This window comes from Blastococcus sp. SYSU DS0539, from assembly GCF_054050855.1.
On sequence record NZ_JBJHAF010000011.1, the window covers coordinates 1 to 115343 of the forward strand.

Consider the following 115343-nt stretch of genomic DNA (forward strand, 5'->3'; position numbering starts at 1 on the left):
CCCCCCCCCCCCACCCCCCCCCCCCCCCCCCCCCCCCCCCCCCCCCCCCCCCCCCCCCCCCCCCCCCCCCCCCCCCCCCCCCCCCCCCCCCCCCCCCCCCCCCCCCCCCCCCCCCCCCCCCCCACCCCCCCCACCCCCCCCCCCCCCCCCCCCCCCCCCCCCCCCCCCCCCCCCCCCCCCCCCCCCCCCCCCCCCCCCCCCCCCCCCCCCCCCGCGTCCACGGATCGGTCCCACGGCGGGCCCGGGCGCACGCGCCCGGGCCCGCCGTCGTGGTCCCGGGCGGCGAGCCGGCGCGGGGCCGGGCACCGCCGGCGCGGGATGGTGCGGGATCATGCCCGTGCCGGTTCGGGCGGCCCGCGGCCGCACCACGCTCCCGGTAGGACCCGGCGGCGACGGAACGACCCCGTCCCCGCCGGTGCAGACGAGTGGACGTGCGCCGTTACCCGCGGCCGCACCGCGAGAGAGAGGCCCCCATGGCCGCAGCAGGATCGGCCGGCGGAACCCCGCCGGCCGGCGACGGGCCGGGCTCCGGCGCCCCCTACGCCGTGGAGCTGCGCGGCATCACCAAGCGCTTCCCCGGCGTGGTGGCCAACCGCGACATCGAGCTGCGGGTCCGCCGCGGTGAGGTGCACGCCATCGTGGGGGAGAACGGCGCCGGCAAGTCGACGCTGATGAAGACCCTCTACGGGATGCACCGGCCCGACGAGGGCACGATCCTGCTCGACGGCCGCGAGACCTCGCTGCGTAGCCCGTCCGACGCGATCGCCGCGGGCATCGGCATGGTGCACCAGCACTTCATGCTGGCCGACAACTTCACCGTCCTGGAGAACATCGTCCTGGGCAGCGAGCCCACCAGGGGTGGCCGGCTGGACCGGGCCGAGGCGCGGCGCCGCATCGGCGACATCTCCGACCGGTACGCCCTCGACCTGGACCCCGACGTGCTGGTCGAGGACCTCGGGGTCGGCGACCGGCAGCGGGTCGAGATCGCGAAGGTCCTCTACCGCGGCGCGACGACGCTCATCCTCGACGAGCCCACCGCCGTTCTGGTGCCGCAGGAGGTCGACGAGCTCTTCGGCAACCTCGGCGAGCTCAAGCGCGAGGGCCTGACCGTCATCTTCATCTCGCACAAGCTCGACGAGGTCCGCAAGGTCGCCGACTCGATCACCGTCATCCGCCGCGGCACCACGGTCGGCACCGCGGACCCGAGGACCACCACCGCCCACCAGCTGGCCGAGCTCATGGTCGGCTCCGAGCTGCCCGCCCCGCCCGCGCGGGCCTCCACCGTGCGGGAGACCCCGGTGCTGCAGCTCCGGGACGTCACCGTCACCACGCCGGGGGCCCGCCGGCCCGCGGTCGACGACCTCACGCTGACCGTCCACGAGGGCGAGGTCGTCGGCATCGCCGGCGTCGAGGGCAACGGCCAGGCGGAGCTCGTCGACGCCGTCATGGGCCTGCGCGCGCTCGCCGGCGGCACCGTCGTCCTCGCCGGCGACGACGTCACGGGCTGGAGCACCCGGGCCCGGCGCGAGGCCGGCGTGGGCTTCATCCCCGAGGACCGGCACCGCCAGGGCATGCTGCTCGACGCCCCGCTGTGGGAGAACCGCATCCTCGGCCACCAGACCCGGCCGCCGGCGGTCAAGGGGCCCTTCATCGACCGCAAGGGCGCCCGCTCGGACACCCAGCGGATCATGCGCGACTACGACGTCCGGGCCCCGGGCCCCGACACGCTGGCCGTCGCCCTGTCCGGCGGCAACCAGCAGAAGCTGATCATCGGGCGGGAGATGAGCTCCGCCCCCCGGCTGCTGGTCGCCGCGCACCCCACCCGGGGTGTCGACGTCGGCGCGCAGTCCTCGATCTGGGAGCTGCTCAAGGACGCCCGCGCGGAGGGGATGGGGATCCTGTTGATCTCGGCCGACCTGGACGAGCTGATCGGGCTGTCCGACACGCTGCACGTCATGCTGCGCGGCCGGCTGGTCGCCACCCTGGACCCGACGTCGGTGACGCCGGAGCAGCTGGGCGGGCACATGACCGGGGCGGCCACCGACGGCTCGGCGGGTGCCGCGTGACCGCCCTCCGCCGGATCGGCGCGTCGCTGTTCGCGCCGGGCCTCGCCGTCGTCGTCGCGATCGTCATCACGACGGTGGTCATCCTCGCCATCGGGCAGGACCCGGGCACCGCCCTGCAGGTGCTCTTCGACTTCGGCGACAGCCCCTCGCAGCAGACGCAGTCCATCGTGGTGATCCTCAACCGGGCGGTGCCGCTGTTCCTCGCGGGGCTGGCCGTCTCGGTCGCCTTCCGCATGGGGCTGTTCAACATCGGCGTCGAGGGCCAGTACCGCATGGCGACGGTCGTCGCCGCCGGGGCCGGCGCCGCCGTGGTGCTCCCGGCGCCCCTGCACCTGCTGCTGATCATGGTCGTCGCCATGGCGGTCGGTGCCTTCTGGGCCGGCATCGTCGCCGTCCTGAAGGTGACGCGGGGCGTGAGCGAGGTGATCAGCTCGATCATGCTCAACTTCATCGCCCTGGGCACCGCCTCCTACCTGCTCACCGGGCCGCTCCGGGGCAGCGAGGCGGGCGCGGCGATCATCACCACCGAGGACATCCCGGAGTCCGGCCGCTTCCCGGCGCTGAACGGCGTGTTCGACGCCGTCGGGCTGGCCCAGCCGCGCTCCTCGCTGTACGGCTTCCTGCTGGTGGCGGTCGTGGTGGGCATCGTCATCTCGGTGGTCGTCAGGCACACCCGGTTCGGCTTCGACCTGCGCGCCACCGGGCTGTCGCCGTCGGCGGCCACGGCCAGCGGGATCGACGCCAAGGCCATGGTCATCAAGACGATGCTCATCTCCGGCGCGGTCGCGGGCCTGATCGGCCTGCCCGACCTGCTGGGGCGTACCTACCACTTCGGCACCGAGTTCACCGCGGGCCTGGGCTTCCTGGGCATCGCCGTCGCGCTGCTGGGCCGCAACAGCCCGCTGGGCATCGCGTTCGCCGCGCTGCTGTTCGCCTTCCTCGACCGGGCGGCGGTGCCGCTGCAGTTCGCCGACATCCCCGCCTCGGTCGTCACGATCATCCAGGGCACGATCGTGCTGTCGGTGGTCATCGCCAACGAGGTCGCCCGCCAGCTCACCCGCCGGCGGGCCGGGCGGGACAGCGGCCAGGGCGACACCGGTACCGCCGACGGCGGCACCTCCGCCGGGCCCGAGGGCCCGGTCGGCACCCGCATCACCGACGACCGCCAGGAGGCGGGCAGATGAGCACCGCGACCTCCGCACCGGCCACCACGCCCAGCCGCGGCCCGCTCACCGAGCTCTTCTTCGGTGGCGGCCGGGCCCGGCGCTTCGCCTGGCTGTTCATCGGCCTGATGCTGCTGATGTCGGTCGTCCGGATCATCTCCGGCCAGCAGGCGCTCACGTCCTCGTCGACCTTCGCCGCGGCGCTGCTGCTGGCCGTGCCGATCGGCCTGGCCGCGCTCGGTGGCCTGTTCGCCGAGCGCGCGGGCGTGGTCAACATCGGCCTCGAGGGCATGATGATCCTGGGCACCTGGGGCGCCGGCTGGGCCGGCTACCAGTGGGGCTGGGTGGCCGCGATCATCGGCGGCGCCGTCTTCGGCGCGGTGGGCGGGCTGCTGCACGCGGTCGCGACCGTGACGTTCGGCGTGGACCACGTCGTCTCCGGCGTCGCGATCAACATCCTCGCCGAGGGCGTCGTGCGCTTCCTGTCCGAGCTGCTCTACGCCGGCGGCGCCGAGGGCGGTGGGGTCACCCAGTCCCCGGCGCTGGCCAGCCGGCCGCCGAACTTCTCGCTGCCGGTGCTCTCCTCGGGCCCGGACCTGCTGGGTGACATCGAGGGCACCGACGTCTTCCTGCTCTCCGACGTCGCCGGGTTGCTGCGCGGCCTGACCAGCGGCGTCGGGGTGCTCACCCTGATCGCGGTGCTGCTGGTGCCCGCCAGCTACCTGCTCCTGTGGCGCACCGCCTTCGGCCTGCGGCTGCGCTCGTGCGGCGAGAACCCGGCGGCCGCCGACTCCCTCGGCGTCCCGGTCTACCGGCTGAAGTACCTCGCGGTGATCATCTCCGGTGCGCTGGCCGGGCTGGGCGGCGTCGCCCTGGTGTTCGTGGCCAACATCTACCGCGAGGGCCAGACCGGTGGCCGCGGCTTCATCGGCCTCGCCGCGCTCATCTTCGGCAACTGGCGCCCGGGCGGCCTGGCCGCCGGTGCCGGCCTGTTCGGCTACGCCGACGGCCTGCAGCTGCGCAGCCGGGGCGCGGTGGTCGCGCTGCTGCTGCTCATCGCGATCCTGCTGCTGGCGGTCGCCTTCTACCAGGCCGGCCGGCGCAAGCTCGTCCAGGCGGCGCTCGCCGTCGTGTTCGCCGCCGCCGGCCTGGTGGCCTACCTGACCATCGACGAGCTGCCCGAGGGCATCGTCTCGTTCACCCCGCACCTGATCACGCTGCTGGTGCTCTCCCTGGCCGCCCAGCGGCTGCGGATGCCCAAGGCCGACGGTCTCGTCTACCGGCGAGGAGAACACTGATGACCAGCCCCGAGCCCGACTGGGACGCCCTGCGGGCCGCGGCCCGCGAGGCCATGACCCGGGCCTACGCGCCCTACTCCAAGTTCCCGGTGGGCGTCGCCGGGCTGGTGGACGACGGCCGCGTCGTCACCGGCTGCAACGTGGAGAACGCCTCCTACGGCCTGGGGCTGTGCGCCGAGTGCGGGATGGTCAGCGACCTCGCCCGCACCGGCGGCGGCCGGCTGGTGGCGGTCGCCTGCGTCGGCGGGGACGGGCAGCCGCTCATGCCCTGCGGCCGGTGCCGGCAGCTGCTCTGGGAGCACGGGGGCGCCGGGATGCTCATCGAGACGGTGTCGCTGGGCATCGTGCCGATGCGCGAGGTGCTGCCCGACGCCTTCGGCCCGGACGACCTGGTCGCCGCCGCCGGACGGGGGCAGGGCTGATGGCCTTCGACGCGATCGACGTCATCCGCGCCAAGCGGGACGGCGCCGAGCTCTCGCCCGAGCAGATCCGCTGGGTCGTCGACGCCTACACCCGCGGCGCGGTGCCCGACGAGCAGATGAGCGCGCTGCTCATGGCGGTGTACTTCCGCGGCATGGCCGCCGGGGAGCTCGCCGCCTGGACGCAGGCGATGATCGACTCGGGTGAGCGCAAGGACCTCTCCGCGCTGGGCCGGCCGACCGCGGACAAGCACTCCACCGGCGGCGTCGGCGACAAGATCACCCTGCCGCTGGCACCGCTCGTGGCCGCGTGCGGCGTCGTCGTGCCGCAGCTGTCCGGCCGGGGCCTGGGGCACACCGGCGGCACGCTGGACAAGCTCGAGGCGATCCCCGGGTGGCGCGCCGACGTGCACGAGGAGGCGTACCTGGCGCAGCTGCGCGACGTGGGCGCCGTCATCTGCGCCGCCGGCCACGACCTGGCCCCGGCGGACAAGCTGCTCTACGCGCTGCGCGACGTCACCGGCACCGTCGAGTCGATCCCGCTGATCGCCAGCTCGATCATGAGCAAGAAGATCGCCGAGGGCGCCGACGCGCTGGTGCTCGACGTCAAGACCGGGTCGGGCGCGTTCATGAAGCACCCCGACGCCTCCCGCGAGCTGGCCCGCACGATGGTCGGGCTCGGCGAGGCGGCCGGCGTCCGCACCGTCGCCCTGGTGACGGCGATGGACCGGCCGCTGGGCCGGTCCGCCGGCAACGCGGTCGAGGTCGCCGAGTCGGTCGAGGTGCTCGCCGGCGGGGGACCGGCCGACGTCGTGGAGCTGACCCTCGCCCTGGCCCGGGAGATGCTCGCCGGCGCGGGGCGGGACGACGTCGACCCCGCCGAGGCGCTGCGCGACGGCCGGGCCATGGACGTGTGGCGGCGGATGATCACCGCCCAGGGCGGCGACCCCGACGCCCCGCTGCCGCGGCCGGCCGAGACCCACGTGGTGACCGCCCCGGCCACCGGCACCCTCACCCGGCTCGACGCCTACTCCCTCGGCGTCGCCGCCTGGCGGCTGGGCGCCGGGCGGGCCCGCAAGGAGGACCCGGTGTCGGCCGCGGCCGGCATCGTCTGGACCGCCGGGGTGGGGGAGCCGGTCACCGCCGGTCAGCCGCTGCTCGAGCTGCAGACCGACGACGCCGACCGGATCCCGCGGGCGCTGGCGGCGCTGGAGGGCGCGATCGGCGTCGACACCGGCGACGAACCGCTCCCGCTGGTCCTCGACCGCATCACCGCAGGGTCGTAGGGGACACTGGTCTCTCGTGACCCGTTCGACCGCGACCGCGGCACCGCCGCAGCAGCTGACCTCCCCGCTCGACCCCGAGGCCGCCATCTCGATCCGCGGCCTGGTCAAGCGGTACGGCGAGCGGGCCGCCGTCGACGGCCTGGACCTCGACATCCGGCGCGGGGAGATCTTCGCCCTGCTCGGGCCCAACGGCGCCGGCAAGACGACGACGGTGGAGATCTGCGAGGGCTACCGCGGGCGCGACGGCGGTGAGGTCCGCGTGCTCGGGGTGGACCCGGCCACGGGCGGCCGCCGCTGGAAGGCCGAGCTGGGCATCGTGCTGCAGTCCGGCGCCGGGGACAGCCAGCTCTCGGTGCGGGAGCTGCTGACCGCGCAGGCGTCCTACTTCGCCGACCCCCGCGATCCCGACGAGGTGCTCGAGCTGGTCGGGCTCACCGACAAGGCCGGCGCCCGCGGCCGGACGCTGTCGGGCGGGCAGCGCCGCCGGCTGGACGTGGCGCTGGGCATCGTCGGCCGGCCCCGGCTGCTCTTCCTCGACGAGCCGACGACCGGGTTCGACCCGGAGGCGCGCCGCCAGTTCTGGGCGCTGATCCGGTCGCTGCGCGAGCTGGGCACCACGATGCTGCTCACCACCCACTACCTCGACGAGGCCGAGGAGCTGGCCGACCGGGTCGGCGTGATAGCCCACGGGCAGCTCGCCGAGGTCGCCGTCCCCACCGCCCTCGGCGGCCGCGGCACCGCGCCCGCCGTCGTCAGCTGGACCGAGGACGGCGCCCGGCGGACCGCCGAGACCGCGACGCCCACCGCCTTCGTCGCCGGGCTCGCCGCACGCTTCCCCGGCGAGGTGCCCGACCTCGCGGTGCGCCGGCCGACGCTGGAGGACGTCTACCTGAAGATGATCGGGGACCACTCGTGACCGCCGTCGCTCCCGGGCGCGCCGCGCTGCCGTCGGTCGGCCGGGTCTGCCGCACGCGGGCCGGGGTCGAGCTCAAGGAGTTCTTCCGGCAGCGCGAGTCGGTCGTCTTCACCCTGCTGTTCCCGGTGATCCTGCTGCTCGGCCTCGGCGCCGTGCTCGACTACGACCTCGGCGCCGGGGTCGACTTCCCGCAGTACTTCATGGCCGGCGTGATCACCGCGGGCATCGTCGGGGCGAGCCTGCAGAACATGGCGATCCACATCGCCGGCGAGCGGTCCGACGGCACGCTCAAGGCCCTGGCCGGCACCCCGATGCCCAAGACCGCCTACTTCGTCGGCAAGGTCGTGCAGGTCGTCGCCGTGACGCTGGCGACCATCGTGATCCTGCTGCTCGTCGGCGTCCTCGTGTTCGGCATCGACCTCCCGTCGGGGAGCGACTGGCTGACCTTCACGTGGGTCACCGTGCTCGGCGCGGCCGCCTGCACGCTGCTCGGCATCGCCGTCTCCTCGCTGGCCCGCAACTCGAGGTCGGCGTCGGCGACGGTGACCCCCATCGCCCTGGTGCTGGAGTTCGTCTCCGGCGTCTTCATGCCCTTCGACCAGGTGCCCGGCTGGCTGCAGGACGTCGCGGCGGTCTTCCCCGTGAAGTGGCTGGCCCAGGGCCTGCGCTCGGTGTTCCTGCCGGAGTCCCTGGCCGCCCGCGAACCGGCCGGTTCCTGGGAGCTCGGCACCGTCGCGATCGTGCTCGGCCTGTGGTGCGTCGCCGGCCTGCTCGTGTGCGTGCGCACCTTCCGCTGGCAGGACCGGTAGCTTTCTCCGGTGTCTGCACCGCTGAACGCCGAGAACGTCCGCCGCGCGCCCAAGGTCCTGCTGCACGACCACCTGGACGGCGGGTTGCGACCGCAGACGGTGCTCGAGCTGGCCGACCAGGCCGGCTACCGCCGGCTCCCGGCGGCGGACGCCGAGAGCCTGGGCCGCTGGTTCCGGGAGGCCGCGGACTCCGGCTCGCTGGTGCAGTACCTGGAGACGTTCGCGCACACCGTCGGCGTGATGCAGACGGCCGAGGCGATCCACCGGGTGGCCCGCGAGTGCGCGCTCGACCTCGCCGCCGACGGCGTGGTCCACGCCGAGGTGCGGTTCGCCCCCGAGCTGTCCACGCAGCAGGGCCTGGCCATCGAGGCCGTCGTCGAGGCGATGGTCGACGGCTTCCGGGCCGGCAGCGCCGAGGCGACCGCCCAGGGCACCCCGATCTCGGTCGGCGCGCTGCTGTGCGCCATGCGGCAGGCCGACCGCTGGGACGAGGTCGCCGGCCTGGTGGTGCGCTACCGCGACGCCGGGGTGGTGGGCTTCGACCTCGCCGGCCCGGAGATCGGGTTCCCGCCCGACCGCATCCCCTCGGCCCTCGCGATCCTCGACCGCGGGCAGGGCCGGCGCACCATCCACGCCGGGGAGGCCGCCGGCATCGACAGCATCGTCGCCGCGCTCGACGGGGCGGGCGCCGAGCGGCTGGGCCACGGCGTCCGGATCGCCGACGAGGTGGCCGCCGACGGCAGCCTCGGGCCGGTGGCCCGGCGGGTGCGCGACGAGCAGGTGACGCTCGAGATCGCCCCGTCGTCCAACGTGCAGACCGGCGCCTACCCGTCGCTGGCCGACCACCCGGTGGACCGGCTGCACCGGCTCGGTTTCGCCGTCACCCTCAACACCGACAACCGGCTGATGAGCGGGGTCTCGGCCAGCAGCGAGGTCACCGACGTGGCGACGACCTTCGGCTGGACCTGGGACGACGTGCAGACGGTGACCGAGCGGGCGCTGGCCGGCGCCTTCCTGCCCGCGGAGGATCGGCAGCGGCTGCTCGGCGACGTGGTCCGCCCGGGCTACGCCGCGCTGCGGGGCTGACGTCGTGGACGTCCTGCTCGCCGAGGCGACCGGGCAGTCCTGGGACCGGTTGGGCGACCTGGGGGTGGCCTTCCTCCTCTCGGCGCTCATCGGGTTCGAGCGCGAGCTGCGGCAGAAGGCGGCCGGGCTGCGGACGCTGACCATCGTCGGGTTCGCGGCGGCGCTGTTCATGGTGATCAGCCGGGCGGAGTTCGGCGACTCCCGGATCGCCGCGCAGGTGGTCTCCGGCCTGGGGTTCATCGGCGGTGGCCTGATCTTCGTCCGGCGCGACGCCGTCCGCGGGCTCACCACCGCGGCCGTCGTCTGGCTGACCGCGGCCGTCGGCATGGCCGCCGGCGCGGGGCTGTGGCTGTACGCCGTCGTCGCGACCGCCGGCCACCTCCTGGTGGCCTATGCCTTCACCCCGCTGGCCCGCCGCCTGTCGGGGCGGGCGGCGCACTCCTACTCCCTGGTGCTCACCTACCGGGACGGCGAGGGCGTGCTGCGCCGGGCCCTGGCCGAGTGCACGCAGCAGGGCTTCACGGTGCGCCACCTCGACACGGCGGTCGAGGCCGAGCAGCGGGGCGGCGCCGGCCCCCAGGCCACGGTGCGGCTGACGATGGAGGGGACCGGGCCGGTCACCCCGCTCGCCGCCCGGCTCGCCGATCTCGAGGGGGTGCTGGCGGTGTCGGCCGGGCACCAGGACGAGGACCGCGACTGACCGCCGGCGCGCACGGGCCGGCCGCGGGTGGGGGGCGTCACTTCGGCTTGCGGGAATCGCGCCGTGATCTCCGCTGCTACGGTAAGTGCACCGGCACAAGGCCGGTCATCCTCCCGGACGGTTTGTCCGGGCATGAGCGCATCCGTGCAGATCCCGCGTTCCATCCCTGGGCGCAGACGATCGCCAAGTGAGGACCGCCGGTACGTGACGGTGCTCCTCCTCTTTCACGGGACGCGCTCCGAGCAGTATCGGAGCCCCACCCCGCATGACTTTGGTCCACCCTGTCGCGTTCGAGTCCACCAAGGCCGAGAACGCCGTTCAGAACACCACTGAGAACGTCATCGAGAACACCGCCGCGGACGCCGCGGCGGAGCCCACCGTCGAGGCCCCGTCGGGCCCGACGTTCGGTCAGCTGGGCCTGCCCCAGCCGCTGGTGACCGCGCTCGAGCGGCGCGGCATCCACCGCCCCTTCGCCATCCAGACCTCCGCCCTGCCGGACGCCCTCGCCGGGCGCGACGTGCTCGGCAAGGCCGCCACCGGCTCGGGCAAGACCCTCGCCTTCGGCCTCCCGCTGCTCGCCCGCGTGGGCCAGGACGTCAAGAACGGCCGCCGCGCCCCGCGTGGGCTGGTCCTCGTCCCCACCCGTGAGCTGGCCCAGCAGGTGCACGACGCGCTGGCGCCCCTCGGCCAGGCCGGCGGCGTCCAGCTCGTCGCCGTCTACGGCGGTGCGCCCATGTACCGCCAGATCCAGCAGCTCCGCCGCGGGGTCGACGTCATCATCGCCACCCCGGGCCGGCTGCAGGACCTGATCAGCCAGGGCGAGGCCACCCTCGCCGAGGTCGTCATCACCGTGCTGGACGAGGCCGACTTCATGGCCGACCTGGGCTTCCTCCCGGTCGTCAAGGAGCTCCTCGACCAGACCGACCGCAACGCCCAGCGGCTGCTGTTCTCGGCCACCCTGGACGGCGAGGTCGACAGCCTGGTGCGCCGCTACCTCAAGGACCCGGCCCGGCACGAGGTCAAGCGGGCCGGCGACGACGCCCCGCCGGCCGAGCACCTGGCCTTCACCCTGTCCTTCCGCGACAAGCTGCAGGTGGCCACCGAGCTGGCCGGCCGTCCCGGCCGCACGATCATCTTCGCCCGCACCCAGCTGGGTGTGGACCGGCTGGCCGAGAACCTGAAGGCCGCCGGCATCAAGGCCGAGGCGATCCACGGCGGGCTGCCCCAGTCGGCGCGCAAGCGTGCGCTGGAGGAGTTCACCGACGCCCGCTCGCCGGTCCTGGTCGCCACCGACGTCGCCGCCCGCGGCATCCACGTCGACGACGTCTCGCTGGTCCTGCACTACGACCCGCCGACGGACGCCAAGACCTACCTGCACCGTTCGGGCCGCACCGCCCGCGCCGGTGCCGCCGGTGTCGTCGTCTCGCTGCTGCTGCCCGACCAGGTCGGCCAGGCCAAGCGCCGGTTCCGCACGGCGAAGGTCGACCCGCCCCTCGACCGGACCCGTCCGGGCGACCAGCCGATCCTCGACCTGGTCGCCGCCGGCATCCCGGTGGAGCCGAAGGAGCGCACCCAGCGCGACATGCGCCGGGGCGGCGGTGGCCCCGGCGGCCGTCCGCGCCGCGAGGGCGACCGCCCCGGCGGTTCCCGTGGCGGCCCGCGCCGGTCCTACGGCGACCGCAACCGCTCCGGCGGCGGCGAGCGCTCGGGGCGGCCCGGTGGCGAGCGCCGGTTCACCGGTGAGCGCTCCGCGCGTCCCCCGCGCCAGGGCTGATTCCCCGCACCACCCACGACGGCGGCCCGTCCCGGATTCCCGGGGCGGGCCGCCGTCGTTCCTGGCTCAGTCGCGGAAGACCAGCGCGCCGCTCACTGCGGTGACGACCTCGTCCCACGCCGGGCGCAGCTGCGCGGCGTCGGGGGCCGTCAGCGGGGTGTCCGGCTGCTGGTCGGCGCGGGCGACGGCCCGGCCCAGCGGCGCCGTCGGCGCGAGCAGCTCGTCGACCCGGGCGAGGCCCGCGTACTCGGCGAGATCGCGCACGCCCTCGACCGGCTGCACCAGGGCCCGGTGGGGGACCAGGCCGGCGGCGCCGTCGGCCACTTCGCCGAGCACCTCGGAGAGCTCGGTGAGGTCGTAGCGGTCCTCCTCGGCCGGCAGCGGCAGGGTGTCGGTGTCGGCGACCTCGGGCCACGAGGCGATCTCGGTGAGGTCGTGCTGCTCGTCGCCCGCGCAGAACCGCGCGAGGTCGGCCGGGGTGTCGAACAGGAAAACCTCGCCGTCCCGGCCCAGGAAGCGGGCGACGTCCTCCACGTAGCAGCGCAGGGTCACCCCGGCGCCCTCCGGGACGACGACCTCGACCGGCAGGATGCCGACGGCCTCCCAGAACTCCGCGGCGGCGGCGACCGCCGCGGGGGAGGCGGTGACCCGGCTGCCGCGCGCGATGGTGCGCACCCCGCCTCCGGTGGCCGCCGACGCGGCGGTCGCGCCGGTGGGCGTGGCGGCGGTGCGGGCCCCGGTGCCCGGGACGTCGTCCTCGTCCTCGGGGCTGCCCAGGGCCGGGTCCTGCTCGTCGGCCTCGGAGGCCGACGGGTACTCCTCGACCGTGGCGGTGCCGCCGCCGGTCCAGTCGAAGTGCTCGGAGAGCTCCTCGACGACGTCCTCCCACAGCTCGTCCAGGACGGTGCCGACGCCGATCCAGGCGTCCTCGCCGGAGCGCCCGACGAAGGCCTCCACACCGAGGCCGAGGGAGCCGATCTCGGGTTTGCCGGCGAGCTCGGCGACGGCCTCGAACTGCTCGTCGTCGTCGTCCTCGTCGGTGGTGTCGAGGCACTCGGCCAGCCGGCTGACGATGTCGACGGTGGCGGCCAGCTCCTCCACCGCCCAGCGGTCGGGGTTCTCCGCGGCGATGTCGTACACGCCGTCGAGGTCGTACCGGTGGTCGTCGTCGGGGGTCAGGTCAGGGGCGCCGAGGCCGGCGACCACCGGCCACACCGGGTGGTCGGCGAGGTCGTGGTCGGTGCTGGTGCGGCAGAACGCGGCGAGCTTCGCCGGCGTCGGGAAGAGGTGCAGGGTGGCGACGTCCTCCTCGGTCGTACCGAGGAACGCCTGCCACTCCTCGCCGTCCTCCTCCCACGGCGGAGCCCACAGGGTGTACCCCGTGCGGTCGTCGAGGGTCAGTGCGATGGGGACGATGCTGGGCCTGGCCACCCGCCCATCCTGCCCTGTCGGGCCGGCGGCGCACCTCCGGGTGGCGCCGCCGCCTCCGCGGGCCGGTCAGAGGTTGATCATGTGGCCGGCCAGGCCGTGGATCGCCTCCTGCAGCCCCTCGCTGAGCGTGGGGTGGGCGTGCACGTTGCGGGCGAGCTCGGTGGCCGTGAGGTCCCACTTCTGCGCGAGCGTGAGCTCCGGCAGCAGCTCGGTGACCTCGGGCCCGACCAGGTGGCCGCCGAGCAGCTCGCCGTAGGTCTCGTCGGCGATGAGCTTGACGAACCCGCCGGGCTCCGCGAGGCCCTGCGCCTTGCCGTTGGCGGTGAAGGGGAACTGGGCGACCTTGATCTTCCAGCCCTTCTCGTCGGCCAGCTCGCGGGCCTGCGCCTCGGTGTAGCCGAAGCTGGCCACCTGCGGGGAGCAGAACGTCGCCCGCGGCATCATCACGTAGTCCAGCTCCATGGTCTCCGCGCCGGCGATGGTCTCGGCGGCGACGACGCCCTGGGCCTCGGCGACGTGGGCGAGCATCAGCTTGGCGGTGACGTCGCCGATCGCGTAGACGTGCGGCACGTTGGTGCGCATCCGGTCGTCGATCGCGATGGCGCCGCGGTCGGTGAGCTCGACGCCCAGCTTGTCCAGGCCGTAGCCCTCGACCCGCGGCACGAAGCCGATGGCCTGCATGACCTTGTCCGCCGTCAGCTCGCGGGTGCCCTTGGCGTCGGAGACGGTGACGACGACGGAGCCTCCGGAGTCGTCGATCCGCTCGACCTTGGTGGAGGTGAGCACCTCGACCCCGAGCTTGCGGTAGGCCTTCGCCAGCTCCTTGGAGACGGCGGCGTCCTCGAGCGGCAGCACCCGGTCGGCGAACTCGACGATGGTCACCTGGACGCCGTAGTTGCGGAGGACGAAGGCGAACTCGACGCCGATCGCCCCGGCGCCGGCGATGATGATGGTCTTCGGCAGGTCGCGGCTGAGGATCTGCTCCTCGTAGGTGACCACGCGCTCGGAGAGCTGCGTGCCCGGGAGGAAGCGGGTCTTGGCGCCCGTCGCGAGGATCACCGAGTCGAAGGTGACCGTCTCCTCGCCGCCGTCGTTCAGGGCGACCTGGAGGGTGTGCGGGTCGGTGAACGAACCCCACCCGTCGAACTCGGTGATCTTGTTCTTCTTCATCAGGAAGTGCACGCCCTTGACCCGGCCGTCGGCGACGGTGCGGCTGCGGTCGAAGGCGGCGCCGAAGTCGAAGGAGACGTCACCGGAGATGCCGAAGGTCTTCGCCTCGTCGCGCACCAGGTGGGCGAGCTCGGCGTTGCGCAGCAGCGCCTTCGAGGGGATGCAGCCCACGTTGAGGCACACCCCGCCCCAGTAGGTGGACTCCACCACGGCCACGCTCTTGCCCAGCTGCGCGGCGCGGATCGCGGCCACGTACCCACCGGGTCCGGCTCCGAGGACGACGACGTCGAAATGCGGCACGGCCCCGAGCCTAGCCCGGTGCCGGACCGTGCCCGGCTACACCCCGATGGGGTGCCAGACGGTCTTCGTCTCCAGGAACGGGGTCATCCGGGACAGACCCGGGTCGGCGCTCCAGTCCGGCTCGGTGGCCGGTGGGCGGACCACTCGCTTGATGGTCCCGGCGGCCTCCCGCTCGAACTCCATGGCCCGGCCGGCGGGGGTGCCGGTGAGGTCGATGCCGTCGACGTCGGCGTGCTCGGCCAGCCACGGGCCCAGCTCCCCGGCGTCGCCGGTGAGCAGGTTGACCACGCCGCCGGGGACGTCGCTGGTCGCCAGCACCTCGCCGAGGGTGACGGCCGGGATCGGCCGCTCCGCGGAGGTGACGACGACGGCGGTGTTCCCGGTGGCCAGGACGGGCGCCAGCACGCTGACCAGGCCGAGCAGGCTCGACTGCTGCGGGGCCAGGACGGCGACGACGCCGGAGGGCTCGGGCAGGGAGAAGTCGAAGTACGGGCCGGCGACCGGGTTCGCGCTGCCCAGGACGGCGGCCAGCTTGTCGGTCCAGCCCGCGTACCAGACCCAGCGGTCGATCGCGGCGTCCACGGCGGCCCGCGCCTTCGACGCCGACAGGCCCTCGGCCGCACCGACCTCCTCGCAGAACTGGACGTGCCGGCCCTCCATCACCTCGGCCACGCGGTAGAGCACCTGGCCGCGGTTGTAGGCGGTAACGCCGGACCACTTCGGGAAGGCGCCGCGGGCGGCGACCACGGCGTCCCGGGCGTCCTTGCGGGAGGCCCGGGCGACGTTGGCGAGGAAGTGGCCCTTCGCGTCGGTGACCTCGTAGGTGCGGCCGCTCTCCGAACGGGGGAAGGCGCCGTTCACGTACAGCTTGTAGGTCTTGCGCACGGCGAGGCGGTCGTTGCCGATCACTGGTCAGCACCCTTCAGGTACGCGGCGAGACCGTGCCGGCCGCCCTCACGGCCGTAGCCGGACTGCTTGTAGCCGCCGAACGGCGACGTCGGGTCGAACTTGTTGAAGGTGTTGGCCCAGACGACGCCGGCGCGCAGCTGGTCGGCGATCTTCAGGATCCGCGACCCCTTCTCGCTCCAGATGCCGGCCGACAGCCCGTAGGTGGTGTTGTTCGCCTTGGCGACGGCCTCGTCGGGGGTGCGGAAGGTGAGCACGGACAGCACGGGACCGAACACCTCGTCGCGGGCGATCCGGTGCGCGGGGGAGACGTCGGTGAAGACCGTCGGCGGGAACCAGTAGCCGCGGTCGGGCAGGTCGCAGGCCGGCTGCCAGCGTTGCGCGCCCTCGGCCTCGCCGATGTCGGACAGCTCCCGGATCCGGGCGAGCTGCTCGGCCGAGTTGATCGCGCCGATGTCGGTGTTCTTGTCCAGCGGGTCGCCGACGCGCAGCGTGCCGATCCGCCGCTGGAGGCTCGCGATGACCTCGTCGTGGATCGACTCCTGGACCAGCAGCCGGGAGCCGGCGCAGCAGACGTGCCCCTGGTTGAAGAAGATCCCCTGGACGATCCCCTCCACGGCCTGGTCGATCGGGGCGTCGTCGAAGACGATGTTCGCCGCCTTGCCGCCGAGCTCCAGGGTCAGCTTCTTGCGGGTGCCGGCGACGGCGCGGGCGATCGAGCGGCCGACGTCGGTGGAGCCGGTGAACGCCACCTTGTCGACGTCGTCGTGCTCGACGACCGCCCGGCCGGTCTCCCCGGCGCCGGTGACGATGTTGACCACGCCGGGCGGCAGGTCGGCCTGCCGGCAGATCTCGGCGAACAGCAGCGCGGTCAGCGGCGTCGTCTCGGCCGGCTTGAGGACGACGGTGTTGCCGGTGGCCAGCGCGGGGGCGACCTTCCACGCCAGCATCAGCAGCGGGAAGTTCCAGGGGATGACCTGGCCGGCCACGCCGAGCGGGCGGGGGTCCGGCCCGAGGCCCGCGTGCTCCAGCTTGTCGGCCCAGCCCGCGTGGTAGAAGAAGTGCGCCGCGGCCAGGGGGACGTCGACGTCCCGCGATTCCCGGATCGGCTTGCCGTTGTCCAGCGACTCCAGGACGGCGAACTCGCGGGCCCGCTCCTGCAGCAGCCGGGCGATGCGGAACAGGTACTTGCCGCGGTCGGCGGGGCGCATCGGCCCCCAGGTCTTCTCGAACGCCTTCCGGGCGGCGCGCACCGCGCGGTCGACGTCGGCGGCGGTGCCGGTGGCGACCTCGCTGAGCACCTCCTCGGTGGCCGGGTTCACCGTCTTGAAGGGATCGCCGGAGCCGTCGACGAACTCGCCGTCGACGAACAGGCCGTACGACGGGGCGATGGTGACGATCGACCGCGACTCGGGGGCGGGGGCGTACTCGAAGGTGCTGGTCATCGTGCTCAGTCCACCGTGACGTAGTCGGGGCCGGAGTAGTGGCCGGTGCGCAGCTTCTGCCGCTGCAGGAGGAGGTCGTTGAGCAGGCTGGAGGCGCCGAAGCGGAACCAGTCGGCGTCCAGCCAGTCGGGGCCGACGGTCTCGTTGATCAGCACCAGGTGCTTGATCGCGTCCTTCGTGGTGCGGATGCCGCCGGCCGGCTTGAAGCCCACCTGGCGGCCGGTCGCGGCGCGGAAGTCGCGGACGGCCTCCAGCATCACCAGGCCGACCGGGAGGGTGGCGGCCGGGCTGACCTTGCCGGTCGAGGTCTTGATGAAGTCGCCGCCGGCGAGCATCGCGATCCAGCTGGCCCGGCGCACGTTGTCGAGGGTGACCAGTTCCCCGGTCTCGAGGATCACCTTGAGGTGCGCGTCCCCGCACGCCTCCTTCACCGCGACGATCTCCTCGTAGACGTCGAGGTAGCGGCCGGCGAGGAAGGCGCCGCGGTCGATGACCATGTCGATCTCGTCGGCGCCGTTGGCCACGGCGTCCTGCACGTCGGCGAGCTTCACCGCGCGGCTGGCGCGGCCGCTGGGGAAGGCGGTCGCGACGGCCGCCACGTGGATGCCGCTGTCGCCGAGGGCTTCCCGGGCCACGCCGGCGAGGTCGCCGTAGACGCACACCGCCGCGACCTTCGGCGTCGTCGGGTCGGAGGGGTCGGGCTGCTTGGCCTTGGCGGCCAGGCTGCGCACCTTGCCCGGGGTGTCGGCGCCCTCGAGGGTCGTGAGGTCGACCATCGAGATGGCGGTGTCGATGGCCCAGGCCTTCGACGTCGTCTTGATCGAGCGGGTGCCGAGCTGGGCCACCCGCGCCTCGGCGCCGACCTGGTCCACGCCCGGCAGACCGTGCAGGAAGGCGCGGAACGCCGAGTCCGAGCGCGTGACGTCGTCGTAGGGAGGCGTCGGCGCGGCCAGCGCCCGGGCGTCGTCCGACAGCGCGCCGGGATCGAGCACGTGGGTCATGCCGAACATTCTCCCCTGCGGCGGTCCGGAGCCCGAACCTGCTCACCCGCCGGGGCGGTTCCCCGTTCCTGGCGCCTCGGTTCCCCGTCGCCGCCGGTCCGCCGTCGGTCCCGGTCCACGCCGACGTTGCCGCGGGAACGTCTCCCGCCTCCCACCCCCGGCCTCGTCCAGTGCCGGGTGCCCGGCGTCCGGCGACTGCCTCGGGGTCATGACGGGCTCGGTCGGACGTTTCCGCGGAAACGTTCGCCCGTCGGCGTCGGCCCGTCCGTCGTGCCCCTTCCGCGTCCGTCCTCCGCCTCGGGCAGGCGCGCTCGTTGCGACGCGTCCCGACGTTCCCGGGAGGCGTTCCCGCGGGAACGCCTCCACGCCGGCGGAAACTGTCACCCCCGGCCGCTAGCTTTCGAACACGCATTCGAAGGAGGCGGTCGTGGCCGAGAAGTCCCTGCCGGAACTGGCGCGCGAGATCACGTCCGGCGCCGTGCGACTGGCCGCCGCCACGGCGGCCTGGCTGCGGCTGGTCGCGGAGTTCGACCGGCGGGAGGGCTGGCACGCGGTCGGCATCGCCTCCTGCGCCCACTGGCTGGCCTGGCAGTGCGGGGCGTCCCCGGGCACCGCCCGCGAGCACGTCCGGGTCGCCCGAGCCCTGGACGGTCTGCCGCTGATCTCCGCGGCGTTCGCCGAGGGGCGGCTGTCCTACTCCAAGGTGCGGGCGCTCACCCGCATCGCGGAGCCCGACACCGAGCAGTCCCTGCTCCATCTGGCGCTGGAGGCGACGGCGTCGCAGACCGAGCGGCTGGTCCGCTCCTGGCGCCGGGCCGACCGGGTCGATCCGGGCACCCTCACGCTCAAGCGGCAGTTCCAGCACTGGTGGGACGACGACGGCATGCTGGTCGTGCGGATGCGCATGGACGCCGAGGAGGGCGCCCGGTTCCTGACGGCGGTCGACTCGATCGCCGAGCGTGAGGCCCGCCGCGACCGGGCCGCGGCCAAGCGCGCAGCGGTCGGCTCCCCGGCACGCGGGGAACCGGACGAGTCCGAGCAGGACGACGAGCGGGAAGCGATCGCCTGCGCCCGGGAGCGGACCGCGGCACGACGCTGCGCGGCGGTCGCCGAGCTGGCCGACGCGGCTCACCACGTCGGCCGGCGGCCGGGGGACCCGCCCCGGCGGGAGGTCGTCGTGCACGTCGACGCCGCGGTCGTGGCCGACGACGCCGCCGCCGGCCAGGCCTACCTGGAGGGCGGCCCGGCGCTCCACCCGTCCCAGGTCCGCCGGATGCTCTGCGAAGCAACGGTCGTCACCATGCTGGAGCACGACCGCGAGGTGCTCGGAGTCGGCCGCCGGCGCCGCCGGGCCACCCGAGCCCAGCGTCGCGCTCTGCTCCGTCGGGACGGCGGCTGCGCCCGGCCGGGCTGCACCGAGACGAGGATCGAACGGCTGCACGCCCACCACATGCGGCACTGGCTGTTCGGTGGCGGCACCGACGTGGACAACCTGGTGCTGCTCTGCGACGTCGACCACGGGCTGGTCCACGACCAGGATCTGGTCCTCACGCGGCGCGACGGCCGGCTGATCGCCGTGGCTGCGGACGGCCGGCGGGTGTGGGGCCCCGCGGACGCCGCCTTCGCGCACGGCCTCCCCGGCGTCGCCGGTGACGGCGCTGCTCCGGCACCGGATGCGTTCGTGGGCGTTCAGCCGATCGACGAGCTCGCCGCGCGTCGGCCGGCTCCCGTGGCACAGGCGTCGCGGCCGGCCGGCAGGGCGGCGGAGCCGGTACGGGAGGTCGCCGGGGAGCTGACCTCCCTGCTGTTCCCGGACGGGCCACCCGCACTGCCCGACGCGATGCACGTCAACGGTGAGCGCATGGACATGGCGTACGTCGTCGGCGTGCTCATGGGAAACCGCGATCTGCGGCGGCGCCTGGCAGCCGAGGCGCGGGGCAGCGTGCTCGTCGCCGCCTGACGGGTGAGCTGCGCACGGGCGGTGCCGGGCCGCACATCGGGCCCGGCCGCTACCGTGCTGCCCGTGCAGCTCACCGTCGTCGACCACCCGCTCGCCCGCGCCCGCCTGACCCGCATGCGGGACGAGCGCACGGACAACGCCATGTTCCGCGCCGCTCTGCGCGAACTCACGCAGATGCTCGTCTACGAGGCCACCCGTGACCTCGAGGTCGCCGAGGAGCGGATCACCACCCCGGTGACGACGACGACGGGCTACCGGCTGGCCGCACCGCCGCTGATCGTGCCCGTGCTCCGGGCGGGGCTGGGCATGGCCGACACCGCGCACGGGATGCTGCCGGAGTCGCAGATGGGCTTCGTCGGGCTGGCCCGCAACGAGGAGACGTTCCAGCCCGAGGCCTACATGGCCTCGCTGCCGGAGTCGCTGGTCGGGCGTGACGTGTTCGTGCTCGACCCGATGCTGGCCACCGGCGGTTCGCTGGTGCACTGCTGCGAGCTGCTCACCGCCCGCGGCACGACGTCGATCACCGTGCTCTGCGCGCTCGCGGCGCCGGACGGCATCCGCCGGCTGGAGGAGAGCGGCCTGCCGCTGCGGGTGTTCACCGCCAGCATCGACGAGGGGCTCAACGACAAGGCCTACATCGTCCCGGGGCTGGGCGACGCCGGCGACCGCCAGTTCGGCTCGGTCTGAGCATGCGCTTCGGGGTGCTCGGCACCGGCCACTGGGCGCGTGCCGTGCACGCGACCGCGCTCGCCGACCACCCGTCCGCCGAACTGGTCGGCGTGTGGGGCCGCGACCTCGCCAAGGCCAAGGCGCTGGGCGCGGAGTTCGAGGTCCCCGGCTACGCCGACGCGGACGCTCTGCTGGCGGACGTCGACGCCGTCGCGATCGCCCTCCCGCCCGATGTGCAGGCGCCGCTCGCGGTGCGCGCGGCCGAGTCCGGCAAGCACCTGCTGCTGGAGAAGCCGATCGCGCTCGACGTGGCCGGCGCCGACCGCGTCGTCGACGCCGTGCGCGGTTCCGGCGTCGCCTCGGTCGTGTTCTTCACCTTCCGCTTCCAGGCGGCCACCTCGACCTGGCTGACCCAGGCCGCGCGCACCCGGCTGGCCGGCGGTGCCGGGTCGTGGCTGTCATCCCTGGCGGGGACCCCGTTCGCCGGTTCCCCCTGGCGTCAGGAGCACGGCGCGCTCTGGGACATCGGGCCGCACGCCCTCTCGGTGCTGCTGCCGGCGCTCGGGCCCGTGGTGGCAGTGCAGGCCGGCGCCGGACTCCTCGACACCGTGCACCTGGTGCTCACCCACGAGTCGGGGACGGCCTCGACGGTCACGCTGTCGCACACGGTGGCGCCGATGTCGTCGGGCATCGAGTTCTACGTGCACGGCGACGCCGGCCGGCTCGTCCTGCTGCCCGACGTCGATGCTCCGGTGGAGGCCTTCCGGGTGGCGGTCGACGAGCTCGGCGCGGCGGCGATGACCGGCGGGACGCATCCGTGCGACGTCGCCTTCGGCCGCGACGTCGTCGCAGTCCTGGCCGCGGCGCAGCGAGCGCTGTCCTCTGGCTGCCGCGAGGCCGTCGCGCGCTGAACACTGCCCCGCCGGGGCCGGCGGTCCGCGCGGTCGTCGGGGGAGGTCGGCACCGTGCGGGCCTGGCGCGCGGTGGAGGTACGTACAAGAACCGGGATCCGGGCGCACCGTCGCCTGTGGACGACCTCTCGTTCCGCTCTGGGGGCGTTCCTCGCGCTCGGGGGCCCTGCAGAATCCCGGAACCGCGAGCAACACCCCCAGAGCGGCGCCCCGGACCGTGCCCAGAGCGGCGCCCCCGACCGTGCCCAGAACGGCGCCCCGGACCGTGCCCGGGCCGCCCTACAGGCCCAGGGCGGCGGACATCTCCGCGCGGAGCTGGTCGAGCTCGTCGGCACCGCGCCCGCGCGCCGCGATCAGGCCGGCGTCGTCGTGCACCGGGACCACGGTCTCCAGGTACGCCTTGAGCTTCGGCTCGGTACCGCTGGGCCGCACGATCACCCGGACGCCCTCGCCGAGCAGCCGCACCGCGTCCACGGCCGGCGTCTCGTGCGCCAGGTCGGCGAACTCCACCGGCCGGCCGAGCAGCGTGGCGGGGGGTGCCGACCGCAGCCGCGCCATGGCGCCGGAGATGACCGAGAGGTCCTCCACCCGCACCGACAGCTGCCCGGTGACGAACATCCCGTGTTCGTCGGCCAGCTCGTCGAGCCGGTCCAGCAGGGTGCGCCCGTCGGCCTTGAGCTCGGCCGCCAGCAGCGCCACGGCAAGGGCGGCGGAGATGCCGTCCTTGTCCCGGACGACGTCCGGCGCGACGGCGTAGCCCAGCGCCTCCTCGTAGCCGTACACCAGCGGCGCCGACCCCGACCCGGCCCGCATGATCCACTTGAACCCGGTGGGCGTCTCCTCCGACGGCGCTCCGTGGGCCTCGGCGATCGCGTGCATCAGCGAGCCGCTGACCAGCGAGGACGCGTACGTCCCGCGCACCCCGCGGCGCAGCAGCCAGTCGGCAAGCAGCGCCCCCACCTCGTCCCCGGTGAGTTGCCGGCCGCCGCACAGCACCGAGCAGCGGTCGGCGTCGGGGTCCTGGGCGATCGCCACGTCGGCGCCCACCCGCTCGGCCAGGGCCAGCAGCAGGTCGACGGCGCCCGGCTCCTCCGGGTTCGGGAAGGAGACGGTTGGGAACGCCGGGTCGGGCGCGTCCTGCTCGGGCACGCCGGCCGGCTGCGCGAACCCGGCCGCGGCGAACACCAGCCGGGTCGTCGATGCGCCCACCCCGTGCATGGCGGTGTAGGCGACCGTCAGCGCCGCCCGGTCGGCCGCCGGGACCCGCTCGGGGTCGAGCGCCCGCACCACCGCGGTCACGTACTCGGTGAGCACGTCGTCGCCCAGGATCCCGTGGCCGCCGGCGAGCGGGATCTCCCGCGCCGGGCCGACGGCGGCGATGGCCGCCTCGATCTCCCGGTCGGCCGGCGGCACGAGCTGGGCCCCCTGCTCCAGGTAGAGCTTGTAGCCGTTGTCGTCGGGCGGGTTGTGGCTCGCGGTGACCATCACGCCGGCCACCGTCCCGAGGTGCCGGACGGCGAAGGCGAGCACCGGGGTGGGCAGCGGTCGCGGCATGAGCTGCACCGCGAAGCCGAGCCCGGAGAACACCTGGGCCGAGAGCGTGGCGAACTCGTCAGACCGCCGCCGTGCGTCGAAGCCGATGACGACGGTCCCGCCGCCGTGCCCGGTGTCCAGCAGGTGCCGGCCCACCCCGGCCGCGGCGCGGAGCACCACGGCGGCGTTCATGCCCGCCGGCCCCGCGCGCAGCGGTCCGCGCAGCCCCGCCGTCCCGAAGGTCAGCGGCCCGGCGAAGCGGCGGCCGAGCTCGGCGGTGTCGCCGGCCTCGACCAGCTCCAGGATCTCGGCGCGGTCGCCCGCGTGCGGATCGGCGTCGGCCCAGGCCCGGGCGGTGGCGAGCAGGTCGTCGGTCATGCCGGGAAGTTCCCCGCGTCGAACGCGGGCGTCGTGTACTCGCCGCCCACGCGGCGGTGCACCGGGTCGGACAGGTCGGGCTCGCCGTGCACCTCCACCAGCGCCCCGGCGTACCCCTCGGCGTCGTCGGTGGACCGGTACCCCAGCGCCTCGGCGGCCGAGAGGTCCCACCAGCGGCGGGTGTTGTCGGAGACGCCCCACACCACGCGGAAGCCCGGGGACGGCGCAGTGAGCGCGGCGTCGACGAGGCCCACGGTGTCGGCGGGGGAGAGCCAGGTGGACAGCTGCCGGGTCGTCGTCGGCTCGGGGAAGGCGCTGCCGATCCGCAGGCAGACGACGTCGAGGCCGTAGCGGTCGACGTACAGCGACCCCAGCGCCTCCATCGCCACCTTCGAGACGCCGTAGTAGGTGTCCGGCCGCGGCGGGGCGTCGGCCTCGCGCAGCAGCTCGTCCGCGGGCCGCTCGGTGAAGCCGGACGCGTGGTTGCTGCTGGCGAGCACCACCCGGGGGACGCCGGCGAGCCGGGCGGCCTCGAGCGTGCAGTAGGTGCCCTCGATGTTCGCGTGCGAGATCGCCGCCCAGGTCGACTCCGTGGCGATCCCCGCCAGGTGCACGATCGCCGAGGCGCCCCGGGCGGCCTCGACCATCGCGCCGAGGTCGGTCACGTCCGCGACGAGGTGCTCCTCGCCCGGGCGGGGCTCGACCACCGGCACGACGTCCACGCTGCGCAGCGCCCAGCCGCGCTCGGGCAGCCCGCCGCGCAGCACCGTCCCGATGAGCCCGGCGGCGCCGGTGATCAGCACCGGACCGCCGCCGCCCGCCGCGCTCACGGGAGCCGCCCGATGAGCTCCACCAGGAACTCCCCGAGCCGGCCCGCGGCGGCCCGGCCCGCGGTGATGACCTCGTCGGCGTCCAGCTTCTCGCCGGTGACCCCGGCGGCGGCGTTGGTGACCAGCGAGAGCCCGAGGACCTCCAGGCCGGCGGCGTGCGCGGCGATCGCCTCGAGCGCGGTGGACATGCCGACGAGGTCGGCGCCCAGCGTGCGGAGCATCCGGATCTCGGCCGGGGTCTCGTAGTGCGGCCCGGGCAGCGCGGCGTAGACGCCCTCGGTCAGGTCGGGGTCGAGCTCGCGGGCCAGCGCGCGCAGCCGGGCGGAGTAGAGGTCGGTGAGGTCGACGAAGTGCGCACCCACCAGCGGCGACCGCGCGGTGAGGTTCAGGTGGTCGGAGATGACGACCGCCTGGCCGACCCGGTGCTCCGGGGCCAGCCCGCCGGCGGCGTTGGTGAGGACGAGCGTCCGCACGCCCGCGGCGGCGGCGGTGCGCACGCCGTGGACGACCGGCTCCACGCCCCGGCCCTCGTAGAAGTGGGTGCGGCCGAGGAAGAGCAGGACCTTGCGATCGCCCACCCGCACCGAGCGCACCTCGCCGCCGTGCCCGACCGCGGTGGGTGCGGCGAAGCCCGGCAGGTCGCCGATCGCCACGGCGGCGTCCGCCTCGCCGAAGGCGTCGGCCGCGGGGGCCCAGCCCGAGCCCATGACGACGGCGACGTCGTGCTCACCGCCGAGCGCGGCGGTCAGGGCCTCGGCGGCCTCGGCGGCCAGGGCGGTGGGGTCGGTTCCGGGGAGCTCGCTCACGCACGGACGCTAACGCAGGACGCCGGCGAGGGCGGATCCCCGGCGCGGGCGGGGTCGACCGCACGGGTGATCGTGCCGACCACCCACCGGCTCGGGGGGTGGGGCAGGGGCATCGTCCCTAGACTTCCGGAGGTGGAGATCCCTTTCCGTAGCTCGGAACGCGCCAGCCTCGGTGTGGAGTGGGAGCTGCAGCTCATCGACCGGGAGACCCGCGAGCTGTCGCCCGGCGCCGTCGAGATCCTCGAGGCGCTGCGACCCGAGGGTGCCGAGGAGCACCCCAAGGCCAAGCACGAGCTGCTGCAGTCGACCATCGAGATCATCACCGGCATCTGCACCACCGTGGGCGAGGCGAAGGCCGACCTCGCCGGCACCCTCGCCGAGGTCGTCGCCACCGCCGACGAGCGCGGGCTCGGGCTGCTCTGCGCCGGCACCCACCCGTTCACCGACTGGCAGACCCAGCAGATCTCGCCCAAGCCGCGCTACCAGGAACTGGTCGAGCGCATGCAGTGGCTGGCCCGCCGGATGCAGATCTTCGGCGTCCACGTGCACGTCGGCGTCCGGGCGCCGGAGAAGGTCATCCCGATCGTGAACGCGCTGTGCCAGTACGTGCCGCACTTCCTGGCCCTGTCGTCGTCCTCGCCGTTCTGGGTCGGCTGCGACACCGGCCTCGCCTCGGCCCGCACCAAGGTCTTCGAGGGCATGCCCACGGCCGGGCTGCCGTTCCAGCTCAGCGACTGGGACGAGTTCGAGGAGTACATGGAGACGCTGATCTCCACGAAGAGCATCGAGAGCGTCCGCGAGGTGTGGTGGGACATCCGCCCGCACCCCGACTTCGGCACCGTCGAGCTGCGGATCTGCGACGGGCTGCCCACGCTCGACGAGATCGGCGCGGTCGCGGCGCTCGCGCAGTGCCTGGTGGAGCAGTTCGACACCCAGCTCGACCGCGGCTACACCCTGCCCCGGCCCGAGGAGTGGGTGATCCGGGAGAACAAGTGGCGGGCGGCCCGCTACGGGCTGGACGCCGAGATCGTCGTCGACGAGCACTACGCCGTCCGGCCGGTGCGCGAGGCGATCGCCGAGCTGGTGGAGGAGCTCATGCCCACCGCCAAGCGGCTGCGCTGCGAGGCCGAGCTGGCCGACGTCCTGCGCGTCCTGGAGGTCGGCGCCTCCTACCAGCGGCAGCGGGCCGTGGCCCTGGAACACGACGGCGAGCTCGCGCCCGTCGTCGACAGCCTGCTCGCCGAGCTGCGCGACGGCCTCCCGGCGCACGGCCCGGCGGGACGCCCCGACGGCCCGGTGCCCGGGCCGGGGGAGTGCGCGGGCGGGCACGCCGCATGACGCCGGTCGTCGAGAAGCTGGCCGCGGCCGTCGACGAGTGGGTCGGGGCCCACCACCCCGAGCTCGTGTCGATCCGGCGGCACCTGCACGCCCACCCGGAGCTGGCGTTCGCCGAGTTCGAGACGACGTCGTTCCTCGAGCAGCGGCTGCGCGCGGCGGGGCTGCGGCCGCGCCGGCTGCCCACCGGGACCGGCCTGGTCTGCGAGGTGGGCACCGGCGACGGACCGGTCGTGGTGCTGCGCGGCGACATCGACGCACTGCCGCTGGCCGACCTCAAGGACGTGCCCTACGCCTCGACCCGCGAGGGGCTCTGCCACGCCTGCGGCCACGACGTGCACACCACGGTCGTGCTGGGCGTCGCGCTGGCCCTCGCCGGTCTCGACGGACTCCCGGGCCGGGTGCGCTGCGTGTTCCAGCCGGCGGAGGAGACGGTGCCCGGTGGCGCCACCGAGGTGGTCGCCTCCGGCGTCCTCGACGGGGCCTCGCGCGCCTTCGCGCTGCACTGCGACCCGTCGGTGCCGGCCGGGAAGGTCGGCCTGCGCACCGGCTCCATCACCGCGGCGTGCGACCGGATGGACGTCACGCTCACCGGCCCCGGCGGGCACACCGCCCGGCCGCAACTCACCGTCGACCTGGTCGACGCCCTCGGCCGGCTGATCACCGACCTGCCGTCGCTGCTCTCCCGGCAGGTCGACCCCCGCGTCGGGATGTCGCTGGTCTGGGGCGCGGTGAACGCCGGGGTGGCGGCCAACGCCATCCCGCAGCGGGGCACCCTGCGCGGCACGGTCCGGGTGCTCGACCGGGACGCCTGGAAGGGCGCCGAGGAGCTGCTGCGCTCGCTGGTGGAGCGGGTGGCCGCGACGACGGGTGCGGAGGTCGGCGTCGACTACATCCGCGGCGTGCCACCGGTGGTCAACGACCCCCGCTCCGTGGCGCTCCTGCGGTCGGCCGCGCTGGGCAGCGTGGGTGCGGAGAACCTGGTCCTGTCGCCGCAGAGCATGGGCGGGGAGGACTTCGGCTGGTTCGCCGACGTCATGCCGATCGCGCTGGCCCGGCTGGGCACCCACGGGGGCGGTGCGCCCCTCGACCTGCACCGGGGCACCTTCGACGTCGACGAGCGGGCGATCGGTGTCGGCGTGCGGCTGCTGGCCCGGACGGCGCTGCTGGCGCTGGAGGCCGACGCTGAACCCTCCCCGACCGGTCCGCCACCACCCCCTCGCACGCGCCGACCGGCACCCGGAGACACTGCAGGTAGACGAGCCGTCGACGAGAGGCGGGAATCCGAGGATGACTTCCACGGACCAGCACAGCAGCAGCGGTCAGGGGAGCGCGCCGGCTGACGCCGACGTGCCGGCCGAGCACGAGGTACCCGAGGCCCTGGCGCTCGCGGGCGAGTTCGACGCGGTGACCCGCGACCAGTGGCGCGAGCTGGTCGCCGGCGTGCTGCGGAAGTCCGGGCGGGAGGACCTCCCTGACCCGGTCGAGGACGCCCTGCGCCGCCCGGTCGCCCCCGGCGTCACGGTCGCCCCGCTGTACACGGCGGAGGACGCGCGCGACCTCCCGAGCGCGGTCGGCGTGCCCGGCCTGGCGCCCTTCGTGCGCGGCGCCCGGCCGTCCGGCGGCCCGGCCGGATCGGCCGAGGTCACCGCCGCCGGCGGGGCCGAGGGCGGCGCCCCCGGCGGCTGGGACGTCCGGCAGCGGCACGCCCACCCCGACGTCGCCGTCACGAAGGAGGCGATCGCCGCCGACCTGGAGAACGGCGTCACCTCGCTGTGGCTGGTCGTCGGGGACGGCGCGATCCCCGTGGACTCCCTCGGGGAGGTCCTCTCCGACGTCCTCCTCGACCTGGCGCCGGTCAGCGTCCAGGGTGGGCTCCCGGCGGCCGAGGCGTTCCTCGCGCTCGTCGACGGGCGCACCGACCTGGCACCCGGCGGCTCGCTGGGCCTGGACCCGCTGGGCGTCCAGGCCGCCTCCGGCGAGGAGCAGGACCTCTCGGGTCTGGCCGACGTCGCCCGCCGCGCCGCCGCCCACGCCGGCCTGCGCACCGTCGTCGTCGACGGGACGGTCTTCTCCGACGCCGGCGCCTCCGTGGTCGAGGAGCTCGGCTGCTCGCTGGCCGCCGGCGTGGCATATCTCCGGGCGCTGACCGGGGGCGGGCTGGGCGTCGACGAGGCGGTCGCCGCGCTGGAGTTCCGCTACTCCGCCTCCGCCGACCAGTTCACGACCATCGCCGCGCTGCGCGCCGCCCGACGGCTGTGGGACCGCGTCGGCGAGGTCAGCGGCGCCTCGGCCGAGGTGCGCGGTCAGCACCAGCACGCGGTCACCTCGTCGGTCATGACGACGAGGCGCGACCCGTGGGTCAACATGCTGCGCACCACCGTGGCCTGCTTCGCCGCCGGGGTGGGCGGTGCGGACGCCGTCACGGTGCAGCCGTTCGACGCCGCGCTCGGCCTGCCCGACTCCTTCTCCCGCCGGATCGCCCGCAACACCCAGAGCCTGCTGGTGGAGGAGGGGCACCTCGCCCGCGTCCTCGACCCGGCCGGTGGCTCCTGGTACGTCGAGTCGCTCACCGACGAGCTGGCCCGCGCCGCCTGGGACTGGTTCACCGAGATCGAGCGGGCCGGCGGTCTGTCCGCCGCGCTGCAGTCGGGCCTGGTGCGCGACCGGATCGCGCAGGCGTGGGACGCGCGGGCGAAGCGGCTCGCGACCCGCGCCGACGCCCTCACCGGCGTCAGCGAGTTCCCCAACCTCGCCGAGAAGCTGCCGCAGCGGCAGCCGGCGGCGGAGATCCTGCCCGCCACCGGCGGGCTGCCGCGGGTGCGCGCGGCGCAGGAGTTCGAGGCGCTGCGGGACGCCGCGGACGCGGCGGGGGAGCGGCCCGCCGTCTACCTCGCCACCCTCGGCCCCATCGCCCGGCACACGGCCCGCGCCACGTTCGCCGGCAACCTGTTCCAGGCCGGCGGGCTGGCCACGCCGGCCGGCGACCGCGCGAGCGGGTTCGCCGACGCCGGCACGACGGTGGCGTGCATCTGCGGCACCGACAAGGACTACGCGACCGAGGCCGCCGGGCTCGCGCAGGAGCTCCGGGCCGCGGGCGCCACGCAGGTGTGGCTCGCGGGCAAGCCGGACCTCGCCGTCGACGGGGTCGACGGCTACGTCTTCGCCGGGTGCGACGCCCTCGCGGCGCTGCGCACGGTGCACTCCGAGCTGGGTCTCGAAGGAGTTCAGGCATGAGCACGATCCCCGATTTCAGTGACGTCGAGCTGGGCCGCCCGGCCGCGTCGGCCTCGGCCGACGACTGGGCCAAGGCGTTCGAGGAGGCGACCGGCCGAGGTGTGGCGGAGGCGACCTGGGAGACCCCCGAGGGCATCGCCGTACCGCCGCTGTACACGCCGGCCGACCTGCAGGACCTCGACTTCCTGGAGACCCTGCCCGGGCTGCCGCCGTTCCTGCGCGGCCCCTACCCGACGATGTACACCACGCAGCCGTGGACGGTCCGGCAGTACGCGGGCTTCTCCACCGCCGCGGAGTCCAACGCCTTCTACCGGCGCAACCTCGCCGCCGGGCAGAAGGGGCTGTCGATCGCGTTCGACCTCCCCACCCACCGCGGCTACGACTCCGACCACCCGCGGGTGCCCGGCGACGTCGGCATGGCCGGTGTCGCGATCGACTCGATCCTGGACATGCGGCAGCTGTTCGACGGCATCCCGCTGGACAAGATGAGCGTCTCCATGACGATGAACGGCGCCGTGCTGCCGGTGCTCGCGCTCTACATCGTCGCGGCCGAGGAGCAGGGGGTGGCCCCGGAGCAGCTGACCGGGACCATCCAGAACGACATCCTCAAAGAGTTCATGGTGCGGAACACCTACATCTACCCGCCCAAGCCCTCGATGCAGATCATCAGCGACATCTTCGCGTTCACCTCGCAGAAGATGCCGCGGTTCAACTCCATCTCGATCTCCGGCTACCACATCCAGGAGGCCGGGGCGACGGCCGACCTGGAACTGGCCTACACGCTGGCCGACGGCGTCGAGTACCTGAAGGCCGGCCAGGCCGCCGGGATGGACGTCGACGCGTTCGCGCCCCGCCTGTCCTTCTTCTGGGCCATCGGCATGAACTTCTTCATGGAGGTCGCCAAGCTCCGCGCCGGGCGCCTGCTGTGGGCGAAGCTGGTGAAGGAGGCCGGCGCGCAGAACCCGAAGTCGCTGTCGCTGCGCACCCACTCGCAGACCTCGGGCTGGTCGCTGACCGCGCAGGACGTCTACAACAACGTCGTCCGCACCTGCCTGGAGGCGATGGCCGCGACCCAGGGGCACACCCAGTCGTTGCACACCAACGCCCTCGACGAGGCGCTCGCGCTGCCCACCGACTTCTCCGCGCGGATCGCCCGCAACACCCAACTGATGCTGCAGCAGGAGTCGGGCACCACCCGCGTCGTCGACCCGTGGGGCGGCTCGGCCTACGTCGAGCGGCTCACCTATGACCTGGCCCGCCGCGCCTGGGCGCACATCCAGGAGGTCGCCGAGCACGGCGGCATGGCGCAGGCCATCGACGACGGCATCCCGAAGCTGCGCATCGAGGAGGCCGCCGCCCGCACCCAGGCGCGGATCGACTCCGGCCGCCAGCCGGTCATCGGCGTGAACAAGTACCGGGTGGACGCCGACGAGGCGATCGAGGTGCTGAAGGTCGACAACGCCGACGTGCTCGCCCAGCAGAAGGCCAAGCTCGAGCAGCTGCGGGCCGACCGCGACGGCCGCGCCGTCACCGAGGCGCTGGGCCGGCTCACCGACGCCGCCCGCGCCGCCGCCGACGGCCGCCGCGGCAACGACCTCGACACCAACCTGCTGAAGCTCGCCGTCGACGCCGCGCGGGCCAAGGCGACCGTCGGCGAGATCTCCGACGCCCTCGAGGCGGTCTACGGCCGGCACGCCGGCCAGGTCCGCACCATCTCCGGCGTCTACCGCGACGAGGCAGGAGCATCCGGGCCGATGGAGGAGACGCGCCGGCTGGCCGAGGAGTTCGCCGAGGCCGAGGGCCGCCGGCCGCGCATCCTCGTGGCCAAGATGGGCCAGGACGGTCACGACCGCGGGCAGAAGGTCATCGCCACCGCGTTCGCCGACCTCGGCTTCGACGTCGACGTGGGCCCGCTGTTCCAGACGCCGGACGAGGTCGCCCGGCAGGCGGTCGAGGCCGACGTGCACGTCGTCGGGGTCTCCTCGCTGGCCGCGGGTCACCTCACGCTGGTGCCGGCGCTGCGGGACGCGCTCGCCGAGCTCGGCGCCGACGACGTGCTGATCGTCGTCGGCGGGGTCATCCCGCCCGACGACGTGCCGACGCTGAAGGAGATGGGCGCCGCCGCGGTCTTCCCGCCCGGCACGGTCATCGCCGAGGCGGCCCAGGAGCTGCTGCGGACGCTGTCCGAGCGTCTGGGTCACTGATGGCGCGGGACGTCGACGTCCCTGCGCTCGCCGAGGGGGTGCTGGCCGGCGACCGGCGGGTGATGGCGCGGGCCATCACGCTGGTCGAGTCGCGGCGGGCCGACCACCGCGAGCGGGCGCAGGAGCTGCTGGTCGAGCTGCTGCCGCACGCCGGGGGAGCGCGCCGCGTGGGCATCAGCGGCGTCCCCGGCGTGGGCAAGTCCACGTTCATCGACCAGCTCGGGGTGGACCTCACCGCGGCCGGGTCGAGGGTCGCGGTGCTCGCCGTCGACCCCTCGTCGGCGCGCTCCGGCGGCTCCATCCTCGGCGACAAGACGCGCATGGCCCGGCTGGCGGTGGACCAGAACGCCTTCATCCGGCCCTCGCCGACCTCGGGCACCCTGGGCGGCGTCGCCCAGGCGACCCGCGAGTCGATGGTCGTGGTGGAGGCCGCCGGCTACGACGTCGTCCTGGTGGAGACCGTCGGCGTCGGCCAGTCGGAGATCACCGTCGCGGAGATGGTCGACTCGTTCCTGTTCCTGACCATCGCGCGCACCGGCGACCAGTTGCAGGGCATCAAGCGCGGCATCCTGGAGATCGCCGACGTCATCGCCGTGAACAAGGCGGACGGCCCGGCGGCCGCCGACGCCCGCAAGGCGGCGCGCGAGCTCTCCTCCGCCATCCGGATGCTGCGCGGCCGGGGCGAGCCGTGGGACGTGCCGGTGCTCACCTGCGCCGGGCTGACCGGCGAGGGCATGGACGAGGTCTGGGCCAAGCTGGTCGAGCACCAGGAGCGGGCGAAGCTCTCCGGGGCCTTCGACGAGCGCCGCCGCACCCAGCAGGTGCGCTGGACCTGGCAGCTGGTGCGGGACGGCCTCGAGCACTCGCTGCGGTCGCACCCCGGCGTCCGCGCCGCCGTCCCGGACCTGGAGCAGGCCGTGCTGGCCGGCGAGCTCACCCCCGCCCTGGCCGCCCAGCAGATCCTCGCGGCCTTCCGCGACGCCGATCACGGGGCCCGGCAGGTCAGGGCGAGGTGAACTCCGGCAGGTGACCTGACCGCCCCCACCCGTCGAGATCCGCCGCGCCGAGCTCGCCACGCTCCACCGCGAGCATCTCGCGCAGGGTGGCGAGGATGCGCTCGACGCTCGAGCCCGATCCGAACAGCCGCTCCACGTTGCGCTCCTGTTGCTGCCGGAGCGGGTCCGGCTCCCCGCCGAGGAAACGCGCGGCCACGGCTCGTGCCTCGAGGGCGGAGCCGACGGGGTGGGTCCCGGCGCGCACGATCTCGCCGATCTCGGTGAAGGGGCGGTGCCCGGCGCGCTCGACGAAGACGACGGGCTTCTGCAGCAGCTGGTACTCGACCAGCATGCTCAGGCCGTCGGTGACGAGCACGTCCGACGCGGCCAGCAGCGGGGCGTAGTCGCCGTCGGTGAAGACGGCGGTGTTCGGCAGGGCGGTCCACTCCCGCAGCCAGGCGTCCACCTCGGCCTGCGGGATCGGCGAGTCCGCCGAGCACGTGTACGGCAGCAGCGCCGGGTGCGGCATGAAGACGAAATCGGTGTCGGTGTCCTCCCGCGCCCAGGCGAGCATGTCCTCGACCATGGCCGGGAAGGCCCCGAACCGGGACCATCCGACACCGATGCTGTGGTGGGCCGACCAGACCACCCGGCGTGGCCGGCCCTGGCCGTCGTCCTGGATCGGCCAGGCCGGGGCGGCGTTGCGCAGGCGGTCGGCCTTCGGGTGGCCGGTGACCCGGAACTGCCGGCCACCCCGGGCGCCGTCCCGGCGGGCCGCCTCCAGCATCAGCTGGTTGGTGCAGAAGACCGCCCAGGCGGCACGGTGCAGCGGGAAGTCGACGGCGGAGTTGACACCGTCCGGGCCCGGCACGTTCTGGACCAGGTTCATGGTCTCGTACGGGACGAGGCACAGCCGGGCGAAGGTGAGCCGGTCCGTGGCCAGGTCGTCGGGGATGTCGGCGTCCCACTGCGACTGGCGGAAGACGAGGTCGGGGTCGATGGCCTTGATCAGCCGGAGGGCCTCGTCCTGCCCGTGGGCCGGCAGCCGCAGGTGCGGCACGCCCCGGGCGAGGAGCCCCCGGTGGATCTCCTCCTCGTAGGTGTACCCGTCCGAGCCGTGGAAGTGCCGGGGGATCGAGGCCACGATCGGCTCGAAGTCGTCGGAGGCGCGCATCGCCCGCTCGAGCTCGTGGTAGCCGTCCCACGCCTCGATGTGGTGCACCAGGAAGAGGGCGCGCGTCCGGCGCCGGGACAGCCCGGCCCGCCGCGCGGCGAGGTGCACGCTGTCCCGGAGCTCGAGGTCCCGGGTCCGGGCCCCGTTCTCGGCCAGCCGGAGCGCCTCGTGCTGGGCGGCGAGGACGTGCCGGACGTCGTCGAGCGCGCCCTGCAGCTCACCGAGCCGGTGCTCCATGGCGCCGAAACGCTCGAGCACGTGCCGCAGCTTGCTCACGGGACGGTGCAACAACATCCGTGGGGCCTCCCCTGGCGGTGGGTCCGGACGCCCGTGGACACCGGCCTCGTCATCGGGCCGTGGGCATCTGGTCGCCCGAGCGTAACGGCAGCGTCACCACTCGATCACTCAGCGGGACACCGGCGGGGCTGATGTGACGGAACGGGCCTGGAGTCGTGGTGGGGGTCAGAACGAGGAGCGGCAGGGGCGGGCGCGCAGCTCGGAGAGGTAGTCGGCCGGGGCGCCGGCGGCCTCCGCGGCGTCGGCGATCGCGCCGAGGTGACGTGCCGAGGGCAGGCCGCCCTCGAAGGCGTCGAGGACGTAGACGTAGGACACCACGTCGCCACCGAGGGTGTGCACCCGCAGGTGCAGCCGCTGGTACAGCCCGGAGTCGGCCCCCTCCCACGCGTCCAGGGCCCGCTCGTCGGCCTCGGTCAGGTCGTAGAGCGCGACGAAGACGCCGGCCGCCTGCCCGTCGTCGTCGGTGGGCACCAGGGTCGCGAGCGCGCCCTCCCAGCCCAGCTCCTCGGCACCGAAGGTGAGCCGCCAGCCCCGGATCCAGCCGGTGCCGGTGTGCGGCGAGGACGGACAGCGGCGCAGCATCTGAGCGGGATCCATGTTCGACCCGTAGGCGGCGTAGAGGCCCATCGGGGCGAGACTATCCAGCGATCCGGCCCGACCGGCGACGGGCGGTGCCGCGCGGCCGACACCCGACCGGGGAGAATGGCCCCCGACGGACCGACCGGCGACGAAAGATGGACCCATGACCCGCATCGTGATCATCGGTGGCGGCCCGGCCGGCTACGAGGCCGCCCTGGTCGCCGCGCAGCTCGGCGCGGAGGTCACCGTGATCGAGCGCGACGGCATCGGCGGGGCCAGCGTGCTCACCGACTGCGTGCCCTCCAAGACCTTCATCGCCGCGGCGGGCGCCATGAGATCGGTGCGCGACTCCGCCGTCCTCGGCCTGCAGGGTGCGGAGCTCGCGACCGTGAACCTCGACCTCGCGTCGGTGAACCAGCGGGTCAAGGGCCTGGCCGTGGCCCAGTCGGCCGACATCCACGCCCGGCTGACCGCCGAGGGCGTGCGCATCGTCGCCGGCCACGGGCGGCTGTCCGACGAGACCCCGGGAATGGCCGCCCACACCGTCGAGGTGGTGAACGCCGAGGGGCGGGTGGCCGAGGAGCTCGAGAGCGACGTCGTCCTCATCGCCACCGGCGCCGACCCGCGCGTGCTGCCCGGCGCCGAGCCCGACGGCGAGCGGATCCTCGACTGGCGCGACGTCTACGACCTGCAGGAGATGCCCGAGCACCTGGTGGTGGTCGGTTCCGGCGTGACCGGCGCCGAGTTCGCCTCCGGCTACCTCGAGGCCGGGATCCCGGTCACCCTCGTCTCCTCCCGCGACCAGGTGCTGCCGGGCGAGGACTCCGACGCCGCCGCCGTCGTCGAGGAGGTGTTCCGGTCCCGGGGCGGGCGGATCGCCGAGAAGGGACGGGCCGCCGCGGTGCGGCGCACCGGGACGGGTGTGCAGGTCGAGCTCACCGACGGGCGCACGGTCGAGGGGTCCCACGCGCTCATGACGGTCGGCACCATCCCGAACACGTCGGGCCTGAACCTCGAGCAGTGCGGCGTGCAGACCACCGAGTCCGGGCACATCGTGGTCGACCGGGTGTCCCGCACCTCGGTGACCGGCATCTACGCCGCCGGCGACGTCACGGGCGTCTTCCAGCTCGCCTCCGTGGCCGCCATGCAGGGCCGCATCGCGATGTGGCACGCGCTCGGCGAGGCGGTGGCGCCGATCAGGCTCAAGACGGTCGCGGCCAACGTCTTCACCCACCCCGAGATCGCCACCGTCGGAGTCCAGCAGAAGGCCCTGCCGGACTACCCCGACGTCGAGACGGTCCTCCTGCCGCTGGCGACCAACGCCCGGGCGAAGATGAGCGACCTGCACGACGGCTTCGTGAAGCTGTTCGCCCGTCGGGCCACCGGGGTCATCGTCGGCGGCGTCGTCGTGGCGCCGGGGGCCTCCGAGCTGATCCTGCCGATCGCGCTCGCCGTCACCCAGCGGCTGACCGTCGACGACCTGGCGCAGACCTTCGCGATCTACCCGTCGCTGTCGGGGTCGATCACCGAGGCCGGTCGCCGGCTGATGGGCGCCGACCACCTCGCCTGACGACCTCGCCTGACGACCTCGCCTGACGGGGCCGCGGCGGGACCCAGGGGAGCGCCGGGGCGCGTGCGGCGGGTGTGACGGGAGTTCGGCTCAACATCGCCGAACCCGTGCCGACCGGGCACCGGCCCGCCGATTCAGGAGTCGATGTCTCCTGACCACGACCTCCGTCGTCCACGCGGCTCCCGTCGTCCGATCCGCGCCCTGGCGCTGGCCGGAGCGGTCCTGGCCGCCGTGGCGGTCCCGGGCGTCGCCGCCGCCGACAGCGGGACGACCGTCGTCGGCGAGCTGGTGCACGTGTGGGCGGAGGCGCAGCCGGGGGCCGGTGGGCACGCGGCCGGGGCCGACGAGCACGACGAGGGCACGCGGCTGAGCTGGGTCGAGACCGCCGACGGCGCCGTCCGCGTGCCGGCCGAGCAGGTCGCCACCGTGCCCGGCGGCTCCACGGTCCAGCTGACCGTCGGCCGGCCGGTCGAGGACGAGGCCGGCGAGGACGGCTACGAGCCCGCCCGCACGGTCCTCGACAGCGACGTCCTCACCCCGCCGCCGGCCGGCACCCCCGAGCCGCTGCCCGCGCCGCGGGGCGGGGTGACCAACGAGGTCACCGTGGTCCTGGTGGCGCCGGCCGGCACCGCTCCGGACGGCACGCGGCTGCAGGACGTCGTCGCGGCGGTGGACGGCAGCGTGTCCGGCTTCTGGTCCGAGCAGACCGGTGGCGCCCTCACCGTCGGCGTCGCCGCCCGCCACGACTGGATCAGCACCTCGGCCGGCTGCGCGACGCCGGACGTGCTCTGGGACGAGGTGGCGGCGGAGGTCGGGTTCGTCCCCGGTCCGGGCAAGCACCTGCTGCTCCGGCTGAGCGATCAGACCGCCGGCCAGCCGGCGTGCGCCTACGCGCTGGCCGAGGTGGGCGTCGGCCCCGCGTCCGGCGGCCGGCTGTACGTGCGGGACACCTCCATTTCGGTGATCGCCCACGAGCTCGGGCACAACTTCGGCCTGGGGCACTCGTCGGGGATCCAGTGCGACGGGGCGGTGGAGGACGGCTCCTGCCGCACCGCCGGCTACCGCGACTTCTACGACGTGATGGGCGCCTCCTGGGCCCGGCTCGGTGCGCTGAACGCCGTCCAGGCCGCGGCGCTGGGCGTCCTCCCCGGGAACGCCGAGCGGACCGTGTCGGTAGGGGAGCCCGCCACCAGCGTGACGCTGGCCCCGCTGGCCGGTGGCACCGGCGTGCGGGCCCTGCGGCTGGTCGACGCCGAGGGCGTCGTCTACTGGCTGGAGCTGCGGGCCGCGACCGGGCGCGACGGCTGGCTGGCCACCCGCGACAACGTGTACCGGCTCGACGCCGGCGTGCTCCTCCACCGGGCCGGCCGGTTCCCGGACACCTCGCTGCTCCTCGACGGCACACCGGGTCCGGCGGCCGGCTGGGACGCCGATCTGCAGTCCGCCCTCCCGGTGGGCGCGCCGGTCACCCTGTCCGGCGGGGACTTCACGGTCACGGTGCGGGCCGTCGACGGTGGTGCGGCGGTCGTCGACGTGCTGCCGGCCGCACGGCCCGGCGTCGACCGGAGCGGCAGCGCCGGAGCGGGCCCCGCGGACGCCGGGGGTGCGGACCGCCGCGGCACCACCACCCTCACCGGGACCTCCGTCGCGGCCCCGGAAGCCGTGGCCGCGCCGCAGCCGCCGCCGTACTGGGCGCCGGAGGGCGGGTTCAGCGTGCCGCGCGGCACGGTCGCGCTGGACCCGGTCGCCGACAGCTCCGGCTCCCTCGGCGGGCTGCTCCTGCCGGTGGCGGGCGCCGCCCTCGCCGGCGCGAGCGTCCTGTTGGTGCAGGCCCTGCGCCGGCGGTCGATCCGCCGCTGACCCCGGCCGCCCGCGTCGGCACCGGCGGCACCGGACGGCCGGCCGACCGACGAGGTGACCGTCGGTGGTTCAGCCGCCCGTGCGGCCAGCCGATGGGAAAGGGGATCCCTCTCGACTGGAGTTCGTTCGTGCGACGCTTCACCCGATCGCCCGGTATCCGGGCGACGTTCACCGTCCCCGTCGTGGCTCTCGCCTCGTTCGGCGTCTGGTCGTCCGTCCCGTCCGGCGCCTCCGCCGACGACGGCGCTCCGGCCCCGGCCGTGGCGGAGACGCTCGTGGGCACCCTGGTCCAGGCGTGGCCCGAGCCCGAGCACGGGCACGAGTTCCACGACCCCGCGGAGAGCCGGCCGCTGAGCTGGATCCGGACCGACGCGGGGGACACCGTCAGGGTGGCCACCGACGACGTGGCGGAGATCCCGGTCGGCAGCACGGTGGAGGTCGTGGTCGGGGAGACGGTGGCCGAGCAGACCCCGCTCGCGGCCGAGCTCGAGCCGGCCCGGGAGGTCCTGGAGACCGAGATCCTCGAGGCGGCGGCCACCGAGACCCTCGCGCCGGCCTCCGCGCCGTTCACCAACCAGCTCACGGTCGCCCTGGTCGCCCCGGCGGGGGCGGCCCCGGACGACACGACCGCGGACCAGGTCCTCACGACGCTGAACGGGGCGGTCGCCGACTTCTGGGAGGAACAGAGCGGCGGAACCATCCGGATCGGGGCCACCGCGCCCCGCCCGGAGTGGCTGCGCTCGACCGCCGGCTGCGACGACCCCTACGCCCTCTGGGACGACGCCGCGGCCCAGGTCGGGTTCACGCCCGGCCCCGGCAAGCACCTCCTCCTCTACCTGCCGGGCGCGTCCGGAACCCTCCCTGGCTGCGCCTACGGGCTCGCGGAGGTGCGCAACGCCCCCGGCGCGGGTGGCTACCTGTACGTGCAGGCGGCCGCCACGTCGGTGATCGCGCACGAACTGGGGCACAACTTCGGGCTGGGGCACTCCGCCGAACGGCAGTGCGACACCACGCTGGAGTACGGGACCTGCCGCACGGTCACCTACGGCGATCTCTACGACGTCATGGGCGGTTCGTGGGAGCAGATCGGATCGCTGAACGCCCCGCAGGCCGACCGCATCGGGCTCCTCGCCGCCGCGCAGGTGCAGACCGTGGTCGCGGGCACGCCGGGCTCCGTCACCGTGGCGTTGTCACCGGTGTCCGGCCGCACCGGGACGCGCGCGGTCGAGCTCGTAGACCCCGACGGCGTCGTGTACTGGCTGGAGTTCCGTCCGGCGAGCGGCCGGGACGGCTACCTCGGGACGGACGCCAACTGGCTGGGGCTCGAGCCGGGCGTGCTGCTGCGCCGCTCGGCGGGCCCGTCGGACACCTCGGTGCTGTTCGACCCGACCTCGTCCCCGCGCGCCGCGTGGGACACCGACACGCTGCAGGCGCTGCCCGTGGGCCAGGTCGTGCGGATCTCCGGCGGGGACTTCGCGGTGTCCGTGGAGAGCGTCACCGCCACGTCCGCGAGCGTCCGGATCGCGACGCAGGACGCCACCACCACACCGATCTCGCAGACCTACGCGGACCTCGACGGACCGGGCGGCCCCCTGGGCGCTCCCACCGGGGAGGAGACCTGCGGGCTGGCCGGGGGTGGCTGCAGCCGCACCTACGAGAACGGCGACCTCTACTGGAACCCGGCCGGCCGGGTGCACGCCGTGCTCGGTCCGCTCGCGGCCGAGTACGCCGCCGTGGGCGGCCCCGCGGTGCTGGGCTACCCGACCGGCGACACCACCGCGACCACCGGTGGCGGCGGCGCCTCGTCCGTCTTCGAGCGGGGGGTGATCGCCTGGTCGCCGGCGACCGGGGCGCACGCGGTGCGCGGCGCCGTCCTGGCGCGGTGGCGGGAGCTGGGCGCGCAGACGGGGCCGTGGGGGTATCCGCTGGCCGGTGAGCAGGCCGTGCCGGGCGGGGTCGTCGCCCGGTTCGCCGGCGGCACGGTGTACTGGTCGGCCGGAACGGGCCCGCAGCTCGTGCGCGGGGCGATCCTGGCGCGGTACGAGGCCGCGGGCGGGCCGCCGGCGCTCGGCTTCCCGGTGGCCGACGAGGGCGGCACGGCCGACCGGACCGGTGCGCTGGTGCGGCTGGAGCGGGCGGTCATCTACTGGTCGCCGGCGTCCGGTGCGCAGGTGGTGAAGGGCGCCGTCCGCGCCCGGTGGGTGAACTCCGGTGCGCAGACCGGTCCGCTGCGCTATCCGGTCGGTGCCGAGGTCTGCGGGCTGCGCGGGGGCGGCTGCGTGCAGAACTTCCAGGGCGGCACGCTCTACTGGTCGCCCGCCACCGGCGCCCAGCCGGTGACCGGGGCGATCCGAGGGCACTGGGGCCAGCTCGGCTGGGAGAACGGGTACCTGGGGTACCCGGTCGCTGCCGAGGTCTGCGGGCTGCGCGGGGGCGGCTGCGTGCAGAACTTCCAGGGCGGCACGCTGTACTGGTCGCCCGCGACCGGCGCGCAGCCGGTGAAGGGCGCCATCCGTGCCCGCTGGGAGGCGACGGGCTGGGAGAACGGCTACCTGGGCTATCCGGTCGCTGCGGAGGTCTGCGGGCTGCGGGACGGCGGCTGCGTGCAGAACTTCCAGGGCGGCACGCTCTACTGGTCGCCCATGACCGGCGCGCAGCCGGTGAACGGGGCGATCCGTTCCCGCTACGGGCAGCTCGGCTGGGAGAACGGCTACCTCGGCTATCCGGTGGGCCCCGGCCCGGTCCCGCGGCCCAACGGTGACGAGTACCAGCGCTTCCAGGGCGGGATGCTGTACTGGTCGGCCACCACCGGCCAGGTCCGCGCCTCCTGACGAGGGAGGACCTCCGACGACATCGGGGCCCGTCACCGTGTGGTGACGGGCCCCGATGCCGAACGCGGGCTACTCGGCGTCGGCGATCGTGCAGAGCACCGCGCCGCTGGTGACGGTGGCTCCCACCTCGGCGGACAGGCCGGAGACCGTGCCCGCCTTGTGCGCGGCGATGGGCTGCTCCATCTTCATCGCCTCGAGGACGACGATCAGGTCGCCCGCCTCGACGGTGGCGCCGTCCTCGACGGCCACCTTCACGATGGTGCCCTGCATCGGCGAGGTGAGGGAGTTCCCGGAGGTCGCCGAGCCGCCGCCACCACCGCCGCGCTTGCGCGGCTTGGCGGCGGCACCGGGCGCCGCGCCGCCGCCACCGGCGGCGAGGCCGGCGGGCAGGGACACCTCGAGGCGGCGTCCGCCGACCTCCACCACGACGGTCTGCCGCGGCGCGTCCTCGTCCGCCTCGGCCGGGGCCGCGGCGTAGGGCGGGACCTGGTTGTCCCACTCCGTCTCGATCCAGCGCGTGTGCACCGTGAACGGCTCGCTGGTGAAGGCCTCGTCGCGGACGACGGCGCGGTGGAAGGGGATGACCGTGGGCATGCCCTCGACGACCAGCTCGTCGAGCGCGCGGCGGGCCCGCTGCAGCGCCTCCTCGCGGGTGGCGCCGGTGACGATCAGCTTGGCCAGCATGGAGTCGAACGCCCCGGCCACCTCGCCGCCGGTCTCCACGCCGGAGTCCCAGCGCACGCCGGGCCCCTGCGGGATCTCCAGCCGGTCCACCGGGCCGGGGGCCGGCATGAAGTTGCGGCCGGCGTCCTCGGCGTTGATCCGGAACTCGATGCTGTGGCCGCGCGGCTCGGGGTCCTCGGTGATCTCCAGCGGGAGCCCGTCGGCGATACGGAACTGCTGCCGGACCAGGTCGAGGCCCGAGGTCTCCTCCGACACCGGGTGCTCCACCTGGAGCCGGGTGTTGACCTCGAGGAAGGAGATCGAGCCGTCGACGCCGACGAGGTACTCGACGGTGCCGGCACCGTGGTAGCCGGCCTCCTTGCAGATGGCCTTGGCCGACTCGTGGATCCGGGCGCGCTGGTCGTCGGTCAGGAACGGCGCGGGCGCCTCCTCGACCAGCTTCTGGTTGCGGCGCTGCAGCGAGCAGTCGCGGGTGCCGACGACGATGACGTTGCCGTGCGTGTCGGCGAGCACCTGGGCCTCGACGTGCCGCGGCTTGTCCAGGAACCGCTCGACGAAGCACTCACCCCGGCCGAAGGCGGAGACCGCCTCCCGGACCGCGGAGTCGAACAGCTCGGGGATCTCCTCGATGGTGCGGGCCACCTTGAGCCCGCGGCCACCGCCGCCGAAGGCCGCCTTGATGGCGACCGGCAGGCCGTGCTCCTGCGCGAACGCGACGACCTCGTCGGCGCCGCCGACCGGGTCCTTGGTGCCCGGGACCAGCGGCGCGCCCGCGCGGGTGGCGATGTGCCGGGCGGCGACCTTGTCGCCCAGGTCGACGATCGCCTGGGGCGACGGACCGATCCAGGTCAGCCCGGCGTCGATGACCGCCTGGGCGAAGTCGGCGTTCTCCGACAGGAAGCCGTAGCCCGGGTGGATCGCGTCCGCGCCGGCCCGCTTCGCGGCGTCGAGGATCTTGTCGATCACCAGGTACGAGTCACCGGGCGTCGTGCCGCCCAGGGCGAACGCCTCGTCCGCGACGCGCACGTGCAGCGCGTCCCGGTCCGGCTCCGCGTAGACCGCCACGCTGGTCAGCCCCGCGTCCTTGCAGGCGCGGGCCACCCGGACCGCGATCTCGCCGCGGTTGGCGATCAGGACCTTCTGCACCGGCGCACTCCTTCGTTCGTCGACCGTCCGGACTCTAACCAGCAGACGGCGGCGGTCTCCGGGCAGGGCCGGACGGGGCGGGTCAGATGCCGGCGAGCTCGTCCGGGGCGTCGGCGGCCCGGGGGCGGGGCGGGAGCGTGCGGGCACCGACGACCCGCCGCAACAGGCGGGCGCCGTGCCTGGCCGCCGCGCCGGGGACGTGCAGGGCCGGGAGCCGCGGCGACGGCAGGGCGGGCACCTCGGCGGCCGGTTCGGGCACCTCCACCGGCTCGGACTCCTCCTCCGGCGCCTGCTCCTCGGCCGGTGCGAGCTCCTCGGCGGGAGCCGGTGGGGGACCGACGGGCAGCAGCGCGGCGATCGCCTCCAGCGCGGCGTCGAGCAGCTCCTCGGGGCCTGCCCCGGCGTCGTCGTCCCGGCCGCCGGCGGCGACGCGGAGCTCCTCGAGGTCGCCGGTCACGGTGCAGTCCAGGGTCGCGAGCTCGGCGATCACCGCGTCCGCGGCGGCCGACACCCAGCCGCGCTCCCCGGCCGGCAGCGTCAACCGCGCCGACCCCGGCCGGCCGGCCAGGGCGCCGACGGCCAGGAAGTGGGTGACCCGCGAGGCGTAGACCGGCCACTCGACGCCGTAGTCCAGGTGCTCGTTGAGCCGGCGGAGCAGCTCGCTCTCGGTGCGGCCCAGCGACTGGTTGCGCCGTCCGTCGGGCATGGTCGCCACGGCCGGGTCGACGCCGACGACGGCGGCGAACCGCTCCCAGAGCAGGCCCGGGTCGGTGCCGGGCGGAGGAACGGTCACGACGTGCACCCGGTCGGCGGGCAGCCCGGCGGTCCACCGGCGGAGGACGGCGGGGACGTCGTGCCGCAGCCAGAAGGCCGCGGCGTGGCCCTCGGTGCCCTCACCGGCCGGCCGCTGCTCGTCGGCGCGGCCGGATGCGGGGCGGACCATCTCCAGGAAGTCCGGGAACGGCAGGAAGTGGCGGTTCTTGACGTCCTCCTGCCAGACCGCGGGCAGCTGCCGGGCGAGGTCGCGGACGGTGACGACGACGTGCACCTCGGCGAAGTCGAGGTCGGCCAGCACCCGGGCGGCGGCCTCGGCGCTCAGGTCGCCGAAGAGCTCGTGGGAGATGACGGTGGTGCCCTCGTGCTCGCGGGCGGCGTCCACCAGCCGGCCCCAGGCCCCCTGGACGTCCGGGTCCACGAACCCGTGGAAGCTGCACCGCTGCGCGTCGAGGACGGCGTGGAAGTGCGCAGCCGGGTGGGCGCCCGGGTAGAGGACGCCGGCCTCGCCCAGCGCCGGCCGGGAGTCCCAGAGCAGCTCCTGCAGGAAGGTCGTCCCGGACTTGGGGGTCCCGATGTGCATCACCACGCGACGTGCGTTCATGGGTACAGATCGTGACGGGACGTTCCGGCCCGGTCGAGTTCCCCGGGCCGGAGTCCGGCCGTGTCCCTCACGTGCGTCTCTCGGGCACCAGTTGTCACAGCAGCCCCGGCGAGCGGGGGTCAGCGCCGCCAGAGGTCGGTGATCGCCAGGCCGCGCTTGGCCAGCTGGGTGCGCAGGACGGTCAGCGACAGCCCCACCACGGCGGCCGGGTCACCCTCCACCCGGCGCACGAACGGCGCGCCGAGCCCGTCGAGGGTGAACGCGCCCGCCACGGCCAGCGGCTCCCCGGTGGCGAGGTAGGCCTCCACCTCCGGCGGCGTGGGCTCGGCGAAGTAGACGACGGTGGAGGCCACCGCGATGTCGCGGCTGACGACCGCGCCGTCCCGGACGTCGAAGAGCGCCTGGCCGGTGTGCAGGATGCCGGAGCGCCCGGCCATGCGCCGCCACCGGTCGCGCGCCTCGGCGGCGTCGGCCGGCTTGCCCTGCGGCTTCCCGGCGAACTCCAGGAGCGAGTCCGCACCGATGACCAGGGCGTCGGTCTCCCGCTTGGCGACGTCCGCGGCCTTCGCGGCGGCCAGCAGGGCGACCTGCTCGGCCACGCGCGGGGCGGAGTACGCGGACTCGTCGACGTCGCTCACCACGACGTCGGGCGCCAGTCCGGCCTGCCGCAGCAGGGACAGCCGGGCCGGGGACGCCGACGCCAGCACCAGCCGGCGGTGGCCGCTCACGCGGACCTCCCGGCGGCGCGCCAGCCGCCGTGGCCGGCGTGCAGCGGGCGGCGGTGGGCGCCGGCGTACGAGGCCCACCCGCCGACCGGCGTCGGGCGGCGGCGCTCCCGGCGCTGGGACAGGGCGGCGACGACGACGGTCAGCGCGGCGAGCTCCTCGGCCGTCGGCTCCCCCTTCACGACCCGCAGCAGCGGGCGCTGCTCCTCGCTCACAGCGGGATGTTCCCGTGCTTCTTGGGCGGCAGGGTCTGGCGCTTGTTGGCCAGCACCCGCAGCGCCTTGGTGACCTGCACGCGGGTGTGCGATGGCGGGATGACCGCGTCGACGTAGCCGCGGTCGGCGGCGATGTAGGGGTTGGCGAGGGTGTCCTCGTACTCCGCGATCAGCTCGGCGCGGCGGGTGTCGGGGTCCTCGGCCGCGGCCAGCTCCTTGCGGTAGAGGATGCCCACCGCGCCCTGCGCGCCGACCACGGCGATCTGCGCCGTCGGCCAGGCGAGGTTCACGTCGGCACCCAGGTGCTTGGAGCCCATGACGTCGTAGGCGCCGCCGTAGGCCTTGCGGGTGATGACGGTGACCTTGGGGACGGTGGCCTCGGCGTAGGCGTAGATCAGCTTGGCGCCGCGGCGGATGATGCCCTCCCACTCCTGCGACGTGCCGGGCAGGAAGCCGGGGACGTCGACGAAGGTGAGCACCGGGATGTTGAAGGCGTCGCAGGTGCGCACGAACCGCGCCGCCTTCTCGCTGGCGTCGATGTCCAGCGTGCCGGCGAACTGGGTGGGCTGGTTCGCCACGACGCCCACCGGCCGGCCCTCGACCCGGCCGAAGCCGATGAGGATGTTCGGCGCGAAGAGCGGCTGCACCTCGAGGAACTCGCCGTCGTCGAGCACGTGCTCGATGACGGTGTGCATGTCGTAGGGCGTGTTCGCCGAGTCCGGGATGAACGAGTCGAGCTCGAGGTCCTCGTCGGTCAGCGCGTCGGGCAGGACCGTCTCGGCCGGGGCGACGTCGAGCGCCGGCAGCGGGTCGAGGTTGTTGCTCGGCAGGTAGGACAGCAGCGCCTTGACGTAGTCGAGGGCGTCGGCCTCGTCCTCGGCCAGGTAGTGCGCGACACCGGACTTGGTGTTGTGCGTACGCGCACCGCCGAGCTCCTCGAGGGAGACGTCCTCGCCGGTCACGGTCTTCACGACGTCGGGCCCGGTGATGAACATCTGGCTGGTCTTGTCGACCATGACGATGAAGTCGGTGAGCGCGGGGGAGTAGACGTGCCCGCCGGCCGCCGGGCCCATCACCAGGGAGATCTGCGGGATGACGCCCGAGGCGTGCACGTTGCGCTGGAAGATCTCGCCGTAGAGGCCGAGGGAGACCACGCCCTCCTGGATCCGGGCGCCACCGCCCTCGTTGATCCCGATGACGGGGCAGCCGTTCTTGATGGCGAAGTCCTGGACCTTGACGATCTTCTCGCCGTAGACCTCGCCGAGGCTGCCGCCGAAGACGGTCACGTCCTGGGAGAAGATCGCGACCGGCCGGCCGTCGACCGTGCCGTAGCCGGTGACGACGCCGTCGCCGAAGGGGCGCTTGTCGGCCATCCCGAAGTTCGTCGACCGGTGCCGGGCGAACTCGTCGAACTCGGTGAAGGAGCCGGGGTCGAGCAGGGCCTCGATCCGCTCGCGCGCGGTCATCTTCCCGGCGGCGTGCTGCTTCTCCACGGCGCGCTCGGAGCCGGCGTGCTGGGCCTCCTGCACGCGGCGCTCGAAGTCCGCGAGCTTCCCGGCCGTCGTGTGGATGTCGACGTCGTCCGGGACCTGCTCCCCGGCGCTCTCCAGTTCAGCCGCGCTCACGTGTCCTCCTCGCTGGCGACCTCGGCCGCCTTCGCGCGCCGCTGGTCTGCTCGTCCGTGACCCACCCGCCCGGTCACGGGTCGTGCCCGCGGGCGCCCGGAGGGATCCCGCGTCCGTGCCGTGCCGGTGTGCAGGCCCCGGCGTACCGGGGCCTCGGATTCCGTAGCGTAGGGGAGCCTCCGGCAGGCCTTCCTGCTGGACTCCGACGGTGCGCCGTCGGGTGCCCCGCCGGACCCGGCCGGACGGCGCCTCCGGGCACCGGTCGATAGCGTGGCCGGGTGCCCGATGACCCCTCCTCCCGCTGGTCGGACCTGGAGCGCCCCGCGCTCGACGCGCGGGCGCTGGAGACCGCGCTCGGCCGGGACAGCGGCCTGTGGCGCTCGGTCGAGGTGGTCGACGAGATCGGCTCGACCAACGCGGCCCTCGCCGCGTCCGCCGCGGCGGGCGCCCCCGAGGGCACCGTCCTCGTCGCCGAGCACCAGGTCACCGGGCGGGGCCGGCTCGACCGGGTGTGGGCCTCGCCGCCCCGCGCCGGGCTGACCGTGTCGTTCCTGCTCCGCCCGGACGTGCCGGCCGCGCGCCGCGGCTGGCTGCCCCTGCTCACCGGGGTGGCGCTGGCCGAGTCGGTGCGCGAGGTCACCGGGGTGCTGGCGTCGGTCAAGTGGCCCAACGACCTCCTCGCCCGGGACGGGCGCAAGCTCGCCGGCATCCTGGCCGAGTCGGTGACCGGCGGGGACCTCCCGGCCGGCGTCGTCGTCGGGGTCGGGCTCAACGTCTCGACCACGGCCGCGGAGCTCCCGGAGACCGGGACGTCCCTGTCGGTGGTCACCGGCGGGACCGTCGACCGGGCACCCGTGCTGCTGGGCTTCCTGCGCGCCCTCGAGCGGCGCTACCGCGGCTGGGTGACCGCGCTGGGTGATCCGGTGGTCTCCGGTCTGGCGCAGGACTACCTGGCGTGGTCGTCCACCATCGGCAGCACCGTGGAGGTGACGATGCCGGACGGCTCGGCGCTGGTCGGCACCGCGCGGGCGATCGACTGGGACGGCCGGCTCGTGGTGGACGCCGCGGAGGGCACCGTCGAGCTGGCCAGCGGCGACGTCCGACACGTCCGGACACGCGTCGCGGAGGCATGACGGGGGGCGGTCCCTGCGTCATCCTGGCGCGGTGCCGTACCCCGACAAGCTCCTCGCCGACGACGAAGAGGTCGTGCGCCACCTGCACCCGCACTGGCTCACGCTCGTCCGGCCGGTCGTGCTGCTCCTGCTCGTCGTCGGCGGCGCCTCGTTCGGCGCCGCGCTCGTCCCCGCGGGGCCGCAGCAGGGGATGGTCCGGCTGGGGATCGTGGTGGCGGCGGCCCTGCTGGTGCTGTTCCTCGTCGTCGTCCCCGTGCTCCGCTGGCGGACGACGCACTACGTGGTCACCACCCACCGGCTGCTGTTCCGCGAGGGCATCCTGGCCCGCCGCGGGCGCGACCTCGGGCTCTCCCGCATCACCGACGTCTCCTACACCCAGACGCTGTGGGAGCGGATCATCAACTCCGGCACGCTGACGATCGAGACCGCCGGTGACGGCGGCGCCACCGTGCTGCGGCAGATCCCCGGCAGCGAGGGCGTCCAGCAGCTCGTCAACGTCATGATCGAGGAGGACGCCGACCGGCGGGCCCAGGAGGCGGCCGGCTACATCCGCGGCCAGGACGGCCGGCCGCCGGAGGACGGCTGGCGGGCCACCAGGGTGCTCTGACCGGCAACCGGATGTGACGGGGCCGTCACGGCGCGCCTGAGCGGTTCTGTCGGACCCCCTCCCTACCTTCTGCGCCATGCGGCTGCTGCACACCTCGGACTGGCACATCGGCCGCACCCTGCACGGCACCGACCTGCTCGCCGAGCAGGAGGCGGTCCTCGGTGGCCTGGCCGACGTCGTCACCGCCGAGCGGGTCGACGTCGTCGTCGTGGCCGGTGACGTCTACGACCGCGCGGTGCCCTCGGCGGACGCCACCGGGGTGCTCGACCGGGTCGTCGGCCGGCTGCTGGCCACCGGCGCCCGGGTGGTGCTGACCCCGGGCAACCACGACTCGGCGCGCCGGCTCGGCACGTTCTCCGGCCTCCTCAGCGCCGCCGGCCTGCACGTCCGGGCGGTCACCGCCCGGCTGGACGAGCCGGTGCTGCTGGCCGACGAGCACGGCGAGGTGGCCGTCTACGGCATCCCGTACCTGGAGCCGGAAGTGGCCCGCCACGAGCTCGGCGTGCCCGGGGCGCGGGGTCACGAGGCGGTGCTGCGCGAGGCCATGGACCGGGTGCGCGCCGACCTGTTCCTGCGGCCGGGCGCCCGATCGGTCGTGCTCGCGCACGCCTTCGTCGGCGGCGGGGTGGCCAGCGAGAGCGAGCGGGACATCTGCGTCGGTGGGGTCGACCTGGTGCCGGGCCGGGTCTTCGACGGCGTCGACTACGTCGCCCTGGGCCACCTGCACCGGCCGCAGACGCTGTCGCCGCGGATGCGGTACAGCGGGTCGCCGCTGGCGTACTCCTTCGGGGAGGCCGGCCAGCAGAAGCAGGCCTGGCTGGTGGAGCTCGACGCCGACGGCCTCGCCGAGGTGCGGGCGCTGCCCCTGCCCACGCCCCGGCCCCTGTCGGTGCTCACCGGCACCCTCGAGGAGCTGCTGGCCGAGCCGGCGCACGCCGCCGCGGAGCAGCACTTCGTCTCCGCCCGGCTCACCGACCCGGTCCGCCCCGCCGACCCCATGCGCCGGCTGCAGGAGCGGTTCCCCTTCTGCGTGCACCTGGACTGGGCGGGCGCGGGGACGGCGAACGGGGGCGGCAGCTACCAGGAGCGGATGAGGGGGCGCAGCGCCCTCGACGTCGCGGGCGAGTTCGTCAGCCACGTGCGAGGCGCGCCGGCCACCGCGGCCGAGCGGGAGCTGCTGGCGCGCGCCCTCGGCGCCGGTGACCGCGCGGAGGCGGCCCGATGAGGCTGCACCGGCTGTCGGTCACCGCGTTCGGCCCGTTCGCCGGAACCGTCGAGGTGGACCTGGACGAGGTCGGCCGGGACGGGCTCTTCCTGCTGTGGGGCCCCACGGGGGCGGGCAAGACGACCCTGCTCGACGCCGTGGTCTTCGCCCTCTACGGGCGGGTGCCCGGCGCGCGCGGCGAGGAGAAGCGGCTGCGCAGCGACCACGCCGACGCGGCCACCCGCACGGAGGTCACCTGCGAGCTCACCCTGGGCGCGGAACGGCTGCGGGTGGTCCGGCGGCCGGAGCAGCAGCGGCCGAAGAAGCGCGGCGAGGGGTGGGCCACCGAGCAGGCGAAGCTGGTGGTCTCCCGGCTCACCGACGGCGGCTGGGAGCCGGTGAGCACCCGGATCGACGAGGGCTCCGAGCACCTGCGCACGCGGCTGGGGCTCGACGTCCACCAGTTCTGCCAGGTCGTGCTGCTGCCGCAGGGCGACTTCGCGCGCTTCCTGCGCGCCGAGCCCGAGCACCGGGCCGAGCTGCTGCGCACGCTGTTCGACGTCGACCGGTTCGCCCGGGCGGAGGAGTGGCTGGCCGAGGAACGCACGGCGGCCCGCGAGCGCACCACGGCGCAGCGCGCGCAGCTGGGCACCCTCGTCGCCCGGGTGGCCCAGATCGCGGACGTCGAGGTGCCCGAGGAGCTCGCCCCGGAGCTGGTCGGCGCGGGTCCGGGGACGCGGGTCGTGCCGTGGGTGGAGCAGGTCCGCGCGACGGCGACCGAGCGCCTGACGGAGGCGACGGCGCGTGCCGACGCGGCCGCCGGGGAGGTGGCCGCGATCGACGGCGAGCTCGCCGCCGCCCGGGCACTGGAGGAGCGGCACGCGCGGCGGGCCCAGGCCGCGGCGGAGCTGGCGGGGCTGGAGCAGCGGGAGCCCGCGCTCGAGCCGCTGCGGGCCGAGCGCGACGCCGGCCGCCGGGCCGAGCCGCTGCGCGACGTGCTGCAGTCGGCCGGCGCGGCGGCCGTGGCCGCGGAGCGCGCGACCGAGGCGCTCTCGGCCGCCGAGGCCGCCTGGTCGCCGGTGGCCGGCGGTCGGGAGGCCACGACCGCGGTGGCCCGCGAACTCCGCGACCGGGCGGCCGAGGCGCGGGCGCTGCTGCCGGAGCTGGACCGGGCGGCCGCCGTCGAGCGCGCCGTCGTCGCGCTGGACGGCACCGTCGACGGGCTGGCCGAGCGCTGCGCCGCCGGGGAGCAGGCCGTGGCCGGCTTCCCCGCCCGGCTCGCCGCGCACGAGGAGCGGCTCGCCCGGGCACGGACCGCCGCGGCCGAGCTGCCGGCGCAGCGGAGCGCGCTGCAGGCGGCCGAGGCTGCGCTGGAGGCCGCCCGCGCCGCCGAGACGCTGGACGGCCGGCTGGCGGGGCTGCGCGAGGACGTGCGGGCGCGACGCGAGGCGTGGGTCGACGCCCGCGAGCAGTGGCTGGACCTCCGCGGCCGGCGGCTCGACGGGATGGCCGCCGAGCTGGCCGCGGCGCTCACCGACGGTGCCCACTGCCCGGTCTGCGGCGCCACCGAGCACCCGCGGCCGGCGGTGCACGACGGGGCGCGGGTGACGGCTGCCGACGAGGACGCCGCCCGGGCGCTCGCCGAGGCCGCGGAGTCCGCCCTCGCCGCGGCCACCGCGCGGCTCGACGCCGCCGAGCGGGAACTGGCCGGGGTGCGCGCCCGCGCCGGGGAGCTGCCGGCGCCGGAGCAGGCCGAGCGGGTCGCCGGCCTCACCGCCGCCGTCCGGGCCACCGCCGAGCTGGCCGGGGGGCTCGCGGCGGCCGAGGCGGAGCTCCAGCAGCTGGCCGGCGAGCGGGAGACCGCGACCGCCCGGCTGGCCGCGGACCGCGAGGAGCGGCGGGCGCGGATCGCCGAGCGAGAGGCGCTCGCCCAGGGTCTGGCCGAGCTGTCCCAGCGGCTGACCGCCGCGCGTGGCGACGACGCCGACCTCCGCACCCGCGTGGCGCGGCTGTCCGCCGCGGCCGACCGGTGCGAGGCCGTCGTCACCGCCGCGGCCGACGAGGTGCGGGCCCGGGCCCAGGCGGAGGCCACCCGCCGGGCCGCCGAGGAGCGGGCGGCGGGCGCCGCCTTCGACGACCTGCTCGACGCGGCGGCGGCCCTGCTCGAACCCGGCCGCCTCGCCCGGCTGGACCGGCAGCTGGACGAGCACGACCAGCGGGTCGCGCTGCTGCGCGGACGGCTGGCCGAGGCCGAGCTGGCCGACCTGCCCCCGCGGCCCGACCTGGGCGCGCTGGAGGACCGCTGCGCGGGGATGACCCGGCGGCGGGAGGACGCGGTGGCCGCGCTCGAGCAGGCGCGCCGCTGCACCGCGTCCCTGGCCCACCTCGTCGGCCGGGTGACCGCCGCGGAACTGGAGCTCGCCGAGCTGCGCGACTGGGCCGACCAGGTCACGGCGCTCGCCGACCTCGCCCACGGCAGGGGGGCGAACGCCCGGAGGATGCGGCTGCAGTCCTTCGTCCTCGCCGCGCGCCTGGAGCAGGTGGCCGAGGTGGCCAGCCGGCGGCTGCTGGACATGTCCGGCGGCCGGTACACCTTCCTGCACAGCGACGCGCAGGGGCGGCACGGTGCCCGTGGCGGTCTGGGCCTGGACGTCTTCGACGAGTACACCGGCGTGCGGCGGCCCACGAAGACCCTCTCCGGTGGGGAGAGCTTCATGGCGTCGTTGGCCCTGGCGCTCGGTCTCGCCGACGTCGTCACCGCCGAGACCGGAGGGGTGCGCATCGACACGCTTTTCGTCGACGAGGGGTTCGGCACCCTCGACGCGCAGGCGCTGGACGCGGTCATGACCGTGCTCGACGAGCTGCGCCGCGGCGGCCGCACGGTCGGCGTGATCAGTCACCTGGAGGAGCTGCGCACCCGCATCCCGACGCGGTTGGAGGTGGTCGCGGGACGCAACGGGTCACGCCTGGCGGGCTGAGCGTCCGGTCAGGGCCGGCCCGGGGCGGAGGTCAGCACCGGATCGCGCGGCGGAGCCGTCGCGTGGGCGGGGAAGACCCACCACCGGTAGGTGAGCCAGCGGATCGCGGTGCCGGCGACGATCGAGACGATGTTGGCCGCCTGGAGGACGAGCGCCGACTCCTGGCCCAGCGGGTAGCGGACGAAGGCCACGATGGCCAGGCTCAGCAGCAGCGTCGCGCCGTTGATGAGGATGAACAGCGAGTACTCCCGCCGCAGCCCGGTGCGCGCGCGGCGGGAGAACGACCAGAACCGGTGGCCGAGGAACGCCAGCGTCGTCGACACGAGGCTGGCCATCAGCTTCGACGTGACCGCCCCCAGACCCACGGAGGCGTAGAGCAGCTGGAACAGGCCGAGATCGACGAGGAAGCAGACCGAGCCGACGACGCCGAAGGCCCCGAGTTCACGCACCAGCCGGCGTTCGCCGTCGCGGAGGAGTTGGCGCAGCCGCGCGGGTAGGCCCACGAGAGCACTGTACGGAGGCCGCGGTCGGATGCGCTCGGCGTGCGCCCGGGCGGCGCCGCTAGCCTGCGGGCACCATGCCTGCGCCCCTGCACCCGCACACCGAACTTCCCGTGGTGGCCATGATCGGCGGCGGCCAGCTCGCCCGCATGACCCACCAGGCCGCCGTCGCGCTCGGCCAGTCGCTGCGGGTCCTGGCGGCCGACCCGGACGAGTCGGCCGCGCTCGTCGCCGCCGACGTGCGCCTCGGCGACCACCGGGACCTCGAGGCCCTGCGCGCCGTCGCCGACGGCGCCACCGTCGTCACCTTCGACCACGAGCACGTGCCCACCGAGCACCTGCGCGCTCTCGAGGCCGCCGGCCACCGCGTCGCCCCCGGGCCCGGCGCGTTGGTGCACGCGCAGGACAAGCTGGTCCTCCGCCGGGCGCTGCAGGAGGCGGGCGAGCCGCAACCGGCCTGGGTCGAGGTGCACACCGTCCACGACGTCACCGCCTTCGCCGACGAGGTCGGCTGGCCGGTCGTGCTCAAGACCCCGCGCGGCGGCTACGACGGCAAGGGAGTCTTCGTCGTCCACGGGCCCGACGAGGTCGCCGACCTGCTCGAGCGGCACGGCGCGCTGCTGGCCGAGGAGCGGGTCCGCATGGTGCGCGAGCTGTCGGCGCAGGTCGCGCGGTCGCCGTTCGGTCAGGTCGCGGTGTGGCCGGTCGTCGAGACCGTGCAGCGCGACGGCGTCTGCGCCGAGGTGCTCGCCCCGGCGCCGGAGCTGTCCGAGGAGCTGGCGACCGCGGCGCAGGAGCTCGCCGTGCGGATCGCCGACCGGCTCGGGGTCGTCGGCATGCTCGCCGTCGAGCTCTTCCAGACCCCCGACGGCGTGCTGGTCAACGAGCTGGCCATGCGCCCGCACAACTCCGGGCACTGGACGATCGAGGGCGCCCGGACCAGCCAGTTCGAGCAGCACCTGCGCGCCGTCCTCGACTACCCGCTGGGCTCGACGGCGATGACCGCGCCGGTCGTGGTGATGGCCAACGTGCTCGGCGGTGCCGCGGCGGCCGACGACTGGTCGGGGCCGGCGCTCGACGAGCGCGTCCACCACTTCCTGGCGCACTGGCCGGACGTGAAGCTGCACTGGTACGGCAAGACCCAGCGGGCGGGCCGCAAGCTGGGGCACGTGACGGCGCTGGGCGACGACGTCGCGGAGGTGCGGGCCCGCGCGGTCGCCGCCGCCCGGTACCTGGCCGACGGGGTCGTCGACCCCGCCTTCGCGTTCGAGCACGACCACTGAGCCCTGAGGAGAGCCCCCTGTGAGCCAGCCGGTCCCCGCCGACGGTCCCGTCGTCGGCATCGTCATGGGCAGCGACTCCGACTGGCCGATGATGGCGCCGGCCGCCGAGGCACTGGCGGAGTTCGGCATCGGCTACGAGGCGCACGTCCTCTCGGCCCACCGCACCCCGCGCCGCATGCTCGACTACGCCGAGGGCGCGGCCGCCCGGGGCCTGCGGGTGATCGTCGCCGGCGCCGGGGGAGCGGCGCACCTGCCCGGCATGGTCGCCGCGGCGACGCCGCTGCCGGTGATCGGCGTGCCGCGCCCGCTGGACCGGCTCGACGGGCTGGACAGCCTGCTGTCGATCGTGCAGATGCCGGCCGGCGTGCCCGTGGCGACGGTGGGCATCGGCGGCGGGCGGAACGCCGGCCTGCTCGCCGTCCGCATCCTGGCCGCCGCCGACCCGCAGCTGCGCGGCCGGGTCGAGCGGTTCCAGGCGGAGCTGGCCGAGAGCGTGGTCGCCCGGGACCTCACCCTGCAGGAGCGCCTCGCTACCGGCGGATAGTCGGACGTCCTACGATCGGCGACGTGGGTACGAACAGCGGGCTGTACGCGTTGACCGAGGAGCACGAGGCGATCCGGGCGGCGGTGCGTGACATCGCCGAGCGGGAGATCGCCCCCCACGCTGCCGAGGTGGACGCGGAGTCCCGCTACCCGATCGAGGCGCAGAAGGCCCTCACCGCCGCCGGCTTCCACGCCACGCACATCCCCGAGCAGTACGGCGGGGAGGGGGCCGACGCGATCGCCACCTGCATCGTCATCGAGGAGGTCGCCCGCGTCGACGTCAGCGCCTCGCTCATCCCCGCTGTCAACAAGCTCGGATCGATGCCGATCATCCTGTCCGCGGCCGAGGACGTGAAGCAGAAGGTGCTGCCCTCGATCGCCTCCGGCGAAGCGATGATCAGCTACGGGCTCTCCGAGCGGGAGGCCGGCTCGGACGCCGCGGCGATGAAGACCCGCGCCCGGCTGGAGGGCGACAGCTGGGTCCTCAACGGCACCAAGGCCTGGATCACCAACTCCGGCGTCTCCGAGTGGTACACGGTCATGGCCGTCACCGACCCGGAGAAGAAGGCCGGCGGAATCTCGGCGTTCGTCGTGCACCGCGACGACCCGGGCTTCGCCGTGGGCCCGAAGGAACGCAAGATGGGGATCAAGGGGTCGCCCACCTGCGAGCTGTACTTCACAGACTGCACCATCCCGGCCGACCGGATCATCGGCGCGCCCGGCACCGGCTTCAAGACCGCCCTGCGCACCCTCGACTTCACCCGCCCGACCATCGGCGCCCAGGCCGTCGGCGTCGCCCAGGGCGCGCTGGACGCTTCGGTCGCCTACGTCAAGGAGCGGAAGCAGTTCGGGACGTCGGTCGGCTCGTTCCAGGGCGTGCAGTTCATGCTCGCCGACATGGAAATGAAGATCGAGGCGGCCCGTCACCTGGTCTACGTCGCCGCGGCGGCGGGGGAGCAGGGGCGGCCCGACGTCACGCGCCTCTCGGCCTCGGCCAAGGCCTTCGCCTCCGACGTCGCCATGCAGGTGACCACCGACGCCGTCCAGCTCTTCGGCGGTGCCGGGTACACCCAGGACTTCCCGGTCGAACGGATGATGCGGGACGCCAAGATCACCCAGATCTACGAGGGCACCAACCAGGTCCAGCGCATGGTGATCGCACGAAGTCTCCTGAGGTAGGACATCGACCGGCCTTCGCGCAGGTCAGGGTGATGACCGTCCTCGAGAACGGCCGGGCCGAAGGAGAGGGTGTTCCAGACGCCGTCGGCCACCAGCTCGCCGGCGGTGGTCGCCGCCTCGCCGTGGACCTGCACCGTGTTCGCGCAACCCGACCGCGGCACGGGGCAGGAGGGACCCGTCACCGTCCCGCCGGCTGAGAGCGACGACGCGGCGGGCCCGGAGGACTGCGCGGCCTCGTGGGCGTCGACGCAGGGACATCCCGGTCAGGCGGTCCAGCCGCCGGGTCTCGGGCCACAGGGCGACGACGAGCGCGGCCGGCACCACGAGCAGACCCAGGTTGCCCACCAGTTGGACGACCGTGGCCCCGGAGTCCAGGCCGGCTGCGTACCAGCGCAGCTCCTCGAGGGGGAACCCCAGGCCCACCCCGTGCCGGCCGGCGTCAGCGTCAGCACGGCCACCGTGACGAGGGCGACGCCGAGAAGCAGGGAGAGGACCGGCGGGTTCCTCCGCGAGCAGGGGGCGCGGTCCGGTCGTCGTCCATGCCCCGCCGTCCGCGCCACGTCGGTCGTCTACTCCTCCGCCGACGCCGAGAGCGGTGCCGCGTACACCGTGGTCGTCGACGACACGGAGGTGACCACCGCGACAGCCGGCGAGTTCACCGGCGGCGGAATGGGTGGCGGCATGCCGGGCGGCGCGGGTGGCGGCGGACCTCGCCTCTCCCGGAACTGACGGACCAGCCCGACCGGTTCTAGGCAGCGGCCGGAGCGGACGGCGACGACGAACGCATTCACAGGGACACCGCCGGACGGTGACAGGTTCGTCCCAGGGAGATCTCCGAGGCTGTGACCGGCGGCCGGAGCGTCCGGTCGCGGACGAGGAGCAGTCATGCGCAAGAAGCTGATCATCGCCACCACCGCCGGCGTGCTGACCCTGGGCGGGCTGGCGGTCGCCGTCCCGGCGCTCGCCGGTCCGGGGACCGCCGGAGGATCCGCGGTCGACCGGATCACCGAGGCCCTCTCCGGGCTGGTCTCCGACGGGTCGATCACCCAGGAGCAGGCCGACGAGGTGGCCACGACGCTGGACGAGGCGGGCATCGGCGACCGTGGCGGCCACCGCGGTGGGGGGCTGGACCTGGCGGCCGCCGCGACGGTCCTCGGCATGACCGAGGACGAGCTGCACACCGCGCTCGAGGCAGACGGCACCACGCTGGCGCAGGTCGCCGAGGAGCAGGGTGTCGCGGTCGACACGCTCGTGGACGCGCTGGCGACGGCTCAGCAGGAGCGCATCGCCGCCGCCGTGGAGGACGGCCGGCTCACCCAGGAGCAGGCCGACGAGCGACTGGCCGACCTGGAGGAGCGGGTGACCGAGCGGGTGAACACCGAGGCGCCGGCCGACCGCGACCGCGGCCACGGTCCCCACGGGGACCGCGACAGTCGGGCCGGCGACGGCGCGGACGACGGGGCGGCCGAGACCCCGGCGGACTGACCCGGAGCCGGCCGCACGCGGCACCGCCCCCCTGGGGGGGCGTTGCCGTTCGCGGTCAGGCCTCCGGGACGCGCCCGGTCGGTCCAGCCGCGGTCAGCGGGGCGAACCCGAGGGCGCGCTCGAGCACGCGGACGCGGTAGGCCGCGGTCAGCACGAGGAACCAGACCACCAGCGCCGGGAGCACCGTCCGGAACACCGGGCCCGCCGCCTCCGTCAGCCCGAAGTAGTCGGTGAACCAGGGGACGAACAGCAGTCCGGAGAACGCCACGACGAGCGCGGCGACGAGCACGGCCGGTCGCTTGTCGCCGTCCGGACACGCCCAGGCGGCGAAGAGCCGGCTCGGCGGCTTCAGGAACAGGATCAGCAGGAATGCGGCGTACGAGACGAACGTCGACAGCGCCGTCTGCGCCCCGATGGTGGCCGCGGCTTCGGCGAAGCCGACGTCGTCCGATGACAGGCCGGTGTAGCGCTCGAAAGCGTCGAGCACCTCGGCCGGGGTGCCGGCACGGCTCAGCCCCGCGAAGAGGAACGTGTAGTGGTAGGCGTACAGGCCGACGCCTCCGGCGGCCGTGATGACCGCGGCCGGTACGACGAACCGTCCCAGGTTCGCCAGCAGATGCGGGTCCGGCGCCGAGGGCTTCGCCCACGAGGTGAGGAACAGCGTCGGGACGCCGACGGTGAGCAGCGTGAGCCCGACGTTCGCGGGCGAGTACGGAAAGCCGATACCCAGCATGGTCACCGCGAGGATGACCAGGGCCTGCGTGCCGACGCGGGCCAGGAAGACCTGCATCGACGTCCCGATGCCGTTGATGATCCGCCGACCCTCGTGCTGGGCGGGCAGCAGCGCACCCAGGGCGTCGTCGGTGAGCACGATGTCGGCGACGTCGCGGGCGACCGCACTGCCGCTCTTCATCGCCACGCCGACGTGCGCGCGCTTGAGGGCGCGGGCGTCGTTGACGCCGTCCCCGATCATCGCGACGTAGCGGCCCTGCCGCCGCAGGGAGTCGACGAGCCGCTCCTTCTGCTCCGGCGCGATCCGGCCGAACACCGTCGTGCGGGCGACCAGCCCGTCGAGCTCGGGTTCCGAGAGGCCGTCGAGGTCCGCACCGGTGACCGGCGTCCCGGCGTCGAGGCCGGCCTGACGGCCGAGGGCGGCGACGGTGCGTGGGTCGTCGCCCGAGATGACCTTGAGCGTGATCCCGTCGTCGGCGAACCGCTCGATCGTCTCGGGGACGTCCGGGCGCAGTTCGTCGGCGAGGGACACGACGGCGACCGGCTCGAGGGCGGGCAGCTGCGGTCGACCGGCGGTGTCCCGCAGCGGCGCGTCGGCGCCGGCGCGGGCGACGACGAGGACTCGCAGCCCCTGGTCGGTCCGCGCGCTCACCGGCTCGGTGAGCGGTGCACCGGACAGGCGGGGGGCCAGGCGGTCGGGCGCGCCGAGGACGTACACGCCGTCGTCGGTGCGCAGGGCGCTCCACCGCAGCGACGAGGCGAAGGGGATCTCGTCGTGGACGGTCCACGCCAGGCCGGGCAGCGCGGCGGCGAGCGCGGTGGTGGTCAGATTGGGCGCGTCGGTGCTGCGGGCCAGGGAACCGACCAGTTCCTCGGCGGCCCCGGCGTCCAGCGCGCCGACCGGGTACACCTCCGCCAGATTCAGCCGGCCCGTCGTCAACGTGCCCGTCTTGTCGGTGCATACGACGTCGACGTTGCTCACCGACTCGACGGCGTTGACCTGCTGCACGAGGGCGCCGCGGCCGCTGCTCCTGGCCGCGCCGACGGTGTAGGCGACGGTCACGAGGAAGAACAGTCCGTAGGGCACCAGGCCGGAGAGCACCGCGGTGGTCTGCACGACCCGGACCAGGGGGAGTCCCTCCAGCGCGGCCTGGAACAGGATCGTCGCGCTCATCAGCGCGACCAGCAGCATCACCAGCCGGACGACGAACTCGATGCGGTTCTGCAGGGGCGTCTTGTCGGTGGTGACCTGACGCGCGTCGGCGGTCAGCCGGCTGGCGTAGCTGGCGGCACCGACGTCCCGGGCGAGCTGGTGCCCTTCGCCACCGACGCAGAAGCTGCCCGACAGCAGATCGTCGCCGGGCTTCTTGGACAGCGGCTCGGCCTCCCCGGTCAGCAGGGACTCGTCGACGTCCACCCGGCCGCCGTCGAGCAGCGGGCCGTCGACGACGAGCTGGTCACCGGGGCGCACGTGGACGACGTCTCCGCGGACGATGTCCTCCGGAACCACCTCGACGTCCCGGCCGTCCCGGACGACGGTGACCCGGCTGCGGTCGAGCAGCTGCAGCCGGTCCAGCTTGCGCTTGGCCCGGATCTCCTGCACGGCGCTGATCGCTGCGTTGACCAGGCCGAGACCGACGCTGGTGAAGGCGTCGCTGTAGCGGCCCAGCGCGAGCAGGGCGGCGCCGATGACGAACAGGATGATGTTGAAGAACGAGAAGACGTTCGTGCGCAGGATCCGGGCGTAGCTGCGGGACGACGCGCTGACGGCGACGTTGCGCTCGCCCCCGCGCCGCCGGGCCTCGGCCTCCCGCTGGGAGAGGCCGGTGACCGGCCCGTCGCCCAGCGCGGAGCCCGACTCCTGCACGTCCATCGGGCTCGCCCTCCGTCGGCGGCGCGACCGGGGCGTGCGCCGTTCCCGGAGTCTGCCGGGCACGGCAGGAGCCTGCGCGCCCACGGCCGGTTCTCACAGCGGTCCCACAGCTGGCTGCCCGGCTGGTCCACCGGCCGTCCACGAACTTCCATGCGCATCCCTGATACTGCGGCGGTGAAGCTCCGTGCCGCCGCTGCCTTCTCCCTGGTCGCCTGCCTGGGGCTCGGCGCGTGCGCGTCCGCGCCGTCCGCGCCGTCCGCGCCGTCCGCGCCGTCCGCGTCGTCCGCGCCGGCGACCGGCTCCCCGTCGACCGACCGGCCGGCCGGAGCGGACGCGGACCCCACCGCGGTCTTCCTGGGGGACTCCTACACCGTCGGCCTGGGGGGCGCGGGGTACGTCGAGCGGGCCGCCCGGGCGCTGGGCTGGTCCGCCGTCGCGGAGGCGCAGTCGGGCACCGGGTACGTCAACCCCAGCGGCGCCCCCGGCCAGGAGCCCTACGGCGAGCGGCTGGACGAGGTGGTGGCCCACCGGCCCGATGTGGTCGTCGTGCAGGGCAGCACCAACGACGTGGGCGCCGCTGCCCCCGGCGAGGTGACGGCCGCCGCCACGCGGCTGTACGCGGACCTGGCCGAAGCGCTCCCCGACGCCCGCGTCGTGGTGCTCGGCCCGGTCGACCCGCCACGCATCCCCGGCGACCAGGTCCGGGCGGTCCGGGATGCCGTGGCCGCCGCCGCCGAGCAGGCGGGGCTGCCGTTCGTGGATCCCGTGGCCGAGGAGTGGCTGCAGCCCCCGGGCGGGCTGTTCGCCGAGGACGGCCTCCACCCCAACGACGAGGGCTACGTCGAGATGGCGGAGCGGCTGGCGGCGGCGCTGGAGGAGCTGGTCCCCGCAGGCTGAGCGCGGGCGGCTCGCCGGACGTCCGGTCATCGCCTGACCCGGGGTGCACCTAGGATGCACGTGTTGTGGCTACTGCGTGGGTGGGGCTCCGGTCGCGGATCACCGGCACCTTCGTCCGCTACGTCGCCGTCGGCCTGCTGAGCCTGGGCATCGACGTGGGGACCCTCTGGCTGCTGTACGACGTCGTGGGCGAGCCGCTGTGGCTGGCCACGAGTGCCGGCTTCTGGCTCTCCTTCGCGGCCAACTTCCTGGCGAACAAGTACTTCACCTTTGGCGTCCGCACGGGCGGTGGCGTCCAGCTCCGCCGGTACGTGAGCCTCGTCGTCCTGAACTACCTCGCCAACCTCGGGATCGTCACCGGGCTGGTGGCGCTCTCCGTGCCCGCGGTCGTCGCCAAGGTGGTCGCCGTCGGCCTGCTGTGGGTCGTCAACTTCGTGGCCTACAAGCACTGGGTCTTCCGGGTCCCACCGCCGCTGCCCACCTGAGCGGCGCGGGGTCAGGCGGTGCGCCCCAGCTCGCGGATCCCCTCGACCCGCTGCCCGAGGGTGGCCGTGATCCGCTCGCTCGCCGCCCGGTGCGCCAGCCCGGACACGTCCACGGAGCTGACCAGGACGACGGAGGCGCCGGCCGCCAGCGGCGCGAGCAGCCAGGCGGCCGGACCGGCCTCGGCGGCCACGCGGGCGTCGACGAGCAGACGGTCACCCGCCACGATGCCCAGCCGCGCCGCCAGCTCGGCCGCGGCGTCGACGAGCCCGCCGAGGGTGAGCTCCAGACCGCCGAGCGTCATGCCCGGGGCGTCCGGCCGGGGTGGTGACCAGGGGGTGAAGACGTCGCCGTGCACCCGGACCTCGAGGGCGAAGTCGCGGGCCGCACCCGCGTAGCCGGTCATCCCCATGCCCAGCGGGTGCAGCGACAGCCCCAGCAGCTCGTCGACGCCCTGCTCCTCGAGCGGGGCGAGGCGGTCCTGGGCGGCGAGGACCACGTCGGCGTCGTCCAGCCGGTCGTCGTCCTCCGCGGCGGTGTCCAGCACCGTGGCGCCGCAGCTCCACACCGCGAGGAGGACCGCGGCGGTCTGCCAGTGCACCGGCAGGGCCACGGCCACCGTGCTGCCCGGGCCGACGTCGAACTCCTCCTGCAGGAGGTTCGCCGTCTTGGCGACCCAGTTGGCCAGCGTGGTCGTCGACAGCTCCACCCGCTCGCCGGTGGCGTCGTCGTAGTAGGTGAGCAGCGGAGTGGCGGGGGACCGGCGGAGCGCCTGCGCGAGCAGGTCGGCCGGCGTGGCGGGGGCGTTCATCAGTTGATGCAGGTGGTGTCGGCGGCGGTGCGGGCGTCCACACCCTGCACCTCCTCGACGGGGGGCGGCGGGGTCACCGCCCGCCCGACGCCGTTGAAGTCGCTGCCGAGCACCAGCTGGACCGTGCCGCTGTCGGCGTCGTCGCTCTGCTCGGTGACCGCCCCCGGGACGGCGGCGACCACGGTGGCGGCGAGCGCCTCGTCACCGGCGGCGTAGCGGATCTCCGTCCGGTCGTGGTCCATGGACGAGGCGTTCCCCGTCGAGCCGACGGGGAACCCTGCCGCGGTGAGCGCCGAGGCCGCCTTCGCGGCGAGACCGGAGGTGCCCGAGCCGTTGTAGACGTCGACCGGAACCGCCGAGGGGGCGACCGTCTGCGGCGCCTCGCTGGTCGCCGGGGCTTCCTCCTCGGGTTCGGCCGAGAGGTCGGCGAACCAGGCCTCGAGCGCGTCCTCGTCCTCGAGCCGGACGATCGACCTGCCCTGCTCCTCGTCCGTCCCGACGTTCGGGACGGTCTGGAACTCGATGCTCCCGGCGGTCACCGACTGCATCTGCTCGGCGAGCTGCAGCAGGTTCAGCGACTGGTCGACGGTCAGCGACTCCGCGGCCGCCTGCACCAGCTCCCGCTGCTTGCCGAGGTCGAGCAGGACGTCCTCGGAGAGCATCTTGCGCAGCACGCCGGCGATGAAGACCTGCTGGCGGACGATGCGGTCGAAGTCGCCGCGGCCCTGGGGGCCGAAGTTGTGCCGCTGGCGGACGAACTTCAGCGCATCCGCGCCGCTGATGGTCTGCACCCCGGCCGGGAAGTAGGCCCCGGACCACTCGCGGTCGTCCACCGGGTTGCAGAGGTTGACCTCGACCCCGCCGACGACGCTGGCCAGCTCGAAGAAGCCGAGCAGGTCCACCTCGGCGTAGTGGTCGATGCGCAGCCCGCTCAGCTTGGAGATCGTCTGCACCAGCAGCTGGGAGCCCTGCGCCGACTTCTCCTCCTCCGAGGCGCCGGAGGGGGCGTTCATCCGGCCGTAGGCGTAGGCGGCGTTGAGCTTGTCCTCGCCGTACCCGGGGATCTCCACCCACGAGTCGCGCGGGAACGAGACGAACGAGGCCTTCGACCCGTCGGCGGGCACGTGCACCAGGATCATCGTGTCGGTGTTGGTCCCCGAGTCGGTCCCGGCCTTGAACTCGGCCAGCTGCTGCTCGGTGAGGGCGCTGCGGCTGTCGTTGCCGACCAGCAGGAGGTTCATCGCCTCGCCGGCGCCGTTGGTGCCGTCGTTGCCCGCGGTCGGGATCGCGTCGGTGCGGTTCACCGTGGCCGCGGCCACCCGGCCGAGGTACCAGCCCCAGCCGGAGCCGGCGAGGAGGACGGCGGCGAGCAGTCCGGCGACGAGGCGGACGGTCGTCGCGACCCCGCGCATGCGGGGCGGGCGGGCCGCCGCTCCGTTCCGGGAGCGGGCGGGACGCCCGGCGCGCGGGTCGAGCCGCGGCGGGAGCGGGCGGCCGGCAGGGCCGCTGTGCTCGGTGCGGTCTCGGCTCACGGGGACATCCTCACTAGGGATCGACTCCACCGGCGGGAGGGTGCGGGGGGCGGTGGCCGCGCGGCGGCTGCACCGGGCCGACGGCGGAGGCCGTCGGCGCCAGCGATCGTAGCCAGGGCGCCCGCGCCCGCTGGGGGTTCGACACGGGACGGTCCAGTCCCGTCCGGGGCCGCGCGTCCACCCTGGTGACACCGGTGGCCATCCGTCCCATCCGTCACACGCGGCCGGCGCGCGGTGCCGCCACGGGCCCGGGCGGGGGCGCTGGGGCGGGTGCGGCGGGAGTGGCGGGACGGACCAGTTCGTGGCCGGGTGCTCCGCCGGGTCGGCTCAAGGAGAGCGGCTCCCGAGCCGATGCTGGCTGTGGACAGATGCGCCCTTCGAGGGGTGCAGCACCACCGCCCCACCGGAGGACCAGTTCGTGCGCCGATTCCTAGCGGGAACCACCGTCTTCGCCGCCCTCACAGGTGTCCTCCTCGTCCTTCCGGTCTACGGCGAGGACCCGCCCGAGCCCGTCGCCGTGACCACCTCGGCCGACGAGGTGTTCCTCGGCTCGCTGACGGCGCCGGCGGCGGACGCGGTGGTGCAGGAGGGGACGACCGCCCCCGTGGCCGGCGTTCCCGACACGGCCCCGACGCTGTCGATCACCCGGACCGATGTGGCCGGCTTCTCGCTCGTGGGCGTCACCTGGGCCCACGACCCCGCGGTCGTCGACGTCCTGGTCCAGGTGCGGGTGCAGGACTCCGGTGGCTCCTGGGGCTCGTGGACCGAGGTGGGCACGGAGGACGTGGCGCGGGATCCCGCCGGGGCCGTGGCCGACGCGGACCGACGCGGCGGCACCTCCCCGCTGTGGACCGGTCCCAGCACCGGCGTCGAGGTGGAGCTGGTGACCCGTTCGGGAGCCGCGCCCACCGACGTCCGGCTGGACCTGGTGGACCCGGGCCGCAGTGCGGCGGACACCTCGCTCCAGGCGCCCGAGATCCGCGACACCGCCGACGCCGCGATGGCGATGCCCGACGTCTTCTCCCGCGCCCAGTGGGGAGCCGACCCCGGCATCCGGTCCTGGGCTCCCGAGTACGCCGCCACGGTGAAGGCCGCGACGCTGCACCACACCGCCGACACCAACAACTACAGCGCCGACCAGGTCCCGGCGATGATGCGCTCGATCTACCGGTACCACGCGGTGAGCCTGGGCTGGGGCGACATCGGCTACAACGTGATCGTCGACAAGTTCGGCCGGTTGTGGGAGGGCCGCGACGGCGGTCTGGCCAGCACCGTGATCGGCGCCCACGCCGGCGGGTTCAACACGTCGACCTTCGGCGTCTCGATGCTCGGGAACTACGACACGGCCGCCACGCCGCAGGTGATGGTCGACGCGGTCGGCGCGATCATCGCGTGGAAGTTCTCGCTGTTCGGCGTGGACCCGCACGGCACCGCCACGCTGACCTCGGGGGGGACGAACCTCTACCCGGCAGGCCGGCGGGTGACGCTGCCGACGGTGTTCGGCCACCGGGACACGAAGAGCACCGCCTGCCCGGGCCGGTACGGCTACGCCCGGCTGGGTGAGATCCGTGATCGGGCGGCCGCGTTGATCCGCAACGCCGTCACGCCGCAGATCACCGCGCACTACGACGCCGACCCCGCGCTGCGCGCCCTCCTCGGCGCCAAGGCGGGCCCGGAGCAGTCCGCCGCGGGGGTGAACTGGCAGCCGTACCAGGGCGGGGCCCTGTTCTACTCGCCGGCGACCGGCGTGAAGCTGGTCCGCGGCGGGGTCCTCGACCGGTACCTGCGCGCCGGGGGCCCGGCCTCGCTGGGCGCGCCGACCCGGGAGGAGGCGGCGCTGCCGGACGGCCGCGGGGTCGTCGCCGAGTTCCAGCGCGGCGGCATCTACTGGACGGCGACGACGGACGCCCACGTCGTGCGGGGGGCGATCCGCAGCCATTGGCTGTCGCTGGGCGGCCCGTCCGGCACGCTCGGCTACCCGGTCGAGGACGAGCGCGCGGCCGACGGGCAGGGTGCGTTCTCGGTGTTCGAGCGGGGCACCGTGATGTGGTCGCCCGGGACCGGGCCGGTCGTGACCGCCGGAGGTATCCGGGCGGTCTACGAGGCGTCCGGACGCGAGACCGGCCCGCTGGGCTACCCGACCGCCGTCGAGGCCGACATCCCCGGTGGCCAGGGGCGCATGCAGCAGTTCCAGCGGGGCGCCGTCTACTGGTCGCCGGTGCACTACGGCGCCCTCGTGTACGGCGGCATCGGGACGACCTGGCGCGCCGAGGGCGGGCCGACCGGTCAGCTGGGGCTGCCGGCCGGCGACGAGCGGGACACCGCCGGCGGCGCCGGCCGGGTGCAGCAGTTCGAGAAGGGCGCGATCTACTGGTCGCCGGCCGGCGGGGCGCACGCGCTGCGGGGCGCCGTGCTCGCCGCGTGGACCGTCAGCGGTGCGGAGGCCGGGCCCACCGGGTTCCCGACCAGCGGCGAGGGCCCGTCCGGTGACGGGCGTGGCCAGGTGCAGCGCTTCCAGAGCGGCTCGATCTACTGGACGGCCGCCACGGGGGCGCACGTCGTGCGCGGCGCGGTGGGCGCCGCATGGCTGGCCTCCGGCGGCCCGGGCGGTCCGCTGGGGTACCCGCTCGCCGGCGAGCGGGACACGCCGGCCGCCGGTGGGCGCACCCAGGCGTTCCAGCAGGGCGCCGTCTACTGGTCGATGGCGACCGGTGCGCGGACCGTCCGAGGCGAGATCGCGGCCGCGTACGAGACCGCGGGAGGCCCCGGTGGGGCCCTCGGTCTGCCGCTGGCCGAGGCGGTGGCGACCGCCGACGGCGCCGGCCGGACGCAGTCCTTCCAGGGCGGGTCCATCGTCTGGTCGGCGACCACGGGGGCCCAGGTCGTCCGCGGCGCCGTCGGCGCCGTCTGGCAGGCGTCGGGCGGGGTCACCGGCCCGCTGGGGATGCCGCGGGCGGGGGAGACCGACGTCCCCGGGCGCCCGGGCGCCCGGATGCAGGAGTTCCAGGCCGGCACCGTGTACTGGGCCGCCGCGACGGGGGCCCGGATCGTGCGCGGGGACATCGCGGCCAGCTACGACGCGGCGGGCGGCGCCGCCGGCCTGCTCGGTCTCCCGGTGACGGAGGCGGTCGCGACCGCCGACGGCGCCGGGCGGGTGCAGACGTTCCAGAGCGGCTCGGTCTACTGGTCGGCCGCCACCGGCGCGCACGTCGTCCGGGGTGCCGTGGGCGCCACCTGGCTGGCGGCGGGCGGCCCGTCCGGCCGGCTGGGTTATCCGACGAGCGACGAGGAGCCCACGGCCACCGGCACGGTGCAGCGCTTCCAGGGCGGCTCGATCAGCTGGACGGTCGCCACCGCGACGGCTGCGGTGCGGCCGGCATGACCGCCCGGCGCAGGAGCTGGGCGGGCACGCTGCTCGCGGTGACGGTGGTCGCGTCCCTCCCGGGCTGCACGTCCTCCGGGGGCACGTCCTCCGGGGGCACGGCGACCGGGGGCACGACGTCCGGGGGCGCGGGGTCCGGGGGCGCGACGCCGCCCACCGTGATCCAGGACCAGCCCGTCGGTGGCCCGGAGAAGCTGCCGGCCCCGCCCGCCGCACCGACCACGACACCGGCCGACCCGACGCCGGTCGACGTCGTCCTCACCTACGGCGGCCTCGTGCCCGGCACCGGCGACGTCGAGGTGGGCGGGTTCGCCGCCGTGGTGGAGCAGGACGGGCGGTGCACCCTCACCCTCCGCCGGCCGGGCCACGACGACGTGCGGGTGGAGAGCGCTGCCCTCCCGGACGTCCGCACCACCGCCTGCGGACAGCTCGCCGTCCCCGCCGACCGGCTGGCGTCCGGGGCGTGGCAGGCGCAGCTGACGTACACCTCGGGCCGCAGCACCGGGGAATCGGAACCGATGACCGTGGAGGTCCCGTGACGTCGCGCCGTTCTTGCAACCGGCTGGCCCGTCTCGGCGTCGCGCTGGTCGCCGCCGCGCTGACCGCCGGGCTCGTCGCGCTCGGGCCCAGCGCCCCGGCGGAAGCCGCCGATCTCGGCCAGTTCCAGCCCGGGGACATCATCAGCGACGCCCTCTTCTTCGACGGCCGGGCGATGGAGGAGGCCGACGTCCAGAGCTTCCTGGACCAGAAGGGGGCCAACTGCCGCACCGGCTCCGACGGCACACCGTGCCTGAAGGCGTACCGGCAGGACACCCAGGACAAGCCCGGTGACGACCGGTGCGCCGCCTACGCCGGTGCCCCCGGGGAGTCCGCCGCCCGGATCATCACCAAGGTGGGTCAGGCGTGCGGCATCAGCCAGCGCGTGCTGCTGGTCGTGCTGCAGAAGGAGCAGTCCCTGGTCACCAACACCGGGGCGACCCTCTACGCCCGGCGCTACCGGGAGGCGATGGGCTTCGCCTGCCCGGACACCGCTCCCTGCAACCCCGCGTACAACGGCTTCCACAACCAGGTCTACAGCGCGGCCCGCCAGTTCAAGAACTACGCGGCCAACCCGGGCGGCTACGGCTACCGGGCGGGGATGGTCAACCAGATCCGGTTCCACCCGGACTCGGCCTGCGGCAGCACCCCGGTGTTCCTCTACAACCAGGCGACGGCGGGGCTGTACAACTACACCCCCTACCAGCCGAACGAGGCCGCGCTCCGGGCCGGGTACGGCTCCGGCGACAGCTGCTCCGCCTACGGCAACCGGAACTTCTTCCACTACTTCACCGACTGGTTCGGCTCCACGCACGAGCCCGGCGCGGCCGCGATCTCCGCCGCCTACTACCGGACGGGTTCCACCGTGCTCGGTGCGCCCGCGGGCGCGCCCCGCTGCGGGCTGAGCGGTGGCGGGTGCGTGCAGTCGTTCGCCCACGGGGCCATCTACTGGACGCCGGCCACGGGGGCGCACCCCGTCCGCGGGGCCGTCCTGGACGCCTGGGCCGCGCGCCGCTGGGAAGCCGGCGTCCTCGGGTACCCGATCAGCGACGAGATGCCGGCCGCCCGGGGCGACGGGCGGGTGCAGCTGTTCCAGGGCGGCGCGATCCTGTGGACGCCGTCGACCGGCGCCCAGCCGGTGCGCGGGGCGGTACGGGCGGCCTGGGGGAGCCAGGGTGCCGAGAGCGGGGTGCTCGGCTACCCCACCAGCGACGAGCTGTCCGCGGCCGACGGGATCGGCGCGGTGCAGCTCTTCCAGGGTGGCGCGATCTTCTACTCGCCCTCGACCGGTGCGCACCCGGTCCGTGGCGCCGTGCGGGCCGCGTGGGCCGGGTACGGCGCGGAGACCGGCGTGCTCGGCTACCCGACCGGCGCCGAGGTGCCCACCGCCGACGGCGTCGGAGCGGCGCAGGTGTTCCAGGGCGGCGTGATGCTCTACTCGCCGGCGACCGGCGCGCATCCCGTCCGCGGCGCGGTCCGTGCCGAGTGGGGGCGCGCGGGCGCCGAGGACGGCGAGCTGGGGTACCCGACCGGCCCCGAGGTGGCCGGGCCGGGCGGGCAGGGGACCGTGCAGCCCTTCCAGCGGGGCACCGTCCACTGGTCGGTGCCCACCGGAGCCCACGCGGTCACCGGAACGCTGGGCGACGCATGGGAGCTCCGGGGCGGGGCCTCCGGGTCGCTGGGCCTGCCGGTCACCAGCGCGCGCCGGACCGCCGGGAACGCCCTCGAGCAGCACTTCCAGGGTGGCGCGCTCTTCGCGCTGCCCGCGGCGGAGACCGTCCTGGTCCGGGGCGCCGTCCTCACGGAGTACCAGCGCCTGCAGGCCGAGGCCGGTCCGCTGGGGCTGCCGATCGGTGAGGAGACGACCGAGCCCTCGGGTCAGGTGCAGCGCTTCCGGGGCGGCATCATCCACTGGACACCGGCCTCGGGGGCGGTCGCGGTGCGCGGCGGCATCGGTGGTGCGTGGACGGCATCCGGCGGGCTCACCGGAGTGCTCGGCGCACCTCGCTCCGCTGAGGAGGACGCGGCAGCCGGACGGGTCCAGCACTTCGCCCGGGGATCGGTCTACTGGTCGGCCGGGACGGGGGCGTACGCGGTGCGGGACGTCCTCGCGGCCGCCTACGAGACCGCCGGCGGACCGGCCGGGCTGATGGGCTTCCCGGTGGGCGACGAGAAGACGTCCGGCGCGGCACGGGTCCAGCCGTTCAGCTCCGGATCGGTGTACTGGACGGCGGGCGGTGGCGCCCACGCCGTCCGCGGGGCCATCGGCACGACGTGGCTGGCCCAGGGCGGGCTCACGGGGACGCTCGGGGCGCCGGTCACCGGGGAGACCGCCGCGGGCGCCGGCCGCGTCCAGCGGTTCCAGAGCGGCTCGGTCTACTGGTCGGCCGCCGCAGGGGCGCACGTGGTCTCCGGGCCGATCGGCACGGCGTACGAGGCATCCGGGGCTGCGGCCGGGGTGCTGAAGCTCCCGACCGGGCCGGAGCGGGCGGCGGGTTCTGCCCGGGTCCAGCCGTTCCAGGGTGGCTCGATCTACTGGACGTCGGCCGGCGGCGCGCACCCGGTGCGGGGGGCCATCGGCACCGCGTGGTCGGCGAGCGGCGGCCTGACCGGCCCGCTCGGCGCACCGATCGGGAACGAGGAGGCGGCCGGCTCCGGGGTGCGGCAGGCGTTCACCGGCGGAACGATCTACTGGTCCGCCGGCACCGGCGCCCGCGTCGTGCAGGGTGCCGTCGCGATCGCCTACGACCGCGCGGGGGGAGCCGCGGGACCGCTGGGCCTGCCGGTCGGCGACGAGAAGCCGTCCGGAGCCGCCCGCGTCCAGCAGTTCACGAGCGGATCGATCTACTGGACGTCGGCCGGCGGCGCGCACCCGGTGCGGGGCGCCATCGGCACCGCGTGGTCGGCGGGCGGCGGCCTGACCGGCCCGCTCGGCGCGCCGATCGGGGACGAGGTGGCCGCGGGCGCCGGGAGCGCGCAGGCGTTCCAGAACGGGGTCCTGCACTGGTCGGCCACGTCGTGGGTGCACCGGATGGCGCCGGTCGTCTTCGAGGCCTACCAGGCCGCGGGGGCCTCCTCCGGGCGCCTCGGCGTCCCGGTCAGCGACTCCTACGTCCGGGACGGGGTGCTGCGGACGGACTTCGCCTCCGGCGCGATCCTCGTCCGGAACGGTACGGCCGAGATCGTGCTGAGCTGATCCGGGGCACCGCCGCCGGCGGACGACGGATCGTCAGCCGGCGGCGGTGTCGTCGTCCTGCTCGGGCAGCTCGCAGGCCGGCACGGGGTCGGACGGCGCGTCGGCGAGGTCGATCTCGTAGACCTGCACCCCGGGGCCGCGGTGCACCAGGTCCAGCGACGGCGACGCCTCGACGCCCTCGAGGCCGGCGACCCGCGTGTACTCGGGCCGGATGAAACCGGACCCGAGGAACACGTAGCGGATGTCGAGCTCCTCGATCGCCGCGCGCACGTCCGGATCGGCGTCGAGGCAGTTGAAGTGCCCGAGCAGGAGCCGCTGGGTCGGGCCCATGCGCGGGACCATGCGCGGCTCGACGATGTGCCCGAACAGCGGCCGCATGCCGGTGACCGCGCGGAGGTAGGCCGACCCGTCGTTGGCGTCGTTCATGACGGTGCCGCCGCTGGAGTTGTCCGCCAGCCACTCCATGGCCTCGATCTCTGCCTGGTCGAGCATCCGGTCGTCCTGGTGGTTGCGGGCGATCCGCTCGCTGTTGCGCGGCGCGTACAGGCCGTTCGACGCCACGATCACCCCCAGCAGGCCGACGAGTGCCAGCGCGAGGACCGACCAGCGGGCGGGCACCCGGTCGGCGCGCGCGCCGGCCCACCGGCGCAGGACCCCCTCCACCGCCACGGCGAGGGTGCGCAGCCCGTGGGCGGCCAGCGGGGCGAAGCCCAGGACGGCGAGCGCGGCGAACCGCCAGCGGTCGTTCCACCACGGCCGGGTCAGGCTGGCGACCAGCTCCGAGTCCGAGGACGCGGCCATGACGAACAGCAGGAACCCGATCCCGGCACCGCCCAGCCACGGCCACATGTAGCGGGCCCGGAAGGCGGTGAACAGCCCGACGACCAGCAGCGCGGCCAGCCAGTACTGGGGCGCCTGGGCCTGGTGGTTGAGCAGGAGGAGGTCGCCGACGGCCTGCCCCGTGCCCTCCACGGCCGGCCAGTCGACGTCCGCGCCCTCGGTCCCGGTGAAGATGGCGCCGATGACCGCGGGCGCCGCGATGACCAGTGCGGCGACGCCGGCCGACGCCAGGAGCACGAAGTCCCGCGGCAGCAGCCGGATGCGCTGCCACCACCGGGCCACCAGGTGGACGAGGAGGAACAGGGCGGCCGAGAGGGCGCTGCTGGGGTGCAGGCCGAGGAGTCCCGCGGCGCCGAGCGCGAAGAGCAGGACGACGGCGGGCCGGCGGACCGAGAGGGTCACGACCAGCAGCAGGATGAAGGCCGGGATCACGGCGACGCCGGCGGCGTACGGCAGCAGGGGTCCCCGCCACAGCACGTCGTAGGGGAAGCTGGAGAACCCGGCGAGCAGCAGCGGGGTGACGGCGGTGACCGTCAGCGGTGCGCGCAGCCGGTGCAGCAGCCCGGCCAGCCCCAGCCCGGTGATCAGGCAGACGATCATCGCCTGGCTGTTGAGCACCTCGAAGGTCGTGGCCCCGGTGAGGTCCTGCACCACGGCGCCGAGCGCGTGGAAGGTGTTCGGGTAGTAGAAGGTCGTCGATTCCCAGTCGTTGATGCGGGCCATCGCCTCGGGGGCGATGTCACCCGAGTCGGCGATGAGCCGCACCGCGCTGGCGTGGAAGACGTAGTCCCAGTCCTGGTTGGGGGCGCCGAGGCGGCCGAACCCGGACAGGAGCACGCCGGCGGACAGCAGGCCGCCGCCCAGCACACCGCCCACCACGGCCAGGTCGCGCAGGTCCGGACGCCGGAAGCGCTCGACCGCCACCCGGTCGCGCCACGGCAGGCCGCGTCCGGCCAGGAGCCGGATGCCCAGGACGAGCAGCGCGGCGAGGACGGTGACGACCACGAGGGTCAGCGGGTTCCACGAGAACGACAGGTAGGACGCGGCGGTGGCCGTGGCCGTCGTGACGCCGTACGTGATCACGGGGGAGACGGCGACGGCGGTGCCGAGGCGCATACCGGCCAGCAGGGCGAGGGCCGTTCCCGGGAGTACGAGGACCAGCACGCTGACCACTGGGACGAGGACGTCAGGCAGGCTCACAGGACGCGTCCAGACTGTTGCGAGGAGAAAGACCGGCGCAACGGTACGTCAGCGCACGCCTACGCACGGACGCTCGCCCGGGGTCCGGGAACCCGTGGACCTCACTCGCACCGTGCACCCCATCGGTACGGGACCAGGGGTGACCGCCGGGTAGCGTGGACGGACGTGGCCATCGCACAACCCGCTGGGCGGACCCTTTCCGCGGCCGTCGCCGACCTGCGTCGCGGCTGGGAGCAGCGGTCGCTCTGGGGGCATCTCGGCTGGCAGGACATCCGCCAGCGGTACCGCCGGTCGGTGCTCGGCCCCATCTGGATCACCATCAGCATGGCCGTCACCGCCGTCGCCCTCGGGATCCTCTACTCGGCGCTGTTCGGCAACGACATCGCGGTCCAGCTGCCGTACATCCTGGTCGGGTTCATCGTCTGGGCATTCATCAGCGGCTGCATCGGCGAGGGCGCCGAGGTCTTCATCGCCAACGAGGGGCTGATCAAGCACCTGCCCGCCCCGTTGTCCGTGCACGTCTACCGGTTGGTGTGGCGGCAGGCCCTGTTCTTCGCGCACAACCTCATCGTCTACGCGGTCATGCTGGTGATCTTCCCGCAGCCGCTCACCTGGATGTCGCTGGCCGCCATCCCGGCCTTCGCGCTGCTGGTGCTCAACGGGTCGTGGGTGGCGATGTGCGTCGGGGTCATCTCGACGCGGTTCCGCGACATCATGCCGATCACCCAGAGCATCGTGCAGCTGATGTTCTTCCTGACGCCGATCGTGTGGATCTACGACGACCTGGTGAACAGCCCGGATCCGGCGATCGCCGAGCGGGCCCGCCTGGCGGAGTTCAACCCCTTCCTGCACTTCATCGAGATCATCCGGCGGCCGCTGCTCGGCCAGGACCAGTCGATCCGGCACTGGCTGGTCGTCCTGGCCATCACGGTGGTCGGCTGGGCGCTGACGATGATGGTCTTGCGTCGATACCGGTCCCGAGTCTCGTATTGGGTGTGAGCGTGTCCGACAGCACCGTTCCGGTGGGCATCATGACCAAGGATGCCTGCGTCGACTTCCCGATCTTCGACGCCAAGACCCGGTCCCTGAAGAAGACCGTCATGGGCCTGGTCGGCGGGAACATCGCCACCGAGCAGCGCAGGGTGCCCGTGATCGAGGCGCTGAAGGACATCACCCTCAACCTCGAGCACGGCGCGCGCGTCGGCCTGGTCGGCCACAACGGCGCCGGCAAGTCGACGCTGCTGCGGCTGCTCTCCGGCATCTACGAGCCGACCCGAGGAGTGGCCGAGATCCGCGGTCGCGTGGCCCCCGTGTTCGACCTCGGCGTCGGCATGGACCCGGAGATCTCCGGGCTGGAGAACATCATGATCCGGGGCCTGTTCCTGGGCATGTCGCGCAAGCAGATGGAGGCCCGGGTCGACGACATCGCGGACTTCACCGAGCTGGGCGACTTCCTGCGCATGCCGCTGCGCACCTACTCCACGGGGATGCGCGTGCGGCTGGCGCTGGGGGTGGTCACCAGCATCGACCCGGAGATCCTGCTGCTCGACGAGGGGATCGGCGCGGTCGACGCCGCGTTCCTGGAGAAGTCCAAGCGCCGGCTGTCCGAGCTCGTCGACCGGGCGGGACTGCTCGTGTTCGCCTCGCACTCCGACGAGTTCCTGCGCGAGCTGTGCGACACCGCGATCTGGATGGAGCACGGCCAGGTGAAGCGGCAGGGCGACCTCGACGAGGTGCTGCAGGCCTACAAGGGCCGGTCGGCATGAGCGGTGCGGCGGCCACGGCGGACACGGCGGCCGGGCCGGACCAGGAACGGGTCGTCGCGGTCGTCGTGACCCGTCACCGCCGGGACCTGCTGGCCGCCAGCCTCGCGGCCATCGCCACGCAGTCGCGCCCCGTCGACCACCTGATCGTGGTCGACAACGGCCCGGAGCAGCCGGTCGAGGACGTCGTCCGGAACTGCGGTCTCCCGGCGACCTACCTGCCCAGCGAACGCAACCTCGGCGGCGCCGGCGGCTTCGCGCTGGGCATGCTGCAGGCGCTGGCCGACGGTGCCGACTGGGTGTGGTGCGCCGACGACGACGGCCGTCCCGCCGACGACGACGTGCTCGCCACGCTGCTGGCCAGCGCGCGACGGCACGGTCTGGCCGAGGTGTCGCCGCTGGTCACCGACATAGCCGATCCCGACCGGCTGGCGTTCCCGCTCCGCCGCGGGCTCCGGTGGCGCCGCCGGCGCAGCGACTTCGCCGGCATCGACCTCCTGCCGGGCTACGCCTCGTTGTTCAACGGGGCGCTGTTCCGCGCCGAGGCGCTGGACGTCGTCGGGGTGCCCGACTACCGGTTGTTCTTCCGGGGCGACGAGACGGAGATCCACCGCCGGATGCTGCGCGCCGGGCTGCCCTTCGGCACCTGCACCGCCGCTGCCTACCTGCACCCGGAGGGGACGACCGAGTTCCTGCCCATCCTCGGCGGGCGGCTGTCGGCCCAGTACCCGGCCGACGACGTGAAGCGCTTCTTCACCTACCGCAACCGCGGCTACCTCATGGCCCAGCCGGGCATGCGGTGGCTGCGGCCGCTGGAGACCGTCCGCTTCGGCTGGTTCTTCCTGGTGTCCCGCCGCGACCGGGGCGGATGGCGCGAATGGCGCCGCCTCACCCGGGCCGGGCGGCGGGAGGAGCTCACGCGCCCGGCGTGAGCTCCTCCCGGTTCACTCCCCGGTGCGCCCGGTGAAGGCGCGGGCCCAGCTGTCCTGCGAGGTCAGCTGGGTCAGGTGGTCGCGGTACTCCTTGGACAGGCGCGGGAACTCGCGGTAGAGCCGCCCGTGGACCTTGATGGAATGCCGCAGCATCCGCCAGAAGGTGTCCGGCTCCCGGCGGCGGAAGGTCACGCCACGGCCGTCGGCGGTGCCGACGGTCGCGCTGTCCAGCCGGGACAGGAGGAACCAGCGGGCGTCCTGCGCGGAGATGTTCATCTGCGGGCGCTCGGCGGCCCCCGGCTTCGGCCGGCGCAGGTTGTGCACCAGCGCCGCGGCGAGCGTGCGACCGATCGTGACCGGGGTCGTCGGCGGCTTCATGAACCGCTCGGCCTTGGTCGCGCTCATCGACGGCAGCGGCAGGTCCGAAGAGGAGCCGATGACCTGGCCGTCGGGGTAGTCGCCCTGGTGCTCGAGCGCGGTGGGCAGCGCCGTCGGCAGCAGCGGGAACAGCCGCTCCGGGCCGGCGAGGAAGTCCTCGTAGGCCCGGTGGTGCAGCGCCGCGGTCGCGTACTGCAGCATGATCAGGAACTTCAGGTCGAACTTGAAGGTGTCCCGCAGCAGCGAGCCGCCCCGCCGGTACTGGCTGTGCAGCGCCGCGGCGACCAGCCGGTTGCGGGTGTGGAAGTAGGCCTGCCACCCGGCGGTGTCGTCCTTGTCGCTCCAGGACAGGTGCCACACCGCCGCGCCCGGGAGGGTCGCGGTCGGGAAGCCGTTCTCGCCGGCGCGGATGCCGTACTCGGCGTCGTCCCACTTGATGAAGACCGGCAGGGCGAAGCCCAGCTGCTCCATCGCCTCGCGGGGCACCAGGCACATCCACCAGCCGGTGTAGTCGACGTCGATCCGCCGGTGCAGCTGCGCGGTCTTGCGCAGGCTCTTCTTGGCGAAGTCGTGCGCGTACTCGGTGTTCGGCGCGGCCCGCCAGAAGAACCGCTCCGGTGCGACGACCTCACCCATGGTGTGCAGCACCGAGCGGTCCTGCAGGGCCAGCATCTGGCCGCCGACCAGCATCGGCTGCTTGGTGAAGCGGGCGAAGGCGAACAGCCGGGCGATGCTGTCGGGCTCGAGCTGGACGTCGTCGTCGAGCAGGATGTGGTGCGTCGCGTCGGTGGAGTTCACCGCCTCGTACATGGTGCGGGAGAAGCCCCCGCTGCCGCCGAGGTTGGGCTGCTCGACCAGCAGGAGGCGGTCGCCCAGCGCGCCGGCGGCCTCGCCGAACCCGTCGGCGTCGCGGACCTTCTTGGTGCCCTGGTCGGCGATGATGACCCGGGAGATCAGCGCGTCCACGACCGGGTCGCCGGCCAGCGCGGTCAGCGCGGAGACGCAGTCGGCCGGGCGGTTGAACGTGCAGATGCCGATCGACAGCCGCGTCTCGCGGGTCGGCTCCTGCGCGGCGGACCAGTCGGCCTCGTGCACGGTGAGCGGGGCGTCGTCGGCGGTGGCGTCGAACCAGTACCAGCCGCCGTCCTCGAACGGGGTCAGGTCCAGCTCGAACTCGAGGGTGCGCTCGTCGCCGGAGGTCGTGGTCCCGGTGACGTGGATGATGCTGCCGTCGGCCTTGGACCGGTACACGTCGATCCGCCCGGGGCCGGAGACGCGCATCCGCAGGATGACGGTGTCGAGCACCGTCCACCGCCGCCAGTAGCTGGCCGGGAAGGCGTTGAAGTAGGTGGCGAAGGAGACCTCGCTGCCCGGCGCCACGGTCGCGTCGGCGCGGGTGGCGGACTTGACGCGCTTGTTCCCCTGCTCGTCGACGTAGAGGCTGCGGACCTTCAGCGGGTCACCGGGGCGCGGCAGGATCACGCGCTGGAGGAGGGTGACCGCCTTGCCTGCGGCCAGGTCTGCGGCGGTCGGCTCGCTGACCCGCTCCGGGGAGACCGTCTGGGCTGTCGTCGTCATGTGGTGTCGGTCCTCGTTGCTCAGTCGTCGAGACGGCCGTCGAGCGAGCCGCCCTCGTCGAAGAAGGGGCGGATGCGGTTGTCGAACATGCTCAGGGCCGATCCGATCGCCATGTGCATGTCGAGGTACTTGTACGTACCGAGCCGGCCGCCGAAGAGGACCCGCTTCTCCTCGGCCTCCTTCTTGGCCAGCTCGCGGTAGTGCTCGAGCTTGGCGCGGTCCTCGGCGGTGTTGATCGGGTAGTACGGCTCGTCGCCGGTCCGGGCGAACCGCGAGTACTCGCGGACGACGACCGTCTTGTCGGCCGGGTAGTCCCGCTCGGGGTGGAAGTGCCGGAACTCGTGGATCCGGGTGTAGGGCACGTCCTCGTCGGCGTAGTTCATGACCGAGGTGCCCTGGAAGTCGCCGATCGGGAGGACCTCGGTCTCGAAGTCCAGCGTGCGCCAGCCCAGCTCGCCGGCCTCGTAGTCGAAGTACTTGTCGATCGGGCCGGTGAAGACCGTCGGGACGTCGGTGGGCAGGTCGTCGCGCACGTCGAAGTAGTCGGTCGACAGCCGCACCTCGATGTTCGGGTGGTCGGCCATGCGCTGCAGCCAGGCGGTGTACCCGTCCTTCGGCAGACCCTCGTAGGTGTCGTTGAAGTACCGGTTGTCGAAGGTGTAGCGCACCGGGAGGCGGGCGATGACGGCCGCGGGCAGCTCGGTGGGGTCGGTCTGCCACTGCTTCTTCGTGTAGCCGCGGATGAACGCCTCGTACAGCGGGCGGCCGATCAGCGAGATGGCCTTCTCCTCGAGGTTCGCGGCCTCGGCGGTGTCGAACTCGCCGGCCTGCTCCGCGACCAGCGCGCGGGCCTCGTCGGGGGAGAAGCTCTTGCCGAAGTACTGGCAGATGGTCGACAGGTTCATCGGCAGGGAGTAGGTCTGGCCCTGGTAGATGCTGAAGACCCGGTGCTGGTACTTCGTGAACTCGGTGAACTGGTTGACGTACTGCCACACCCGCTCGTTGGACGTGTGGAACAGGTGGGCGCCGTAGACGTGCACCTCGATCCCGGTCTCCGGCTCCGGCGCGGAGTACGCGTTGCCGCCGATGTGGTCCCGGCGGTCGATGACCAGCACGCGCTTGCCGAGTTGGGTGGCGACGCGCTCGGCCACCGTCAGTCCGAAGAATCCGGAGCCGACGACCACGAGATCAGGTGCTGTGTCAGTCACGGGCGTCGACGGTACCTGCCACCAGCGGGCGGCACGACCACGCCGCAGGTGTCACGGGGACGGGGGGACCCGTTCCGTCACACCGGTCCCACCGGTCACCGCACCGGTCGTTCCGCGGGGCCGGGTCGCACTGCCTAGGGTTCGGGCGTGGCCACTCCGACCGACTCCCGACCGCTGCGCGTCGTCGCCGTCACCTATTCACCCGGTGCGGCCCTCGCGGGCTTCGTCGACTCGCTGGCGCAGGCCACCACCCGGCCGGTGGAGGTCGTCCTCGCCGACAACGGCTCGACCGACGGCGTCCCGGAGCGCGCCGCCGACCGGCACCCGCACGTCCGGGTGCTCCGCACCGGCGGGAACATCGGGTACGGCGCAGCCGCCAACGCCGGCCTGGCCGATCTGCGGACCGGGCGGGCCCTGATCGCCAACCCCGACCTCCGTTTCATGCCCGGGTCGATCGACGAGCTGCTCGCCGCCGCCGACCGGTGGCCCCGCGCCGCCACGCTGGGCCCGGCGATCATGACGCCGGACGGCGAGCTGTACCCCTCGGCCCGCGACCTGCCCCGGCTGTCGACCGGCGCGGGGCACGCGCTGCTCGGCTGGGCCTGGCCCGGCAACCCGTGGACCGCGCGCTACCGGCGGGAGCGCGAGCTGCCCAGGGAGCGTCCCGCCGGCTGGCTGAGCGGCTCCTGCCTGCTGGTCGACCTGGAGGCCTACTGGTCGGTCGGGGGCTTCGATCCCGGCTACTTCATGTACTTCGAGGACGTCGACCTGGCCGAGCGGCTGACCCGCCACGGCTGGCTGCACGTGTACGTCCCCACGGCCGTGGTCGAGCACGAGGGCGGACACGCCACCCGGCGGGAACCGCACCGCATGCAGCGGGTGCACCACACCAGCGCGCTGCGGTACCTCTCCCGGCTGTACCCGCGCTGCCGGCACGCCCCCCTGCGGGGCGCGTTCCGGGCCGGTCTCGGCGGGCGGATGCTGCTCTCCTACGTCAGCGGGCGGGTGGCCGCCGGAGCGCGGTTCCAGCGGCGGGCCAGGGACCTCGCCGTGGTGCCCGAAGCCCGCGGCGCCGAGCGGCAGGAGAGCTGACGTGCGGCACGCGGTGATCATGGCGGGTGGCTCGGGCACGCGATTGTGGCCGCTCTCGCGCGGGGACCGGCCAAAGCAGCTGCTCGACGTCGTCGCCGGCGCCGGCGGGGCCCCGCAGAGCCTGCTCGCCGAGGCGTGGGACCGGCTGCGTGCGGTGCTGCCCGCCGAGGGCATCTGGGTCTGCACGGCCGCTCGCTACGCCGGCCAGGTGCGGGCGGCCCTGCCCGAGCTGCGCCCGGACCGGCTCGTGCTGGAGCCGGTGGCCCGGGACACCGCCAACGCCGTGGGCCTGACCGCGGCGCTGGTCGCCGACGTCGACCCCGACGCTGAGCTGGCCGTGGTGAGCGCCGATCACGTCATCCGCCCGGTCGAGCGGTTCGCCGACGCCCTGCGCGCCGCCTACGACGCCCTGGCCGACCACCCCCGCTCGCTGATCACCCTCGGCATCACACCCACCTCGCCGGCGACCGGGTTCGGGTACGTGCAGCGCGGTGGTCCCGCCGGCAGGCCGGGCGTGGCCGAGGTCGCCTCGTTCCGCGAGAAGCCCGACCGGGCCACCGCCGAGCGGTACCTGGCCTCGGGGCAGTACCTGTGGAACTCCGGGATGTTCGTGTGGCGGGCCGGCACCGTCCTCGATGCGCTCGCCGACCACCTGCCCGCCACGGCCGCGGGGCTGGCCCGCATCACGGCCGCTCCGGCCGGGCCGCAGCGGGAGGCGGTCCTGGCGGAGGTGTTCCCGACCCTGCCGAAGATCAGCGTCGACTACGCCGTCCTGGAGCCGGCCGCCACCGAGCCGGGGCGGGTGCTCGTCGTCGACCTGGACGTGGAGTGGCTGGACGTCGGCTCCTGGCCGGCGCTGGCGCGCACCCTGCCGGTCGACGGAGCAGGCAACGCGGTGCAGGCGCTGGCGGTCCTCGTCGACAGCCGGCGGAACATCGTGCTCAGCGACGACCCCGACCACCTGGTCGCCGCCGTGGGGCTCGAGGCCTGCGTCGTCGTGCACACGCGGGACGCCACGATGGTGTGCCCGGTCGCCGACGCGGAGCGGGTCAAGGAACTCCTCGACGCCGTGGCGGCCCGGTACCCGGGCACCTTCTCCTGACCTGAGCCGGTCGAACGGGGTCCATCGCGTACGACGTGACCCGTCCGTCACACCTCCACCAGGCGCCCCGGGACGGCCGCCGGCGGCGGCTACCGTGCTCGCGTGGCGCCGCCTGTCCTTACCGCGCGCCGCTCCCGATCCCTGACGGAGGAACCCTTGCTCGCGCTCCAGGAGCGCCCGCCGGCCGTGGCGCCTGGGGCACGTACCTTCCTGCCCGAGGTGCAGGCGCTCCGGGCGCTGGCCGTCATGCTCGTCGTCGTCTACCACCTGTGGCCGACGAGGCTGACCGGTGGATACGTCGGCGTCGACGTCTTCTTCGTCATCTCCGGCTTCCTCATCACCTCCCACCTCGACCGGGAGCTGACGCGGCGGGGGACGGTCTCCCTCGCCGCGTTCTACGCGCGCCGGGCGCGGCGGCTGCTGCCGGCCGCCACGGTGGTCCTCCTGGCCAGCGTGGTGGGCAGCTACCTCTTCCTGCCGGTGAGCCGCTGGGCCACGACGGCCGGCGACATCCTGGCGAGCGCCTTCTACGTCGAGAACTGGAACCTCGCGGCCCGGGCGGTCGACTACTCGGCGTCCCACGACGCGGCCTCGGTCGTCCAGCACTACTGGTCCCTGTCGGTCGAGGAGCAGTTCTACCTCGTCTGGCCGGCCCTGATCCTGCTGCTCAGCGTGGTCGCCCGGCGTACCCGCGTCCGGTCCGGCCTGGTCCTGCCGGGCATCGTCGTGGTGACCGTGCTGTCCTTCGCCTGGTCCGTCCACGCCACCGCCACCGACCCGGCGGCGGCCTACTTCCAGACGCCCACCCGCGTCTGGGAGCTGGGGGCCGGCGCGATCCTGGCGCTGACGCTGCGCCCCGGGGCGTCCGGGCAGCCCGGCCGGCTGTGGCCGGTCGGCCTCCGCTGGGCCGGGCTGGCCGCGATCGCCGTCGCCGCCGTGACGCTGTCGAGCGCGTCCGCCTTTCCGGGGTACCTCGCCCTCCTGCCGGTGCTGGGCACGGTCGCCGTGATCGCCGCCGGCGACACCGGCGCCCGGGACCCCCTCTCCCCGCTCGTGGCGTTCCGGCCCGTCCAGTTCCTGGGCGACGTCTCGTACTCGCTCTACCTCTGGCACTGGCCGCTGATCGTGCTGGTGCCCTTCGCGCTGGCACGGCCGATGACCGCGCTCGACAAGATCGCCGTGCTCGCGGTCTGCATCGTGCTCGCGTGGCTGACCGCGCGCTGGGTCGAGTCGCCACCGCAGCGGTGGCTGCCGCTGCGGCGGCCGGGGGTGGTGGCCGGGCTGACCGCGCTGACCATGGGCGTCACCGCGGCGGCCGCGGGCGGCATCTTCTTCCTGGTGTCCGCGCACGAGGACGACGCGCGCGCGGAGCTGGCCGCGCTCGCGCACGACCCCTGCTTCGGGGCGGGCGCGATGGCCCCCGGCGCCACCGGGTGCGGAGAGGTCTTCGGCCCGCCCGCGTCCCTCACCCTCACCGCGGACGACGAGCCCTGGTTCGACGATCCCGCGTGCTCGGTCGCCGAGGGGGAGCTGACGATCTCCACCTGCCGGTACGGGGACGGGGCTCCGAGCCGGACGGTGGCGCTGGTCGGCGACTCGCACGCCGAGCACTGGCGGGGTGCGCTGCACGAGATCGCCCGGCAGGAGAACTGGGAGCTCGTCGAGCTGCTCCGCGGCGCCTGCCCGGTGACGGAGGCCAGGGTGCTGGCGTTCCAGGGCGACGCCACCGACACCGAGGGCTGCGCCCGCTGGGGGCAGCAGGTCACCGACCACCTCACCAGCGGCTCGTTCGACGCCGTCGTCACGTCATCGTTCACCACCGCGTTCACCTTCGGCGGGGCCGCCGGGACGTCGATGGAGGCGGGGACGGAGGGCTTCCGGGCGACCTGGTCGGAGTGGGCCGACGCCGTTCCGCAGGTGTACGTGATCCGGGACGTGCCGACGACCGAGGTCCGGCACGTGCCGGAGTGCCTGCAGGCGAACCCCGACGACCCGCTGGCCTGCTCCCGGCCGCGCAGCGAGGCGGTCCTGCCCGACGCGGCCATGGCCGCGGTCGAGGAGCTGGACCCGGAGCGGGTCCGGCTCGTCGACCTCACCGATCTCTTCTGCGACCAGACCACCTGCTACACCGCCATCGGAGGCGCCGTCGTGTACTGGGACGCCAACCACCTCTCCGGACAGTTCAGCCGCTCGCTGGCCCCGTTCCTGCGGGAGGCGCTCGCGTGAGCGTCCAGGAGCAGGCCCCACCGGAGCTCGCGGACCTCCGCGCCGGTGCCGCGACGGCGTCCCCGTCCGGGCTACCATCCAGCCCGATGAGCGCGCTGCGGGACGAGTCGGGTGAGGTGCTGGGCAGCCAGCCCCAGCTGCACCTGGCCGGGTCCGAGGAGGAGCGGCGGGGGACCGGTCCGTTCGACGACACGGTCGTGGTGGTCCGCGTGTACAACGAGGCCGCGGTGGTGCGCGGCGTCATCCGCGAGCTCGTGGACGCCGGCCTGCGGGTCATCGCGGTGGACGACGCGAGCACCGACGCCTCGGCGCAGGAGATCGACGCCGCGGGCGCCCTCCGGATCAGCCACCCGGTCAACCTGGGCGCGGGCGGCGCGCTGCAGACCGGGTACGTGGCGGCCCTGCGGTTCACCGACGCCAAGTACATCGCCTGCTACGACGCCGACGGCCAGCACCAGTTGGCGGACCTCATCGGGATGATCGAGAAGATCCGCACCGGCTACGACGTGGTGATCGGGTCGCGCTTCCTCGACGGGAAGACGCAGATGAGCCCGCTGCGCCGCGCCATCCTGCGCCTGGCGACGAAGGTGATGAACCGCCGGTCGGGCACCAAGCTGACCGATGCGCACAACGGTCTGCGGGTCATCTCCCGGGACATCGCGGCGGGCATCCGCCTGGCGCGCCCGGGCATGGCGTACGCGTCGGAGCTCGAGGAGCAGCTGACCCGGGCCGGCCTGCGGGTGACCGAGCACCCGGTGCACATCCTGTACACCGACTACTCCCGCTCGAAGGGCCAGCCGCTGCTCAACAGCGTGAACATCCTGGTGGACACCCTCGCGCACCGCATCAGCCACGGACGGTCGTCGTGATCATCAAGTGGTTGCTCGTGCCGGCGCTGATCGCCGCCGTCTGGCTGTCCCTGCGGTCGCGCGCGTCGCTGCGCGGTCAGGCCCGGCGCAAGCTGCTGGCCGGCGCCACGATCGTCGTCGGGGTGCTCGCGGTCATCTTCCCGGGGGCCACCCAGTGGGCGGCGGACGTGGTCGGCGTGACCCGCGGGACCGACCTGCTGCTGTACGTGCTCGCGCTGGTGGTGATCTACCTGGTGGGGAGCACCAGCGTCCGGTTCCGCGAGCAGGAGGCCCGGTTGATGCGGCTGTCCCGCCAGGTGGCCCTGGCCGAGACCGAGGCCCGCATGGGCCTGGGGGTGACGCCCGGCTACGGGCCGCGGGTCGTGCCGCCCCGCGCCGAGGACGAGATCGGCACCGCGTCGCAGTGACCGGTGCCCGGGTCGGCGGATCCGGCGCCCGACCGGGCTGGATAGCCTCCGGACCATGAAGAGTCTCGACGTCGCAGCCGTGGTCTCCGGAGGAGCCTCCGGGCTCGGCGAGGCCACCACCCGAGCCCTGGCCGCCCGCGGGGCGGCCGTCACGATCCTGGACCTCCAGCAGGAGAAGGGCGCCGCCCTGGCCGCGGAGCTGGGCGGGCACACCACGTTCGTGCGCACCGACGTCACCGACGAGGCCTCGGTGCAGGCCGCCGTCGCCGAGGCGGCCGGCAAGGACCGCCCGCTGCGGGTGGCCGTCAACTGCGCCGGCATCGGCCTGGCGCGGCGCACCGTCGGCCGCGACGGGCAGCCGCACGACCTGGGCGCGTTCACCCGCACGGTCATGGTGAACCTGGTCGGCACCTTCAACGTGCTGCGGCAGGCCGCCGCCGCCATGGCGGCCACCGAGCCGGACGAGGACGGCGAGCGCGGCGTCGTGGTCAACACGGCGTCGATCGCCGCCTACGACGGCCAGATCGGCCAGGTCGCCTACGCGGCGTCCAAGGGCGGCATCGTCGGCATGACGCTGCCGGCCGCCCGTGACCTCTCCAGCGCCGGCGTGCGGGTCTGCACCATCGCCCCGGGCCTGGTGGACACGCCGTTGCTGGGCTCGCTGCCCGAGGAGGCGCGGCAGGCGCTGTCGGCGGGCATACCCTTCCCCAAGCGGCTCGGACGTCCGGACGACTTCGCCCAGCTGGCCCTCGCCATCGTCGAGCACGGCTACCTCAACGGCGAGGTCATCCGGATGGACGGCGCGCTGCGCATGGCACCCCGCTGACCCCTTCCGGGAGCACCTCCTGACCACGAGCACCACTCCGGGCACCCGGGCCGCTGCCGACTACGCGGCGTCCTGGGTGCCCGGCTGGCCCCTGGACCTCGACCGGGCGCTGGCCCCGCACCGGCGGGGGTCGGCCGACCCCACCATGCGCGTCGCCGACGGCGGTCTGTGGCGGACGGCCACCACCGCCGACGGTCCGGCGACCGTGCGGATCGCCCGCGAGGACGGGGCGGTGCGGATCGAGGCGTGGGGTCCGGGCGCCGAGCGCGCCGGCTCCGCGGTGCCGGGGTGGCTCGGCGCCGACGACCGCCCGGAGGAGTTCCGCCCCGGCGACGCCTCCCCGATGGTGGCCGAGCTGCACCGCACCCACCCCGGGCTGCGGCTGGGGCGCACCGGCCGGGCCTGGGACGCGCTCCTGCCGGCCGTCCTGGAGCAGAAGGTGACGACGGCGGAGGCCTACCGGGTCTTCCGCGAGCTCTGCCGCCTCGCGGGGGAGGTGGCGCCCGGGCCCGCGCCCGCGGGGATGCGGGTCGTCCCGTCGGCGCGGCGCGTGCTGGAGGTGACCGACTGGGAGTGGCACCGGTGCGGGCTGGACGGGGCCCGCCGCCGGGCGCTGCGGGCGGTGGCCACGGTGGCCCACCGGCTGGAGCCCGGCGAGGACTGCGACTCCGCGGTGCTGCAGCGGCGGCTGCGCTCGATCCCCGGCATCGGGGTGTGGACCGCGGCCGAGGTGGTGCAGCGGGCGTGCGGTGACCCCGACGCGGTCAGCGTCGGCGACTACCACCTGAAGGACGTCGTGGGCTTCGCGCTCACCGGCCGCCGGCACACCGACGACGAGCAGATGCTGGCGCTGCTCGAGCCGTGGCGCGGCCACCGGCAGCGGGTGGTGCGGCTGATCCTCGCCGGCGGGCCCCGCCGCCCCCGCCGTGGACCGCGGTTCGCCCCGGTCGACAACCGGCGGATCTGAGCAGCGGCCCGGGCGCTCAGCGGTCGGCGAGCAGGCCCAGCAGGTAGTCCCCGTAGCCACTCTTGCCCAGCGGCCCGGCGGCGCGCACCAGGCCGTCGTCGTCCAGCCAGCCGTTGCGCCAGGCGACCTCCTCGATGCAACCGATCTTCAGGCCCTGCCGCTCCTCGACCACGGAGACGAACTCGGTCGCCTGGCGCAGCGAGGCGAACGTCCCGGTGTCCAGCCAGGCGGTGCCCCGGTCCAGGGCGGTGACGGTGAGCCGCCCCTGCCGCAGGTAGTGCTCGTTGACCGCGGTGATCTCCAGCTCGCCGCGCGCGCTGGGGGTGATGCCCTGCGCGACCTCGACGACGTCGCCGGCGTAGAAGTACAGCCCGGGCACGGCGTAGGAGCTCTTCGGCGTGGCCGGCTTCTCCTCGATGGAGAGGACCCGGCCGTCGGCGTCGAACTCCACGACGCCGTAGTCGCGCGGGTTGGCGACGTGGTAGGCGAAGACGTGGCCGCCGTCGGGCTCGGGCAGCCGGGAGAGCGCGGTACCCAGCCCCGCGCCGTAGAAGATGTTGTCGCCGAGCACCAGGGCCGCGGCCTCGCCGCCGAGGAACTCCGCGCCGATCAGGAACGCCTGCGCCAGCCCCTCGGGCCGCGGCTGGACGGCGTACTCGATCCGCATCCCGAGCCGGCTGCCGTCGCCGAGGAGGTGCTGGAAGGCGGCGCTGTCGCCGGGGGTGGTGATGACCAGCACCTCGCGGACGCCGGCCATCATCAGCGTGGAGAGCGGGTAGTAGATCATCGGCTTGTCGTAGACCGGCATGAGCTGCTTGCTCACCGCCTGCGTGATGGGGAACAGACGGCTGCCGGTGCCCCCGGCCAGGATGATCCCGCGCATGATCGGCGACCCTACCGAGGCCGGCCGGTTCAGGACCCGGATCGGCCGAGCCGCAACCTCCCCACGAGTGAGGTGCCGCCGGCCGTGGGCGCCGGCTCCCAGCGGGTGGCCCAGCCCTCCGCGTGCAGCTGCACGATCGCGGCGCCGATCAGCGCCCCGGCGTTGAGCGCGCTCGTCGTCGTCACCGCGTCGGGCAGGTGGACGTCGACGACGCCGTCGCCCTCCCCGCCGTGCCGCAGCACCACGGGGAACTCCGGCAGCGCGGCGCTGGCCACCCGGAACGCCGCGGCCGTCGCCTCACGCTCGCCGGGGCGGGGCACGAGGCCGGCCGCCGGTGCCCGGGAGCCGACCAGGTCGCGGGAGCCGTAGGGGAAGAGGTCGTCGGCCGGCAGGCGCACGAGCGGCCGGGTGCCCTCGTCGGCGTCCTCGGCCGGGCGCCGCGGCGGCAGGCCGCGCACGACCGCCACCGGCACGCCGGCCAGCTTGCCCTTGACCAGGTCGGCCGCCGACGCCAGCTCGTCGACCACCGCCACCCGGGTCGTCTCCAGCCGGTTGCCGTGCGCGTCGACGGCGCCGCGGTGGTCGTCGAGGGCCGCGATCCCGGCCGAGCCGACCGCGACGTCGGTGAGGCCCTCCCGCCACGTCCGGCCGAACGTGTCGCTCACGACCACCGCGACGTCCGCACCGGTCAGCTCCCGCAGCCGCGCGCGCAGCCGGCGGGCGGAGGCGTCGCCGTCCTCGGGGAGGAGGACGAGGGTGTCGGAGGCGACGTTCGAGGCGTCGATGCCCGCCGCGGCCACCACCCAGCCCTGCGGCGTCTGGACGATCTTCAGCGGGCCCCGGCGGGCCACCGTGCGCACCGTCTCGCCGTCGATCGCCCGCTGGCGGGCGGCCTCCCGGTCGGCGCCGGGCTCGATCCGCACCAGCCGGCCCTCCACCTTGGAGACCACCTTCGAGGTGACGACGACGACGTCGCCGTCGGCCAGCCACGGCGCGGCCGCCGCGAGGGCACCGGCCAGGTCGTCGCCGGGGCCGAACTCCGGCAGGCCGGCGACGGGGAGCACGGAGATCCCCGCGGGGAGCTCAGGCACCGGCGTCGAGCGCGGCGCGGGCCAGCGCGGTGGTGGCCTCGGGCGAGGACATGAGCAGCGGCAGCCGGCGCACGTCCACCCCGGGGACCTCGGCGGTGTCATCCTCGGCCACCAGCCAGGCGTCGAGCAGCCCGCCGTCGGCGCGGGCGCCGTAGTGCCGGCCGACGCCCTCGGCGCTCACCTCGATGCCGAGGACGGGCAGGCACCGGTCGGCCATCCCGCGCACCACCGCGCCGCCGACGATCGGGGACACCCCCACGGTCCGGGCGGGTGAGGCGAGCAGCGCCTCGCGCAGCCCCGGCACGCCGAGGATCGTCCCGATCGACACCACCGGGTTCGAGGGCGCCAGCAGGACGACGTCGGCGGCGGCGAACGCCTCGGCCACGCCCGGGGCCGGGCGGGCGGCATCCACCCCCACCTGCACGAACGCCGTCGCCGCGAGGGCGGCCCGGTGGCGCACCCACCACTCCTGGAAGTGGATGGCGCGCGGCCGGCCGTCGTCGGGGTCGAGGACGACGACGTGCGTCTCCACCCGCTGGTCGCTCATGGGCAGCACGGTGACACCGGGCTGCCAGCGGTCGGCCAGCGCCGCGGTCACCTGGGAGAGCGGGTAGCCCGCGTCGAGCATCCGGGTGCGGATCAGGTGCGTGGCGAGGTCGCGGTCGCCGAGCCCGAACCAGGCCGGGTCGGCGCCGTAGGCGGCCAGCTCCTCCTTGACCGTCCACGACTCCCCGGCGCGGCCCCAGCCGCGCTCCTCGTCGATGCCGCCACCGAGGGTGTAGACGACGGTGTCGAGGTCCGGGCAGATGCGCAACCCGTGCAGGGTGACGTCGTCGCCGGTGTTGACCACGGCCGTGATCTCCGCCTCGGGAGCCGCCGCGCGGACCCCCCGGAGGAATCGAGCCCCACCGGTCCCACCAGCCAGCACGACGATCTGCACGAAACGCATGGTGCCCGATGAGCACTTGTCGACTGTTCGCCGGGCGTGTCGGGGGCTCCCACGAGATGTGACGAACGCCCTGGGGCGGATGGGGCTGGTGTGGCGTGTCGCTTACACCGGGCGAAGTTGACGGCCGGGCAACGACACGCGTGTAATTCCGGCGGTGTCAACGAGTGCTGATCGGCCCGGGAACGTCCTGCCGGCCGCGCACCGGGACGAGAGCGAGAGGGGACGCACCGTCATGGCTGAGGTGTCGTGGTTGAGCGATTACGTGCACGGGACCGAGCGGTCGGCCGACCGTCCGGGGAACGCCGGCCACGGCACGGGCCCGGGGGCGGGTCAGGGCACCGGGCAGCCGTTCGTCGGCTTCTCCGGCTTCGGGCTGGAGCCGGACACCCAGTCGTGGCAGGAGCGCGCGCTGTGCGCCGAGACCGACCCGGAGGCGTTCTTCCCCGAGAAGGGCGGCTCGACCCGGGAGGCGAAGAAGATCTGCACCGGCTGCGAGGTCAAGGCCGACTGCCTGGAGTACGCGCTGGCCAACGACGAGCGCTTCGGCATCTGGGGTGGGCTCTCCGAGCGTGAGCGCCGCCGGCTGCGCCGCCGCGCCATCTGATCCGGCGTCCCCGCCGCGTCCCTCCCCCGACCGGACGCGGCCGGGACCGCACCACCCACAGCCGCCGCCGGAACCCGTCGGCGGCTGTGGTTCTGTTCGGCACATGCCCCCCCGCGTCGCCCTCGGCCGCGCCCGGGTGGTCCGCGAGGTGCGGGCCGCCGACGGGCTCGCCGCCGCCCTGGCCGCTCCGGTCCCCGCCCGGGCGCCCTGGCTGACCGCCGTCCTGAACGACGGCGCCGCGCGCCGGTCGCCGGCCCGGCCCCTCGCCGTCGTGGTCGACGACGGCCTCGGCGGCCCACCCCGGGCGGCGGCGTTCCTCGCCCTGCGCCGCCGCGGTCCGATCGCCACCGTCACCCTGCTCGGCCAGGACCACCCGCACATCCCCGCTGGGCGCCCGTCCGCCCGGCTGCCGGCCCGGGACGACGACGCCGCCGCGGCGCTGGCGGACGGGGTGGTCGGCTTCCTGGACTCGCTGCGCGGCCCGTGGGCGCTGCGGCTGACCGGGCTGCCGCTGGGCGACCCGACCGCCCGCGCGCTGGCCGCCCGGCTGCCGACCGCCGTGCTGGCCACCACGCGCAGCACCCTGCTGGTCGACGAGCTCGACGGCGCCGGTGCGGTCGAGCGGAGCCGCGATCCACGCCGGCTGGAGCGCTGGCTGCCCGCCCTGCTGGCCGCGGAGCCCGATCGCCGGTCGCGCGGTTTCCTGCGCGCCGCGGCTCGGCTGCACGCCGCCGTCGGCCGGCTCGAGGTCGCGGTGGTGCCCGACGGCGACCGGCTGCGGGCCGGGCTGCTGAGCCTCGTGGACGGCGACGACCGGTGGCCGTGGTGGGGGACCCCCGGGAGTGCGGGCCTGCGCACCGGGATGGGCGCCCCCGTGGCCGGCCTGACCGCGCCGGCGCGCGGCTGGCCTCGCTGAGGCGGGTGAGAACGGGCCTCGGCGGACCGGGGGTTCGGCTACCGTCCATCGCTCAGACATCCCGCTGACGGAGCGGGTGCCGCCCGGGCGGAGCCCCGGGCACGCGACGGCGGAGGTTCAGCAGGCGATGCGCATGCTCGTCACCGGGGGCGCCGGCTTCATCGGCGCCAACTTCGTGCACCAGACCCTGCGCGACCACCCGGAGTTCGAGCTCGTCGTCCTCGACGCGCTCACCTACGCGGGCAACGAGGCGTCGCTGGCCGCCGTCCGCGACGACATCGAGTTCGTGCACGGTTCGGTGGCCGACGCCGACGTGGTCGACCGGCTGGTGGCCCGCTGCGACGTCGTCGTCCACTTCGCCGCCGAGAGCCACAACGACAACTCGTTGCGCGACCCGTCGCCGTTCCTGCAGACCAACGTCGTCGGCACGTTCACGCTGCTGGAGGCCGTGCGCAGGCACGGCGTCCGCTACCACCACATCTCCACCGACGAGGTCTACGGCGACCTCGAGCTCGACGACCCGGCGAAGTTCACCCCCGAGACGCCGTACAACCCGAGCAGCCCGTACTCGTCGACCAAGGCGGGCTCCGACCTGCTGGTGCGCGCGTGGGTGCGCTCCTTCGGCATCCACGCCACCATCTCCAACTGCTCGAACAACTACGGGCCCTACCAGCACGTGGAGAAGTTCATCCCGCGGCAGATCACCAACGTGCTCTGCGGCCGGCGCCCCAAGCTCTACGGCGCGGGCCAGAACGTCCGGGACTGGATCCACGTCGACGACCACAACTCCGCGGTGCACGCGATCCTCGACCGCGGCCGCTCCGGCGAGACCTACCTGATCGGCGCCGACGGCGAGAAGGACAACCGCGAGGTGCTCGGGCTGATCCTGGAGCTGACCGGGCAGCCGGCCGACGCCTTCGACTCCGTTCCCGACCGCGCCGGGCACGACCTGCGGTACGCCATCGACGCCACCAAGCTGCGCACCGAGCTGGGCTGGACCCCGAGGTACACCGACTTCCGCGACGGCCTGGCCGCCACCGTCGACTGGTACCGGGCGAACGAGGCCTGGTGGCGCCCGCTCAAGGACGGTGTCGAGGCGGCCTACGCCGCCCGCGGCCAGTGAGGGCCGTCATCGTCGGTGCGGCCGGGCAGCTCGGCCGCGCCCTGCAGCGGGAGTTCCCCGGCGCCCTCGCCCTCGACCGCGCCGCGCTCGACGTCACCGACGCCGCCGCCGTGCGGGCGTTCGACTGGACCGGGGTGGACGTCGTCCTCAACGCGGCAGCCTGGACCGCCGTCGACGCCGCGGAGGACCCGGCCAACCTCGCCGCCGTCCGCGCCGCCAACGTCGACGCCGTCTGGCACCTCGCGCAGGCCGCCGACCGGGTCGGCGCGGGGCTGGTGCACCTGTCCAGCGAGTACGTCTTCGACGGCACGCACCCCGGTCCGATCCCCGAGGACGCGCCGCCGTCCCCGCTCAGCGTCTACGGGCGCAGCAAGGCCGACGGCGACGCCTGCGCCGTCGCCGTCGAGCGGCACTGGCTGGTGCGCACCACCTGGGTGGTGGGGGAGGGCGGCAACTTCGTGCGCACCATGGCCGGGCTCGCCGACCGCGGGATCTCCCCGTCGGTGGTCGACGACCAGGTCGGCCGGCTCACCGCCACCACCGACCTGGCCGCCGGCATCCGCCACCTGGTCGCGACCGGCGCCCCGTACGGCACCTACAACCTCACCGGCGACGGCGAGCCCGCCTCCTGGGCCGACGTCGCGGAGGCGGTCTTCACCGCCCGCGGCCGCTCCGCCGGGGACGTCGTCCGGGTGAGCACCGCCGAGTACTTCGCCGGGCGGACCGGCGTCGCACCCCGGCCGCTCAACAGCGTCCTGGACCTCGGCCGCATCCGCGCCGCCGGGTTCGCCCCCCGCGACTGGCGGGAGGCCCTGCGGGCGTACCTCGGGCAGCCGGGCTGAGCCGGCCGGTTCCCGGTCGTCCGGGCACCTCCGGCCGGGCCGGTGCTCAGCCGGCGGGGCGCAGCACGCTGCGGCCCTCGTCGGCGGTGGCCGTCCCCGCGCCGAGCCGCAGCCACGCGGCGGCGGGGCGGACGCCGTCGGGTCCCGCCTCTCCGCCCGGCGCCACGGTCAGCTCGACGTCGTAGACCCGCCCGGTGGGCCGGGGTGCCGAGCCCGCCGGGTGCGTGGCGGTGGCGACCCGGCCGCGCAGGGTCAGCCGGTCGCCGTCACGGGCGATCCGCAGGTCCGCCGGCCCGAGGGTGCCGTGCTCGACCGGCGTGGCGACGCACCCGGCCGCCACCGGGTCGGGCGGGGGCTCGGCGGTGAGGCAGTTCCAGGTGGGCAGGCGCAGCGCCATGCGCGCCGCGTCGTCGCCGGCCGTCCCGGCCACCTCCGGATAGGCGGCGGTGATGCCCACCGCCCGCGGTTCGAGGACGAGCCCGCCGAAGGCCAGGTCGACGGCGACGGCGCCCGTGCCGCCGTCGTCACCCGGCGGGAGGCCGGACGTCCGCGGCGGCGTCGTCGCCGGGGCGGCCGCCGGCGGCCGGTCGGTACCGGCCACGACGGCGGCGGCGGTGCCGACCAGCACCAGGGCGGCGACGCAGAGCGCGGCCGCCGGGAGGTGGCCGAGCCGGTGTTCCACGACGGGTGGCGCCGGTGCCGAGGGGGGCGCGGGGGCCAGCGTCGCCCACCCGGCGGGCGCCGGCGGTTCCGGCCGGGTGCCCGGCGGGTGCGCCAGGAAGTCGGCCAGGTCGTCGACCGGCTCGTCCCGGGCTGCGGGAGCCCGCTCGCGGGTCCCGGCGCCCCGGCGGCGGGCGGCGGCCACGCCGGCGACGACGGCACCCACCGCGAGGACGCCCAGGACCACGCCGAGGACGAGCCAGGCGGCGGCGGTGGCGGCGTCCATCCCGCCCAGCATCTCAGCCGGGCCCGCGGCCCCGGCGGCGCGCGGTCAGCCGGTGGGGTCGATCTCCTCGGGGTCCCGCCCCAGCAGGGTGGCCACCTGGTCGACCACCACGTCGCGCACCAGGTCGGCGAGGTCCTCGCGGTCGTGCGCGCGCAGCTCCAGGGGTCGCCGGTAGACGACGATGCGCGGCGGGACGTCCTGGCCCTGTTCCCGGTGGGCGGGCAGCAGCCGGGCCAGCGGGACACCGGCGTCGTCGAGCACGTCGGAGTCCAGCAGCGCCTCGTCCGGGTCGGTGTGCTCCACCCACGGCACGTCCTCGACGGCGAACTCCACGCCGGCCAGCTCCCGCTCCCAGCGCCGCTCGAGGTCCTCGACCGCGTCGAGCACCAGGTCGTCGAACTGCTCGGCGCGGCTGCGCGAGAGGGGGACCTGCGTGGGCACCAGGCGACCGCGCAGGCCGCGACCGTGGCGGTCGCGGCGGGAACGGGTGCGGCGGCGGGGAGGGCGGCTCATGACGGGTCGAAGGGTACGGCGAGGGGTGGCACGCCGCGGCCGGGAACGGCCGGCCGGGCTGTTCCCCCGGTCGCGCCCGACCCGCCCGGAACCCGTGCCCGACCGGTGACGATGCCCACGGGGTCATCGTGCAGGATGGTGCGTCGCGGCGGGATTCCCGGTGTGCCTGCTGTCGCGCACCGCCGGGCGGAGTTACTGTGCCTCGCGTGAGGAACCGGTGGTGAGGCAGTCACGTCGCTGCTCGCGCAGCGGCTGCGCGCAACCGGCAGCGGCGACATTGACCTACGTGTACGCGGAGTCGACGGCCGTTGTCGGCCCGCTGGCGACGTTCTCCGAACCGCACAGCTACGACCTGTGCGAGTTCCACGCCGAGCGGCTGACGGTGCCGCGCGGCTGGGAGGTCGTCCGCCACGAGATCGACCTCGACGACGTCGGCCCGACCGGCGACGACCTGCTGGCCCTGGCCGACGCCGTCCGCGAGGCCGCCCGGCCCGAGCCGGTGCGCGACCCGGCCGACGACGGCCGCGGCCTCCGCCGCGGGCACCTGCGCGTGCTCCCCGACCTGCCCTGAGGCGCCCCTCGCGCTGAGGTGCAGGTCCCGCCGTTAGGGTCGGCGACGCCGCTGGTCACCCGGTCGCGGCAGTCCCGACTGCGAGGATGGGCGGCGTTGTCCGATCTCTCGGCGCTGATCAAGGCCTACGACGTCCGTGGGGTGGTCCCCGACCAGTGGGACGAGGACGTCGCGCGCGCGATCGGCGCGGCGTTCGCCGAGTTCGTGATCGCCGACAGCGGCGCGACGGCGGTGGTCACCGCGCACGACATGCGGGAGTCCTCCGTCCCGCTGTCCCGGGCGTTCGCCGAGGGGGTCATCGCCCGCGGCGTCGACGTCGTCGAGGCCGGCCTCGGCTCCACCGACCTGCTGTACTTCGCCGCCGGTTCGCTCGGCATGCCGGGGGCGATGTTCACGGCCAGCCACAACCCCGCGCAGTACAACGGCATCAAGATGTGCCGGTCGGGGGCGGCGCCGATCGGGCAGGACTCCGGGCTGGTCACCATCCGCGAGTGGGCCGAGCGCGACAGCTACGACCGCGAGCCCGGCCGGGTCGGCACGGTCAGCGCGCGCGACGTGCTCGGCGAGTACGCCGCCCACCTGCGCTCGCTGGTCGACCTGTCCACGATCCGGCCGGTGACGGTCGTCGTCGACGCGGGCAACGGCATGGGCGGGCACACGGTGCCGGTGGTCCTCGCCGGCCTGCCGCTGGACGTCGTCCCGCTGTACTTCGAGCTCGACGGCTCGTTCCCCAACCACGAGGCCAACCCGCTGGACCCGGCCAACCTGGTCGACCTCCAGCGGGCCGTCGTCGAGCACGGCGCCGACATCGGCCTGGCCTTCGACGGTGACGCCGACCGGGTGTTCGTGGTGGACGAGCGCGGGGAGCCGGTCAGCCCCTCGGCGATCACCGCGCTGGTGGCGGTGCGCGAGCTGGCCAAGGGCCGGGGGACGACGATCATCCACAACCTGATCACCTCGCGCGCCGTGCCGGAGATCGTCCGGGAGCACGGCGGCCAGCCGGTGCGCACCCGCGTCGGCCACTCGTTCATCAAGGCCGAGATGGCCCGCACCGACGCCGTCTTCGGCGGCGAGCACTCCGCGCACTACTACTTCCGCGACTTCTGGCGGGCCGACACCGGCATGCTCGCGGCCATGCACGTGCTCGCCGCGCTGGGGGAGCAGGGCCGGACGCTGTCGGAGCTGACCGCCGCCTACTCCCGGTACGCCGCCTCCGGTGAGATCAACTCCACCGTGACCGACGCCGCGGAGCGGACGGCCGCGGTGCGCGAGCTGTTCGAGGAGCAGGAGGGCGCGACCGTCGACGAGCTCGACGGGCTGACCGTCGAGCTCCCCGACGGCGCGTGGTTCAACCTGCGGGCCAGCAACACCGAGCCGCTGCTGCGGCTCAACGTCGAGGCGTCGGACACGGCGCGCATGATCGAGCTGCGTGACCGGGTACTGAGCACCGTGCGCGCGGAACAGGAGCAGAAGTGACCGGAACCCAGAGCAGTGCGACCGGCGGCCCCCTGGGGCTGGATCCGGAGCTGCTGCCGATCCTCGCCTGCCCCGACACCCACCACACCCCGCTGACCGTCGACGAGGCGGCCGGTGAGCTGGTCTGCGCGACCTGCGACCGGGGCTTCCCCGTCCGCGACGGCATCCCCGTGCTCCTCCTGGACGAGGCGCGGCACCGCTCGTCATGACCTCGCCCGAGCTCGCCGAGGAGGTCCTCGACGACCTCGAGCTGCTGCGCGCCCGGGACCCCCGCGGCCTGCTGCCGGCGGTGGCCGGCGCCGGTGCGCAGGTCCGGGAGACCGGGCGGCTGACCGAGGAGGCCGGCCTCGGCCGGGTCACCGAGGGCGGCCGGCCCCGTGGGCTGGTGATCGTGGCCCGGCGGGAGGGCGCCGTCGCCGCCTCGGTGCTGCGCGCCCTGCTCGGGCCGGCCAGCCCGGTCACCGTCGACGTCGTCCCCGGCCCCGCGCTGCCGGTGTGGACCGGCCCCAGCGACATCGCGGTCGTCGTCACCCGCACGGGGGCGGGCGCGTACGCGGTCGCACCCGCCTACGAGGCGGCCCGCCGCGGGGTCTCCCTGGTGGGCATCGGCGCCGACGACGCACCGCTGCGCGCCGCCTGCTCCACTGCCCGGGCGCCCTACGTCGCCCTGCCGCGCAGCCGGGTGCGGCACACCGCGCTGTGGTCGCTGCTCACCCCGATGCTGCGGCTGGCCACGGACCTACGGCTGCTCGCGGAGGGCGTGGCCGACACCGAGGCGGTGGCGGCCGCGCTCGACGAGGTGGCCGCGGAGTGCGGGCCGGCCCGCGAGTCGTTCGTCAACCCGGCGAAGACCCTGGCGCTGGAGCTGCTCGACGCCCTGCCGGTGATCGCCGCGGAGGGCCCGCTCGCCGGCGCCGCGGCGACCCGCGTGGCCGACCAGCTGGCGACCCTGGCGGGGTTGCCGGTCACCGGGTTCCGGCTGCCCGACCAGCGGGTCGCGGCGTGCGCCGTGCTCGGGGGGCCGCTGGCGCCGCGCGACGGCGCCGACGACTTCTTCCGCGACCGCGCCGACGACAGCGGGCGCCGGCTGCGGCTGCTCACCATCCGGGACAGCGACGCGGCCGGGCTCGACGGCGCGGGGGAGCGGGAGCCGCGCTCGGCGGAGGAGGCGATGCAGCAGGTGCTGCGGACCGCCGCCGCGCACAACGTGCCGGTCAGCGGCCTGGCCGAGCACGGCGACCCGGAGCGCTACTCGCGGCTGCCGCGGCTGGCGCGCCAGCTCGCCGTCGCCGACTTCAGCGCCGTCTACCTGGCGCTGGCCCTGGACGTCGAGCGGGCGCTGCGGTCCTGAGGACGCGCGGGGCCCGCGGACGGTCCACCATCATGGCGACAGCACACCGGTGCTGACCGATCGGAAGGACTTCCCTTGGCGGGTGGACTCGTAGCCCTGCTCGACGACGTGGCGGTGCTGGCCCGGGCGGCCGCCGCCTCGATCGACGACATCGGCGCAGCTGCCGGGCGGGCCAGCATGAAGGCGGCCGGTGTCGTGGTCGACGACACCGCGGTCACGCCCCAGTACGTGCACGGCCTGAACGCCGAGCGCGAGCTGCCGATCATCCGCAAGATCGCGCTGGGCTCGCTGCGCAACAAGCTGCTGATCATCCTGCCCGCGATCCTGCTGCTCAGCCAGTTCCTGCCGTGGTTGCTGACCCCGATCCTGATGGTCGGCGGCGCCTACCTCTGCTACGAGGGCGCGGAGAAGATCTGGCACCGGATCAGCGGCCACACCGAGTCGCACGCGACGGTGGAGGACGCGCTCCCGGACGAGAGCACGATCGTGACCGGAGCGGTGCGCACCGACTTCATCCTGTCGGCCGAGATCATGGTGATCTCGCTCAACGAGGTGGCCACCGAGGCGTTCTGGTCCCGGGCGATCATCCTCCTCGTCGTCGCCGTGGGCATCACCGTCCTCGTGTACGGCGTCGTCGGCCTCATCGTGAAGATGGACGACGTCGGGCTGAGCCTGTCCCAGCGGTCCTCGAAGGGCGTGGCCGCGCTCGGCCGCGGGCTGGTGAAGGGGATGCCGAAGCTGCTGACCGCGCTCACCGTCGTCGGCACCGCCGCGATGCTCTGGGTCGGCGGGCACATCATCCTGCTCGGCACCGACGAGCTGGGCTTCCACCCGCTCTACGAGTTCGTGCACCACCTGGAGGAGGCCGCGCACGACGCGACCGGCGCCCTCGGCGGGGTCGTGGGCTGGCTGGTCAACACGCTGGGCAGCGCCGTGCTGGGCCTGGTCGTCGGTGCGCTGGTCGTGCTCGTGATGAGCCTGACGGTGCACCGCAAGAAGGCCGGCGCCGAGTCGCACTGAGGGCCGGCGGGGGGACGGTGGAGGGCATGGGACCGGGGACGACCGACCGCACCGCGCTGTCCCCCGCGCGGCGGCGGGCCGACCGCGCCCGGCTGGCCGACGGGGTCGTCGACGTGCTGGTGATCGGGGGCGGGGTGACCGGCGCGGGCGCCGCGCTGGACGCCGCCAGCCGTGGTCTGTCGGTGGGGGTGCTGGAGGCCCGGGACTGGGCGGCCGGCACCTCCAGCCGGTCCAGCAAGCTCGTCCACGGCGGGCTGCGCTACCTGGAGCAGCTGGCCTTCCCGCTGGTGCGCGAGGCGCTCAAGGAGCGGTCCCGGCTGGTCGCCACCATCGCCCCGCACCTGGTGCGGCCGCTGCCGTTCCTGCTGCCGCTGACCGCGCCGGTCTGGCAGCGCGCCTACTACGGGGCGGGCGTCGCGCTCTACGACGTGCTCGGCGCCGCATTCACCCGCGACCGGGTGGTGCCACGGCACCGTCACCTGTCCCGGCGGGCCGTGCTGGCGGCCTTCCCGGCGCTGCGCCGCGACGTCGTCCGGGGCGCGATCCGCTACTGGGACGCCCAGGTCGATGACGCCCGGCACACCCTCGCGGTGGTCCGGACGGCGGCCGGGTACGGCGCGCACGCCCTCTCCAGCGCCCGGGTGGTCGGCCTGCTGCGCGACGGCGACGCGGCCGACGCGCCGGTCGTCGGCGTCCGGGTGGCCGACCTGACCGACGGCTCCTCGTTCACCGTCCGCGCCCGCAGCGTCATCGCCGCCACCGGGGTGTGGAGCGACGACGTGGGGGAGATGCTCGGGACCTCGGCCCCCAGCCTGAAGGTGCGGGCCTCCAAGGGCGTGCACCTGGTGGTGCCCCGGGCGGCGATCGACGGCGCCGACGTCGACCCGGATGGGCTGATCCTGCGCACGCCCACCAGCGTGCTGTTCGTGATCCCGTGGCGGGAGCACTGGATCGTCGGCACCACCGACACGCCCTGGCGGCTCGACCGCGCCCACCCGGCTGCGAGCAGCGCCGACATCGGCTACCTGCTCGACCAGGTCAACCGGGTGCTCACCCGCCCGCTCACCGCCGACGACGTCGTCGGGGTGTACGCCGGCCTGCGGCCGCTGCTGGCGGGCGAGTCCGACGACACCAGCCGGCTCTCCCGCGAGCACGCCGTCATCACCCCCGTGCCGGGACTGGTGCTGGTGGCCGGTGGCAAGTACACGACGTACCGGGTGATGGCGGCCGACGCCGTCGACGCCGCGGTCGAAGGGCTGCCGGGTGCGCCGCGATCGCGCACGGCCGAGCTGCCGCTGGTCGGCGCGCGCGGCTGGGCCGGCGTCCGGGACCGGGCGGCCGGGCTGGCCGCCGAGCACGGGGTCCCGGAGGACGCCGTCGCGCGGTTGCTGGAGCGCCACGGCGACCAGGTGACGGCGGTGCTGGGCCTGGTGCGGAGCGACCCCGCGCTGGGCCGGCCGCTGACCGGCGCTCCCGACCACCTGGCCGCGGAGGTGGTGCACGCGGTGACGGCCGAGGGGGCCCTGCACCTCGACGACGTGCTCACCCGGCGCACCCGGATCTCGATCGAGACGCCGCACCGCGGGGTCGAGTCCGCCGCGGAGGTGGCGGACCTCATGGCGGGCGTCCTCGGCTGGGACGAGGAGCGGACCGCCCGGGAGGTCACCCACTACGCCGCCCGGGTCGACGCCGAGCGCGAGTCGCAGCGCATGCCCGACGACCGGACCGCCGACGCCGCCCGGCTCGGGGCGCCGGACGTGCGCGCCGCGGTCTGAGCGCGCCCCCCCGCCCGCGGGGTGCGCACCCGCGGGTGAGGGCGCGTTCCGGGGGCCGCGCGGGCGACGTAACCTGCGCAGACGATGTGGCAGCTCAGCAACGGCGTGCGGTACTACCCCTGGGGTAGCCGGACCGTCATCCCCGACCTCCTCGGTGAGGCCGTGCCCGCCGACCGGCCGCACGCCGAGCTGTGGGTCGGCGCGCACCCGGACGAGCCGAGCACGCTGGCCGACGGCCGGCCGCTGGACAAGGCGATCGCCGAGGACCCCGGGACACTGCTCGGCGCCCCGGTGCTGGAGCGCTTCGGCCCGCGCCTGCCGTTCCTCATGAAGGTGCTCGCCGCCGACACCCCGCTGTCGCTGCAGGCGCACCCCACGACGGAGCAGGCCCGGGCCGGGTACGCCGCCGAGGAGGCCGCCGGCATCCCGCACGACGACCCGACGCGGACGTTCAAGGACCCGTTCCACAAGCCGGAGCTGCTGCTCGCGCTGACCACCTTCGAGGCGCTCTGCGGGTTCCGGCCGGTGGAGGAGTCGCTGCACTGCCTGGCCAAGCTGCAGGTGCCCGAGCTCAAGCCGACCATCGCCGCCCTGGCGCGCGGCGGCCTGCGGGCGGTCATCCCGCAGCTGCTGGCGCTGACCGGCAAGCGGCGGACCCAGCTGGTGTCCGCCGTCGCCACCGCGGCCGCCCGGTTCGTGGCCGCCCATGACCCGGAGTTCATCAACACCTACCGCTGGGCGGCCACGCTCGCCGAGACCTATCCGGGCGACCCCGGCGTGGTCATCTCGCTGATGTGCAACCACCTCAAGCTCTCGCCCGGGGAGGCGGTGTTCCTCCCGGCGGGGAACCTGCACGCCTACCTCTCGGGCGCCGGCGTCGAGGTGATGGCCAGCTCGGACAACGTCCTCCGCGGAGGGCTGACCGCCAAGCACGTCGACCTCGCGGCGCTGATCGAGGTGCTCGACTTCTCCGACGGCCGGGTGCCGGTGATCCACCCGGTGCTGGGGCCCGGCGGCCTGCGGTACCCCGTGCCGGTCGAGGACTTCGACCTGACCCGGTGCCAGCTGGACGAGCAGTCCGGCACGCTGACCACTCGCGGCCCGCAGCTGCTCCTCTGCACCGAGGGGTCGGCCGTGCTCGCCTCCGCGGAGGGCGAGGAGCTCGCCCTGGCGAAGGGGTGCGCGGCCTTCCTCCCGGCCGGGACACCGGTCACCGCCCGCGGCCCCGCCGTCCTCTACCGGACGACGACGAACGTCATCTGACCGGCAGCGGCGTCCCGGCGTTGCGCCGCCGGGCGGGCGGCCCACCGGCCTAGCGTCGACCGGTCCGCAGATCCGGCCGGTGGGGGAGTTTCCGTGCACGTCCGACCCCGGTCCCGGCCGCTCGCCGTCGCCCTGGCCCTCGGCCTCGCGGTGGTGCTGACCGGCTGCGAGGTCGCCGACGTCGCCGAGAGCGGTGACGGGACCACGGCCGCCCCGGCTGCCGGCGTCGAGGGCACCCCGGCGTCGGCCGGCCCGGCGCTGGCGGCGCTCGACGGGCTCCCGGTCAAGGGCCGGGCGCCGCGGACCGGCTACGACCGCGACCGGTTCGGCGACGGCTGGGTGGACACCGACCGCAACGGCTGCGACACCCGCAACGACGTCCTGGCGCGCGACCTCACCGGCGAGACGTTCGTCCCGGACACCCGGGACTGCGTCGTGCGCACCGGCACGCTCGCCGACCCCTACTCGGGCCGGACGATCGACTTCCGGCGCGGCCAGGACACCAGCGACGACGTGCAGATCGACCACGTCGTCGCGCTGTCCGACGCCTGGCAGAAGGGCGCCCAGCAGTGGGACGCCGCGACCCGGAAGGCCTTCGCCAACGACCCGCTGAACCTCCTGGCCGTCGACGGCCCGCTGAACATGCAGAAGGGCGACGGCGACGCAGCCACCTGGCTGCCGCCGGCGACGGCGTACCGCTGCGCGTACGTCGCCCGGCAGGTGGCGGTGAAGGCCGGCTACGGGCTGTGGGTGACCCGGGCGGAGAAGGACGCCATGGCGACCGTGCTCGGCACCTGCCCGGACGAGCCGCTGCCCGCGGCGGTCCCCGTCGCCGGGCAGCCGGAGCCGGCTCTCCCGGACGGGCCGTCCTACGCCGACTGCGGCGCCGTGCGGGCCGCGGGCGCCGCTCCGATCCGCACCGGCGACCCCGGCTGGCGGCCGTCGTTCGACGGCGACGGCGACGGGGTCGGCTGCGAGGGCTGACCCCGCCCGGGTGGTCGACGGGCGACGGGCTTGCGGCCGCCGCCTATCCTGGGACACGGCACGAGCCCCGCCGAAGCCTCGGCATGCTCGCTCTCCCCGGTACCGGGGATCGAAGCGACCCTGCATCCGACTGCACCGCCCGGCCGCCGCGCCGGGCACACCTGGAGCTTTCATGACCGCCAGCACCGGCACCCGCACGCTGACCGAGGGCGACTTCAAGGTCGCCGACCTCTCCCTCGCGCCGTTCGGCCGCAAGGAGATCCAGCTCGCCGAGCACGAGATGCCCGGCCTGATGGCGCTGCGCGCCGAGTACGGCGACGCCCAGCCCCTCGCCGGCGCGCGCATCGCCGGCTCCCTGCACATGACCGTGCAGACCGCCGTCCTCATCGAGACGCTGACCGCGCTGGGCGCGGACGTCCGCTGGGTCTCCTGCAACATCTTCTCCACCCAGGACCACGCCGCGGCCGCCATCGTCGTCGGCGACGGCACCCCCGAGGAGCCCGCCGGCGTCCCGGTCTTCGCCTGGAAGGGCGAGACGCTGCCCGAGTACTGGTGGTGCACCCAGCGCCTGTTCGAGTTCCGCGACTCCAGCGGCGAGGTCGTCGGCCCGAACATGCTGCTCGACGACGGCGGCGACGCCACCCTGCTGGTGCACCTCGGCACCCGCTTCGAGGCCGACGGCGTCGTCCCCGACACGACCGAGGCCGACTCCGAGGAGTACGGGGTCATCCTCGACACCCTCCGCGGCACGCTCGCCGAGGACGGCTCGTACTGGACCCGCATCGGCCAGGGCATCAAGGGCGTCACCGAGGAGACCACCACCGGTGTCATGCGGCTCTACGAGCTCGCCCGCGACGGCCGCCTGCTCTTCCCGGCGATCAACGTCAACGACTCGGTCACCAAGAGCAAGTTCGACAACCTCTACGGCTGCCGCCACTCGCTCATCGACGGTCTCAACCGCGCCACCGACGTCATGATCGGCGGCAAGGTGGCCGTGGTCTGCGGCTACGGCGACGTCGGCAAGGGCTGCGCGGAGTCCCTCCGCGGCCAGGGCGCGCGCGTGATCGTCACCGAGATCGACCCGATCTGCGCCCTGCAGGCCGCCATGCACGGCTACGAGGTGACCACGCTGGACGAGGTGATCGGCAAGGCCGACATCATCATCACCACGACCGGCAACAAGGACATCATCTCCGCCGAGCAGCTGGCCTCGACCAAGCACCAGGCGATCATCGGCAACATCGGCCACTTCGACAACGAGATCGACATGGCCGGCCTGGCGCGCACCCCCGGCGTCGTGAGGACGAACATCAAGCCGCAGGTCGACGAGTGGCGGTTCGCCGACGGCCACACGATCATCGTGCTCTCCGAGGGCCGGCTGCTGAACCTGGGCAACGCCACCGGGCACCCCAGCTTCGTCATGAGCGCCTCGTTCTCCAACCAGACGCTGGCGCAGATCGAGCTGTGGAACAACCGGGCTGCCTACGAGGGGCAGACCCCCGGCGTCACCGTGCTCCCGAAGAAGCTCGACGAGCACGTCGCCCGGCTCCACCTCGACGCCCTCGGCGTCAAGCTGACCGAGCTGACCAAGGTGCAGGCCGACTACATCGGCGTGCCGGTCGAGGGTCCCTACAAGAGCGACCACTACCGCTACTGAGCCCGTCGTCGCCGCCGTAGCGGCCGGCTGATCAGCACGTTCCGCCCCGCCCGGGGGATCTCCCCGGGCGGGGCAGAGCATTTTCGGGGGTCCGTCGCGCAGAATGGTCGCCGTGCCCCCCACCGCTCCGCAGAACGGTCCCAGCCGCGGCCGTGTCCTCGTCGTCGACGACGACGCCGCCCTCGCCGAGATGCTCGGCATCGTGCTGCGGCGCGAGGGGTACGAGCCGGCCTTCGTCTCCGACGGCAACCGCGCGGTGGGGGTCTTCCAGCAGACCCGGCCCGACCTGGTGCTGCTGGACCTGATGCTGCCCGGCCGCAACGGCCTGCAGATCTGCCAGGACATCCGGACGCAGTCGACCGTGCCGATCGTCATGCTCACCGCCAAGGGCGACACGATCGACGTCGTCCAGGGCCTGGAAGCCGGCGCCGACGACTACGTCACCAAGCCGTTCAAGCCGGTCGAACTGGTGGCTCGCGTCCGCGCCCAGCTGCGCCGCGGCGAGACCGGCCAGGCGGAGAACCTGAGCATCGGTGACGTGCAGATCGACGTCCCGGCCCACCAGGTCACCCGGGACGGCGTCCCGATCGCGCTGACCCCCCTGGAGTTCGACCTGCTCGTGGCCCTGGCCCGCAAGCCGCGGCAGGTGTTCACCCGCGAGCTGCTGCTGGAGCAGGTGTGGGGCTACCGGCACGCCGCCGACACCCGTCTGGTCAACGTGCACGTCCAGCGGCTGCGGGCCAAGGTCGAGCGCGACCCGGAGAAGCCCGAGGTCGTCCTGACCGTGCGCGGGGTCGGCTACAAGGCCGGCCCGCCGTGAGCGGGGTCCCGGTTCCGGGTGCCGGTTGGGGAACACTGGGGCGGTGACCGCCACCCGGACCCCCGAGACGGGCGCCGGGTCCGAGCACCCCTCGCGGCCGCCCGGTCCCGGACCCCGGGCACGTGGGCGGCTGCTGCGCCTGCGCCGCGGGCTGCGCCGGCGCGCCGGGCGGGCTCGCCGCCGGGCGCAGCGGAGCACCCGGCGGCTCGCCGCGCGCGCCGTCCACGCGTGGCGGTCGTCGCTGCAGGTCCGCATCGGCGCGATCACCATGCTGCTGGCCGGCACCGTCGTGGTGATCGTGAGCATGGTGCTGTTCAGCCAGATCAAGGACCAGCTGCTCGACGTGAAGCGCCAGGCCGCCATCGACCAGGTCCAGGCCGGGGTCGTGTACGCGCAGAGCGAGGTGGCCGGCATCGCCACGGGCGACGCCGCCAGCGTCCGGGCCACCCTGGCCCGCACGGTCAACCAGCTGCTCGACCGCGGCGGCGCGGCCGGTGACTTCGACGTCGTGATGGTATACCGCACCGGCGACCGCGACCGTCCGGCCACCAACCGCCGCCCGCTGTACACGGCGCTGCCGACCGACCTGCGGGCCACCGTCGACGCCGGCAGCCAGGCGTCCAAGTACGACATGGTCCCGGGCGCCTCCGGCGAGCTCCGGCCCAGCCTGCTGGTGGGGGCGCCGGTCACCGGTGACGCGACGGGCCCCGACCAGATCGAGCTGTACTACGTCTTCCCGCTCCAGCAGGAGCAGGAGAGCCTCTCGCTGATCCGCAGCACCGTGGTGATCAGCGGGGTCGCCCTCACGCTGCTCGTCGTCGGCATCGGCGTGCTGGTCACCCGGCTCGTCGTGGACCCGGTGCGGCAGGCGGCCGGCACCGCCCAGCGGCTGGCCGAGGGGCAGCTCGAGGAGCGGATGGCGGTCCGGGGCGAGGACGACCTGGCCCGGCTGGCCACCAGCTTCAACGCGATGGCCGACAGCCTGCAGCGCCAGATCACCCAGCTGGAGGGGCTCTCCCAGCTGCAGCAGCGGTTCACCTCCGACGTCTCGCACGAGTTGCGCACCCCGCTGACCACGGTGCAGATGGCCGCCGAGGTGCTGCACGAGGCCCGGGGCGACTTCCCCGCCCACGTCGCCCGCTCGGCGGAGCTGCTGCGGGCGGAGCTGGACCGGTTCGAGGCGCTGCTGACCGACCTGCTGGAGATCAGCCGGTACGACGCCGGAGCGGCCGTGCTGGACTCGGCGCCGACCGACCTGGGCGTGCTGGTCGCCCGGGTCGTCGACGGGATGACCTCGCTGGCCGAGCGGCACGGGTGCGAGCTGCAGGTGAGCCACCCGGCCGAGGGCGTGCTGGCCGAGGTCGACGCCCGCCGGGTCGAACGCATCCTGCGCAACCTCGTCGGCAACGCCATCGAGCACGGCTCCGGGCACCCGGTGGAGATCACCCTGGCGGCCAACCGCTCGGCCGCCGCGGTCACCGTCCGCGACCACGGGGTCGGCCTCAGCTCGGGCGAGGCCCAGCACGTGTTCGACCGCTTCTGGCGGGCCGACCCGTCCCGGGTGCGCACGGTGGGCGGCAGCGGGCTGGGGCTGTCGATCAGCCTGGAGGACGCGCGCCTGCACGGCGGGTGGCTGCAGGTGTGGGGCCAGCCCGGCGCCGGCGCGCAGTTCCGGCTCACCCTGCCGCTGGTCGCGGGCGCCGACCTGACCAGCTCCCCGCTCCCGCTGCGCCCGGTCAAGCTGCGGCGCCCGGGGGTGCACTCGTGAGCCGGGGCAGGCTGCTCGCGGCCGTGCTCCTGGCCGCCGTGCTGCCGTTGGTCTCGTGCTCGACGGTGCCCACCGAGTCGCCGGTGGTGGAGATCACCCAGGCGCCGGCGCGGGTGCCGCAGGCGGTCGGCATCGAGCCGCTGCCGCCGGAGGCGGGTGCCAGCGCCGAGGAGATCGTGCGCGACTTCATCAACGCGGCGGCCAGCACGGTCCGCCGGCACCCCGTCGCCCGCCAGTACCTCACGCCGGGGGCCGCCGAGGCGTGGGCTCCCGACGAGAGCGGGATCAGCGTCATCGGCACCGACTTCGCCGTGGTGACCACCGACGCCGGCGCCGTCACGGTGACCGCCAACCTGATCGGGACGGTCGACCCGCGGGGCATCTTCACCGCGGCCGAGCGGGGGGTGTTCACCCGCACGTTCAGCCTGGAGCAGGTCAACGGCGAGTGGCGGATCAGCACGCCGCCGGACGGCCTGATCATGCTGGAGCCGGACTTCCGCCGGCTCTACGACGGCATCGCCGCCTACTTCCTCGACTGGACCGGGCAGCGCGTGGTCCCGGACCCGCGCTACCTGATCCGCGGCGAGTCCCAGCCCACCGCCCTGGTCGAGCGGCTGATCACCGGCCCGTCCGCGCCGCTGGCGGCCGGGGTCCGCAACCCGCTCAACGGGGTCGAGCTGGTCCGCGCGGTCACCGTCGAGGGGCAGACGGCGACCGTGGAGCTCACCGGCCTGCCGGCGGAGCCCTCGCCGGTGCTGGCCGAGATCAGCGCGCAGCTGGTGTGGAACCTGCAGCAGCTGGACCGGCCCCGGATCACCAACGTCGTCGTGCTGCTCGACGGCGAGCCGGTGACACCGGGTGGCGTGCCGGTGCAGCAGACCGTCGAGGACTGGGCCTCCTTCGACCCGGACGCCGTGCCGGTCGACGGGGTGGGGCACTACATCGTCGACGGCGCGTTGCGCACCGTCGCCGCGGGGGAGCCGGCCCCCGGCCCGGCGGGGACCGGCGTCTACGGGCTGAGCAGCGCGGCGATCGCGGCCGACTCGGCCACCGGGCAGCTCTCCTTCCTCGCCGGCGTGCGTGCCGAGGACGGCGGCGCCACGCTCCTCGCCGGCCCGTACGGCGGGGAGCTGACCCCGGTGCTGCGCGCCCGCACGCTGAGCGCGCCCACGGTCGCGGCCACCCGCACCGAGGCGTGGGTGGTGCGCGACGGCGCCGAGCTCGTGCGCGTCCCGGCCGGGGGGCCACCGCAGCCGGTGGCCGCTCCGACCCTGCCCGGGCTGGGCCGGGCCGAGGTGCTGCAGCTCTCGCCGGACGGCGTCCGCGCCGCGGTGGTGGTCGACGGGCCGCAGGGGCGGCGGCTGCACGTGGGCACCGTGGTCCGCTCCGACGACGGCGCCGTGGTGCTGCGCGACCTGCGCAACGTGGCCCCCACGCTCGCCGGGGTCATCGACGTCGGCTGGCGGGACAGCGGCAACCTGCTCGTGCTGGCCGGGGACGAGGGCGAGGACCGCATCGTCCCGTACTCGGTGGGCGTGGACGGCTGGGGGCTGGCCCTGGTGCCGACGTCCGGCCTGCCCAGCCAGCCGACCGCGCTCGGCGTCGCGCCGCTGCGCCAGGCGCTGGTGAGCGCCGGTGACACCGTCTGGCAGCTGGCCGGCGGCACCTGGGTGACCCTGGTGCGCGGCGCCGAGCCGCTGCCCGGGACGGCGCCGTTCTACCCGCTCTGAGGCCGGGCCGGGCCGTCCACAGATGGCGGCGCGGGCCGCCTGACCGGCGGCCGGCCGGGCAGGCTGGGGCGGTGGGGATCCCGGTGCTGTCGGCGCTGGCCGACCTGGTGCTGCCCCGCACCTGCGCGGGCTGCGGGCTGCCCGGCGCGGTGCTGTGCCGCGGCTGCGCGCGGTTGCTCGCCGCGCCCCGGCTGGCGCAGCCCCGGCGGTTCCCGCCGGGCTTCCCGCCGACGGTCGCGGCCGGGGGCTACGCGGGCCCGGTCCGCCCGGCGGTCAACGCCTTCAAGGAGCAGGGGCGGGCGGAGCTGGCCGCACCGCTGGGGACCGCGCTCGCCCTCGCCGTCGCCGCGGTCCGGCTGGGTGTGGACGGGCGACCGCCGGTCCTGCTCGTGCCGGTGCCGGCCTCGGCGGCCGCCGTCCGGGCCCGCGGCCGGGACCACGTGCGGGAGCTGACCGCGCGAGCGGTGGCCGAGCTGCGGGCCGCCGGCGTGGCCGCCGCCGAGAGCCGCGCGCTGCGGCGCCGGGGGCGGATCCGCGACTCGGCGGGGCTCACGGTCGCCGAGCGGCGGGCCAACCTCGCCGGCACGTTCGTGCTCGACCGGGACCACCGGCCGACGGGTGCGCTGCTGGTCCTGGTCGACGACGTGGTGACCACCGGTGCGACCCTCACCGAGGCGGCGACGGTGCTGGCCACCGGCGCCCGGCCGGCCGGGCTCTCCGTCGTGGCGGCGGTCGTGGCCGCCACGCCGAGGGAGCCCGCGTGTCCATCGGCCGGCTCCGCCGGACCCGGCGGGTTCCGGCCAGGGACGGTCCTCCGCGACGACCTCGATCGACTGTCGCGGCCCCGGAGGAGGGACTAGCGTCGAAGCGACCAATCCCCGCCCCAACCGGGAGGTCTCATGGAGATCGTGGTCCGTGGTCGCAACGTCGAGGTCCCTGAGCACTACCGCCAGCACGTCGAGGACAAGGTCGGTCAGCTGGAGCGGTTCGACGCCAAGCTGTCCCGCATCGACGTGGAGCTGTTCCACGAGAAGAACCCCCGCCAGTCGGCCAGCTGCCAGCGGGTGGAGATCACCCTCCGCGGCAAGGGCCCCGTCGTCCGCGCCGAGGCGGCCGGCCCCGACTTCTACGCCGCCCTCGACCTGGCGTCGGGGAAGCTGGACAACCGGCTGCGCCGGGCCGCCGACCGCCGCCGGGTGCACCACGGCCGCCGGACGCCCGACAGCGTGCGCGTGACCGGCGCGGCGCTGGACGCCGGGCATCCCGAGCTGGGCATCGAGCAGCAGCTCGAGCTCGACCGCGAGCTCGCCTCCGGGCCGCACGTCACCGACCTGGACGAGCACCTGCCCGGGCGCGTCGTGCGGGAGAAGCACCATCCCGCGACGCCCATGACCGTCGACCAGGCCCTGCACGAGATGGAGCTGGTCGGCCACGACTTCTTCCTGTTCCAGTGCGCCGACACCGGCGTGCCCACCGTGGTCTACCGCCGGCACGCCTACGACTACGGCCTGATCCGGCTCGCCCCCGTCTCCCCGGACGGCAGCGCGCCGGCCGGGCAGCCGGTGGCCACCTCGGCCGGCGTCTGACCGCGGGCGGGGGTGCGGCGCGTCCGCACTCCCGCCCGACCGCCGGGTCAGTCCCCGGCGACCCGCCCGAAGAGCACCGCGTCGACCCGGCCGCCGGCGCGGTCGGGCAGGCACGCGCGGACGACGCCCTCCTGGCGGAACCCGGCCCGCCGGGCCGTCGCCTGCGAGGCGGCGTTGCCCACCTCGGCGAACAGGTGCACCCGCGGCGCGCCCAGGGCCAGCGCCCACTCGGCGAGCGCGTGCGCCGCCTCCGCGGCGTACCCGCGCCCGCGCGCCTCCGGGGCGATCCAGTACCCGACGGCCGGCCCGAGCTCGCCGGTCGCCAGCCGCAGGGTCGCCGTCCCGGCGAACTCACCCGCCGCCTCGACGGCGCAGCCGAGCGCCGCGCCCGTGGCCCGCTCGCCGGGGGTGGTCTCCTCGACGAACGCCCGGGCGTCCGCCCGCGTGTAGGGCGCCGGCACCATCGGCAGCCACCGCTGGACGGCGGCGTCCTGGCAGGCGCGGTGCACCGCGTCGACGTCGGCGGGGCGGTGGGGCCGCAGCACCAGCCGCTCGGTGTGCAGCGTCTCGGTGGTCAGGTCGACGGCGGAGAGGTCGAGCGTCACCGCCCGATCCTCACGCGTTGCCGAGGACCCGGTCGACCGAGATCTCGACCACCACCCGCGCCGGGTTCTCCCGGGGCTGCCGGTACCGGACCGCGTAGCGCGCGACGGCGTCGGCGACCGAGGCGGTGTCGCCCCGGACCACCGCCGTCCCCTCGAGGGTGACCCAGCGACGGCCGTCGACCTGGCAGACGGCGACCCGCGTCTGCCCGTCCCGGACGTGGCGTGCCTTCGCCGAGCCGCCGGAGGTGATCACCCGCGCCGTCCGCGTCGCCGGGTCGTAGGTGACGCCCACCGGCACGACGTGCGGGGTCCCGTCGCGGCGCAGCGTGGTCAGCGTGGCCAGGTGGCGTTCGGTGAGGAAGGCGAGCAGGTCGGGGCCGAGGTCGTCCAGGTCGTGCGGCACGGATGGAGGTTAGGCCGGGCGCGCATCCGGGGAGGCCCTGCCCGCGTCGCGGACCGCGGTGCCGGTGGCGCCGCCTACGCTGGGGGTGTGCTGTTCCAGAAGATCCTCCGTGCCGGTGAGGGCAAGCTCGTCCGACGGCTGGGCAAGATCGCCGATGCGGTCGAGTCGCTCGCCGACGACTACACCGACCTGACCGACGCGGAGCTCCGCGCGAAGACCGACGAGTTCAAGGAGCGCCACGCCGACGGAGAGTCGCTCGACGCGCTCCTGCCCGAGGCCTTCTCCGTCGTGCGCGAGGCGGCGACCCGCACGCTCGGGCAGCGGCACTTCCGCGTGCAGCTCATGGGCGGTGCGGCGCTGCACCTGGGGAACATCGCCGAGATGCGCACGGGTGAGGGCAAGACGCTCACCGGGGTGCTGCCGGCCTACCTCAACGCGCTCACCGGCGACGGCGTGCACGTCATCACGGTCAACGACTACCTGGCCAAGCGCGACGCCGAGTGGATGGGCCGGGTGCACCGGTTCCTCGGGCTGTCGGTCGGCACGATCCTGTCCGGCCAGGCGCCCTCGGTGCGGCGGGAGCAGTACGCCGCGGACATCACCTACGGCACCAACAACGAGTTCGGTTTCGACTACCTGCGCGACAACATGGCCTGGAGCAAGGCCGACCTCGTGCAGCGCGGGCACCACTACGCGATCGTCGACGAGGTCGACTCCATCCTCATCGACGAGGCCCGCACCCCGCTGATCATCAGCGGCCCGGCCGAGACCAGCGCCAAGTGGTACGGCGAGTTCGCCCGGCTGGTGCCGATGATGAAGCGCGACGTCCACTACGAGGTGGAGGAGGACAAGCGCACCGTCGCCGTCACGGAAGAGGGCGTCGAGTTCGTCGAGGACCAGCTGGGCATCGACAACCTCTACGAGGCGGCGAACACGCCCCTGATCGGCTACCTGAACAACGCCCTCAAGGCCAAGGAGCTGTTCAAGAAGGACCATCAGTACATCGTCACCAACGGCGAGGTCCTCATCGTCGACGAGTTCACCGGCCGCGTGCTGGCCGGGCGCCGCTACAACGAGGGCATGCACCAGGCCATCGAGGCCAAGGAGAAGGTGAAGATCAAGGACGAGAACCAGACGCTCGCCACGATCACCCTCCAGAACTACTTCCGGCTCTACGACAAGCTCTCCGGGATGACCGGCACCGCCCAGACCGAGGCGGCGGAGCTCAACCAGACCTACTCCCTCGGCGTCGTCCCGATCCCGACGAACCGGCCGATGGTCCGGCAGGACCGCTCCGACGTCATCTACAAGACGGAGAAGGCGAAGTTCGACGCCGTCGTCGACGACATCGCCGAGCGGCACGAGGCCGGCCAGCCGGTGCTGGTCGGTACGGCCAGCGTCGAGAAGTCCGAGCTGCTGTCCACGTACCTGCTCCGGCGGGGCATCCCGCACGAGGTGCTGAACGCGAAGAACCACGCCCGGGAGGCGTCGATCATCGCCCAGGCCGGCCGGCCGGGCGCGGTCACCGTCGCGACCAACATGGCCGGCCGCGGCACCGACATCCAGCTCGGTGGCAACGCCGAGTTCATCGCCGACGAGGCGCTGCGGGCCCGGGGCCTCTCGCCCTCGGAGACCCCGGAGGAGTACGAGGCCGCCTGGGACGACGCCCTCCACGCGGCGAAGGCCCAGGTCAAGGCGGAGCACGAGGAGGTCACCGAAGCCGGTGGTCTCTACGTCCTCGGCACCGAGCGGCACGAGAGCCGCCGGATCGACAACCAGCTGCGCGGTCGCTCCGGCCGGCAGGGCGACCCGGGGGAGTCGCGGTTCTACCTCTCCCTGGGCGACGACCTGATGCGCCGGTTCAACGGGCCGATGCTCGAGTCGATGATGAACACCCTCCGGGTGCCCGACGACCAGCCGATCGAGTCGAAGATGGTCAGCCGGGCGATCCTCTCGGCGCAGACCCAGGTCGAGCAGCAGAACTTCGAGGTCCGCAAGAACGTCCTCAAGTACGACGAGGTGCTCAACCGGCAGCGCACCGTCATCTACGACGAGCGGCGCCGGGTGCTCGAGGGGGCCGACCTGCACGAGCAGGTGCGGTCCATGGTCGACGACGTCGTCAGCGCCTACGTCGACGGGGCGACGGAGACCGGCTACGCCGAGGACTGGGACCTCGACCAGCTCTGGACCGGCCTCAAGGCGCTGTACCCGGTGGGCCTCACGGTCGACGAGCTGATCGGGGACAAGGCCGACGGCGACCAGTCCGACCTTTCCGCCGAGGACCTCAAGCGCGCACTGCTCGACGACGTGCACCGGGCCTACGAGGAGCGGGAGACGACGCTCGGCGCGGAGGTCATGCGCGAGCTGGAGCGGCGGGTGCTGCTGTCGGTGCTGGACCGGAAGTGGCGCGAGCACCTCTACGAGATGGACTACCTGCGGGCCGGCATCCACCTGCGCGCGATGGCCAACCGCGACCCGGTCGTGGAGTACCAGCGCGAGGGCTACGACATGTTCGTGGCGATGCTCGACGGCATCAAGGAGGAGTCGGTCGGCTTCCTGTTCAACCTCGAGGTGAAGACCAAGGAGGAGCAGGAGGCCGAGACGAAGGCCAAGCAGGCCGAGGCCGAGGCCAGGGCGCTGGCCGCGGCCCAGGCCGGCACGGCCAAGGTGCTGGCCCGCCAGGCGACCACGGCCAGGGCCGCAGGCGGTACCGCGACCGCGGCGACGGCCCGCCGGTCGGCCACGGCTCCGACAGCTCCTGTCGCGGAGACGGCCCCGGCAGCACCCACGGCGCCGGCTCAGCAGGCGGCTTCGGCGGCTCCGGCGGCTCCGGCGGCTCCCGCGGCGGCTCCGGCGGCTCCCGCGGCGGCTCCGGCGGCTCCCGCGGCGGCTCCGGCGGCGCCGGTCGCCGCGGCTGCGCCGGCCGACGCTGCTCCCGCTGCGGCCACCGACGAGGTGTCCGCCTCGGGCACCGGGCCGGTACTGGACGTCAAGGGTCTCGACGAGCCGCGCCGCGAGGAGAAGCTGACCTACTCGGCGCCCAGCCTCGACGCCTCCCCGGCCGAGAGCGGCCGGGCCAAGGCGGCCAAGACCGCGACGGTCTCCGGCACCAAGGAGACCCCGCGCAACGCCCCCTGCCCGTGCGGCTCGGGCCGGAAGTACAAGCAGTGCCACGGAGCGGCCGGCGCGTAGCCGCACCGACGACGACGCCCCGCCGACCGAGCCGGTCGGCGGGGCGTCGTGCTCTCCGGCCCCGGGCCGAGGGCTCAGCCGATCTGCAGGGCGGTGCACCGCCAGAAGCCGTCGATGCCCTCCAGGCGGGCGGCCACGGCGTGCGCGCGCCCGCCGCGGTGGGCGACCGCGCTGATCTCCGCGACCCCGTCCACCGGCTCGCACACGCGCACCCGCCCGACGACCACCGGGGCGTTCCCCTCGGCGCACCAGCGCGGCCGGCGGCCGGCCGACAGGGCGGCGTAGACGCCGGGCGTGGTCAGCGGCCGCACCTGGGCCAGCGGTCGCCGCCCGGTCAGGACCTCCAGCGTGGTGGTCACCAGCCGCCGCGCCGTCTCCGTCGCCGACGGCAGCTCGGCCCGTCCCGAGAGCACCGGCCCGAACTCGTCGCGCGGGGCAGCGGTCGCCGGCAGGCGCGGTCGCGGGCCGGGACGCGGGGCCGGCCGGGGGACCGGCCGTCCGGGGTGGACCAGGCGGAGCGCCGGGCGCGGCTCCAGCGGGGGCTGCGGCGTCGGGACGGCGGTCAGGCGCAGGGCCGGCCGCCCGGTGGGCGCGAGGGTGCGGGACGGTGCGGTCATCGGGGCTCCCGGTGCTGGGGGTGGGTGGCGGAACGGCGGGTCACGGCAGGAGGGGTGGGCGCAGCACCTGACCGGGCAGCAGCCGGTCGGGATCGGGCCCGATGACGTCGGCGTTGGCCGCCCACCACGCCTGGACGGCGGCGGCCACCTCGGCGGCGGACGGTGCGCGCCCGGACTCCGCGGCCAGGCGGCGCTCCGCGATG

95 protein-coding genes (1 of these 95 running past the window's edge) are annotated in these 115343 nt (G+C 74.7%); 64 read left to right on the forward strand and 31 right to left on the reverse strand.

The window, feature by feature from the left end; all coding sequences use genetic code 11:
- The first annotated feature begins 473 nt into the window (after positions 1 to 473).
- From ACI790_RS14140 to ACI790_RS14185, 10 genes are all read left to right on the forward strand, one after another.
- The gene (locus ACI790_RS14140; RefSeq protein ID WP_456570412.1) at positions 474 to 2066 is read left to right on the forward strand and encodes an ABC transporter ATP-binding protein; all 1593 of its coding nucleotides are present in this window, start codon (positions 474 to 476) and stop codon (positions 2064 to 2066) included.
- Positions 2063 to 3250 (forward strand): ABC transporter permease, encoded by a 1188-nt coding sequence (locus ACI790_RS14145; protein ID WP_456570413.1) that lies wholly within the window; start codon positions 2063 to 2065, stop codon positions 3248 to 3250. The genes ACI790_RS14140 and ACI790_RS14145 overlap by 4 nt, the downstream gene beginning before the upstream one ends.
- Positions 3247 to 4527: an ABC transporter permease gene (locus ACI790_RS14150; RefSeq protein ID WP_456570414.1), complete on the forward strand. Its 1281-nt coding sequence runs from the start codon at positions 3247 to 3249 to the stop codon at positions 4525 to 4527. Before ACI790_RS14145 ends, ACI790_RS14150 begins: the two co-directional genes overlap by 4 nt.
- The gene (locus ACI790_RS14155; RefSeq protein WP_456570415.1) at positions 4527 to 4949 is read left to right on the forward strand and encodes a cytidine deaminase; all 423 of its coding nucleotides are present in this window, start codon (positions 4527 to 4529) and stop codon (positions 4947 to 4949) included. Before ACI790_RS14150 ends, ACI790_RS14155 begins: the two co-directional genes overlap by 1 nt.
- Positions 4949 to 6232, forward strand: a complete 1284-nt coding sequence (locus ACI790_RS14160; RefSeq protein WP_456570416.1) for a thymidine phosphorylase — start codon at positions 4949 to 4951, stop codon at positions 6230 to 6232. The genes ACI790_RS14155 and ACI790_RS14160 overlap by 1 nt, the downstream gene beginning before the upstream one ends.
- A gap of 16 nt (positions 6233 to 6248) precedes the next feature.
- Complete coding sequence (locus ACI790_RS14165) at positions 6249 to 7148, forward strand: ABC transporter ATP-binding protein (protein ID WP_456570417.1); 900 nt, start codon at positions 6249 to 6251, stop codon at positions 7146 to 7148.
- Positions 7145 to 7957, forward strand: a complete 813-nt coding sequence (locus ACI790_RS14170; RefSeq protein ID WP_456570418.1) for an ABC transporter permease — start codon at positions 7145 to 7147, stop codon at positions 7955 to 7957. The genes ACI790_RS14165 and ACI790_RS14170 overlap by 4 nt, the downstream gene beginning before the upstream one ends.
- 9 nt (positions 7958 to 7966) lie before the next feature.
- The gene (locus ACI790_RS14175) at positions 7967 to 9043 is read left to right on the forward strand and encodes an adenosine deaminase (protein WP_456570419.1); all 1077 of its coding nucleotides are present in this window, start codon (positions 7967 to 7969) and stop codon (positions 9041 to 9043) included.
- A 4-nt stretch (positions 9044 to 9047) separates the two neighbouring features.
- Positions 9048 to 9743, forward strand: coding sequence for an MgtC/SapB family protein (locus tag ACI790_RS14180; protein ID WP_456570420.1), 696 nt, complete (start codon positions 9048 to 9050; stop codon positions 9741 to 9743).
- A 265-nt stretch (positions 9744 to 10008) separates the two neighbouring features.
- On the forward strand, positions 10009 to 11517 hold the full coding sequence (locus ACI790_RS14185; protein ID WP_456570421.1) for a DEAD/DEAH box helicase: 1509 nt from the start codon (positions 10009 to 10011) through the stop codon (positions 11515 to 11517).
- Positions 11518 to 11583: 66 nt separating this feature from the next.
- Here the strand turns inward: ACI790_RS14185 and ACI790_RS14190 are convergent, their stop codons facing one another.
- From ACI790_RS14190 to deoC, 5 genes are all read right to left on the reverse strand, one after another.
- Positions 11584 to 12948: a hypothetical protein gene (locus tag ACI790_RS14190; protein ID WP_456570422.1), complete on the reverse strand. Its 1365-nt coding sequence runs from the start codon at positions 12946 to 12948 to the stop codon at positions 11584 to 11586.
- A 66-nt stretch (positions 12949 to 13014) separates the two neighbouring features.
- The gene (lpdA, locus tag ACI790_RS14195; RefSeq protein ID WP_456570423.1) at positions 13015 to 14418 is read right to left on the reverse strand and encodes a dihydrolipoyl dehydrogenase; all 1404 of its coding nucleotides are present in this window, start codon (positions 14416 to 14418) and stop codon (positions 13015 to 13017) included.
- Between the two features lie 36 nt (positions 14419 to 14454).
- On the reverse strand, positions 14455 to 15327 hold the full coding sequence (locus ACI790_RS14200; protein ID WP_456570424.1) for an aldehyde dehydrogenase family protein: 873 nt from the start codon (positions 15325 to 15327) through the stop codon (positions 14455 to 14457).
- Positions 15324 to 16769 (reverse strand): aldehyde dehydrogenase family protein, encoded by a 1446-nt coding sequence (locus tag ACI790_RS14205; protein ID WP_456570425.1) that lies wholly within the window; start codon positions 16767 to 16769, stop codon positions 15324 to 15326. The genes ACI790_RS14200 and ACI790_RS14205 overlap by 4 nt, the downstream gene beginning before the upstream one ends.
- Positions 16770 to 16774: 5 nt before the next feature.
- Positions 16775 to 17770: a deoxyribose-phosphate aldolase gene (deoC, locus tag ACI790_RS14210; protein WP_456570426.1), complete on the reverse strand. Its 996-nt coding sequence runs from the start codon at positions 17768 to 17770 to the stop codon at positions 16775 to 16777.
- 427 nt (positions 17771 to 18197) lie between these two features.
- Between deoC and ACI790_RS14215 the strand changes: the two genes are divergently transcribed.
- From ACI790_RS14215 to ACI790_RS14225, 3 genes are all read left to right on the forward strand, one after another.
- Entirely contained in the window at positions 18198 to 19730 is a 1533-nt protein-coding gene (locus tag ACI790_RS14215; protein WP_456570427.1) for a DUF222 domain-containing protein, read from the forward strand.
- A 63-nt stretch (positions 19731 to 19793) separates the two neighbouring features.
- Positions 19794 to 20417: a uracil phosphoribosyltransferase gene (upp, locus tag ACI790_RS14220; protein ID WP_456570428.1), complete on the forward strand. Its 624-nt coding sequence runs from the start codon at positions 19794 to 19796 to the stop codon at positions 20415 to 20417.
- Between the two features lie 2 nt (positions 20418 to 20419).
- The gene (locus tag ACI790_RS14225; protein ID WP_456570429.1) at positions 20420 to 21310 is read left to right on the forward strand and encodes a Gfo/Idh/MocA family protein; all 891 of its coding nucleotides are present in this window, start codon (positions 20420 to 20422) and stop codon (positions 21308 to 21310) included.
- Positions 21311 to 21589: 279 nt separating this feature from the next.
- Here ACI790_RS14225 and ACI790_RS14230 read toward each other — a convergent pair whose 3' ends face one another.
- The 3 genes from ACI790_RS14230 to ACI790_RS14240 are packed head-to-tail and all read right to left on the reverse strand — an operon-like array spanning position 21590 to position 24857.
- Positions 21590 to 23221, reverse strand: a complete 1632-nt coding sequence (locus ACI790_RS14230) for a phospho-sugar mutase (RefSeq protein WP_456570430.1) — start codon at positions 23219 to 23221, stop codon at positions 21590 to 21592.
- Positions 23218 to 24051 (reverse strand): NAD-dependent epimerase/dehydratase family protein, encoded by an 834-nt coding sequence (locus tag ACI790_RS14235; protein ID WP_456570431.1) that lies wholly within the window; start codon positions 24049 to 24051, stop codon positions 23218 to 23220. The genes ACI790_RS14230 and ACI790_RS14235 overlap by 4 nt, the downstream gene beginning before the upstream one ends.
- Entirely contained in the window at positions 24048 to 24857 is an 810-nt protein-coding gene (locus ACI790_RS14240; protein WP_456570432.1) for a purine-nucleoside phosphorylase, read from the reverse strand. Before ACI790_RS14240 ends, ACI790_RS14235 begins: the two co-directional genes overlap by 4 nt.
- Positions 24858 to 24989: 132 nt before the next feature.
- Between ACI790_RS14240 and ACI790_RS14245 the strand changes: the two genes are divergently transcribed.
- The 5 genes from ACI790_RS14245 to meaB are packed head-to-tail and all read left to right on the forward strand — an operon-like array spanning position 24990 to position 32649.
- The gene (locus ACI790_RS14245) at positions 24990 to 26195 is read left to right on the forward strand and encodes a glutamate--cysteine ligase (protein WP_456570433.1); all 1206 of its coding nucleotides are present in this window, start codon (positions 24990 to 24992) and stop codon (positions 26193 to 26195) included.
- Positions 26192 to 27535 (forward strand): amidohydrolase, encoded by a 1344-nt coding sequence (locus ACI790_RS14250; RefSeq protein WP_456570434.1) that lies wholly within the window; start codon positions 26192 to 26194, stop codon positions 27533 to 27535. The genes ACI790_RS14245 and ACI790_RS14250 overlap by 4 nt, the downstream gene beginning before the upstream one ends.
- Positions 27483 to 29429: a methylmalonyl-CoA mutase family protein gene (locus tag ACI790_RS14255; RefSeq protein WP_456570435.1), complete on the forward strand. Its 1947-nt coding sequence runs from the start codon at positions 27483 to 27485 to the stop codon at positions 29427 to 29429. Before ACI790_RS14250 ends, ACI790_RS14255 begins: the two co-directional genes overlap by 53 nt.
- The gene (gene scpA / locus ACI790_RS14260) at positions 29426 to 31633 is read left to right on the forward strand and encodes a methylmalonyl-CoA mutase (RefSeq protein ID WP_456570436.1); all 2208 of its coding nucleotides are present in this window, start codon (positions 29426 to 29428) and stop codon (positions 31631 to 31633) included. The genes ACI790_RS14255 and scpA overlap by 4 nt, the downstream gene beginning before the upstream one ends.
- On the forward strand, positions 31633 to 32649 hold the full coding sequence (gene meaB, locus ACI790_RS14265; RefSeq protein ID WP_456570437.1) for a methylmalonyl Co-A mutase-associated GTPase MeaB: 1017 nt from the start codon (positions 31633 to 31635) through the stop codon (positions 32647 to 32649). The genes scpA and meaB overlap by 1 nt, the downstream gene beginning before the upstream one ends.
- Here meaB and ACI790_RS14270 read toward each other — a convergent pair.
- Positions 32636 to 34078, reverse strand: coding sequence for a hypothetical protein (locus ACI790_RS14270; protein WP_456570438.1), 1443 nt, complete (start codon positions 34076 to 34078; stop codon positions 32636 to 32638). The genes meaB and ACI790_RS14270 overlap by 14 nt on opposite strands.
- Positions 34079 to 34264: 186 nt before the next feature.
- Positions 34265 to 34726 carry a gamma-glutamylcyclotransferase family protein gene (locus ACI790_RS14275; RefSeq protein WP_456570439.1) on the reverse strand — a complete coding sequence of 154 codons (462 nt, stop codon included), beginning with the start codon at positions 34724 to 34726 and terminating at the stop codon, positions 34265 to 34267.
- Positions 34727 to 34841: 115 nt separating this feature from the next.
- Between ACI790_RS14275 and ACI790_RS14280 the strand changes: the two genes are divergently transcribed.
- The 3 genes from ACI790_RS14280 (at position 34842) to ACI790_RS14290 (ending at position 40939) form a co-directional block, all read left to right on the forward strand.
- Entirely contained in the window at positions 34842 to 36248 is a 1407-nt protein-coding gene (locus ACI790_RS14280) for an NAD(P)H-quinone dehydrogenase (RefSeq protein WP_456570440.1), read from the forward strand.
- A 144-nt stretch (positions 36249 to 36392) separates the two neighbouring features.
- The gene (locus tag ACI790_RS14285; RefSeq protein WP_456570441.1) at positions 36393 to 38108 is read left to right on the forward strand and encodes a reprolysin-like metallopeptidase; all 1716 of its coding nucleotides are present in this window, start codon (positions 36393 to 36395) and stop codon (positions 38106 to 38108) included.
- A gap of 182 nt (positions 38109 to 38290) precedes the next feature.
- Positions 38291 to 40939 (forward strand): reprolysin-like metallopeptidase, encoded by a 2649-nt coding sequence (locus ACI790_RS14290; protein ID WP_456570442.1) that lies wholly within the window; start codon positions 38291 to 38293, stop codon positions 40937 to 40939.
- Positions 40940 to 41008: 69 nt separating this feature from the next.
- On the opposite strand, the gene ACI790_RS14295 is transcribed toward ACI790_RS14290, so the two are convergent.
- From ACI790_RS14295 to ACI790_RS14315, 5 genes are all read right to left on the reverse strand, one after another.
- Positions 41009 to 42769 carry an acetyl/propionyl/methylcrotonyl-CoA carboxylase subunit alpha gene (locus ACI790_RS14295; RefSeq protein ID WP_456570443.1) on the reverse strand — a complete coding sequence of 587 codons (1761 nt, stop codon included), beginning with the start codon at positions 42767 to 42769 and terminating at the stop codon, positions 41009 to 41011.
- An 82-nt stretch (positions 42770 to 42851) separates the two neighbouring features.
- Positions 42852 to 44147, reverse strand: a complete 1296-nt coding sequence (locus tag ACI790_RS14300; protein ID WP_456570444.1) for a hypothetical protein — start codon at positions 44145 to 44147, stop codon at positions 42852 to 42854.
- 119 nt (positions 44148 to 44266) lie between these two features.
- Positions 44267 to 44875 (reverse strand): Maf family protein, encoded by a 609-nt coding sequence (locus ACI790_RS14305; RefSeq protein WP_456570445.1) that lies wholly within the window; start codon positions 44873 to 44875, stop codon positions 44267 to 44269.
- A complete protein-coding gene (locus ACI790_RS14310; protein WP_456570446.1) occupies positions 44872 to 45087 on the reverse strand; it encodes an acyl-CoA carboxylase subunit epsilon in 216 nt (71 codons plus the stop codon). The genes ACI790_RS14305 and ACI790_RS14310 overlap by 4 nt, the downstream gene beginning before the upstream one ends.
- Positions 45084 to 46712, reverse strand: a complete 1629-nt coding sequence (locus tag ACI790_RS14315) for an acyl-CoA carboxylase subunit beta (protein WP_456570447.1) — start codon at positions 46710 to 46712, stop codon at positions 45084 to 45086. Before ACI790_RS14315 ends, ACI790_RS14310 begins: the two co-directional genes overlap by 4 nt.
- A gap of 278 nt (positions 46713 to 46990) precedes the next feature.
- Between ACI790_RS14315 and ACI790_RS14320 the strand changes: the two genes are divergently transcribed.
- The 4 genes from ACI790_RS14320 to ACI790_RS14335 all read left to right on the forward strand — a co-directional run bounded on the left by ACI790_RS14320 (position 46991) and on the right by ACI790_RS14335 (position 52634).
- Positions 46991 to 47845, forward strand: a complete 855-nt coding sequence (locus tag ACI790_RS14320) for a biotin--[acetyl-CoA-carboxylase] ligase (RefSeq protein WP_456570448.1) — start codon at positions 46991 to 46993, stop codon at positions 47843 to 47845.
- Positions 47846 to 47876: 31 nt separating this feature from the next.
- A complete protein-coding gene (locus ACI790_RS14325; RefSeq protein ID WP_456570449.1) occupies positions 47877 to 48452 on the forward strand; it encodes a PH domain-containing protein in 576 nt (191 codons plus the stop codon).
- A 76-nt stretch (positions 48453 to 48528) separates the two neighbouring features.
- Positions 48529 to 49677 carry an exonuclease SbcCD subunit D gene (locus ACI790_RS14330; RefSeq protein ID WP_456570450.1) on the forward strand — a complete coding sequence of 383 codons (1149 nt, stop codon included), beginning with the start codon at positions 48529 to 48531 and terminating at the stop codon, positions 49675 to 49677.
- Positions 49674 to 52634 carry an AAA family ATPase gene (locus ACI790_RS14335; RefSeq protein ID WP_456570451.1) on the forward strand — a complete coding sequence of 987 codons (2961 nt, stop codon included), beginning with the start codon at positions 49674 to 49676 and terminating at the stop codon, positions 52632 to 52634. The genes ACI790_RS14330 and ACI790_RS14335 overlap by 4 nt, the downstream gene beginning before the upstream one ends.
- A gap of 8 nt (positions 52635 to 52642) precedes the next feature.
- Here the strand turns inward: ACI790_RS14335 and ACI790_RS14340 are convergent, their stop codons facing one another.
- Positions 52643 to 53137 (reverse strand): GtrA family protein, encoded by a 495-nt coding sequence (locus tag ACI790_RS14340; RefSeq protein WP_456570452.1) that lies wholly within the window; start codon positions 53135 to 53137, stop codon positions 52643 to 52645.
- Between the two features lie 74 nt (positions 53138 to 53211).
- Here ACI790_RS14340 and ACI790_RS14345 point away from each other — a divergent pair, with 74 nt between their 5' ends.
- From ACI790_RS14345 to ACI790_RS14365, 5 genes are all read left to right on the forward strand, one after another.
- On the forward strand, positions 53212 to 54417 hold the full coding sequence (locus ACI790_RS14345) for a 5-(carboxyamino)imidazole ribonucleotide synthase (protein ID WP_456570453.1): 1206 nt from the start codon (positions 53212 to 53214) through the stop codon (positions 54415 to 54417).
- Positions 54418 to 54436: 19 nt separating this feature from the next.
- Entirely contained in the window at positions 54437 to 54961 is a 525-nt protein-coding gene (gene purE / locus ACI790_RS14350) for a 5-(carboxyamino)imidazole ribonucleotide mutase (RefSeq protein WP_456570454.1), read from the forward strand.
- A 23-nt stretch (positions 54962 to 54984) separates the two neighbouring features.
- Positions 54985 to 56139 (forward strand): acyl-CoA dehydrogenase family protein, encoded by a 1155-nt coding sequence (locus tag ACI790_RS14355; protein WP_456570455.1) that lies wholly within the window; start codon positions 54985 to 54987, stop codon positions 56137 to 56139.
- A gap of 69 nt (positions 56140 to 56208) precedes the next feature.
- Positions 56209 to 56868 (forward strand): hypothetical protein, encoded by a 660-nt coding sequence (locus ACI790_RS14360; protein ID WP_456570456.1) that lies wholly within the window; start codon positions 56209 to 56211, stop codon positions 56866 to 56868.
- A gap of 156 nt (positions 56869 to 57024) precedes the next feature.
- On the forward strand, positions 57025 to 57624 hold the full coding sequence (locus tag ACI790_RS14365) for a hypothetical protein (RefSeq protein WP_456570457.1): 600 nt from the start codon (positions 57025 to 57027) through the stop codon (positions 57622 to 57624).
- Between the two features lie 55 nt (positions 57625 to 57679).
- Here ACI790_RS14365 and ACI790_RS14370 read toward each other — a convergent pair whose 3' ends face one another.
- Positions 57680 to 60229 (reverse strand): HAD-IC family P-type ATPase, encoded by a 2550-nt coding sequence (locus ACI790_RS14370; RefSeq protein WP_456570458.1) that lies wholly within the window; start codon positions 60227 to 60229, stop codon positions 57680 to 57682.
- 174 nt (positions 60230 to 60403) lie between these two features.
- Between ACI790_RS14370 and ACI790_RS14375 the strand changes: the two genes are divergently transcribed.
- Positions 60404 to 61126: an SGNH/GDSL hydrolase family protein gene (locus ACI790_RS14375; protein ID WP_456570459.1), complete on the forward strand. Its 723-nt coding sequence runs from the start codon at positions 60404 to 60406 to the stop codon at positions 61124 to 61126.
- Between the two features lie 65 nt (positions 61127 to 61191).
- The gene (locus ACI790_RS14380; protein WP_456570460.1) at positions 61192 to 61611 is read left to right on the forward strand and encodes a GtrA family protein; all 420 of its coding nucleotides are present in this window, start codon (positions 61192 to 61194) and stop codon (positions 61609 to 61611) included.
- 11 nt (positions 61612 to 61622) lie between these two features.
- On the opposite strand, the gene ACI790_RS14385 is transcribed toward ACI790_RS14380, so the two are convergent.
- Together ACI790_RS14385 and ACI790_RS14390 are read right to left on the reverse strand one after the other, a co-directional pair.
- Entirely contained in the window at positions 61623 to 62420 is a 798-nt protein-coding gene (locus tag ACI790_RS14385; protein ID WP_456570461.1) for a TIGR03089 family protein, read from the reverse strand.
- Positions 62420 to 63952 (reverse strand): LCP family protein, encoded by a 1533-nt coding sequence (locus ACI790_RS14390; RefSeq protein WP_456570462.1) that lies wholly within the window; start codon positions 63950 to 63952, stop codon positions 62420 to 62422. Before ACI790_RS14390 ends, ACI790_RS14385 begins: the two co-directional genes overlap by 1 nt.
- A gap of 418 nt (positions 63953 to 64370) precedes the next feature.
- Here ACI790_RS14390 and ACI790_RS14395 point away from each other — a divergent pair, with 418 nt between their 5' ends.
- The 3 genes from ACI790_RS14395 to ACI790_RS14405 are packed head-to-tail and all read left to right on the forward strand — an operon-like array spanning position 64371 to position 71067.
- The gene (locus tag ACI790_RS14395; RefSeq protein ID WP_456570463.1) at positions 64371 to 67334 is read left to right on the forward strand and encodes an N-acetylmuramoyl-L-alanine amidase; all 2964 of its coding nucleotides are present in this window, start codon (positions 64371 to 64373) and stop codon (positions 67332 to 67334) included.
- On the forward strand, positions 67331 to 67873 hold the full coding sequence (locus ACI790_RS14400; RefSeq protein ID WP_456570464.1) for a hypothetical protein: 543 nt from the start codon (positions 67331 to 67333) through the stop codon (positions 67871 to 67873). Before ACI790_RS14395 ends, ACI790_RS14400 begins: the two co-directional genes overlap by 4 nt.
- Positions 67870 to 71067 (forward strand): LGFP repeat-containing protein, encoded by a 3198-nt coding sequence (locus tag ACI790_RS14405; protein ID WP_456570465.1) that lies wholly within the window; start codon positions 67870 to 67872, stop codon positions 71065 to 71067. The genes ACI790_RS14400 and ACI790_RS14405 overlap by 4 nt, the downstream gene beginning before the upstream one ends.
- Positions 71068 to 71100: 33 nt before the next feature.
- Here the strand turns inward: ACI790_RS14405 and ACI790_RS14410 are convergent, their stop codons facing one another.
- Complete coding sequence (locus ACI790_RS14410) at positions 71101 to 73107, reverse strand: DUF6541 family protein (protein WP_456570466.1); 2007 nt, start codon at positions 73105 to 73107, stop codon at positions 71101 to 71103.
- A 165-nt stretch (positions 73108 to 73272) separates the two neighbouring features.
- Here ACI790_RS14410 and wzm point away from each other — a divergent pair, with 165 nt between their 5' ends.
- From wzm to glfT1, 3 genes are read left to right on the forward strand one after another with little or no spacing between them, the layout of a single operon-like run.
- A complete protein-coding gene (wzm, locus tag ACI790_RS14415) occupies positions 73273 to 74106 on the forward strand; it encodes a galactan export ABC transporter permease subunit Wzm/RfbD (protein WP_456570467.1) in 834 nt (277 codons plus the stop codon).
- Between the two features lie 2 nt (positions 74107 to 74108).
- A complete protein-coding gene (gene wzt, locus ACI790_RS14420; protein WP_456570468.1) occupies positions 74109 to 74873 on the forward strand; it encodes a galactan export ABC transporter ATP-binding subunit Wzt/RfbE in 765 nt (254 codons plus the stop codon).
- On the forward strand, positions 74870 to 75802 hold the full coding sequence (gene glfT1, locus ACI790_RS14425) for a galactofuranosyltransferase GlfT1 (RefSeq protein ID WP_456570469.1): 933 nt from the start codon (positions 74870 to 74872) through the stop codon (positions 75800 to 75802). Before wzt ends, glfT1 begins: the two co-directional genes overlap by 4 nt.
- Positions 75803 to 75814: 12 nt before the next feature.
- On the opposite strand, the gene ACI790_RS14430 is transcribed toward glfT1, so the two are convergent.
- Entirely contained in the window at positions 75815 to 77758 is a 1944-nt protein-coding gene (locus ACI790_RS14430) for a glycosyltransferase (protein ID WP_456570470.1), read from the reverse strand.
- A 20-nt stretch (positions 77759 to 77778) separates the two neighbouring features.
- Positions 77779 to 78966 (reverse strand): UDP-galactopyranose mutase, encoded by a 1188-nt coding sequence (gene glf, locus ACI790_RS14435; RefSeq protein WP_456570471.1) that lies wholly within the window; start codon positions 78964 to 78966, stop codon positions 77779 to 77781.
- 147 nt (positions 78967 to 79113) lie between these two features.
- Here glf and ACI790_RS14440 point away from each other — a divergent pair, with 147 nt between their 5' ends.
- The 7 genes from ACI790_RS14440 to ACI790_RS14470 all read left to right on the forward strand — a co-directional run bounded on the left by ACI790_RS14440 (position 79114) and on the right by ACI790_RS14470 (position 86455).
- Entirely contained in the window at positions 79114 to 80058 is a 945-nt protein-coding gene (locus tag ACI790_RS14440) for a glycosyltransferase family 2 protein (protein ID WP_456570472.1), read from the forward strand.
- Between the two features lies 1 nt (position 80059).
- Entirely contained in the window at positions 80060 to 81160 is a 1101-nt protein-coding gene (locus ACI790_RS14445) for a mannose-1-phosphate guanylyltransferase (RefSeq protein WP_456570473.1), read from the forward strand.
- Between the two features lie 156 nt (positions 81161 to 81316).
- Positions 81317 to 83386 (forward strand): acyltransferase family protein, encoded by a 2070-nt coding sequence (locus ACI790_RS14450; protein ID WP_456570474.1) that lies wholly within the window; start codon positions 81317 to 81319, stop codon positions 83384 to 83386.
- Between the two features lie 86 nt (positions 83387 to 83472).
- Positions 83473 to 84255: a glycosyltransferase family 2 protein gene (locus ACI790_RS14455; RefSeq protein ID WP_456570475.1), complete on the forward strand. Its 783-nt coding sequence runs from the start codon at positions 83473 to 83475 to the stop codon at positions 84253 to 84255.
- Entirely contained in the window at positions 84252 to 84662 is a 411-nt protein-coding gene (locus tag ACI790_RS14460) for a DUF2304 family protein (RefSeq protein WP_456570476.1), read from the forward strand. Before ACI790_RS14455 ends, ACI790_RS14460 begins: the two co-directional genes overlap by 4 nt.
- 55 nt (positions 84663 to 84717) lie before the next feature.
- Entirely contained in the window at positions 84718 to 85488 is a 771-nt protein-coding gene (locus ACI790_RS14465; RefSeq protein ID WP_456570477.1) for an SDR family NAD(P)-dependent oxidoreductase, read from the forward strand.
- A gap of 76 nt (positions 85489 to 85564) precedes the next feature.
- Complete coding sequence (locus tag ACI790_RS14470) at positions 85565 to 86455, forward strand: DNA-3-methyladenine glycosylase family protein (RefSeq protein ID WP_456570478.1); 891 nt, start codon at positions 85565 to 85567, stop codon at positions 86453 to 86455.
- A 16-nt stretch (positions 86456 to 86471) separates the two neighbouring features.
- Here ACI790_RS14470 and rfbA read toward each other — a convergent pair whose 3' ends face one another.
- From rfbA to cofD, 3 genes are read right to left on the reverse strand one after another with little or no spacing between them, the layout of a single operon-like run.
- Positions 86472 to 87338: a glucose-1-phosphate thymidylyltransferase RfbA gene (rfbA, locus tag ACI790_RS14475; protein ID WP_456570479.1), complete on the reverse strand. Its 867-nt coding sequence runs from the start codon at positions 87336 to 87338 to the stop codon at positions 86472 to 86474.
- A 29-nt stretch (positions 87339 to 87367) separates the two neighbouring features.
- On the reverse strand, positions 87368 to 88429 hold the full coding sequence (locus ACI790_RS14480) for a coenzyme F420-0:L-glutamate ligase (protein WP_456570480.1): 1062 nt from the start codon (positions 88427 to 88429) through the stop codon (positions 87368 to 87370).
- Positions 88422 to 89369: a 2-phospho-L-lactate transferase gene (gene cofD / locus ACI790_RS14485; RefSeq protein ID WP_456570481.1), complete on the reverse strand. Its 948-nt coding sequence runs from the start codon at positions 89367 to 89369 to the stop codon at positions 88422 to 88424. Before cofD ends, ACI790_RS14480 begins: the two co-directional genes overlap by 8 nt.
- A 241-nt stretch (positions 89370 to 89610) precedes the next feature.
- Here cofD and ACI790_RS14490 point away from each other — a divergent pair, with 241 nt between their 5' ends.
- The 4 genes from ACI790_RS14490 to ACI790_RS14505 all read left to right on the forward strand — a co-directional run bounded on the left by ACI790_RS14490 (position 89611) and on the right by ACI790_RS14505 (position 92863).
- A complete protein-coding gene (locus ACI790_RS14490) occupies positions 89611 to 89982 on the forward strand; it encodes a WhiB family transcriptional regulator (protein WP_456570482.1) in 372 nt (123 codons plus the stop codon).
- Positions 89983 to 90085: 103 nt separating this feature from the next.
- Positions 90086 to 90898 (forward strand): GNAT family N-acetyltransferase, encoded by an 813-nt coding sequence (locus tag ACI790_RS14495; RefSeq protein ID WP_456570483.1) that lies wholly within the window; start codon positions 90086 to 90088, stop codon positions 90896 to 90898.
- A gap of 127 nt (positions 90899 to 91025) precedes the next feature.
- The gene (gene rfbB / locus ACI790_RS14500) at positions 91026 to 92021 is read left to right on the forward strand and encodes a dTDP-glucose 4,6-dehydratase (RefSeq protein ID WP_456570484.1); all 996 of its coding nucleotides are present in this window, start codon (positions 91026 to 91028) and stop codon (positions 92019 to 92021) included.
- Entirely contained in the window at positions 92018 to 92863 is an 846-nt protein-coding gene (locus ACI790_RS14505) for an SDR family oxidoreductase (RefSeq protein WP_456570485.1), read from the forward strand. Before rfbB ends, ACI790_RS14505 begins: the two co-directional genes overlap by 4 nt.
- 46 nt (positions 92864 to 92909) lie before the next feature.
- On the opposite strand, the gene ACI790_RS14510 is transcribed toward ACI790_RS14505, so the two are convergent.
- Entirely contained in the window at positions 92910 to 93809 is a 900-nt protein-coding gene (locus ACI790_RS14510) for a hypothetical protein (RefSeq protein WP_456570486.1), read from the reverse strand.
- A 45-nt stretch (positions 93810 to 93854) separates the two neighbouring features.
- On the reverse strand, positions 93855 to 94322 hold the full coding sequence (locus ACI790_RS14515; RefSeq protein ID WP_456570487.1) for a metallopeptidase family protein: 468 nt from the start codon (positions 94320 to 94322) through the stop codon (positions 93855 to 93857).
- Between the two features lie 220 nt (positions 94323 to 94542).
- Between ACI790_RS14515 and ACI790_RS14520 the strand changes: the two genes are divergently transcribed.
- The 14 genes from ACI790_RS14520 to hpf all read left to right on the forward strand — a co-directional run bounded on the left by ACI790_RS14520 (position 94543) and on the right by hpf (position 110323).
- Complete coding sequence (locus tag ACI790_RS14520) at positions 94543 to 94893, forward strand: DUF3499 domain-containing protein (protein WP_456570488.1); 351 nt, start codon at positions 94543 to 94545, stop codon at positions 94891 to 94893.
- Positions 94894 to 94989: 96 nt separating this feature from the next.
- Complete coding sequence (locus ACI790_RS14525; RefSeq protein ID WP_456570489.1) at positions 94990 to 96369, forward strand: phosphomannomutase/phosphoglucomutase; 1380 nt, start codon at positions 94990 to 94992, stop codon at positions 96367 to 96369.
- On the forward strand, positions 96366 to 96578 hold the full coding sequence (locus ACI790_RS14530; RefSeq protein WP_456570490.1) for a Trm112 family protein: 213 nt from the start codon (positions 96366 to 96368) through the stop codon (positions 96576 to 96578). Before ACI790_RS14525 ends, ACI790_RS14530 begins: the two co-directional genes overlap by 4 nt.
- The gene (locus ACI790_RS14535; protein ID WP_456570491.1) at positions 96575 to 97720 is read left to right on the forward strand and encodes an SIS domain-containing protein; all 1146 of its coding nucleotides are present in this window, start codon (positions 96575 to 96577) and stop codon (positions 97718 to 97720) included. The genes ACI790_RS14530 and ACI790_RS14535 overlap by 4 nt, the downstream gene beginning before the upstream one ends.
- 75 nt (positions 97721 to 97795) lie before the next feature.
- On the forward strand, positions 97796 to 98740 hold the full coding sequence (locus ACI790_RS14540) for a DUF808 domain-containing protein (protein WP_456570492.1): 945 nt from the start codon (positions 97796 to 97798) through the stop codon (positions 98738 to 98740).
- Positions 98741 to 98766: 26 nt separating this feature from the next.
- The gene (locus tag ACI790_RS14545; RefSeq protein WP_456570493.1) at positions 98767 to 100515 is read left to right on the forward strand and encodes a glycerol-3-phosphate dehydrogenase/oxidase; all 1749 of its coding nucleotides are present in this window, start codon (positions 98767 to 98769) and stop codon (positions 100513 to 100515) included.
- An 84-nt stretch (positions 100516 to 100599) separates the two neighbouring features.
- Positions 100600 to 101778 carry a mannose-6-phosphate isomerase, class I gene (manA, locus tag ACI790_RS14550; RefSeq protein WP_456570494.1) on the forward strand — a complete coding sequence of 393 codons (1179 nt, stop codon included), beginning with the start codon at positions 100600 to 100602 and terminating at the stop codon, positions 101776 to 101778.
- Between the two features lie 93 nt (positions 101779 to 101871).
- Entirely contained in the window at positions 101872 to 102762 is an 891-nt protein-coding gene (locus ACI790_RS14555; protein ID WP_456570495.1) for a GmrSD restriction endonuclease domain-containing protein, read from the forward strand.
- 172 nt (positions 102763 to 102934) lie between these two features.
- On the forward strand, positions 102935 to 104419 hold the full coding sequence (gene ahcY, locus ACI790_RS14560) for an adenosylhomocysteinase (protein WP_456570496.1): 1485 nt from the start codon (positions 102935 to 102937) through the stop codon (positions 104417 to 104419).
- Positions 104420 to 104522: 103 nt separating this feature from the next.
- On the forward strand, positions 104523 to 105239 hold the full coding sequence (mtrA, locus tag ACI790_RS14565; protein ID WP_456570497.1) for an MtrAB system response regulator MtrA: 717 nt from the start codon (positions 104523 to 104525) through the stop codon (positions 105237 to 105239).
- Positions 105240 to 105282: 43 nt separating this feature from the next.
- Positions 105283 to 107007 (forward strand): MtrAB system histidine kinase MtrB, encoded by a 1725-nt coding sequence (gene mtrB, locus ACI790_RS14570; protein ID WP_456570498.1) that lies wholly within the window; start codon positions 105283 to 105285, stop codon positions 107005 to 107007.
- On the forward strand, positions 107004 to 108737 hold the full coding sequence (locus ACI790_RS14575) for an LpqB family beta-propeller domain-containing protein (RefSeq protein ID WP_456570499.1): 1734 nt from the start codon (positions 107004 to 107006) through the stop codon (positions 108735 to 108737). The genes mtrB and ACI790_RS14575 overlap by 4 nt, the downstream gene beginning before the upstream one ends.
- Before the next feature lie 71 nt (positions 108738 to 108808).
- The gene (locus ACI790_RS14580; RefSeq protein WP_456570500.1) at positions 108809 to 109597 is read left to right on the forward strand and encodes a ComF family protein; all 789 of its coding nucleotides are present in this window, start codon (positions 108809 to 108811) and stop codon (positions 109595 to 109597) included.
- A 39-nt stretch (positions 109598 to 109636) separates the two neighbouring features.
- Complete coding sequence (gene hpf / locus ACI790_RS14585) at positions 109637 to 110323, forward strand: ribosome hibernation-promoting factor, HPF/YfiA family (protein WP_456570501.1); 687 nt, start codon at positions 109637 to 109639, stop codon at positions 110321 to 110323.
- A 47-nt stretch (positions 110324 to 110370) separates the two neighbouring features.
- On the opposite strand, the gene ACI790_RS14590 is transcribed toward hpf, so the two are convergent.
- Complete coding sequence (locus ACI790_RS14590; protein ID WP_456570502.1) at positions 110371 to 110928, reverse strand: GNAT family N-acetyltransferase; 558 nt, start codon at positions 110926 to 110928, stop codon at positions 110371 to 110373.
- A 10-nt stretch (positions 110929 to 110938) separates the two neighbouring features.
- On the reverse strand, positions 110939 to 111331 hold the full coding sequence (locus tag ACI790_RS14595) for a pyridoxamine 5'-phosphate oxidase family protein (protein ID WP_456570503.1): 393 nt from the start codon (positions 111329 to 111331) through the stop codon (positions 110939 to 110941).
- Positions 111332 to 111418: 87 nt separating this feature from the next.
- On the opposite strand from ACI790_RS14595, the gene secA reads away from it, so the two are divergent.
- Entirely contained in the window at positions 111419 to 114523 is a 3105-nt protein-coding gene (secA, locus tag ACI790_RS14600) for a preprotein translocase subunit SecA (protein ID WP_456570504.1), read from the forward strand.
- 74 nt (positions 114524 to 114597) lie between these two features.
- Here secA and ACI790_RS14605 read toward each other — a convergent pair whose 3' ends face one another.
- Together ACI790_RS14605 and ACI790_RS14610 are read right to left on the reverse strand one after the other, a co-directional pair.
- Positions 114598 to 115140, reverse strand: coding sequence for an Rv3235 family protein (locus tag ACI790_RS14605; protein WP_456570505.1), 543 nt, complete (start codon positions 115138 to 115140; stop codon positions 114598 to 114600).
- 40 nt (positions 115141 to 115180) lie between these two features.
- Positions 115181 to 115343: the final stretch of a hypothetical protein gene (locus ACI790_RS14610; RefSeq protein ID WP_456570506.1), read on the reverse strand. 578 nt of this gene lie beyond the right edge of the window; only the last 163 of its 741 coding nucleotides appear in the window; the start codon falls outside the window, past its right edge; its stop codon occupies positions 115181 to 115183.

Bases quoted from the DNA above. Each gene is read 5' to 3' on its own strand.
- ACI790_RS14140 (WP_456570412.1), top strand. From the start codon at position 474: ATGGCCGCAGCAGGATCGGCCGGCGGAACCCCGCCGGCCGGCGACGGG.
- ACI790_RS14150 (WP_456570414.1), top strand. From the start codon at position 3,247: ATGAGCACCGCGACCTCCGCACCGGCCACCACGCCCAGCCGCGGCCCG.
- ACI790_RS14155 (WP_456570415.1), top strand. From the start codon at position 4,527: ATGACCAGCCCCGAGCCCGACTGGGACGCCCTGCGGGCCGCGGCCCGC.
- ACI790_RS14160 (WP_456570416.1), top strand. From the start codon at position 4,949: ATGGCCTTCGACGCGATCGACGTCATCCGCGCCAAGCGGGACGGCGCC.
- ACI790_RS14185 (WP_456570421.1), top strand. From the start codon at position 10,009: ATGACTTTGGTCCACCCTGTCGCGTTCGAGTCCACCAAGGCCGAGAAC.
- ACI790_RS14205 (WP_456570425.1), bottom strand. From the start codon at position 16,769: ATGACCAGCACCTTCGAGTACGCCCCCGCCCCCGAGTCGCGGTCGATC.
- deoC (WP_456570426.1), bottom strand. From the start codon at position 17,770: ATGACCCACGTGCTCGATCCCGGCGCGCTGTCGGACGACGCCCGGGCG.
- ACI790_RS14225 (WP_456570429.1), top strand. From the start codon at position 20,420: ATGCGCTTCGGGGTGCTCGGCACCGGCCACTGGGCGCGTGCCGTGCAC.
- ACI790_RS14230 (WP_456570430.1), bottom strand. From the start codon at position 23,221: ATGACCGACGACCTGCTCGCCACCGCCCGGGCCTGGGCCGACGCCGAT.
- ACI790_RS14250 (WP_456570434.1), top strand. From the start codon at position 26,192: ATGACGCCGGTCGTCGAGAAGCTGGCCGCGGCCGTCGACGAGTGGGTC.
- ACI790_RS14255 (WP_456570435.1), top strand. From the start codon at position 27,483: ATGACTTCCACGGACCAGCACAGCAGCAGCGGTCAGGGGAGCGCGCCG.
- scpA (WP_456570436.1), top strand. From the start codon at position 29,426: ATGAGCACGATCCCCGATTTCAGTGACGTCGAGCTGGGCCGCCCGGCC.
- meaB (WP_456570437.1), top strand. From the start codon at position 31,633: ATGGCGCGGGACGTCGACGTCCCTGCGCTCGCCGAGGGGGTGCTGGCC.
- ACI790_RS14275 (WP_456570439.1), bottom strand. From the start codon at position 34,726: ATGGGCCTCTACGCCGCCTACGGGTCGAACATGGATCCCGCTCAGATG.
- ACI790_RS14280 (WP_456570440.1), top strand. From the start codon at position 34,842: ATGACCCGCATCGTGATCATCGGTGGCGGCCCGGCCGGCTACGAGGCC.
- ACI790_RS14285 (WP_456570441.1), top strand. From the start codon at position 36,393: ATGTCTCCTGACCACGACCTCCGTCGTCCACGCGGCTCCCGTCGTCCG.
- ACI790_RS14300 (WP_456570444.1), bottom strand. From the start codon at position 44,147: ATGAACGCACGTCGCGTGGTGATGCACATCGGGACCCCCAAGTCCGGG.
- ACI790_RS14330 (WP_456570450.1), top strand. From the start codon at position 48,529: ATGCGGCTGCTGCACACCTCGGACTGGCACATCGGCCGCACCCTGCAC.
- ACI790_RS14335 (WP_456570451.1), top strand. From the start codon at position 49,674: ATGAGGCTGCACCGGCTGTCGGTCACCGCGTTCGGCCCGTTCGCCGGA.
- ACI790_RS14345 (WP_456570453.1), top strand. From the start codon at position 53,212: ATGCCTGCGCCCCTGCACCCGCACACCGAACTTCCCGTGGTGGCCATG.
- ACI790_RS14365 (WP_456570457.1), top strand. From the start codon at position 57,025: ATGCGCAAGAAGCTGATCATCGCCACCACCGCCGGCGTGCTGACCCTG.
- ACI790_RS14370 (WP_456570458.1), bottom strand. From the start codon at position 60,229: ATGGACGTGCAGGAGTCGGGCTCCGCGCTGGGCGACGGGCCGGTCACC.
- ACI790_RS14385 (WP_456570461.1), bottom strand. From the start codon at position 62,420: ATGAACGCCCCCGCCACGCCGGCCGACCTGCTCGCGCAGGCGCTCCGC.
- ACI790_RS14400 (WP_456570464.1), top strand. From the start codon at position 67,331: ATGACCGCCCGGCGCAGGAGCTGGGCGGGCACGCTGCTCGCGGTGACG.
- glfT1 (WP_456570469.1), top strand. From the start codon at position 74,870: ATGAGCGGTGCGGCGGCCACGGCGGACACGGCGGCCGGGCCGGACCAG.
- ACI790_RS14430 (WP_456570470.1), bottom strand. From the start codon at position 77,758: ATGACGACGACAGCCCAGACGGTCTCCCCGGAGCGGGTCAGCGAGCCG.
- ACI790_RS14455 (WP_456570475.1), top strand. From the start codon at position 83,473: ATGAGCGCGCTGCGGGACGAGTCGGGTGAGGTGCTGGGCAGCCAGCCC.
- ACI790_RS14465 (WP_456570477.1), top strand. From the start codon at position 84,718: ATGAAGAGTCTCGACGTCGCAGCCGTGGTCTCCGGAGGAGCCTCCGGG.
- rfbA (WP_456570479.1), bottom strand. From the start codon at position 87,338: ATGCGCGGGATCATCCTGGCCGGGGGCACCGGCAGCCGTCTGTTCCCC.
- ACI790_RS14490 (WP_456570482.1), top strand. From the start codon at position 89,611: ATGGCTGAGGTGTCGTGGTTGAGCGATTACGTGCACGGGACCGAGCGG.
- ACI790_RS14495 (WP_456570483.1), top strand. From the start codon at position 90,086: ATGCCCCCCCGCGTCGCCCTCGGCCGCGCCCGGGTGGTCCGCGAGGTG.
- rfbB (WP_456570484.1), top strand. From the start codon at position 91,026: ATGCGCATGCTCGTCACCGGGGGCGCCGGCTTCATCGGCGCCAACTTC.
- ACI790_RS14510 (WP_456570486.1), bottom strand. From the start codon at position 93,809: ATGGACGCCGCCACCGCCGCCGCCTGGCTCGTCCTCGGCGTGGTCCTG.
- ACI790_RS14515 (WP_456570487.1), bottom strand. From the start codon at position 94,322: ATGAGCCGCCCTCCCCGCCGCCGCACCCGTTCCCGCCGCGACCGCCAC.
- ACI790_RS14535 (WP_456570491.1), top strand. From the start codon at position 96,575: ATGACCTCGCCCGAGCTCGCCGAGGAGGTCCTCGACGACCTCGAGCTG.
- ACI790_RS14545 (WP_456570493.1), top strand. From the start codon at position 98,767: ATGGGACCGGGGACGACCGACCGCACCGCGCTGTCCCCCGCGCGGCGG.
- manA (WP_456570494.1), top strand. From the start codon at position 100,600: ATGTGGCAGCTCAGCAACGGCGTGCGGTACTACCCCTGGGGTAGCCGG.
- ahcY (WP_456570496.1), top strand. From the start codon at position 102,935: ATGACCGCCAGCACCGGCACCCGCACGCTGACCGAGGGCGACTTCAAG.
- mtrA (WP_456570497.1), top strand. From the start codon at position 104,523: ATGGTCGCCGTGCCCCCCACCGCTCCGCAGAACGGTCCCAGCCGCGGC.
- hpf (WP_456570501.1), top strand. From the start codon at position 109,637: ATGGAGATCGTGGTCCGTGGTCGCAACGTCGAGGTCCCTGAGCACTAC.
- ACI790_RS14605 (WP_456570505.1), bottom strand. From the start codon at position 115,140: ATGACCGCACCGTCCCGCACCCTCGCGCCCACCGGGCGGCCGGCCCTG.